The organism is Vibrio sp. Isolate25, from assembly GCF_022398025.1.
Classification (GTDB): domain Bacteria; phylum Pseudomonadota; class Gammaproteobacteria; order Enterobacterales; family Vibrionaceae; genus Vibrio; species Vibrio coralliilyticus_A.
The window spans coordinates 1-104,236 of sequence record NZ_JAKEUT010000011.1; the positions used below are offsets into that span (position 1 = coordinate 1).

87 protein-coding genes, 8 tRNA genes, 1 rRNA gene, 1 pseudogene and 1 riboswitch are annotated in these 104,236 nt (G+C 44.7%); of the genes and pseudogenes, 60 read left to right on the top strand and 37 right to left on the bottom strand.

From position 1 onward, the window contains the following. Positions 1-29 precede the first annotated feature (29 nt). From rrf to L1D15_RS16945, 3 genes and pseudogenes are all read left to right on the top strand, one after another. A 5S ribosomal RNA gene (rrf, locus tag L1D15_RS16935) occupies positions 30-145 on the top strand. A 31-nt stretch (positions 146-176) separates the two neighbouring features. Further along, positions 177-253: transfer RNA gene (locus L1D15_RS16940), tRNA-Asp, on the top strand. Between the two features lie 581 nt (positions 254-834). Then, positions 835-2,280 (top strand): annotated as a pseudogene (locus L1D15_RS16945) (IS4 family transposase); the annotation flags it as partial. 239 nt (positions 2,281-2,519) lie between these two features. Here the strand turns inward: L1D15_RS16945 and L1D15_RS16950 are convergent. Continuing rightward, a complete protein-coding gene (locus tag L1D15_RS16950) occupies positions 2,520-3,836 on the bottom strand; it encodes a sodium:proton antiporter (protein WP_239876501.1) in 1,317 nt (438 codons plus the stop codon). A 169-nt stretch (positions 3,837-4,005) separates the two neighbouring features. On the opposite strand from L1D15_RS16950, the gene metH reads away from it, so the two are divergent. Beyond that, positions 4,006-7,683, top strand: a complete 3,678-nt coding sequence (gene metH / locus L1D15_RS16955; RefSeq protein ID WP_239876502.1) for a methionine synthase — start codon at positions 4,006-4,008, stop codon at positions 7,681-7,683. 68 nt (positions 7,684-7,751) lie between these two features. On the opposite strand, the gene mgtE is transcribed toward metH, so the two are convergent. From mgtE to L1D15_RS17015, 12 genes are all read right to left on the bottom strand, one after another. After that, positions 7,752-9,107 carry a magnesium transporter gene (gene mgtE / locus L1D15_RS16960; RefSeq protein ID WP_239876503.1) on the bottom strand — a complete coding sequence of 452 codons (1,356 nt, stop codon included), beginning with the start codon at positions 9,105-9,107 and terminating at the stop codon, positions 7,752-7,754. A 110-nt stretch (positions 9,108-9,217) separates the two neighbouring features. Beyond that, a complete protein-coding gene (locus tag L1D15_RS16965; RefSeq protein ID WP_239876504.1) occupies positions 9,218-9,496 on the bottom strand; it encodes an HPr family phosphocarrier protein in 279 nt (92 codons plus the stop codon). Between the two features lie 3 nt (positions 9,497-9,499). Next, positions 9,500-10,363, bottom strand: a complete 864-nt coding sequence (rapZ, locus tag L1D15_RS16970; protein ID WP_239838852.1) for an RNase adapter RapZ — start codon at positions 10,361-10,363, stop codon at positions 9,500-9,502. Further along, positions 10,363-10,809 (bottom strand): PTS IIA-like nitrogen regulatory protein PtsN, encoded by a 447-nt coding sequence (gene ptsN / locus L1D15_RS16975; RefSeq protein ID WP_239838853.1) that lies wholly within the window; start codon positions 10,807-10,809, stop codon positions 10,363-10,365. Before ptsN ends, rapZ begins: the two co-directional genes overlap by 1 nt. 5 nt (positions 10,810-10,814) lie before the next feature. After that, positions 10,815-11,102, bottom strand: a complete 288-nt coding sequence (hpf, locus tag L1D15_RS16980) for a ribosome hibernation promoting factor (protein WP_006963171.1) — start codon at positions 11,100-11,102, stop codon at positions 10,815-10,817. A gap of 24 nt (positions 11,103-11,126) precedes the next feature. Next, a complete protein-coding gene (locus L1D15_RS16985; RefSeq protein ID WP_239876505.1) occupies positions 11,127-12,587 on the bottom strand; it encodes an RNA polymerase factor sigma-54 in 1,461 nt (486 codons plus the stop codon). A gap of 51 nt (positions 12,588-12,638) precedes the next feature. Then, positions 12,639-13,364 carry an LPS export ABC transporter ATP-binding protein gene (gene lptB / locus L1D15_RS16990; RefSeq protein ID WP_239838856.1) on the bottom strand — a complete coding sequence of 242 codons (726 nt, stop codon included), beginning with the start codon at positions 13,362-13,364 and terminating at the stop codon, positions 12,639-12,641. Between the two features lie 2 nt (positions 13,365-13,366). Next, positions 13,367-13,864 carry a lipopolysaccharide transport periplasmic protein LptA gene (gene lptA, locus L1D15_RS16995; RefSeq protein WP_239838857.1) on the bottom strand — a complete coding sequence of 166 codons (498 nt, stop codon included), beginning with the start codon at positions 13,862-13,864 and terminating at the stop codon, positions 13,367-13,369. Next, on the bottom strand, positions 13,845-14,408 hold the full coding sequence (gene lptC / locus L1D15_RS17000; protein WP_239871079.1) for an LPS export ABC transporter periplasmic protein LptC: 564 nt from the start codon (positions 14,406-14,408) through the stop codon (positions 13,845-13,847). Before lptC ends, lptA begins: the two co-directional genes overlap by 20 nt. Next, complete coding sequence (gene kdsC, locus L1D15_RS17005; RefSeq protein ID WP_239876506.1) at positions 14,405-14,962, bottom strand: 3-deoxy-manno-octulosonate-8-phosphatase KdsC; 558 nt, start codon at positions 14,960-14,962, stop codon at positions 14,405-14,407. Before kdsC ends, lptC begins: the two co-directional genes overlap by 4 nt. Continuing rightward, positions 14,962-15,927 (bottom strand): KpsF/GutQ family sugar-phosphate isomerase, encoded by a 966-nt coding sequence (locus L1D15_RS17010; protein ID WP_239871076.1) that lies wholly within the window; start codon positions 15,925-15,927, stop codon positions 14,962-14,964. The genes kdsC and L1D15_RS17010 overlap by 1 nt, the downstream gene beginning before the upstream one ends. Before the next feature lie 27 nt (positions 15,928-15,954). After that, entirely contained in the window at positions 15,955-16,926 is a 972-nt protein-coding gene (locus L1D15_RS17015) for a calcium/sodium antiporter (RefSeq protein ID WP_239876507.1), read from the bottom strand. A gap of 236 nt (positions 16,927-17,162) precedes the next feature. Between L1D15_RS17015 and mlaF the strand changes: the two genes are divergently transcribed. The 8 genes from mlaF to L1D15_RS17055 all read left to right on the top strand — a co-directional run bounded on the left by mlaF (position 17,163) and on the right by L1D15_RS17055 (position 22,587). After that, positions 17,163-17,957, top strand: a complete 795-nt coding sequence (gene mlaF / locus L1D15_RS17020; RefSeq protein ID WP_239876508.1) for a phospholipid ABC transporter ATP-binding protein MlaF — start codon at positions 17,163-17,165, stop codon at positions 17,955-17,957. Continuing rightward, entirely contained in the window at positions 17,957-18,748 is a 792-nt protein-coding gene (gene mlaE / locus L1D15_RS17025; RefSeq protein WP_239838863.1) for a lipid asymmetry maintenance ABC transporter permease subunit MlaE, read from the top strand. Before mlaF ends, mlaE begins: the two co-directional genes overlap by 1 nt. A gap of 2 nt (positions 18,749-18,750) precedes the next feature. Beyond that, on the top strand, positions 18,751-19,242 hold the full coding sequence (gene mlaD / locus L1D15_RS17030; protein WP_239838864.1) for an outer membrane lipid asymmetry maintenance protein MlaD: 492 nt from the start codon (positions 18,751-18,753) through the stop codon (positions 19,240-19,242). A 2-nt stretch (positions 19,243-19,244) separates the two neighbouring features. Further along, positions 19,245-19,886, top strand: coding sequence for a phospholipid-binding protein MlaC (gene mlaC, locus L1D15_RS17035; RefSeq protein WP_239876509.1), 642 nt, complete (start codon positions 19,245-19,247; stop codon positions 19,884-19,886). Then, on the top strand, positions 19,883-20,191 hold the full coding sequence (locus L1D15_RS17040) for a lipid asymmetry maintenance protein MlaB (RefSeq protein WP_239871061.1): 309 nt from the start codon (positions 19,883-19,885) through the stop codon (positions 20,189-20,191). The genes mlaC and L1D15_RS17040 overlap by 4 nt, the downstream gene beginning before the upstream one ends. Before the next feature lie 13 nt (positions 20,192-20,204). Continuing rightward, positions 20,205-20,459 (top strand): BolA family iron metabolism protein IbaG, encoded by a 255-nt coding sequence (gene ibaG / locus L1D15_RS17045; RefSeq protein WP_239838867.1) that lies wholly within the window; start codon positions 20,205-20,207, stop codon positions 20,457-20,459. Between the two features lie 9 nt (positions 20,460-20,468). Next, positions 20,469-21,734, top strand: coding sequence for a UDP-N-acetylglucosamine 1-carboxyvinyltransferase (murA, locus tag L1D15_RS17050; protein ID WP_239838914.1), 1,266 nt, complete (start codon positions 20,469-20,471; stop codon positions 21,732-21,734). Between the two features lie 112 nt (positions 21,735-21,846). Continuing rightward, positions 21,847-22,587, top strand: a complete 741-nt coding sequence (locus L1D15_RS17055; RefSeq protein ID WP_239871057.1) for a 1-acylglycerol-3-phosphate O-acyltransferase — start codon at positions 21,847-21,849, stop codon at positions 22,585-22,587. A 74-nt stretch (positions 22,588-22,661) separates the two neighbouring features. Here L1D15_RS17055 and yjgA read toward each other — a convergent pair whose 3' ends face one another. Then, positions 22,662-23,189, bottom strand: a complete 528-nt coding sequence (gene yjgA / locus L1D15_RS17060; protein WP_239876510.1) for a ribosome biogenesis factor YjgA — start codon at positions 23,187-23,189, stop codon at positions 22,662-22,664. Between the two features lie 108 nt (positions 23,190-23,297). Between yjgA and pmbA the strand changes: the two genes are divergently transcribed. Continuing rightward, the gene (pmbA, locus tag L1D15_RS17065; RefSeq protein WP_239876511.1) at positions 23,298-24,641 is read left to right on the top strand and encodes a metalloprotease PmbA; all 1,344 of its coding nucleotides are present in this window, start codon (positions 23,298-23,300) and stop codon (positions 24,639-24,641) included. A 78-nt stretch (positions 24,642-24,719) separates the two neighbouring features. Here pmbA and lysC read toward each other — a convergent pair whose 3' ends face one another. Continuing rightward, positions 24,720-26,072, bottom strand: a complete 1,353-nt coding sequence (gene lysC / locus L1D15_RS17070; protein WP_239876512.1) for a lysine-sensitive aspartokinase 3 — start codon at positions 26,070-26,072, stop codon at positions 24,720-24,722. A gap of 90 nt (positions 26,073-26,162) precedes the next feature. Then, positions 26,163-26,340: riboswitch (Lysine riboswitch) on the bottom strand. A gap of 219 nt (positions 26,341-26,559) precedes the next feature. Here lysC and L1D15_RS17075 point away from each other — a divergent pair. Beyond that, positions 26,560-27,681, top strand: a complete 1,122-nt coding sequence (locus L1D15_RS17075) for an alanine--glyoxylate aminotransferase family protein (protein ID WP_239876513.1) — start codon at positions 26,560-26,562, stop codon at positions 27,679-27,681. A 60-nt stretch (positions 27,682-27,741) separates the two neighbouring features. On the opposite strand, the gene arcA is transcribed toward L1D15_RS17075, so the two are convergent. After that, positions 27,742-28,962 (bottom strand): arginine deiminase, encoded by a 1,221-nt coding sequence (gene arcA, locus L1D15_RS17080; protein ID WP_239838873.1) that lies wholly within the window; start codon positions 28,960-28,962, stop codon positions 27,742-27,744. Between the two features lie 565 nt (positions 28,963-29,527). Here arcA and rraB point away from each other — a divergent pair. From rraB to L1D15_RS17120, 8 genes are all read left to right on the top strand, one after another. Continuing rightward, complete coding sequence (gene rraB, locus L1D15_RS17085; RefSeq protein ID WP_239876514.1) at positions 29,528-29,950, top strand: ribonuclease E inhibitor RraB; 423 nt, start codon at positions 29,528-29,530, stop codon at positions 29,948-29,950. Positions 29,951-30,090: 140 nt separating this feature from the next. Next, complete coding sequence (locus tag L1D15_RS17090; protein ID WP_239876515.1) at positions 30,091-31,716, top strand: site-specific integrase; 1,626 nt, start codon at positions 30,091-30,093, stop codon at positions 31,714-31,716. Next, the gene (locus L1D15_RS17095; RefSeq protein WP_239876516.1) at positions 31,716-33,560 is read left to right on the top strand and encodes a hypothetical protein; all 1,845 of its coding nucleotides are present in this window, start codon (positions 31,716-31,718) and stop codon (positions 33,558-33,560) included. The genes L1D15_RS17090 and L1D15_RS17095 overlap by 1 nt, the downstream gene beginning before the upstream one ends. Next, complete coding sequence (locus L1D15_RS17100) at positions 33,557-35,584, top strand: hypothetical protein (RefSeq protein ID WP_239876517.1); 2,028 nt, start codon at positions 33,557-33,559, stop codon at positions 35,582-35,584. Before L1D15_RS17095 ends, L1D15_RS17100 begins: the two co-directional genes overlap by 4 nt. A 17-nt stretch (positions 35,585-35,601) precedes the next feature. Further along, the gene (locus tag L1D15_RS17105; RefSeq protein WP_239876518.1) at positions 35,602-36,096 is read left to right on the top strand and encodes a hypothetical protein; all 495 of its coding nucleotides are present in this window, start codon (positions 35,602-35,604) and stop codon (positions 36,094-36,096) included. Positions 36,097-36,259: 163 nt separating this feature from the next. Next, positions 36,260-36,508 carry a hypothetical protein gene (locus L1D15_RS17110; RefSeq protein WP_239876519.1) on the top strand — a complete coding sequence of 83 codons (249 nt, stop codon included), beginning with the start codon at positions 36,260-36,262 and terminating at the stop codon, positions 36,506-36,508. Positions 36,509-36,909: 401 nt separating this feature from the next. Beyond that, positions 36,910-37,938 (top strand): nucleoid-associated protein, encoded by a 1,029-nt coding sequence (locus L1D15_RS17115; RefSeq protein WP_239876520.1) that lies wholly within the window; start codon positions 36,910-36,912, stop codon positions 37,936-37,938. A 47-nt stretch (positions 37,939-37,985) separates the two neighbouring features. Further along, on the top strand, positions 37,986-39,161 hold the full coding sequence (locus L1D15_RS17120; RefSeq protein ID WP_239876521.1) for a hypothetical protein: 1,176 nt from the start codon (positions 37,986-37,988) through the stop codon (positions 39,159-39,161). Positions 39,162-39,355: 194 nt separating this feature from the next. On the opposite strand, the gene L1D15_RS17125 is transcribed toward L1D15_RS17120, so the two are convergent. From L1D15_RS17125 to L1D15_RS17140, 4 genes are all read right to left on the bottom strand, one after another. Beyond that, complete coding sequence (locus tag L1D15_RS17125; RefSeq protein ID WP_239876522.1) at positions 39,356-43,138, bottom strand: type I restriction endonuclease subunit R; 3,783 nt, start codon at positions 43,136-43,138, stop codon at positions 39,356-39,358. A gap of 5 nt (positions 43,139-43,143) precedes the next feature. After that, positions 43,144-44,355: a restriction endonuclease subunit S gene (locus tag L1D15_RS17130; protein WP_239876523.1), complete on the bottom strand. Its 1,212-nt coding sequence runs from the start codon at positions 44,353-44,355 to the stop codon at positions 43,144-43,146. Then, the gene (locus L1D15_RS17135) at positions 44,339-45,916 is read right to left on the bottom strand and encodes a class I SAM-dependent DNA methyltransferase (protein WP_239876524.1); all 1,578 of its coding nucleotides are present in this window, start codon (positions 45,914-45,916) and stop codon (positions 44,339-44,341) included. The genes L1D15_RS17130 and L1D15_RS17135 overlap by 17 nt, the downstream gene beginning before the upstream one ends. A gap of 119 nt (positions 45,917-46,035) precedes the next feature. Beyond that, positions 46,036-46,245, bottom strand: a complete 210-nt coding sequence (locus tag L1D15_RS17140; protein ID WP_001035409.1) for a helix-turn-helix transcriptional regulator — start codon at positions 46,243-46,245, stop codon at positions 46,036-46,038. Between the two features lie 106 nt (positions 46,246-46,351). Here L1D15_RS17140 and L1D15_RS17145 point away from each other — a divergent pair, with 106 nt between their 5' ends. The 5 genes from L1D15_RS17145 (at position 46,352) to L1D15_RS17165 (ending at position 50,475) form a co-directional block, all read left to right on the top strand. Further along, the gene (locus tag L1D15_RS17145; RefSeq protein ID WP_239876525.1) at positions 46,352-46,891 is read left to right on the top strand and encodes a hypothetical protein; all 540 of its coding nucleotides are present in this window, start codon (positions 46,352-46,354) and stop codon (positions 46,889-46,891) included. Further along, complete coding sequence (locus L1D15_RS17150; RefSeq protein WP_239876526.1) at positions 46,881-48,200, top strand: HipA domain-containing protein; 1,320 nt, start codon at positions 46,881-46,883, stop codon at positions 48,198-48,200. Before L1D15_RS17145 ends, L1D15_RS17150 begins: the two co-directional genes overlap by 11 nt. A 60-nt stretch (positions 48,201-48,260) precedes the next feature. Further along, positions 48,261-48,464: a hypothetical protein gene (locus tag L1D15_RS17155; RefSeq protein WP_130240487.1), complete on the top strand. Its 204-nt coding sequence runs from the start codon at positions 48,261-48,263 to the stop codon at positions 48,462-48,464. Positions 48,465-48,619: 155 nt separating this feature from the next. Further along, positions 48,620-48,976 carry a transcriptional regulator gene (locus tag L1D15_RS17160; RefSeq protein WP_239876527.1) on the top strand — a complete coding sequence of 119 codons (357 nt, stop codon included), beginning with the start codon at positions 48,620-48,622 and terminating at the stop codon, positions 48,974-48,976. A 698-nt stretch (positions 48,977-49,674) separates the two neighbouring features. Beyond that, positions 49,675-50,475, top strand: a complete 801-nt coding sequence (locus L1D15_RS17165) for a hypothetical protein (protein WP_239876528.1) — start codon at positions 49,675-49,677, stop codon at positions 50,473-50,475. 4 nt (positions 50,476-50,479) lie between these two features. On the opposite strand, the gene L1D15_RS17170 is transcribed toward L1D15_RS17165, so the two are convergent. The 5 genes from L1D15_RS17170 to argR all read right to left on the bottom strand — a co-directional run bounded on the left by L1D15_RS17170 (position 50,480) and on the right by argR (position 56,166). Beyond that, a complete protein-coding gene (locus tag L1D15_RS17170; protein ID WP_239876529.1) occupies positions 50,480-50,872 on the bottom strand; it encodes a DUF2061 domain-containing protein in 393 nt (130 codons plus the stop codon). Positions 50,873-51,016: 144 nt separating this feature from the next. After that, entirely contained in the window at positions 51,017-51,454 is a 438-nt protein-coding gene (locus L1D15_RS17175; protein ID WP_239871037.1) for a universal stress protein, read from the bottom strand. Positions 51,455-51,583: 129 nt separating this feature from the next. Next, complete coding sequence (locus L1D15_RS17180) at positions 51,584-54,163, bottom strand: TRAP transporter permease (protein WP_239871034.1); 2,580 nt, start codon at positions 54,161-54,163, stop codon at positions 51,584-51,586. Between the two features lie 229 nt (positions 54,164-54,392). Further along, positions 54,393-55,361, bottom strand: a complete 969-nt coding sequence (locus L1D15_RS17185; RefSeq protein WP_239838879.1) for a TAXI family TRAP transporter solute-binding subunit — start codon at positions 55,359-55,361, stop codon at positions 54,393-54,395. A gap of 334 nt (positions 55,362-55,695) precedes the next feature. Then, entirely contained in the window at positions 55,696-56,166 is a 471-nt protein-coding gene (gene argR, locus L1D15_RS17190; protein WP_239838880.1) for a transcriptional regulator ArgR, read from the bottom strand. 330 nt (positions 56,167-56,496) lie between these two features. Between argR and mdh the strand changes: the two genes are divergently transcribed. Further along, positions 56,497-57,429 (top strand): malate dehydrogenase, encoded by a 933-nt coding sequence (mdh, locus tag L1D15_RS17195; RefSeq protein ID WP_239871031.1) that lies wholly within the window; start codon positions 56,497-56,499, stop codon positions 57,427-57,429. Between the two features lie 105 nt (positions 57,430-57,534). Further along, on the top strand, positions 57,535-57,699 hold the full coding sequence (locus L1D15_RS17200) for a hypothetical protein (RefSeq protein WP_239838882.1): 165 nt from the start codon (positions 57,535-57,537) through the stop codon (positions 57,697-57,699). A gap of 83 nt (positions 57,700-57,782) precedes the next feature. Here the strand turns inward: L1D15_RS17200 and L1D15_RS17205 are convergent, their stop codons facing one another. From L1D15_RS17205 to L1D15_RS17225, 5 genes are all read right to left on the bottom strand, one after another. Further along, complete coding sequence (locus L1D15_RS17205; RefSeq protein ID WP_004747250.1) at positions 57,783-58,172, bottom strand: RidA family protein; 390 nt, start codon at positions 58,170-58,172, stop codon at positions 57,783-57,785. A 123-nt stretch (positions 58,173-58,295) separates the two neighbouring features. Next, entirely contained in the window at positions 58,296-58,757 is a 462-nt protein-coding gene (gene pyrI, locus L1D15_RS17210) for an aspartate carbamoyltransferase regulatory subunit (protein ID WP_239876530.1), read from the bottom strand. Positions 58,758-58,771: 14 nt separating this feature from the next. Continuing rightward, complete coding sequence (gene pyrB, locus L1D15_RS17215) at positions 58,772-59,701, bottom strand: aspartate carbamoyltransferase (RefSeq protein WP_239876531.1); 930 nt, start codon at positions 59,699-59,701, stop codon at positions 58,772-58,774. A 247-nt stretch (positions 59,702-59,948) separates the two neighbouring features. Beyond that, positions 59,949-60,953, bottom strand: coding sequence for an ornithine carbamoyltransferase (locus tag L1D15_RS17220; protein WP_239876532.1), 1,005 nt, complete (start codon positions 60,951-60,953; stop codon positions 59,949-59,951). Positions 60,954-61,071: 118 nt separating this feature from the next. Next, positions 61,072-62,448, bottom strand: a complete 1,377-nt coding sequence (locus tag L1D15_RS17225; protein ID WP_239838886.1) for a PhoH family protein — start codon at positions 62,446-62,448, stop codon at positions 61,072-61,074. Positions 62,449-62,920: 472 nt separating this feature from the next. Between L1D15_RS17225 and rapA the strand changes: the two genes are divergently transcribed. Continuing rightward, complete coding sequence (gene rapA, locus L1D15_RS17230; RefSeq protein WP_239876533.1) at positions 62,921-65,830, top strand: RNA polymerase-associated protein RapA; 2,910 nt, start codon at positions 62,921-62,923, stop codon at positions 65,828-65,830. A gap of 57 nt (positions 65,831-65,887) precedes the next feature. On the opposite strand, the gene L1D15_RS17235 is transcribed toward rapA, so the two are convergent. Next, positions 65,888-67,159 carry a divalent metal cation transporter gene (locus tag L1D15_RS17235; RefSeq protein WP_239871019.1) on the bottom strand — a complete coding sequence of 424 codons (1,272 nt, stop codon included), beginning with the start codon at positions 67,157-67,159 and terminating at the stop codon, positions 65,888-65,890. Between the two features lie 182 nt (positions 67,160-67,341). Here L1D15_RS17235 and L1D15_RS17240 point away from each other — a divergent pair, with 182 nt between their 5' ends. Next, positions 67,342-68,079 (top strand): pseudouridine synthase, encoded by a 738-nt coding sequence (locus L1D15_RS17240; RefSeq protein WP_239876534.1) that lies wholly within the window; start codon positions 67,342-67,344, stop codon positions 68,077-68,079. A 29-nt stretch (positions 68,080-68,108) separates the two neighbouring features. Beyond that, on the top strand, positions 68,109-69,071 hold the full coding sequence (locus L1D15_RS17245; RefSeq protein ID WP_239876535.1) for a D-2-hydroxyacid dehydrogenase: 963 nt from the start codon (positions 68,109-68,111) through the stop codon (positions 69,069-69,071). Here L1D15_RS17245 and L1D15_RS17250 read toward each other — a convergent pair. Then, positions 69,068-69,799 carry a transporter substrate-binding domain-containing protein gene (locus L1D15_RS17250; protein WP_239876536.1) on the bottom strand — a complete coding sequence of 244 codons (732 nt, stop codon included), beginning with the start codon at positions 69,797-69,799 and terminating at the stop codon, positions 69,068-69,070. The two genes, L1D15_RS17245 and L1D15_RS17250, sit on opposite strands and share 4 nt — an antisense overlap. A 299-nt stretch (positions 69,800-70,098) precedes the next feature. Between L1D15_RS17250 and L1D15_RS17255 the strand changes: the two genes are divergently transcribed. Together L1D15_RS17255 and L1D15_RS17260 are read left to right on the top strand one after the other, a co-directional pair. Next, complete coding sequence (locus tag L1D15_RS17255) at positions 70,099-71,274, top strand: YjgN family protein (protein ID WP_239876537.1); 1,176 nt, start codon at positions 70,099-70,101, stop codon at positions 71,272-71,274. Continuing rightward, a complete protein-coding gene (locus tag L1D15_RS17260; RefSeq protein WP_239876538.1) occupies positions 71,274-72,266 on the top strand; it encodes a M48 family metallopeptidase in 993 nt (330 codons plus the stop codon). The genes L1D15_RS17255 and L1D15_RS17260 overlap by 1 nt, the downstream gene beginning before the upstream one ends. 53 nt (positions 72,267-72,319) lie before the next feature. On the opposite strand, the gene L1D15_RS17265 is transcribed toward L1D15_RS17260, so the two are convergent. The 3 genes from L1D15_RS17265 to pepA all read right to left on the bottom strand — a co-directional run bounded on the left by L1D15_RS17265 (position 72,320) and on the right by pepA (position 77,285). Further along, positions 72,320-75,178 carry a valine--tRNA ligase gene (locus L1D15_RS17265; protein ID WP_239876539.1) on the bottom strand — a complete coding sequence of 953 codons (2,859 nt, stop codon included), beginning with the start codon at positions 75,176-75,178 and terminating at the stop codon, positions 72,320-72,322. Positions 75,179-75,274: 96 nt separating this feature from the next. Continuing rightward, positions 75,275-75,724 carry a DNA polymerase III subunit chi gene (locus tag L1D15_RS17270; protein WP_239876540.1) on the bottom strand — a complete coding sequence of 150 codons (450 nt, stop codon included), beginning with the start codon at positions 75,722-75,724 and terminating at the stop codon, positions 75,275-75,277. Positions 75,725-75,776: 52 nt separating this feature from the next. Next, positions 75,777-77,285 carry a leucyl aminopeptidase gene (gene pepA / locus L1D15_RS17275; protein ID WP_239838896.1) on the bottom strand — a complete coding sequence of 503 codons (1,509 nt, stop codon included), beginning with the start codon at positions 77,283-77,285 and terminating at the stop codon, positions 75,777-75,779. Positions 77,286-77,476: 191 nt separating this feature from the next. Here pepA and lptF point away from each other — a divergent pair, with 191 nt between their 5' ends. After that, positions 77,477-78,583 (top strand): LPS export ABC transporter permease LptF, encoded by a 1,107-nt coding sequence (gene lptF / locus L1D15_RS17280; protein ID WP_239838897.1) that lies wholly within the window; start codon positions 77,477-77,479, stop codon positions 78,581-78,583. Between the two features lie 3 nt (positions 78,584-78,586). Further along, positions 78,587-79,657, top strand: a complete 1,071-nt coding sequence (gene lptG, locus L1D15_RS17285; protein ID WP_239838898.1) for an LPS export ABC transporter permease LptG — start codon at positions 78,587-78,589, stop codon at positions 79,655-79,657. Positions 79,658-79,727: 70 nt separating this feature from the next. On the opposite strand, the gene mutS is transcribed toward lptG, so the two are convergent. After that, on the bottom strand, positions 79,728-82,292 hold the full coding sequence (gene mutS / locus L1D15_RS17290) for a DNA mismatch repair protein MutS (protein ID WP_239876541.1): 2,565 nt from the start codon (positions 82,290-82,292) through the stop codon (positions 79,728-79,730). Between the two features lie 84 nt (positions 82,293-82,376). Here mutS and pncC point away from each other — a divergent pair, with 84 nt between their 5' ends. From pncC to luxS, 21 genes are all read left to right on the top strand, one after another. Next, positions 82,377-82,868, top strand: coding sequence for a nicotinamide-nucleotide amidase (gene pncC, locus L1D15_RS17295; protein WP_239876552.1), 492 nt, complete (start codon positions 82,377-82,379; stop codon positions 82,866-82,868). Positions 82,869-83,060: 192 nt separating this feature from the next. Beyond that, on the top strand, positions 83,061-84,107 hold the full coding sequence (recA, locus tag L1D15_RS17300; protein ID WP_031343405.1) for a recombinase RecA: 1,047 nt from the start codon (positions 83,061-83,063) through the stop codon (positions 84,105-84,107). An 82-nt stretch (positions 84,108-84,189) separates the two neighbouring features. Then, the gene (gene recX, locus L1D15_RS17305) at positions 84,190-84,654 is read left to right on the top strand and encodes a recombination regulator RecX (RefSeq protein WP_239876542.1); all 465 of its coding nucleotides are present in this window, start codon (positions 84,190-84,192) and stop codon (positions 84,652-84,654) included. A gap of 141 nt (positions 84,655-84,795) precedes the next feature. Next, positions 84,796-87,378, top strand: a complete 2,583-nt coding sequence (gene alaS / locus L1D15_RS17310) for an alanine--tRNA ligase (RefSeq protein ID WP_239876543.1) — start codon at positions 84,796-84,798, stop codon at positions 87,376-87,378. Between the two features lie 192 nt (positions 87,379-87,570). After that, a complete protein-coding gene (locus tag L1D15_RS17315; RefSeq protein ID WP_239876544.1) occupies positions 87,571-88,758 on the top strand; it encodes an aspartate kinase in 1,188 nt (395 codons plus the stop codon). 92 nt (positions 88,759-88,850) lie between these two features. Then, the gene (gene csrA / locus L1D15_RS17320; protein ID WP_229631383.1) at positions 88,851-89,048 is read left to right on the top strand and encodes a carbon storage regulator CsrA; all 198 of its coding nucleotides are present in this window, start codon (positions 88,851-88,853) and stop codon (positions 89,046-89,048) included. A 183-nt stretch (positions 89,049-89,231) separates the two neighbouring features. Continuing rightward, positions 89,232-89,324: transfer RNA gene (locus L1D15_RS17325), tRNA-Ser, on the top strand. A 43-nt stretch (positions 89,325-89,367) separates the two neighbouring features. After that, a tRNA-Arg gene (locus tag L1D15_RS17330) sits at positions 89,368-89,444 on the top strand. A gap of 24 nt (positions 89,445-89,468) precedes the next feature. Beyond that, a tRNA-Ser gene (locus L1D15_RS17335) sits at positions 89,469-89,561 on the top strand. Positions 89,562-89,644: 83 nt separating this feature from the next. Next, positions 89,645-89,721: transfer RNA gene (locus L1D15_RS17340), tRNA-Arg, on the top strand. A gap of 41 nt (positions 89,722-89,762) precedes the next feature. Continuing rightward, positions 89,763-89,839 (top strand) — tRNA-Arg (locus tag L1D15_RS17345). A gap of 51 nt (positions 89,840-89,890) precedes the next feature. Further along, a tRNA-Arg gene (locus L1D15_RS17350) sits at positions 89,891-89,967 on the top strand. Between the two features lie 441 nt (positions 89,968-90,408). Then, complete coding sequence (locus L1D15_RS17355; RefSeq protein WP_239876545.1) at positions 90,409-90,666, top strand: oxaloacetate decarboxylase subunit gamma; 258 nt, start codon at positions 90,409-90,411, stop codon at positions 90,664-90,666. Between the two features lie 31 nt (positions 90,667-90,697). Continuing rightward, positions 90,698-92,482 (top strand): sodium-extruding oxaloacetate decarboxylase subunit alpha, encoded by a 1,785-nt coding sequence (oadA, locus tag L1D15_RS17360; protein ID WP_239876546.1) that lies wholly within the window; start codon positions 90,698-90,700, stop codon positions 92,480-92,482. Between the two features lie 9 nt (positions 92,483-92,491). Next, positions 92,492-93,622 carry a sodium ion-translocating decarboxylase subunit beta gene (locus tag L1D15_RS17365; RefSeq protein WP_239870971.1) on the top strand — a complete coding sequence of 377 codons (1,131 nt, stop codon included), beginning with the start codon at positions 92,492-92,494 and terminating at the stop codon, positions 93,620-93,622. 112 nt (positions 93,623-93,734) lie between these two features. Next, positions 93,735-94,685 carry an NADP-dependent oxidoreductase gene (locus L1D15_RS17370; RefSeq protein ID WP_239876547.1) on the top strand — a complete coding sequence of 317 codons (951 nt, stop codon included), beginning with the start codon at positions 93,735-93,737 and terminating at the stop codon, positions 94,683-94,685. Continuing rightward, positions 94,679-95,140: a YqaA family protein gene (locus L1D15_RS17375; protein ID WP_239876548.1), complete on the top strand. Its 462-nt coding sequence runs from the start codon at positions 94,679-94,681 to the stop codon at positions 95,138-95,140. The genes L1D15_RS17370 and L1D15_RS17375 overlap by 7 nt, the downstream gene beginning before the upstream one ends. A 9-nt stretch (positions 95,141-95,149) precedes the next feature. Then, positions 95,150-98,008, top strand: a complete 2,859-nt coding sequence (locus L1D15_RS17380) for a pitrilysin family protein (RefSeq protein WP_239876549.1) — start codon at positions 95,150-95,152, stop codon at positions 98,006-98,008. Positions 98,009-98,112: 104 nt separating this feature from the next. Further along, the gene (gene gshA, locus L1D15_RS17385; RefSeq protein WP_239876553.1) at positions 98,113-99,681 is read left to right on the top strand and encodes a glutamate--cysteine ligase; all 1,569 of its coding nucleotides are present in this window, start codon (positions 98,113-98,115) and stop codon (positions 99,679-99,681) included. 7 nt (positions 99,682-99,688) lie between these two features. Further along, positions 99,689-100,285: a hypothetical protein gene (locus L1D15_RS17390; protein WP_255905846.1), complete on the top strand. Its 597-nt coding sequence runs from the start codon at positions 99,689-99,691 to the stop codon at positions 100,283-100,285. A gap of 22 nt (positions 100,286-100,307) precedes the next feature. Beyond that, positions 100,308-100,826: an S-ribosylhomocysteine lyase gene (gene luxS, locus L1D15_RS17395; protein WP_239838910.1), complete on the top strand. Its 519-nt coding sequence runs from the start codon at positions 100,308-100,310 to the stop codon at positions 100,824-100,826. 45 nt (positions 100,827-100,871) lie between these two features. Here the strand turns inward: luxS and L1D15_RS17400 are convergent, their stop codons facing one another. Further along, positions 100,872-101,348, bottom strand: coding sequence for an RDD family protein (locus tag L1D15_RS17400; protein ID WP_239876550.1), 477 nt, complete (start codon positions 101,346-101,348; stop codon positions 100,872-100,874). A gap of 189 nt (positions 101,349-101,537) precedes the next feature. On the opposite strand from L1D15_RS17400, the gene L1D15_RS17405 reads away from it, so the two are divergent. The 3 genes from L1D15_RS17405 (at position 101,538) to L1D15_RS17415 (ending at position 103,709) form a co-directional block, all read left to right on the top strand. After that, positions 101,538-101,622 (top strand) — tRNA-Leu (locus tag L1D15_RS17405). 309 nt (positions 101,623-101,931) lie between these two features. Beyond that, positions 101,932-102,339: a VOC family protein gene (locus L1D15_RS17410; protein ID WP_239838912.1), complete on the top strand. Its 408-nt coding sequence runs from the start codon at positions 101,932-101,934 to the stop codon at positions 102,337-102,339. A gap of 113 nt (positions 102,340-102,452) precedes the next feature. After that, positions 102,453-103,709: an HD-GYP domain-containing protein gene (locus tag L1D15_RS17415; protein WP_239876551.1), complete on the top strand. Its 1,257-nt coding sequence runs from the start codon at positions 102,453-102,455 to the stop codon at positions 103,707-103,709. Positions 103,710-104,236: the final 527 nt, after the last annotated feature.

Sequence of the window (104,236 nt, forward strand, 5' to 3'; positions counted from 1 at the left end):
AATTTGCGAGCAAATTGATAAAGAATTTGCTTGGCGACCATAGCGTTGTGGACCCACCTGATTCCATGCCGAACTCAGAAGTGAAACGCAATAGCGCCGATGGTAGTGTGGGGCTTCCCCATGTGAGAGTAGGACATCGCCAGGCTTTACATTTAGACTTAGAGTCTAACCAGTGCGGAGCGGTAGTTCAGTTGGTTAGAATACCGGCCTGTCACGCCGGGGGTCGCGGGTTCGAGTCCCGTCCGCTCCGCCACTTATTCCAGACCTCAGCAGCAATGCTGGGGTCTTTTTGTATCTGCCGTAGAGCCGCACTTGACTGCAAGTCCAGTAGCTCTATTTCAGACCTTAGCAGAAATGCTGAGGTCTTTTTTGTGTGTTGAGTTACATGTTTTTCGGCCAACCACCATTCAGAATGTTCGAAGCCAACTCTCTATAAATAGCCCCTCTACCTACACAGAAAAGTATACCTGACTTGGCTTTGTTATTGGGTTGACAGCGTCTTTGGAGAATGTTTACGTAGAGATTGGCCTGTTGATGACTATCTTGAACGTATGATCATTAACCAGAAAATCTAAGAGATAACACTTTGCCATTCTTTTGATTCTCGGTCTTGAAGATGAACAAGTGACCATCTACAAGTGCTCGTTGCTTGTAACGAATAACAAAAAGCCGCTCATAGAGAGCTAATGCTGATCAGTTTAGAGACTTGAACGATCCTGAGATCGTATGATAATCCCCACTAACAAAGTTAGTGGGGATTTTTTATGTTTGCTCAAGAGCTGCTTTTGGCACATGAGACTATCGAGGATGGTAAAAATTACGAGTCTGTAGTTAATGCCATTCAGNCAAGAGCTGCTTTTGGCACATGAGACTATCGAGGATGGTAAAAATTACGAGTCTGTAGTTAATGCCATTCAGCTTGAATGGATAGAACAAGCTTTGCTTGATACGTCTAAAGCAAGCATTAGAAGGCGACGCTTACCAGCGCAACAAGCYGTCTGGCTCGTCATTTGGATGGGACTACAACGAAATAAATCAATCAAAGAAGTATGCAGTTCTCTTGACCTAGCTCTCCARCCTAAGCCTCAGGATTCTTGGTCTCGTGTTGCAYCTAGCGTACTTACTGACTCTAGGCGACGTTTAGATGAAGCTCCTCTCGCCGCTTTGTTTAAAACCTCTGTGGCAGCTTGGGAGAGAAACGCATTAGTGAAAGATAAGGGGCTAGGACTAAATATCATGGCCGTGGATGGCACAACCTTTNCTAGCGTACTTACTGACTCTAGGCGACGTTTAGATGAAGCTCCTCTCGCCGCTTTGTTTAAAACCTCTGTGGCAGCTTGGGAGAGAAACGCATTAGTGAAAGATAAGGGGCTAGGACTAAATATCATGGCCKTGGATGGCACAACCTTTCGTTGCCAAGATTCAGAAGACAACGCGCAAACATTTGGATTCATTTCTCAAAAACACAGACCTTATCCTCAACTTCGCTTGGTCGGCCTGATGGCTACTGAGACTCGCTTTATGATGGGTGCTGCATTCGATGCTTGTCAGGTTGGTGAAGCCACGTTAGCACGCCGATTGTTAGCAGATGTACCAGCAAACTCACTCACGCTATTTGACCGTTGCTACTTTTCTGCCGACCTATTGATATCGTGGAATGCAGCAGCCTCCAACAGCCACTGGCTAACCCCCGTAAAACGGAAATTAAGATATGAGATTGTGAAGCAATTTGCTGAAAACGACATGCTTATCTCTATGCCAATCTCCTCCCAAGCTCAGCGCAATAACCCTAATTTACCTACTCATTGGCAAGCGCGCCTTATCCTCTATAAAGACCCAAAGGGCGAAATTGAAGGTTTTATAACGTCACTTGTTGAGCCTGAACAATACTCATTAGAAGACTTATTGGCTGTCTATTGGCAGCGCTGGGAAATAGAAGAAGGCTACGGTGAGAYAAAGCAAACTCAGCTACAAAGTGAGGTCAYCTTGAGAAGTCGTTTTGCTGCTGGCGTTAGACAAGAGCTCTGGGGAGTATTGCTGGCGTACAATTTGGTGCGCTTAGAGATGATTCATATTGCTCAAGATGCCGATGTAAGACCAACGAGAGTAAGCTTTACAGCTGCAATAAATTTGATAGATACCCAATTACGTTGGTTGGCACTCAGTCCTGATGGAACTTTGCCAAGTAAACTCAAACAGATGAGGGAGAGCATAAGTCACTTCATTTTACCTGATAAAAGAAAGGACCGAACGTATCGACGTTCAGTCCTTTTTGTCCCACCNATAGATACCCAATTACGTTGGTTGGCACTCAGTCCTGATGGAACTTTGCCAAGTAAACTCAAACAGATGAGGGAGAGCATAAGTCACTTCATTTTACCTGATAAAAGAAAGGACCGAACGTATCGACGTTCAGTCCTTTTTGTCCCACCMAAATACCCATTTAGRTATAAGCGTTAATGCTTATCCGAACGGCATTACTCATAGAGAGCGGCTTTGAAATGATTAATGGGATTAGATTATTCTGTATCGGATGACTCAGCTGCTCTTGGTTCAGGCTGAATTTCTTTTTCTGCCTGCTTAGCTTTTTCTATCATAGGAGTAATGGTCGAACCTTGAACGAGGATCGAGAATACTACGACAGAATAAGTCATGACTAGGATGATTTCTTTTACATCAATCAGCTTGTCTTGAATAACCCAGATACCCGATGGAATTGACAGTGCCATTGCCAGTGCAAGACCACCTCGCAAGCCTCCCCAAGTTAATATTTTCACTGACCAAGGGTTGTATTTACGATGTCTTTTGAACCCTAGGTAAGAACAAAAGACGCTGAGGTATCGTGCTGCTAAAACGAGTGGTATAGAGAAGGCCATTAAAATCCAGTCTTCTTTATGAAATTCGAATAGCAGCATCGACATACCGATGAGCAAGAATAGAACGCCATTGAGAAACTCATCCACTAGTTCCCAGAAGTGATCGAGATGATCTTCACTTTCTTTAGAGAATCCAATAAATCTGGTCCAGTTACCGATCATAATGCCTGATACCACCATGGCTAATGGGCCTGAAACATGCAATACCTCTGCAAATGCGTACCCTGCGGTTGGAATGCCAATAGTAAGCAACAGCTCCATCGAGTGATCATCGGTTGCGCTGATAAGATAGTGAAACAGCAGTCCCAGAGCAAATCCGTAGACAATACCACCGATGGCTTCTTGAGCAAATAACATAGTGACGCTACCTAAGGTTGGCGTTTCCGTACCAAAGGCGATAGTGAACAAAGTAACAAATATGACTAAGCCAAAACCATCGTTAAATAGAGATTCCCCTTCTATCTGAGTTGAAATTCTCTCTGGTGCATCTAGCTTCTTAACAATAGCCAAAACAGCGATTGGGTCGGTTGGGGAGATTAGGGCGCCAAATAGTAGACAATAAACTAAATCAAACTGAACCCCGATAAGCTGACAGAATCCATATAGAACAAAGCCGATGAAAAAGGTAGAGAAGAGAGTTGCACCAAGTGCGAGGACGGTAATCTCCCATTTCTGGTCCTTGAGGTGAGGAAGCTTAATTCCCAACCCACCTGCAAATAGTAGAAAGCCTAAGATCCCTTTCAGCAAAAAATCTTCGAAGTTAATGCTAGACATTGTCTTCGAAGCAATTTCTGTTAGATGGAACCAGTTGTTTTGGCCTGCAATAAGAATAAGAAGAGATAACACCATTGAACCTGCGGTAATGGCAATAGTGGTTTGCATTTTACCTATCTTGCTGTTTACAAAAGCAATTAGCATTGCTGCTGCAGATAGAAAACAGAGAGTGTAGTAGACCGACATTGGATTCTCAGCATGTAACAAATTATGAATGAGAATTTTCATCTCGACATGATTAAATAGCAAACACTTTTTTGTCATGTCGAGGTGATTAATTTACTCTTTTAGACGTCTAGACTCCTCTTTTATGTGTGATAGGATGGAAAGATAATGAAAGGAATGAGGCTGTACTGTGGGAAGTAACGTAAGGCAACAGATCGAAGCTCAATTAAGAAAGCGTATCCTATTAATTGATGGTGGTATGGGCACCATGATCCAGGGCTACAAACTTGAAGAGCCAGACTACCGAGGTGAGCGTTTCGCTGATTGGCATTGTGACCTTAAAGGCAATAATGACCTTCTGGTTCTGACACAGCCCAAATTGATTAAAGATATTCATGCTGAGTACTTAGAGGCTGGCGCAGATATCCTTGAGACCAACACGTTTAACGCAACGACCATCGCAATGGCTGACTATGATATGGAAAGCCTGAGCAAAGAAATCAACTTTGAAGCCGCAAGACTCGCTCGCGAAGTGGCAGACGAGTGGACGGCAAAAACACCAGATAGACCACGCTATGTGGCGGGTGTTCTTGGCCCAACTAACCGTACATGTTCGATTTCCCCAGATGTGAACGATCCAGGCTATCGCAACGTTACGTTTGATGAATTAGTTAAGGCGTATTCCGAATCGACGCGCGCCTTAATTAAAGGTGGCTCAGACCTCATTCTTATTGAAACTATTTTTGATACGCTGAATGCCAAGGCCTGTGCCTTTGCTGTCGACAGTGTTTTCGAAGAGCTGGGTGTTAAGCTTCCTATCATGATTTCGGGAACCATCACTGATGCCTCAGGACGGACGCTTTCTGGCCAAACGACAGAAGCGTTTTACAATTCTTTACGTCATATTCAGCCACTGTCTTTTGGACTTAACTGTGCTTTAGGCCCAGATGAGCTTCGACCGTACGTAGAAGAAATGTCACGCATTTCTGAGAGCTTCGTCTCAGCACACCCCAATGCGGGTCTGCCAAATGCATTTGGTGAATATGACCTTTCGCCCGAAGATATGGCCGTACATGTCAAAGAGTGGGCTGAGAGTGGTTTCCTCAACTTAATCGGTGGTTGTTGCGGCACGACTCCTGAGCATATCCGCCAGATGGCTCAAGCTGTCGAAGGCGTGACGCCTCGTGCACTCCCCGATCTTCACGTAGCTTGTCGCTTATCAGGTCTTGAGCCTCTGTCAATTGAAAAAGAAACACTGTTCGTCAATGTGGGTGAACGTACTAATGTAACAGGTTCCGCCCGCTTTAAACGTCTGATCAAAGAAGAACTCTATGATGAAGCGCTTGAAGTGGCTCGCCAGCAAGTTGAGAACGGCGCTCAGATTATCGATATCAATATGGATGAGGGCATGTTAGATGCTGAGGCATGCATGGTACGCTTCCTCAATTTGTGTGCGTCTGAGCCCGAAATTTCCAAAGTTCCCATTATGGTTGATTCCTCAAAATGGGAAGTGATTGAAGCCGGACTGAAATGCATTCAGGGTAAAGGCATTGTTAACTCTATCTCGCTCAAAGAAGGCAAAGAGAAGTTTGTCGAACAAGCTAAGCTAATCCGCCGCTATGGTGCTGCTGTTATTGTTATGGCATTCGATGAAGTCGGACAAGCAGAAACACGTGAACGCAAGCTTGAAATCTGTACCAATGCCTATCGTATCTTGGTAGATGAAGTCGGTTTCCCTCCTGAAGATATTATCTTTGACCCAAATATCTTTGCTGTAGCAACAGGTATAGAAGAGCACAATAACTATGCGGTTGACTTTATTGAGGCAGTTGCCGATATAAAACGTGATTTGCCACATGCAATGATCTCCGGTGGTGTGTCTAACGTTTCTTTCTCTTTCCGCGGTAACAACTACGTTCGTGAAGCGATCCATGCTGTTTTCCTTTACCACTGTTTCAAAAACGGTATGGATATGGGAATTGTGAATGCGGGTCAGCTAGAAATTTACGACAACGTACCTGAAAAACTACGTGAGGCTGTGGAAGACGTTGTTCTCAACCGCCGTGATGACGCGACAGAGCGACTGCTTGATATTGCTGCCGAATACGCAGGTAAAGGGGTAGGTAAGGAAGAAGATGCTTCAGCACTTGAGTGGCGGACATGGCCAGTCGAAAAACGCTTAGAACATGCCTTAGTCAAAGGCATCACCGAGTTCATCGTTGAAGATACGGAAGAAGCCCGCCTTAATGCATCCAAGCCACTTGAAGTTATCGAAGGGCCTTTGATGGATGGAATGAATGTGGTTGGCGATCTCTTCGGTGAAGGCAAAATGTTCCTTCCTCAGGTGGTGAAATCGGCACGTGTAATGAAGCAGGCTGTAGCGCATTTAGAGCCGTTCATTAACAAGGAGAAACAAGCGGGTTCTTCAAACGGTAAGATCCTACTGGCAACAGTGAAAGGGGATGTTCACGATATTGGTAAGAACATTGTCGGGGTCGTTTTGCAGTGTAATAACTACGAAATCATCGATCTTGGCGTGATGGTGCCGTGTGAAAAGATCCTTAAAGTCGCTAAAGAAGAAAATGTCGATATCATCGGTTTGTCTGGCTTGATCACACCATCACTGGATGAAATGGTTCATGTGGCTAAGGAAATGGAACGTCTTGATTTCGACTTGCCACTTCTAATTGGTGGTGCGACAACATCGAAAGCTCACACTGCGGTTAAGATTGAGCAAAACTACCAACACCCAGTGGTGTATGTAAATAATGCTTCCAGAGCCGTTGGTGTGTGTACCTCACTTCTTTCTGATGAACTACGTCCCGCTTTTGTCGAGAAGCTAGACGCGGATTACGTACGCGTTCGCGATCAGCACAACCGTAAGAAACCTCGCACTAAGCCCATTACTCTGGAACAGGCGAGAGATAATAAGGTGGCGATTGACTGGGAAAACTATACCCCTCCAGCCCCAGCTAAACCAGGTGTGCATGTATTTGATGATTTTGATATAGCAACATTACGTAAATACATCGACTGGACGCCATTCTTTATGACTTGGTCTTTAGTGGGTAAGTACCCAGCCATTCTTGAGCACGAGGAGGTAGGGGAAGAAGCGAAGCGGTTGTTTGCTGATGCCAACGCTTTGTTGGATAGAGTTGAGAAAGAGGGGTTGTTGAAAGCTCGTGGTATGTGTGCACTCTTCCCTGCTGCTAGTGTTGGTGATGATATTGAAGTGTACCGCGACGAATCACGTACGGAAGTAGTGAAAGTCCTGCATAACCTTCGCCAGCAGACAGAGAAGCCTAAAGGCTATAATTACTGTCTCTCTGATTACATCGCACCAAAATCTTCAGGCAAGAAAGACTGGATTGGCGCATTCGCGGTAACCGGTGGTATTGGAGAACGTGAACTCGCTGATGAATACAAAGCAGCGGGAGATGATTACAACGCGATTATGATTCAAGCTGTGGCGGATCGCTTGGCTGAGGCTTTTGCTGAATACCTGCATGAAAAAGTGCGTAAGGAAATTTGGGGCTATTCCGCGGATGAAGATCTCTCTAACGATGATCTGATTCGTGAAAAATATCAGGGTATTCGTCCTGCCCCGGGCTATCCGGCATGTCCAGAGCATACTGAGAAAGGCTCTCTATGGGAGTTGCTCAAAGTAGAAGAAACCATAGATATGTCACTGACTAGCAGCTATGCGATGTGGCCAGGAGCATCAGTTTCAGGGTGGTACTTCTCGCATCCCGATTCGCGTTATTTTGCGATCGCACAGATCCAGCAGGATCAAGTAGAAAGCTACGCTGATCGTAAAGGTTGGGATATGTTAGAAGCTGAGAAGTGGTTAGGTCCAAACATTAACTAGCATCAGCATATTGGATCCAAAAAGCACAGCCTGGCTGTGCTTTTTGTTGGAAGGAACTGGTTGACCGGTTAGATCATGATGGTTGCAAGACCGAGGAACACTGAGAGACCAATAACATCGGTGACAGTGGTTAATGCCATGCCTCCAGCCAAGGCTGGGTCAATGTTCATTTTCTTGAGTAGAATCGGGATGGTCACCCCAGCTATGCCAGCAACTAACAGGTTGGTTAGCATCGCTGCGGAAATGATTCCACCGAGCATCCAGTTACCTTTCCATGCGACGACAATTCCACCAATGATCAATGCCCACATAATGCCATTTAACAGGCCTATGGCTGCTTCCTTCATGAGTAGCTCACGTTTGTTGGAATCACCAATATGGCCTAAAGCTAAGCCACGGATAACCAAAGCAACGGTTTGGTTACCTGCGACACCGCCCATAGAAGGAACGATGGTCATCAAAACGGCAATAGCAGCCATCTGATCGAGTGTGGCTTCAAACATATTAGAGACGGACGCCGCAGCAAGTGCCGCTAAGACATTCGCTCCCAGCCAGATACTCCGTTTACGCGCAGACTTTACGACTGGTGCGAAGGTATCCTCGTCATCATCCATACCCGCCATACTCATCATAGAGTGCTCTGCATCTTCACGGATTACATCTACAACATCATCGATGGTAATACGGCCGACCAGGTGCTGGTTTTCATCAATGACCGGAGCGGAAACCCAATTACGACGCTCAAATAGGCTGGCAATATCTGAGTCACTCATCGTCACTTCAATTGCTTCGTCGGCATCTCCCATGACTTCACTGACTTTGATATCAGGTTGAGTGGTAATCAAGGTGGTAATTGGAAGTTGACCAATAAGCTGATTATCCTCATCGATAACGTACAGAGCATCGGTTGCTTCAGGAAGCTCCCCTTTCATGCGCAGATAGCGTAAAACGACATCGACATCAACGTCACCACGTATGGTGATGACGTCGGTATTCATCAATCCGCCAGCTGTATCTTCAGGATAAGAAAGAGCAGTCTCCACTCGTAGACGTTCTGCGCTGTCCATCTGAGCAAGGACTTCTCTCGACACATCATCAGGAAGGCTTCGAAGTACGTAGGCAACGTCATCGGTGTCCATACCTTCGGTTGCTTCAGCCAGCATCTCCGGCTCCATTTTGGAAACCAACGCATCTTTAACGTCTTCATTCAGCTCGTCGAGAATTTCACCATAATCTTCTGGATCAGTGAGCTGCCAAAGTACTTCGCGGCTTTTTCGTGGTGAGGCTTCTAACAGATGGGCTATATCTTCCGGTTCCATGTCCTGTAGTTGGCGACGGACATGCACAAAGCGACCATTTTCTAGAGCTTCTGTCACTTCTTGGAGGGCTTGGTGAGCTTGGTCAAATTCTATTTGCTCTGCCATGTGTTCCCCCTGACTCTATTTACTTACAATGCGTCGAATAGTAACTTAATTTTAGTGTTTATTTAATAAGTTAATGTGAAGGTAGTGATTTTTCTTATATAGGAGGAAAATTATTCCGCTTCTTCGAATTTAGCTTCAATTAAATGACAGACTGCTTCAAGGGCAGGGCTTGCATCATTGCCTTCTGCACTGATAGTAACGTGTTCGCCTTGAGCTGATTCCAGCATTAACAACCCCATGACACTGTCAGCGGTGGCTTCTTTGCCTTCATGGTTTTTAATGGTAAGAATGGCATCGAAAGATTGGGCAAGTTCGACAAGTTTAACGGCAGCACGAGCATGAAGGCCTAATCGGTTTTGAATGAGGACGGTTCGACTCTGTTGCTGCATAAGTTATTCCTTATAGTTTTTCTCTAATGTGGCATGGCGAATTTGGACTTGGTGACCCATTTGAGCGAAATATTCGCCAATTTGTTGAGTCAGATAAACGGAGCGGTGTTTACCTCCAGTACAGCCTATTGCAACAGTCAAATAGCTGCGGTTATTCTTTTCTAGTAGAGGAAGCCAGTTCTCGATGAACTTCTGGATCTGTTGTTTGAGCTCTAACACATCTTGATGGCTTTCAAGAAAGGACTTAATTGGAGCATCCAATCCTGTCATTGGCCTTAATGCTGGCTCCCAATGTGGATTGGGCAAAAAGCGCACGTCAAATACGTAGTCTGCATCACTCGGTAGACCATACTTGAAACCAAAAGACTGGAACACCATGACCAAGTCTTTGCGCTCTCGGCCTTCGATACGCATACGGACTGTTTCACTTAGATCGTGCAGAGATTGATTACTACTATCGATGATAAGGTCTGCGTGCTCTTTGAGAGGGGAAAGAATGCAACGCTCTTTTTCAATCGCTTGTTCTAAAGACGTATTTTCATTGCTGAGCGTTAGTGGATGAATTCTTCTGGTTTCGCTGTAGCGTTTGAGTAAGGTATCTTTTTTGGCATCTAGAAACAGCACGCTGACGTCTGACGACTTCTTCAGCTTTGTGAGAACATCCGTTACTAAATTGGGCTCTGTCGGTAGATTACGGATATCAATACTGACTGCTACGTTTTGCTTGCTGGTTTTTACTGATTTGACGAAGTTATCGAGCAAATTGACCGGTAGGTTATCGACGCAGTAGTAGCCTAAATCCTCAAGTACGCGAAGAGCAACGCTTTTTCCCGCACCGGATTGACCGCTGACGACGATAAGACGCATTACTGGTTCACCATGATGTCGTAAAGCTCTTCATCAGACTGAGCTTTACGTAACTGCTTAAGAACCTGTTTGTCGTTTAATCGTTCAGCCATGCTTGAAAGGGTTTTAAGGTGCTCTTTACACTGCGCGTCAGGAACAAGTAGAGCAAAGAGCAGATCGACAGGACGGTTATCTATCGAGTCAAACTCGACAGGAGATTCGCATTGTATGAGAACGGCAACGGCTTTATCGCTGGACTGCATACGAGCATGGGGAATGGCTATTCCATTTCCGATGCCAGTACTGCCCATTTTTTCGCGGCTAAGCATGCACTCAAAAAGTTCGGTAGAGTTTTGACCGGTCTGCTCTGCAACGATTTCACTGATCATTTCCAGAGCGCGTTTTTTACTGGTGCATTGGACTGCACTTTTTGTGCAGTCCAATGAAAGGATTTCGCTTAATTGCATGGTATCTAGTGCGTATTTAATTTTTCTTTGTGCTTGTTGAGCTGTCTGACCAGTTTGTCAACGAGAGAGTCGATAGCGGCGTACATACTTTCTTCATCCGCAGATGCATGTATTTCGCCCTGGTTAACGTGAAGGGTAGCTTCTGCGATTTGACGGAGTTTTTCAACTTTTAAAACAACATGAACATTATTTATGTGGTCAAAGAAACGCTCAAGCTTTTGAAACTTTTCGTTTACGTAGTCTTGCATTGAATCGGTGAGATCAACGTGGTGGCCATTAATATTGATTTGCATAGACTTTCCTTCTCGGTTAGATGCCTAAAGTAGGCGTTTGCGCTGACTCGAAGGGGCAATGCCTAGTGATTCTCGGTACTTAGCTATTGTTCGTCTAGCGACCTGAATCCCTTGGTCAGCGAGTAGAGCTGCAATCTTACTGTCACTCAGTGGCTTAGCACTGTTTTCGGCAGCAACGAGCTTTTTAATCAGTGCTCGAATTGCAGTTGATGAACATTCTCCGCCATTATCGGTACTGACATGACTGGAGAAGAAATACTTTAGTTCGAAAATACCACGAGGGGTATGCATGTACTTTTGGGTGGTGACCCTTGAAATTGTCGATTCGTGCATATCAACATCTAAAGCGACGTCGTTAAGCACCATAGGTTTCATTGCTTCTTCACCATACTCGAAGAAATCGCGTTGATGTTCAACAATACACTTAGCAACTTTGAGTAACGTCTCATTTCTACTTTCTAGGCTTTTAATCAGCCACTTGGCTTCCTGCAAGTTTGAGCGAATGTATTGACTGTCTGAGCTGTTACCTTTACCCAATGCTGCGTATTGTTGATTGACTTTCAGCCTTGGTACTGAGTCTGGGTTGATAGTGACTACCCACTTACCATGGTCTTTAAATACAGAAACGTCAGGAATGACATACTCTGCGTGCTCTGTTGCAATACGGCTACCTGGGCGAGGGTCCAACTGCTGGATTAACTTAAGCGCTTCTTTGAGATCCGCTTCTTTAAGCTTAGCTTCTTTGATGATCAGCTTGTAATCACGATTGCCCAGTTGATCAATATAGTCGGTAAGTACTAACTTAGCTTCTTTCAACCAAGGCGTATCTTCAGGGAAGGTGGCTAATTGTAAGAGCAAACAGTCTTGTAGATTATTTGAAGCGACACCGAGTGGGTCAAACTGCTGAATACGTTTACGTACCGCTTCAATTTCTTCCAGCTCTATCTCTTCGTTATTAAAGCTTTCGAGGATGTCTTCCGTCGAAATCGTTAGATAGCCGTAGTCATCCACAGCATCGATGATCGCCATGGCAATAGTACGGTCTGTTTCACTGAAAGGCGTCAGGTCTAACTGCCAAGTTAGGTAGTCATGCAGTGACTGTGTGGTTTCACCTTGATAAACAGGTGTATCGTCATCGAGAGCAATGCCGGTACTGCCCGTATTGGCGCTGTAGACATCTTCCCAAGTGGTGTCTATTTCCAGCTCATTACTGATTTCAGATTTCTCAATCAAATCTGAGCTATCTTTGACTTCTGGCTCGGTTACATCAACACTTGGCTCTTTGTCCTCACTCGCTGACTTGTCTTCAACATTTTGAGGCTCTTCGCCGCCTTCTTCGACTTCGAGCAGAGGGTTAGAATCCAAGGCTTCCTGAATTTCTTGTTGAAGATCTAACGTTGACAACTGCAACAAACGAATTGCTTGCTGTAGCTGTGGCGTCATCGCTAACTGCTGTCCTAGCTTGAGTTGTAATGAGGGTTTCATTCAGTATTACTTGCCTTAGATGCTATAGAATCTTACCGTTCTTCACTTTAATCATAGACGGAATTGTTCGCCGAGATAAACTTGTTTTACCTGTTCGTTGTTGAGCACTTGTTCTGGTGTGCCCTCTGCAATCAGATGCCCCTGACTGACAATGTACGCTTTTTCACATACGTCTAATGTTTCGCGGACGTTGTGGTCGGTAATGAGAACCCCAAGCCCACGATCGCGCAGATGTTCAATAATCTTTTTGATATCAATGACCGATATTGGGTCGACACCAGCGAAAGGTTCATCCAGTAAGATAAATTGAGGGTTTGCAGCCAAAGCGCGAGCGATCTCAACACGACGGCGTTCCCCCCCTGATAGTGCCATACCAGCACTGTGGCGAATGTGCTGAATGTGGAATTCTTCCAATAAGTCTTCTAACTTATCTTGGCGTTGCTCACGGGTGAGTTCTTCACGGGTCTCTAGTACCGCCATGATATTATGTTCCACCGACAGCTTGCGAAAGATGGACGCTTCCTGAGGAAGGTAGCCAATCCCCATACGTGAGCGACTATGCATCGGCAGAATACTGATGTCTTCGCCATCGATAGTAATTGAGCCTTCATCGCGAGCGACCAAACCCACAATCATGTAGAAAGAGGTGGTTTTACCAGCTCCGTTCGGACCGAGCAATCCGACGATTTGCCCTGAAGTAACTTCAAGACTGACGTCTGTCACGACCTTACGGTTTCCGTAGGTTTTTGCTAAATGCTCTGCTTTGAGTTTTGCCATAATTATTCTTGTACTGCTTGTGGCTGAAGAACGGTTGAGACGCGATCGCCTTTCTCTTTACCATCAGCAATGAGCTTTTGTGAAGAGATTTTGTAGCGGATTTTAGTACCACGAATCACACTGTCGTCTTGAGACAGCATGGCTTCATCGATCATAGTGAGTTGATCATCAACCATCACGTAATACAGTTCTTTCGCTTCACCGTAAAGGGTTTTGCCATCATCAGTTAGTTGAGAGAAGGTGGCTAAGTCACCATATCCTTCAATTTCTTGAATAGACCCGTCTTTTGGATCGCGGGTAACGATGACTTTATCGGCATTAATATTGATACTGCCTTGCTTAAGTTTTACATCACCAAGAAAGGTCACTTGATTGCTTTGCATATCAAGTTGTTGGCTGTCTGAGTCTATGTAGACAGGTTGATCCTGATCGGTAGACAACGCGAGCGCATGCCCAGAAATCAGCAAACAAGAAATTAGACTAAGGTGTGAGAGTTTCATATCTACCTTGTACGTGTTTGTAGAGGATGGCGTTGTTTTCAGCAAAGTTGCCTTTCATCGCCTGACCTACTGTTTCAAACTGAGGGCCGACCAAAGTGACTTGGTTATCTGCCCAAAAATCGCGATTATCCAACTGAATACCGAGTACATCTGTTGACATGGTGTCAAAGCCTGAATCCGGCAATAGGTTTTTCGCCAATACGTTGTCATATAATGTCAGCACATGATCTTGCCCAAGAATACCTCGGTCAGCCGTGACCTCCCATTCTTGGGTTGTGCCTTCTTTGTAAACTTTCAAAATCGGTTGATCAAAAAAGGTATCACCGCTTTTTGCGTAGTGATCCAGCTTAACGGATGTAATGACATAGCTGCGAATACCTTCTTCGTTATAAGAAGTGTTCACTAGATCTTCACCGCTAAACATAGGTAATTCGGTATCCGGTTCTACCTGAATATCGTACTCTTTACCTTTATCAAACAAGTAGTAAGTGGACCAACAGATCACAAATGCCAGTATCAGGTAACCGATACGGGATAAACTCATATACTTAGACCTTTGTGGACATCAAGTTCATTGCGCGCTTGTAAAATAAGATCACACACTTCTCTGACTGCACCATGTCCGCCACGAATAGACGTGACGTAATTTGCACGCTGAGCCAGTAGGGGGTGTCCATCAGCCACGCAGACTTTCAAAGCGACTTTTTCCATCACAGGCCAGTCGATAAGATCATCACCAATATAACCAATGTGTTCTGGCGCAATATTCAATTGGCTGCCAATGTCCTGATAAGCTTTTACTTTATCGTCTTGCCCTTGGTAAATCAGCGAGATTCCCAGAGCTTTCATGCGATTTTCAACAATACGTGATTGTCGGCCTGTGATGATAGCGATTTTGATGCCCGCATTCATCAGCGATTTTACACCGTATCCATCTCGTGTATGGAATGTTTTCAACTCTTCACCATCATTGCCCATATAAATCAGGCCATCAGAGAATACGCCATCGACATCGCATATTAACAGCTTAATCTGTTTGGCAATGTTAAGCGTGTTTTGTTCCACGGGTTTATACAGGGTTTCAATCAATTTTGACATCACATCACTCCTGCTTTTAATAAATCGTGCATATTTAATGCGCCGACCACTTTGCCATTTTCACAAAGGATCAAACCGTTAATGCTTTTTTGCTGCATTAGGTTTAAACCTTCGGCAGCAAGAATATTTGGGCTGGCAGTAGTTGGGTGAGTAGTCATGACTTCTCCAATCAGAGCGCTGTGAATATCAATACGCTTATCGAGAATACGTCGCAAGTCACCATCCGTGAAGATGCCAACGAGATGCTGGTGGTCATCAACTACAGCCGTCATACCAAGGCCTTTTTGGCTGATCTCAAGTAGTGCTTCTCGCACCACAGTATCGGGTGTGACCAACGGGAGCTGCTCGCCGGTATGCATGATATCAGAAAGTTTTAGCAGTAACTTTCTACCTAGTGCACCACCTGGATGTGATAGTGCAAAATCTTCAGCCGTGAAACCACGAGCTTGGAGAAGGGCGACCGCCAAGGCATCACCCATGACCAAGGTTGCCGTGGTACTTGCTGTTGGAGCCAAACCTAGTGGGCAAGCCTCTTTAGGAACAGTGATTTGTAAATGGAAATCAGCCAGTTTTGCCATCGTGGAGTCTGGCTTGCCTGTCATGCTAATAATTTTGATGTTAAGGCGCTTGAGAACGGGAAAGAGCCCTAAAATTTCAGACGATTCGCCGGAGTTGGAGATCGCTAGCACAATATCACCCGATTTTATCATACCCAGATCGCCGTGAGCGGCTTCACCGGGATGAACGAAGAAGGCGGACGTGCCCGTGCTGGCTAGCGATGCGGCAATCTTATTACCAATATGCCCTGATTTACCCATCCCCATGACGGCAACCTTGCCTTCTTTATTGGCAAGTATAAGTTCACAGGCTTGGATGAAATCTTCATTAAAATACTGATCAAGCTGCTCAAGGGCTTCGATTTCTGTTTTTAATACGTCAAGAGCAGCAGAGCGAAAATCAAACATGTCACACTCCGGCAGGCAAAAACTAAATTAAGCTGTCATGTTCAGGATTAGATATCCTTGATAAGCGATAAAGCAGCAGAATAATACAGCACCTTCTATTCGGTTGATACTGCGAGATTTACCCAATGCCATCGCCACCAACAGTAATGAGACCCCTAACATTACCCAAAAATCACGCCCCATGGCGTATTCACTAAGGATTGAAGGATTAAGAATACCTGGGATGCCCATTACAGCAAGAATATTGAATACGTTCGAGCCAATGATATTACCGACGGCCATATCGTCTTCACCTTTCATAACACCTGCCAGTGAAGCCGCAAGCTCTGGTAAGCTGGTCCCTACGGCAATAATCGTTAGACCTATGACCAAGTCGCTCATGCCGAAATACTGGGCGATATACACGGCGCTATTAACTAAAGTGTCGGCCGCGATAGGTAAGATTATCAAGCCGACAATGACCCATAACCCTGCTTTAAGATTGCTCACTCCTTCTGGCACTTCGGACTCTTGATCTTCAAGTAGAGGATCGGAACTGCCAGAACTCTTTTCCTTTTTACTGATGCGCAGCATGGTCAGGATAAAGGCAGCGAATAAGACGAATAGAAGTACACCTTCATAGAAGCCTAAGTGACTGTCCCACAGTAAAACACCGGCAAGAACCGTCACACCAATCATTAATGGCAATTCTCGACGAAGTACTGCTGAACTGATTGAAAGAGGTTTGATCATCGCTGTGATACCAAGAATCAGCGCGATGTTAGCGATGTTAGAACCCAAAACGTTGCCCACTGCGGTATCGGTTTTACCGTCTAGCGCAGCTGTTGCAGAGACCATCATCTCAGGCGCAGAAGATCCCATAGCAAGGATGGTCATACCGATCACCAGTGGGGATATTCCGACATTGCGGGCTAGGGCTGCGGCACCAAAAACAAGCTTATCGGCACTCCATACCAGAAAGACTAATCCAACAACGAGAAACGCAATCGCCTCAATCATGATGATCCTTAATTTTGTGTTCAACGGGACAAATTTAACCGTTAATTTTGACGGTTTAGGTACTAAAAGGGAAGCAATTAATTGTTAACCATTTAAATTGAAGGCGTTTATTTATGACTACAATGAAACAGGCATCGATTATAAAAATGTCAATCATAATTAATTGAACAGTGCTTTTAATTTTTACTCAATGTGCTTATGATTGCCCATTCTAAGCGCTAAAGTCAGGGTTCATCATGTCCTCACTCGATCTTGTTACCGTTAAAAATCTGACTTTTTCCCGCGGGAAAAGGAAGATATTTGATGATGTTAGCTTGCATGTCCCTAAAGGGAAGGTTACCGCTATTATGGGACCTTCTGGTATAGGTAAGACGACACTGCTACGCCTCATTGGAGGTCAGCTTTACCCTGAAAAAGGGGAAGTGTGGTTTGATGGTAAGAATATCCCAACTCTCAGCCGAAAAAAATTGTACAAAGAGCGTAAAAAGATGAGCATGTTGTTTCAATCTGGAGCTTTGTTCACCGATCTCAACGTTTTTGACAACATCGCTTTCCCAATACGTGAACATACCGAATTAAGTGAAGAGTTTATTCACACTCTCGTACTGCTGAAATTGGAGGCCGTAGGGTTGCGTGGCGCTGCTCAGCTTATGCCTAGCGAACTGTCGGGTGGTATGGCTCGTCGAGCGGCACTGGCTCGTGCGATTGCTCTCGACCCACAACTCATCATGTATGATGAGCCCTTTGTCGGGCAAGATCCCATCACCATGGGCGTCTTGGTGGAGTTGATACGAAACCTGAACCAGGCGTTAGGCGTGACTTCTGTTGTGGTCTCTCACGATGTTCCAGAGGTCATGAGCATTGCAGATTGGGTCTACATTCTGGCGAATGGCAAAGTTATTGCCAAAGGAACGCCACAAGAATTGCATGATAACCCCGATCCGCAAGTCCAACAGTTTCTGAAAGGGGAGGCGGATGGCCCAGTGCCGTTCCGTTATCCTGCTCAACCTATTGCGAGGGAGCTATTCTGATGTTGTCTGACTTCGCGAATTTTGTCGCATCGACAGGGCGCAGAGCTATGGGTGTCTGCGAGTCTTTTGGTCGTGCCAGTTTAATGCTGTTTGGTGCTTTAGTGTCACGTCCACGCCCAATACAGCATCTGCCGCTGTTAGTGAAGCAACTCTACAGTGTTGGTGTCCAGTCTCTTATTATCATTGTTCTATCGGGCTTATTTATTGGCATGGTATTGAGCCTGCAAGGTTATGTCATTCTTGTCGATTTTGGTGCGGAAGGGGCATTAGGGCAGATGGTCGCTCTATCGCTCTTACGTGAATTAGGCCCTGTAGTGACTGCGCTGCTGTTTGCAGGCCGTGCAGGTTCTGCGTTGACGGCTGAAATTGGCCTAATGAAAGCGACCGAGCAGCTATCTAGCATGGAAATGATGGCTGTCGATCCCCTTAAAAGAGTCATTGCTCCACGCTTCTGGGCTGGGGTGATTTCAATGCCGATGCTAGCAATGATTTTCATGGCGGTTGGCATCTGGGGTGGACAGTTGGTTGGGGTTGATTGGAAAGGGATAGATCATGGTAGCTTCTGGTCGGCTATGCAGGCATCTGTTGAACTAGGACAGGATATTGGTAACAGCATGATTAAAAGCCTAGTGTTTGCTGTAACCGTAACATGGATTGCGCTGTTTAACGGCTACGATGCTATTCCTACTTCGGAAGGCATAAGCCGAGCAACGACACGCACCGTCGTACACTCTTCATTGGCGGTACTTGGCTTAGACTTTGTACTGACTGCATTGATGTTTGGGAACTAAGTATGCAACAAACAAGAAAAACTGAATTATGGGTAGGCAGCTTTGTCCTTGCTGGAATTTGCGCAATTTTGGTGATGATTTTTCAAGTCGCTGACGTAAAGGGGTTAGGCTCAAATGATACTTACTCACTGAAAGCAGAGTTCGATAACATCGGCAGCCTCAAAGTTCGCTCACCGGTTAAGGTCGGTGGTGTTGTGGTTGGACGTGTGACGAATATTGGTTTGAATACTGAAAACTTGCTGCCTGTTGTCACTATGGCCATCAGCAGTCAATATGACCAATTTCCCGAAACCTCCAGCGTTAAGATTCTCACTTCAGGTTTGATTGGTGAGCAATACATTGGTTTGACGCCGGGCTTTGTTTTTGATGACGAGCAAATGTTGGTAGAGGGTGACTATATTGAAGACACCAAATCAGCCTTAGTATTGGAAGATTTAATCGGTCAGGTGCTGTACAGCGTTGGTGGTTCTGATTCGGCTAAGGAAGAGGAATAATTATGTTGAAAAAGTTAGTACTCACTCTGTTGGCGTTTGCTTTGTCGTTTACCGCTTCTGCGGCTCAAATAGATAAAACCCAACCTTACCAGATGATGAAACAGGTCTCTGAGCAGGCCTTTGCGAGATTGAAGGCGGAGCAAGATCAAATCCATCAAAACCCTGATTATCTCAAGGTCATCGTCGAAGAAGAGTTGATGCCATACGTCAATGAAAAGTATGCCGCACTTAAGTTATTAGGCCCTAATCTCAAAGGAGCAAAGCGTGAGGATGTCGGTCAGTTTATCGAGGCATTTCGCGCTTATCTGGTGAGTTCATATGCTCAAGTGTTGACACAATACACTAATCAAGAAATTGAGTTTGGCCCTGAGCCTAACGTTAGCTCTAAGAAAAGTATTATTGGCGTTAAAGTTGACATCATTGACTCACCCCGCCCAAACATCAAGCTTGAGTTCAAACTACGTAAGGACAAAAAGAGTGGTGAATGGAAGGCGTTTGATATGATTGCAGAGGGCATCAGCTTATTATCAAGTAAGCAATCTGAGTGGAGTAGCAAGTTACGTCAGGAGGGCATTCTCGCTGTCGCGAAAGACCTCGAAAACCTTGCTGCACAGCCGATCCGTTTTGAGAGTAAATCACAATGATTCCCTCGCAATGGCTAAGTCTGTCTGATGACCAGTTTCAAATTTCTGGTGTACTGGATAGAGACTCGGTCCCTCTCTTATGGCGCTCTCTGTATAACTGGAAGCCTAATAGCTCTAACGTTGAAGTGAGCTTAGAGAAGGTCGAAAGAGTCGATTCTGCGGGTATGGTGATGCTAATTCATCTATTAGAGCATGCAAAAAAGCAAAACTGTCATATAATGCTCAGCTTCGTGCCGAAACAACTGTTAACTTTATTTCAGTTGAGTAACGTCGAAGAGTTGATCGACGGGCATTTAAAGAATTAAACAGGGGTGAATTGTGGATAGCGCAAAAGTACAACAGATTTTAGAACAAGCACTTAACCTGGAAGAAATACATGTTAAAGGTGAAGGCAGCCATTATGAAGTGGTCGCTGTTGATGCTAGTTTCGAAGGAATGAGCCGCGTTAAGAAGCAACAACTGATTTACGCTCCATTGATGGAATATATCCAAAGAAATGACATTCATGCCGTTTCTATCAAAGCTTACTCACCAGAAGAGTGGGCGCGTGATAAGAAGTTGATGTCACTGTAAGGGTTAATGATGGATAAGTTTCGAGTAAAAGGGTCTAAGCAACCTCTGGTTGGCGAAGTCACGATCTCTGGTGCTAAAAATGCAGCACTGCCTATTCTTTTTGCATCAATCCTCGCGGAAGAGCCCGTCGAAGTGGCGAATGTTCCTCACTTGCGTGACATCGACACCACGATGGAATTATTGAAGCGTTTAGGGGCTAAAGTAGAGCGCAATGGTTCTGTGCATGTCGACCCAAGCAGTATCAATGAATACTGCGCACCATATGATTTGGTGAAAACAATGCGAGCATCTATCTGGGCTCTTGGTCCTCTCGTCGCACGTTTTGGTCAAGGTCAGGTTTCTTTACCTGGTGGTTGTGCGATTGGAGCTCGCCCTGTTGATCTGCACATTCATGGCCTAGAGCAGTTGGGCGCTACGATCACGCTAGAAGACGGTTATGTGAAAGCCAATGTTGATGGTCGCCTAAAAGGTGCGCATATCGTTATGGATAAGGTCAGTGTTGGTGCCACTATTACGATCATGTGTGCGGCTACCTTGGCTGAAGGGACGACGGTGCTCGACAATGCAGCCCGTGAGCCTGAAATTGTCGATACGGCGGAATTCCTGAATAAGCTTGGTGCTAAGATTTCTGGTGCCGGTACCGATACGATTACTATTGAAGGGGTTGAACGCCTTGGTGGTGGTCAACACGCTGTTGTGGCTGATCGCATTGAGACGGGCACTTTCCTTGTCGCCGCTGCGGTATCTGGTGGTAAAGTCGTTTGTCGTAACACTAAAGCCCAACTATTAGAAGCGGTATTGTCCAAGCTTGAAGAGGCTGGGGCGAAAGTCGAAACGGGTGAAGACTGGATTTCCGTTGACATGACAGATCGTGAGCTGAAAGCGGTGACAGTGCGTACGGCGCCACACCCAGGCTTTCCTACGGATATGCAGGCTCAGTTCACTCTGCTTAACTTGATGGCCAAAGGTGGCGGTGTTATTACCGAGACCATTTTTGAAAATCGCTTTATGCATGTACCTGAATTAATGCGTATGGGCGCTAAAGCTGAAATTGAAGGCAACACTGTGATTTGTGGTGATGTCGAAGAACTCAGCGGCGCGCAGGTGATGGCTACTGACTTACGTGCTTCTGCGAGCTTGGTGATCGCAGGCTGTATTGCAAACGGTGAGACGATTGTTGATCGTATTTATCACATCGATCGTGGCTACGATAAAATTGAAGATAAATTGTCGGCTCTTGGGGCCAATATAGAGCGTTTTCGTGACTCTCACTAACCTCAGCTAACATTTGTAAGCCGAAACGAGAGTTTCGGCTTTTTTATGGGCGCTAGATAAGTTAGAGTCATGGGCAAATTTTAATGACTATTTTGTTCTTGGAGAACAACCAATGATTGCACTACTACGTGTATTCGCTGTCGCGATTTTTGCAATTGTGATGTTTGTGTTCGGTTGTGGCTACTGTTTATTGAGCCCACGTAACCCGAAACATGTCTTCACCTTTGGACGCTTGTTCGGCAAGATGTCGCGTGTTTTCGGCATTACACTTGAGTTGCGTTTACCTGAAGACGCATACAAACGCGGACAGCATATTTATATTGCTAACCACCAGAACAATTGGGATTTGTTTACCGTTTCTTCTGCAGTGACGCCAAAAGTCGTCACGGTAGGTAAAAAGAGCTTAGCGTGGATGCCCCTGTTTGGTCAGCTTTACTGGCTGACAGGTAACATTCTGATTGATCGTGCTAACCGCTCTAAAGCGAAAGGGACGATTGATCAAGTTGTGGATAGTATGAATCAAAGTGACGTATCAGTCTGGATGTTTCCTGAAGGAACGCGCTCACGTGGACGTGGTTTACTGCCTTTTAAAACTGGGGCTTTCCATGCTGCGATTGGCGCTAAACTTCCGATTATTCCGATTGTGTGTAGTTCGACGGATGGATTGAAGCTCAATCGTTGGAACAACGGGCATGTCATTGTTGAGATGTTACCGCCAATTAGTACTGAAAGTTATGGAAAAGAAAATATCCGTGAGCTTGCGACGCTGTGCCGAGAGCAGATGAAAGACAAGCTGGAGTCGCTAGATAAGGAAGTTGCCATGCTCAATCAGCAAGCAGGTATCAAAGTCTAACCGAGCTAAAAATTGTTGAAATGGCCTCAGTCAACGTGTCTGAGGCCATTTTTCTTTTACTCTAAGGCTGGTTCTTAAAGTTCTTCGTCGTTAAGCTCTTTCAGCACTTGGAAGATTTCGCGAAATGCTTTAGCAGGTTTACCGGCTTTCCTTTCTTTCGCTGCTTGGCGAGCTAACTGACGTAAACGCTGGCGATCCGCTTGTGGGTATAGCTCCATCACGTCCGCAATCGCCTCATCGCCTTGTTCAACGATTCGGTCACGCAACTGTTCTAGCTTGTGTAGTGCAGCGGTTGCTTGTGAGTGTTTATTACGTACCTTGTCCAGCGCAGCTTGAAGCGGCTCTGGATCTTCGAAGCGCATCAGCTTGCCAATATATTGCAACTGACGACGACGCGCTTCATTTTTAAAGCGTTGTGCGTCTTTAATTGCTTCTGCAAGATCTTCACTTAACGGGAATTTTTCTAACACCGAAGGTTTAAGACTGGCGAGTTCCTCACCCAGTTTTTGTAACTCTTCCATGTCACGTTTCATTTCGGTTTTACTTACCCAAATGATTTCCTCTTCTTCTTCCCATGGCGCTTTTTGATTTTTTCTGGCCATCTTTCTGCCTTAATTTGAACATCTATTTCTCTATTTTAACAAGAATCATGGGGAGAAAGCGAAATTCTTGTTATTCTAGGCATATCAGACCTTAAGCATGAAGAAGATATGGACGTAAGACAGCAAGTCGCTCAGCAACGTGTTGAGCTTGAGGCCGCCGTTGCGAAAGCACTGGAAATGGCCGCGGAAAAATCCGATGGCGCTGAAGTCGCGATCACCAAAACCACTGGCCTGAGTGTATCAACACGCATGTGCGAAGTGGAAAACGTTGAATTTAACAGCGATGGCGCTTTGGGGATTACTGTTTACCGTGGTCAGCGCAAAGGCAGTGCGTCTACCTCCGATCTCAGTGAAAAAGCCATTCAACAGACGGTGATGGCAGCGCTTGATATTGCCAATTACACTTCAGAAGATCCATGCGCTGGCCCAGCTCCTAAAGAGCTGATGGTAAAAGAAATTCCTGATCTTGACTTGTTTCACCCTGACACGCCAGACCCAGATCATGCTGCCGAGATTGCGATTGCTGCTGAGCAACAAGCGTTATCTTTCAGTGACAAAATTAAACAAAGCGATGGTGCGAGTTACGACAGCCACTATGGTTTGAAGGTTTATGGCAACAGCCACGGTTTGCTTGCTAGCTATGCCTCCAGCCGCCACAGCACCAGCTGTTGTGTGATTGGTCAGGGTGAAAGTGGTGTCATGGAGCGAGACTACAGTTATACAGTCGCACGTCATAAAGATGATCTTTGGACACCTGAGTCAGTCGGCTTGAAAGCGGCAGAGAAAACCATCAGTCGCCTTGATGCGCAAAAGCTCAAGACAGGTAAGTACCCTGTAATGTTCGTAGCCGATGTGGCAACGGGTTTACTTGGACACTTGGTGATGGCAATCAGTGGCGGTAACCTGTATCGCAAGTCGTCATTCTTACTTGATCATTTAGGCCAACAGGTACTGCCAGACTGGTTTAATGTTTCTGAAAAACCTCATGTGCTACGCGGTTTAGCGTCGAGCCCATTTGATAGCGAAGGTGTTACAACACAAGACCGTGAAATCATTACCGACGGTGTGCTCGCGACATACCTATTAACCAGCTATGCCGCACGTAAAATGGACATGGCGCCAACGGGTCATGCTGGTGGTATTCATAACTGGTTCGTTCAATCGACGGGGCAAGACTTTGAGCAGATGCTTAAAGAACTGGGAACGGGCTTCCTTGTCACCGAAGTGATGGGGCAGGGCGTGAATATCGTCACTGGTGATTACTCACGAGGAGCGGCAGGCTTCTGGGTAGAGAATGGTCAAATCCAATATCCTGTTTCTGAAGTGACAATCGCCAGCAACCTGAAAGATATGTTTAATCAGATTGTCGCAGTTGGTAATGATGTTGAAACCCGTTCACAAATCCAGACGGGTTCGATTCTGATTGAATCTATGAAAGTGGCGGGTGAGTAACATTCTCGGTTTTACCACTGATACAAATTGAAAGGGTTGGCGTTTTAGCGCCAACCCTTTTTGTTCTCTGCGCTATTACTACTTCTCAAACAATTCAGTGTGCAGCTTCTGAATCGCTAATTTTGCATCGGCTTCATCAACCAAGAAACACAGGTTGTGAGGGCTTGCGCCATAGCAGATCATTCTCAAGTTAAACTCTTCTAATGTTCCAAATACTTGTTTTGCATAACCTTTGCTCTCACTCATATTGTTGCCAATCAGCGCGACCAGACACAGGTTATGTTCTACTTCAACCGTACACAGCTCTTCCAGCTCACGACGTGCAGCTTCAGGTAACTGAGGAGCACCACCAGATGTGTCGGTTTGGTCAAGCGTTAGACTGACACTGATCTCTGAAGTGGTAATCAAATCTACCGAAATCTTGTGCTTCGCCAGAATTTCAAACACCTTGGCCAGAAAGCCGTAAGCATGGAACATCTGCGCGCTGCGCAGCGTCACCATGGTCTGGTTACATCGTAAAGCCAGAGCACGGAAGAGAGGTGAGCTCTCGACTTGATGGCGAATCCAAGTACCACCTTTTTCAGGTTGTTTTGAGGAGCCGACAAAGACCGGAATATCATGGCGGAGAGCAGGGATTAGCGTCGAAGGGTGAAGGATCTTGGCGCCAAAATTAGCCATTTCGGAGGCTTCACTGAAGCTGATCTCTGAGATGGGTGATGCTTTTGGGGCAATACGTGGGTCAGTGGTATAAATGCCCGGCACATCGGTCCAAATCTCAAGTCCTTGCGCTTCAACCGCTTCGGCAATAAGTGCCGCACTGTAATCGCTGCCACCTCGACCGAGTGTCGTGGTATTGCCATCTGCATCGGCACCGATAAAGCCTTGAGTTACCACAACCTGTTGTTGGCATAACGGGATAAGTGAAGCTTGTGCTTGTTGACGAATAGTGGCCAGTTCAGGTTCTGCTTTACCAAAATTATCATCTGTGCGTAGTACGTCACGAATATCAAAGCGTACCGCATTGATACCACGTTCCCTCATTAACTGGGCCAACAGGTGTGTAGACATCAGTTCACCACAGGCGACAAGGTGATCCGTCAGCTTAGTACTTGACTGAATCGAAGCAGCTTCTGCCAAACTTGTGACGGTATCTAGAATAGAGTAGACCTCGCTGGCTGCTTGAGTTGCATCTTCTAGTTGATTGAGTACCGCATCATGAATACTGGCGAGTTTGGTTAGAATCGCACTGCGCTCTGTCTGATCTTGAACTCCATTCGCGAGTTCGACTAATAAGTTTGTCACGCCTGAACAGGCACTGCTGACGACTAACTTTGTGTTTGGGTTTTGCTCAATGATCGCAGCACAGCGACTCATGGCTTCAAAGTTAGCGACACTGGTTCCACCAAATTTAGCAACGTTAAAATTGCCCACGGCATTTCTCCCACAACTTCCTGAAAGTAAATTAGTAATCCTTGCTTGAAGAGAGAATGAGCGTATTGAGAGGTTTTATTGTGTAAGGTTTACCTCAGAAGCTCTTCATCAGACGGAGCTGATGACAGTTGATGGGAGTCAACCCAAGTCAACCGACAGATCAAAACCACAACGTTGATCTACCTCGGCACTACTCCCCCTCAGTGATTTGTATCGGAGTTGTGGCTCCACAAAACACCTACCTGGGTAGTGCTCCTCTTCTGCAAAATGCATGTATATGGCGGCATAAAAATTCACCATATATTCTGCATTGAACGTTTTTATGTGACCTTTGTCAATGGGAAATTGGTTCTTTCTTCCCCTTGTGAATTAACAAACTTGTGACAGTGGTTTGACCTGAGCTCTTATGGTCAATTGCCGCATGTAGTGATTTGTTTTAATGTAAAGACAAATCAATAAAGAGCAGATCAGTTTCAAGGAGCGAACAATGACTATTCAAAGCTTTATCCCCCCTCATCGTATTCTTATGGGCCCAGGCCCTTCGGATATTTCTCCTCAAGTTCTACAGGCTTTGAGTCGTCCAACAGTGGGTCACCTTGACCCGCTATTTATCAAGATGATGGATGAGTTAAAACAGCTACTTAAGTACGCCTTTCAGACTGAAAATGAATTCACTATTGCGGTTTCTGCACCGGGCAGTGCAGGTATGGAAACCTGTTTTGTTAACCTGATTGAACCGGGTGAGAAGGTAATCGTTTGTCGCAATGGCGTATTTGGCGAGCGTATGCGCGAAAATGTAGTTCGAGCGGGCGGTGTTGCTGTGGTGGTTGATGATGAGTGGGGCACTCCTGTCTCGGTCGATAAAGTTAAGCAAGCACTGAAAGAGAATCCAGATGCGAAGATCCTGTCATTCGTTCACGCAGAAACATCGACAGGCGCATGCAGCGATGCTGAAGCACTAGGTAAACTTGCAAAAGCGCACGGTGTGCTAACAATAGTTGATGCCGTGACTTCTTTAGGTGGTGTACCACTGAAAGTTGATGAATGGCAGCTAGATGCGGTGTATTCAGGCAGCCAGAAATGTCTATCTTGTGTCCCTGGCTTATCACCAGTGACCTTTTCTCCTCTTGCCATTGAAAAGATTCAGGCACGTAAAACTCCTGTCCAGAGTTGGTTCTTAGATCAGAGTTTAGTGCTGGGCTATTGGAGTGGGGAAGGCAAGCGTAGTTACCATCATACAGCGCCAGTAAATAGTCTGTATGCGCTGCATGAGTCTCTATTAATCCTTAAGAATGAAGGATTAGAGAATGCTTGGCAGCGTCATAGTGATATGCATGAAAAGCTGAAGTTGGGTCTCGAAAAGTTAGGTTTTGAGTTCGTTGTAGAAGCAGAATCACGTTTGCCTCAGCTCAATGCGGTCTACATTCCTCAAGGCGTTGATGACGCAGGGGTTCGCAACTATTTACTGGAAAACTACAATCTTGAAATCGGTGCAGGTTTGGGGGCATTAGCGGGTAAGGCATGGCGTATCGGTATTATGGGCTACGGTGCCCGAGCTGAAAATGTTGCACTCTGTTTGAGAGCGCTGGAAGAGTCATTAACGCAGTAACTGCTTAAACAATAAAAGGGTTGATGTTTTGACATCAACCCTTTTTAGTTTCTCTCGGCTCTAAATATCGTCACGCTCAATCGGGCAGCTCATACAACGAGCCCCACCGCGACCGCGGCCAAGTTCATTACCCGGAATGGTCAGAACTTCGATACCTGCTTTGTCGTACTTCTCGTTGGTGTAAACGTTACGCTCATAACCGATAACCACGCCAGGCTTAACCGTCAAGACGTTATTCGCATCATTCCACTGCTCTCGCTCAGCTTCGTAGTTGTCACCGCCAGTTGTGATGATCTTTAGGTAATCAACCCCCAGCGCTTCTTCGATAGCATGCGTATAGCTAGGTACCTGCTCTACCTTCATCTCATTGTCACCTTTCGGCGTCAGACGCCAAGTATCCAAATCTTTACGCATGATCTCTGGATAAACCGAGAAAGTGTCCACATCCATGTGCGTCATGACGGTATCTAAGTGCATGCATGAACGGTGCTTGGGCAGGTCAATGGCAATAACTTCTTTCGCCTGACCGTTTTTGAACAGGTTGGCTGCGAGGTTTTCTACACCTTGCGCTGTAGTACGCTCAGACATTCCCACTAGGACTGCACCTTTACCGATCACCAGTACGTCTCCACCTTCGATATTGGCATTGTCATAGTGTAGATCTTCATCACCAAAGTATTTGATGAAGTCTTGCCCTGCAAAGACTGGGTGCCAGCGATAAATAGCACGTAAGTGGTTGGTTTCACGCTGACGAGCGGGTTTCATCATAGGATTGAGTGACACACCGCCGTAGACCCAACATGAAGTGTCTCGGGTGAAAAGATGATTGGGCAGAGGTTCAATCACAAAGTCTAGCGGTCGATGCATTCTTGGTAGCATCGAAGAGGATTGGATTGGTAATTCCGAATATGCTAAACCGCCGAGTAACACAGTTGCTAGGTGCTCATTATCCATATCAGACAGATAATGGCGAAGATCACGAGCGAATGTCGGACCATAACGGAAATCAGAAATTTGCGTATCAAGTAGCCACTCTTTGGCTTCTTTTACAGCCAAAGTTTCGACTAATAGATCGTGAAGAAGCAGAACTTCGACGCCTTGATTTGTCAGTGTTTGTGCAAACTGATCATGTTCTTCACCTGCAGCTTCGACAGCAAGAACATCGTCAAACAGTAGCTCATGGCAGTTTGAAGGGGTAAGGTGGGTTAGTGCTCGTTCTGGTCGAGCTAACAATACACGTCTTAACTGGCCTACTTCTGAGCCTACGTACAACTTACTCATTTTGCATCCTTACAATAATATCCAGTGCGTATTTATGACAAGGTTGTTATCAAGATGCAAGTGATAATGTTGGTTTCAATAACTGCTTTTTATTATTTTTGTGGTTTTTAATTTTATTAACTCGGTTATTTTTGTGGTTTTTATCTGAAGAGGTGGGGTGAATTAGATCGGCGAACCAATGCGTTACTATGCGCCTTATGACATTGGTGAACTTGAGAGAAAAAAACACAATTCAGCATAGCTATTCACAACTACGATATAACTTGGTTTGAAGATATATTTCTATGCAGTTACTGCCATTCTGAAGATATGCAGAGATGAAAAATAAAAACTCAATCTTTCTGGTTGTCGCTAGGCAGTCAGCGCGGCAGATAATTCTGAATCTCTCCGATGATAAAAAAATGTTAACTTTTCCATCTTGTGAACTTGATCATTTGCGATCTTTAATCTGTTTACCACTTAAGGTGAGGATCTTCATGGATTGCGGCTAGTAATTTCACTGGATCCATGCGATATTCCGTTGCGGTAAATTACGATCAATGTTGTCACTATCTGGAGCTGACTTATGTCTCATGAAGACGAATATCTATCTGTTGAAGAATTAATTGAGATTCAAAAGGAAGAGACTCGCGATATCATTCAAGCCTTGCGTGAAGATGGTAGTGATCCAGATGCATTGTATGAAATTGAGCACCACCTGTTTGCTGAAGACTTCGATACACTGGAAAAAGCCGTGGTAGAGGCATTCAAGATGGGCTTTGAAGTATTAGAAGCTGAAGAAACAGAAGATGAAGACGGTAATAAATTGTTGTGCTGTGACGCAACGATGGAATCGGCACTTGATGCTGAGGCGATTGATGCTCAAGTAGAGAAGTTGATTCACCTTGCTGAGAAATACGACATCATCTATGACGGCTGGGGCACTTACTATGAACACCCCTACGATTCTGATGAGTATGAAGACCCAGACGATTTTGATGAAGAGTAAAAGTGAGAATTTATGAGAGCCTTACCACATGGTGAGGCTTTTTTTTAACTCTTTTTTGATTCTTGTTAACCATACACTTTTGATGGTGAAAAGGTGTGATATGGTTGGTGATGACTAGAGAATGAATTGGTGATATTCAAGTGACTGATATTATTTACGACATCAAGACAAAAACAATAAAGCACTTCACTTATCGAAAACCATCAGTGTTCATTGATGAAAATGGTGAGCCTCAATACGAATACTCTCCAAACAAAGGTAATCATACGCACATCAAGAAGATTATCTTCCTGAGTCTAGTTGGTTACGAGAAAGTAAATCTGCTAGATGAGAACGATAAACCAATTAAAGATGAACATGGTAATCCAATTTTCGTTAAAGGAGATTTGGTTTCCTACGAACCAATGAATTACGTAAATGAGTTCATCCTTGCAAAACACGTTGTCGATGACAAAGAAGACGCTCAGCAAGCTTCTAAAGCTCTCGTTCACTTTTTCAGGTTTATATTAGATGCTCAGGCAAAATGGGACGCTAAATATGATAACGAAGATTACGATCCTTTAATCGACCCTCCCCGCCCTGCATGGGATAGTTTTTCTCTTAGAAAAAACCAGCGTGTCACCACTATGTATAGAAATGCTGTCCAAAGGACTACTCTCGATGGCACAGGATTATCTAAAACTACTGCAATGTCATACGTGCGTTCAATGATTGATTTTTACAAGTACCACCTCAGGCAGGGCATGAAATTTAATAACCCACCATTTGAATTTGAGACCTTCCTGATTGATATCGATAACAGCGGCACTAACATGAAGGCTCATAAGCGTAAAGAGGTGCAAACTACCGACCTTCGATTAAGTTTCGCAAAATCTAAGCAAAATGATGGTGGAAGGCTACCTAATGCTCGACGTGAGTTAAAGCCGCTTGCCAATAGTGAATGGAAGGCAATTAAAAACATTCTTGTTCAGACTAAACGAGTGCTCAAGAACGTTAAGGGTGACGAAAAGCTAGTAAGTCTGCCTGAGGAGTATTGTTTGCTGTTTCGCCTTCTTCGTTATACAGGTCTGCGCAAGGAGGAGGGGGCGAGTTTACATCTAGGCCAAATTATTCGTCCTAATGCGGAAGGCGTTATGATGAGGCTTGGTGTTGGTGACCAATATGGCTCTCTGACTAAAGATCCTAGTGGCGGCTATAATAATAAATCTCGCCGTACAATTATCCCTAGCTCATTGATGCTTGAGCTTTACCAATATAGCCATTCTGAAAGATATAAAAATCGTTTTGAGAAATTTAGAGAGAGGTGTTTGGTTGAGAGAGAAGCTGGCAATGATGCGTACTTTGATGGTGTTGATGGTGTTGATGAGGCGAAGAAATATCTTTTTATTAGCAACTCAGGTGTTCCGTTTTTTAAGAAATTGGAAGAAATCAATACTCGATGGAATGAGGTAAGAAAAACCGCAAGGATGAATCTGGTCAATGATATTGATGCAGTAGTTCATAATCTTCGCGCTACTTTTGCTGTTTCTATTTTTCGGACGTTGTTGAAAAAAATGAACGCTGACGATGCGCTAGCACGAGTGTCGGCACTTCTTGGGCATGAAGACCTATCTACCACGTTGCTTTACTTAAAAGTAGCTCAAGAGCAGCCAACAGGTGACGAAATTTGGGAGGATGTACTGGATTATCTCGGTGTGTTCGATGAGGAAGATGAGTTGGATAACCTCCCTGAGGTCGAAAAAACTTATAAAAATGAGGTATCTTAATGAGTCGTAAAACTCGTTCTAAATTCGTTGGACTTGACGATGACTTTTATGGGTCCCCCTCCGCTACGGTTGAGCCGCTCCATTTGTCAGAATTAAAACTGAAGTGTGGTGGGGTTACAGCCTATATAGACCAACTTTTTTATAAAGGTGCACCTAACTACCTCGCAAATGGTCAAAAAAAAAATGGGGTGGACTACATCCCAGTTGCGGGCAGAGAGCAATTTGCTCGGGATATATACCTGTTGTTAAAAACAGATTTCAATCGCACTAAGAAAGGGCATTTTTCCGAACTTAAGCTGTATATTCGATGGATCGATAATACCCAAAAAGAGCCTGTTGATGGTGATTATTTTCATCCCGATCTATACAGCGCTTTCATGGATTACCACCAAGACAAATGTAACCGTGGTGAGCAACAGCCAGCTACCTGGTCAAACGCAAGGAATATGTTGAGCTTTTTTCTGAGAACTCTGAACCGTAGCACTGAAGCAAAGGCGCTAAAGTCAGTGAAAGGGGTGCGTCAAAGTGCTAAATCTCATAAAGGAATTGATGTTGTTGGTGAGTTAAAGCCGTTACTTCGATGCTTTATTGCCGCTTTTGGTCAATTTAGAAGGCACTTTGTAGAGGGGACTAAGCCTGATATTCATCCTTTCTGGGATGAAAAGAAGTTTAACAAGGTAGCTAAAAATCAGGGCTGGAACGTAAGGCAAAAAAGCAGTTATAAGAGAGCTTTTAAGATAGCAGTGGTAACAGAAAATTCGGCACGTAACCATTTTTGTAGATTGGCTGCTATGCTGGCCTACTGTTTTACTGGGCAGAATACTAATCCACTCTTAAACCTGCGTTTTAGCGATGTGAGGTTTACACAAGAGTTCCATGGAAAGGTGTACTTTGATATGACCAAAGCCCGCGCCAAACACCTAGGCTTTGACACCTCAATGGGTTTTCATAAAAAGACTCAAGAGTTCTTTCATCAATGGTTGGAAGTTTCTAAAGCGCTTCAGAAGGAGTTAGGCACTGATTGGGTTTTTCCTTATTTTATGAAGTCAGGTGAAATAAAAGGGTGTGTTGATGCGGGGCAAACCGCGCCTCAAAAAGAGGTTAATTTGCTTACGAAAAAATTAGGGTTTGCCCATATCAATCCGTCGATATTGCGTCAAACCAAGATCGACACGTTAATGAAGGTGACTTCGGATATTTACCTAGTCTCGATGTCGGCGAATAACGATGTTAAAACGATTAAGGCTAGTTATGCTCATGGCAACGAAAGTGACCATAAACGTAATCTTGCTGCGTCAAATGAAGCCCTATATGACGTTGTGAAAAATGGAACGGATCCTCATGAGGCAGCTAGTCAGGCAAAGTACAGCTATGCCGATGTTTTGAGTGATTATGATTATAAGCGGCTACGCAAAGAAGAACGGGAAAATGACGCGCAAACTCCACTTGGTGTTCGCTGTAAAGATGCTACGAAAGGTGCAGCAAATACCGTTAAGAAAAATTTAGAAAAAATGGGTATTAAGCAGCCAGAAGAGAAAAAATGTACTGACTTTCTCGGCTGTTTTGAATGTGAGTTTCATCGATTGGTGTCTGAAGTTGAAGATATTTGGCTGATGATGTCCTTCAATGACACGTTACAGCAAATGAAGGATTATCCAGCAATTAATAGCCTACCAACGGATAAATTTCACAAGTTGTGCAACACCATAGAATCGATTTTAACGCGATTTAAAGCGGTTTCCCCTAATAATTATGCCCAAGCTCAGGAAAAACATAGCGAATCCCCACACCCGCTTTACAGTGATGGATATAGCCTAATGGACTTACTGGAAGCATTTTCATGAATAATCACAAACGCAACACCCACAATAACGTTACTTCACTAACGCCTTTCCAGAAGTCTCCAACGGCTTTCTTAATGGAAGAGTTAGATAAACTCGATACCATGGATAAGCCATACCACGTTGAGGTGTGGGATTTTTCTCCATCGCATACTGTGGGTGTTTCTTATCAATTGATACTGAGGTTTACTGCAACAAAATCAGAGTATGTTGCTGGAATACAGGATGCATTATATAAGTTTTATCACCATTCAAAGAAAAAGAATTTATCGCCATTATCAGTGAATATGATGGACGGAATGAAAACAGCTCTACAGCATATAGCAGACTGTTTGGAGAGCACAAAGTGGCATAACCTAGAAAAAAATCAAGAATGGAAGCAGTTCCTTCGTCAATTAAAACAAAGAAACCTAGGCAAGATCAGCGTTGAAAAGGTTCTCTCTGCATTAAATAAACTGACAGAGTGTAATGAATTAGGTTTGTATGTCGATGCAAAGTCAATTAGGAAATGTGCACGAAGCAATGAATCAAAGCAGCACGTTGCGCTCCCGCATCGCTTGTATCAGCGAATAATAAGTCATGCCCTAGAAACTGTTGAAAAATATCATTCGTATCGTCATGAGATATCAGCTGTCATGGGGGAAGCGTATGAAATTAATACGCGATTAAAATCTGGGAAAAAATTTTTTACGAAAGGTCGTGGCTCTGGTCGTGAATTATCAATGACACCTATAGCTATTTCTCAAAGAATCATTAGCGCTATGAGGGGTATTGTACATGATATACCTGACTTCAAAGTTGATTTAACGGGAGCAGCTTTGTCAGATATATTGGTTAGTTGTTTGATAGTTGTACAAGGGTTCTCAGGTGTTCGAATTGGTGAGGCAGTTTCCTTCAATAAGAATAGTGTTGGTGACGTAAAAGTTAACGGTAAAAAGGTAACTGTTCTTACAGGAGAAACAACCAAGGGGCGTAACGCAAAACCCACATTAGTTACATGGCAATCGCATCCCGTAGCTGAGGTCGCCCTAGAGCTAGCCTATGACATGATGGAGTCTACTCGTTTGCTTTATCAACAAAAAGTTGATGAAAAAGAACGGCAAGGACTAACTGGAGGTTATACTCCCGAAAAAGTTAAACACTTGAGAAAACAACTTGAGTCATCATTTTTAGTGGCGAAAGCAATAGTTCAGAGCAGCGATGTTTATATATTCGACCCTGCGAATGCATTGAGAAAATTTATCAAAAATTTAGATTACAAAGCAACGATTGAGGATGTTGAAGAATTTAATATGCTCAATCCATCGAGAGAGGGAGATCTAAAAGTTGGCGGCACATACTCAGGCTTGTCTTCTCACGACTTTAGACGATCTTTTGCTGTATTTTTTGTTCGGTACGGGTTTGGTACGGCCTCTGGAATTAAATTTCAGTTTAAGCACGAAAATATTAATATGTCAGGCTACTATGCCAACAACGCTGAACTTGCGCAGATGAATGATCTGCTGATGGATGAAGACATCCTTGAAGAGCTAAAGGAGGCAGGTATTGACTTAGGTGTTGATATTTTTGATGAAATCTTTAACCAAAGTGAACACTTGAGTGGCGCGAAAGGTGAAGAAATCATGCAAGAACGAATGATGAAGTTAGAGGCTGGAGAAAGTATCTTCATGACTCGTGAGGAAATTGAGGAAAACGTTCGTCGCGGCAACTTCCATATTATGCAACTCCCTAGTGGTGCCTATTGTACTAATGGTTCTTGTGACCGAGTGTGTGGAACTTTGGCATTTCGTGCAGAAGTCAAAGAGTGTGCTCACAAGGTGGTTTCGGATAAAGGGGCTAAAGTGATTGCTAAACAACGAGATCGACTGATTGCTAAGTTTACGAACCTGAACACTGGCGATCCACTGAAAAGCTCAATTCTAACTGGTTTAAAACAGAAAATTCAAGTGGAAGAACTGACGCTTAAGGCGCACGAAATCCCTTACACGCCATTTAACGATGAAATCATCTTTAATAGCGCTAGTTAAGAGATGGAGCCGATATTATGAGCCAAGAAGAACTAAAAAAGCTGGTACAAGAAGAGAAATCTCTTTCCGCTGAGGAAAAGCTCCAAAGGGCATTAGACCGCCTGATAGGTAAAGGTGGTAAGCCTCTGAGAACAAAGGTAAAGGGTCGCCTAACGCTTAATAAAATTAACAATGAAGCGGGTTTAGGGCGAAGCTATATCCATAAGTTTAAGGATTTTGTTGAAAAGGCCGCTAACCCAGCAATCGAAAAATACAACGCTTCCCTGGATGATCCTAGACAATCGGAGCAAATAGCTTCGGAGTCAGTGGATATGAGTGAAATTAATAGACTCAGAGCCGAATTAAATCGTGAAAAGGAACTAAAGATCGAGTATCGGCGGGAGCGAGATGAGGCGCTTGCTATCAATACTAAACTCGAAATATTAAATAAGTCACTAATGTTTCGTGTATACGAACTTCAGGAGCAGCTTTCTGCCGAAGTTGTGGAGTTCGAGCATCACAAAAAGTCTTAACTGCCAGTTTTTGCTGCTATTTGGTAAATGTTGTTTTTTGACTGGTAGTCAAGCCACTTAACGTAAACACGCATTCATGTAATGACGTTAAAAATCAACGTGGCAATCAAATTTTAAAAATGATTAATCATAATTTAAATTTGATTGAAAGAGAGGGGGTAAAGTGCAGATCAAAGAAGCCAAGATAAAATTCGATGCAGGATGCTTTAAACAAGCATGTATTACAGACGCTCTTATGAGCCAAGGGTACAATTTAACTTTAATTGGCAAGAAACAATCTGATAATGCTGTTTTGAGTAGCCAGAGGGCTTCTGAAGAAGCAAAAGCGTTTAAAAGTTATGATGCTGCAATAAAGGCAGCAAAAGATATTGGTTTTCAAGATGTCACTGTAAGATTGTCACGCTTAAGATAGTTTAAATATCAACTAGTTACTTTGATTTGTGGGTTGTTTCAGAGATGTTCTAATTAGTTGTTGCTTCATATTGTCGTTCGACAATATGTCTGACTATGTGTAGAAGCTGATTCTTGGTCTTGTTCGTCACGACTAGAACTTACGGTTTCCCTGCTAGTATCCTAGCTCACTATTGGATGAAACATTTTAGAATCTAAGCTCTAGGTTGATGTTGGCGGGTAAGCTATGTTTGGGCAAAGCAAAAGTGTGTCTAGGTAGTCGGTGGATGTTCAATATGAACTGTGTTGTCCCATATTGATTAAATTATTGAGATCTAAGCTGCTTTCATCAAACAAAATTCTTCATTGAAAATACTAGGTTACTGTACTCTATGCATAATGTTTTTATATAAAGGCTAGAGCATGGCAATAAAGAACGTAATTCTTCATGAAGTTACACGTAAGAATGATGGTGATCCAGTAGTAACAAATCTGCGTGATGAAGAAAACTCGATTGAAGGTTTAGGAAGCAAGCTAACTGAACAACTAATTGAGTTGTTTTCTCAATCAACGCTTAATATTGGTGAGTTTGGCGTAGATGGTGATTCGACGCTTGAACCAGCTTTCGAACAGCAGTTAAAGCGCCTACAAAATAAAGAGAAAACCTTCGTTGAAACTACCAAGGACATGGCTGAGCGATTTGCTGATATTATCCGTGAGCCTAAACTCCAAAGTGTCAAAGGTGGTATACTGGCATTCTATATGTATGAGTATCGTGAAAACACATTGTTAGCGATTACTGTACTAAATCGAATTGACGGTATTAACGCAAGTAAAGATCTTGATTTAAGTTCAGCTACAATCATAGACCTTAACCGCTTACACTTAGGCGCATCTATCAACTTAACTGACTGGGACGAGGGCTTGAGTACTCGCTATATCAAGTTCAAAACAGGTCGTTCTGTTGAAATGCGCGATTACTTTGAGTCTTTTATTGGGTGTCAGCGTGATAAAGAAGCCGCAACTCGTGAAACGAGTGCTTTAAAAACAGCAATCAAAACTTATTCTTCTGAGCTAGGCTTAGATAGTGATGAGACACAATCAAAATTAGATAGTGCTCATAGCTTTATCCAAGAGCAACAGAAAGCGGGTAAAGAAGTGCTCCTAACACATGTCGCTAATGCAGTTTTCCCTGATTCAACTGACGATTTCTTAGCTATTGCTCGTAATGACGAACATCAACTAAGCGAGCAAATAGCGATTAGTTCAGCAGAGTTGAAACGTTATGTTCGCTTAAGTGGCCGTGGTAAAGGTGTATCAATTAGCTTTGACAACGAGTTGCTTGGTAAGACCGTTACATTTGAAAATGAACAGTTGATTTTTACTGATATCCCAGAGACATTGAAACAGAGCATTATAGACCTTCAGCGAGAAGCTAAAGACAATGACTAGCTATGAATATTGAGACGTTAAAGTTATACAAGTCGATAAGAGAGTTGATGACCGATGTGGTTGTTGACGGTAACGACGTGTCTGGTTTTGTAGACTTTAACGCAGATATTGTTGACAAGCTTAAGCGGTTGAATGAAGTTGGGCTGTGCTCGGCTTCATTTAGTATTTATAAAGACGATACTAGAAAGCTTGATTTAACAGTAAACAATGAGATTACTGATAAGCACTACAATGTGTGTAATCGAGCTAAGATCGAATTAAGCAAACAATCAGCTCAAAACAAAGATCACTTTATATGCTCTACTTGGGCTGATTTAACAAACTATACAGGTTATCTGCTCAATCCTGTTGAGGCAGTCTATATCAGCGATCTCAACGAGATTCTCACGAAAGATTCTACAAATGCCAAGTTCACAACTTATCTAAATGTTTCAAAAGTGTGTAACTTAATTAAGGATGTTGCCCATGTAAACAAAGGCAACATATATACTATTTTATGTGGTCAACCACTAGACATAACTTTGTCTGTTGATGGCTCTGTGCTTAGTGCAGATATTGATATTGGTTTTTATGATGAGTTGCTAGGTAAAGACCAGCACAAAGAGGCGATGAACAGTTTAGTTCGCGAGGCTCTTTACAACCTATTAAGTGATCTTGACCCTAAGTCGAGATTGTCTCATCTAGTTAACAATTTCAATGCATTTACAAGTAAATTATTAGTTAGTTATGAGCAATATGTTCGAAACTATTCATTTGATAAAGTACGTAAAGAGTATCGAGAGAAAGCAACAGAGTACATAGATAAAGTAAATAAAGTGTTTGATGAAGTTGCCACCAAAACATTCTCGATTCCATTGGGTGTATGGTTTGCTACTTCGCAAATGCAAGCAACAGACTCGATAGAAAGCCTTCAATTTTTTAAGAATATCTCGTACTGTTTGATGGTGTTTTTCCTGGTTGTCGTGGTCTGTTGGAATCTGTTAGGTCAGTTTGCGACATTAAGTGCTACTGAGAATGAATATAAAGATCTGTTCAAGCGTCTTGGTGATGAGCTTGAAGCAGGGCAAAAGGATGAGCTTGGAACATTAGAGCAGGGCTTAGATACAAGAAAACTGAGAGTGTGGCTTAAGCTAGTAGCGACTATGGTTTTCGCTATCGTATTGCTTGGTTTTACAATTCTGGTCACGTACAAAGCGATTACGCTTCCAATAGTAGATGGATAAAGTATCACAATAAAACATATTACAACTAAGATACTATGCCGCTCATAATCAGATTTAGTTAGAAAAGCCTTCGACAGTGTCAAAGGCTTTTTTGTATCGACCAACTCAACTCAAACAATTTAGTCTTTAACCAAGTTCCAAGGCATTAAGTTTCATTGTACTTGGGGATAGCCATAAAGTTTTACCATTGCCTGTTAATGAATGGAATTATTCGAGTTATTCTTCCATTTACTATGTTTCCTAAAATCAACGACATTCGGGCTATTGGCGATGGCCTCATCGATCTCTGCCTGAGCATTTTTCTCTTCACAACGTTTTTGGTACTTTTTGCGTATGACGTTGGGTATCAAAACGAATGATGCCCAAAATGAAGCTTTTGCGGCATCATAAATAGCACTTTCAATGTATGTACGAAAATTCTCGTCTCCCGCGACTTCGACAGCATAAGCGATAAACTCATCATATATACTTCCATCTCTAGCAGACTGTAACGCCCAGACAATGCCACTACGCTCTCCATCATACAAAGGTAGTTCTAGCTCCTTTGTAGCTTGTTCAAGCTCTGACAAAGCGGTCATTGTGGTATCTAGCACCAATGAAGAAACAATACCTAACTCTTTAAGCTCACTGTAATATCCCGTAGTGAAAAGCGAACCAAAATCCCTCTCATAGGGTAATTCCGCCTTGAACGTAATCGTGGCTAGTTCTTGAGTATTAGAAAGTCGAGAAACTTGAGAAGCGCGATAGAGTTTTTTATCTCCTAGTAGCATCGGAATTGGTTCTGATGGTCGATCATCGTTACTGATGCGGTTAGGATTGTTTCTCTTAAAGTTTTCAGCCTGCTCGAAAATCTCTTTGTACACTTCATCACGGTCGATTGGCGGGTATCCCCATTCATCAAGCAAGATAATCAAGTCGAAATGCAGTTCAGCTTTGATATCGTCTCGCTTGTTCCAATCGGTATATTTGGCTTTATCATCAATGACCTTTTTTACCTCTTTTGACAGTTCAAGCAGCTTATCTTCTGGGTAGGTAAAGTCGTACTTATGAGCCAGTGAAATGAGAATGTCGTAAAACGCTTTTTCTTCAAAATCTATCCCCATTTCACCAAACGAAGCCATTTCAGCACGTAGTTCATTGTAAAGATTGATAATTTCATCTGAAAAATCATTGATGACTTCCGAGCGAAGTACATTCTTTTCGTCACGCTCATTATACTTTTCAACCAACATATTCATTTTCTTAGTGAAATCGACACCTTTCACTTTGTTGGTCTTTTTAAACTCCCCAATCGCCTTAGCAAGCATTTGCTGAAGCAGTTGAAGTTTCGTATTGGGCTGCTTCACCATCTCCAGTTTGGCGAGATAATCATCATCAAAAATATCAATCTCGCCACCGTCTTTCTCACCCAGCTTAAAGATCTCTTCGACTCCATCACTGATAAGAGCATCTTTAACCAAATCCCTTACTCTGCGGTTCATTTGCTCTACATCTGGCGCACCGCCAGTGGTGATTTTAAATACTATGGCACGAACGGCTAGATAGTAATGAATCTTGTCTTTATGGGTTTTAGTCAGCTCACTGCTTCCCACACAAATGTCATAAGCCGATTTGAGGCGCTTAGTCAGATCCATAAACGTCTTTTCAAACTTCTTGGTTCTAAGTGCAAAATCAGCCGAGGCATTTAAGCAATGTAACTGCTCTAGGGGAGTGCCATTGAAGTATGGCTTTGAATCGAACTTATGGAATAGCCCATCTAACAGACTCAGGTGATCTTTAACGATAATGACCGACTGTTTGATGTCTTCTAGGTTCTGCTCTTGCCCTGCGGTGTATTGGGAAAGAGCAAGGTTCATCTGTTTTTTAATGCCGATGTAATCGACTACCAGACCATTCTCTTTACCTTCAAATTTACGGTTTACTCTCGAAATGGTTTGGATCAGATTATGTTTTTGCAATGGCTTATCAATGTAGATGGTATCGAGAAACGGCACATCAAAGCCTGTTAACCACATATCCACGACAATCGCGATTTTGAAGTTCGATTTGCCATTTTTAAACTGACGATCCAGCTCTTTACGATACTCTTTGCTACCGAGTTTATTCCACAACTCTTTATCATCATCGTTGTCACGAGTCATAATCATCTTGACTCGCTCCATCGGCTTAACTTTTTTCTTATCGCTTTCCGATAAAGTTGCACCATCTTCACAGACTTTTACCTCATCCCACTCAGGACGAAGCGCAATCAGTTCTTTGTAGAACTGATAAGCGATTTCACGACTGCTACAAACGAACATTGCTTTGCCTTTTTGAGTAGTGCCTTCTTCAACACGCTTCTCATAATGTTCAACAAAGTCTTTTGCTATGGCTTTAATACGATCTGGGTCGCCCAGTATGGTAGACATACTCGCCATAGCCGTTTTGCTTTTATCTATTTGATATTCGTTTGCTCCTGCTTCTTCACAGGCTTTATAGTATTTTTCGACTTCTTCAAGCTGGCGACCATCAAGCAACACTTTTGCTGCTCGGCCTTCATAAACGATACGAACGGTAATTTCATCAAAAACCGATTCTGTCATTGTATAGCTATCGACAACTGCACCAAATACATCCAGCGTTGCGTCAATCGGTGTACCTGTAAAACCGACATAAGTAGCATTTGGTAAAGAGTCGTGAAGATACTTAGCAAAGCCGTAAGTCTTTTTCACACCGTCTTCAGTAACGGTAATTTTTTGTTCTAAATTGGTTTGGCTGCGGTGAGCTTCATCCGAGATGCAAATGACGTTGGTTCGCTCAGTCAGCAACTCCAAATCTTCGGTAAATTTATGGATGGTAGTCAGGAATACACCACCACTTTTACGCCCTTTCAAGTGTTCACGAAGTTCAGCACGACTCTCTACGCTTATGATGTTTTGATCACCCACATAACCCTTTGCATTGGTGAATTGACCTGAAAGCTGATCATCCAGATCAGTACGGTCGGTGATGAGAATAATGGTTGGGCTACCTAATTCGACATCTTTCATCAGTAGGCGAGATAAGAACAACATGGTGTAGCTCTTGCCACAACCAGTTGCGCCAAAATACGTACCACCTTTACCATCACCACTCACCAGCTTACCGTGCTCATCAAAGCGCTTCATATGTTGTTTGATATTGGCGAAAAGCTTGGTTGCTGCGTAATACTGAGGGTAACGACAAACAATCTTTTCTTGTTTGCTTGAAGTATCAGGAAAGTAGATAAAGTGACGTATAACATCAGTGAGTCGTTTTTTGTTAAACAAACCGCTGATCATCGTAAACAGTGAATCAATACCGTCTTTATCTAGCTTCTCTGCACCCGTAATTTTGCGCCAAGAGTAATAAAACTCGTATGGGGCAAAGTAAGACCCCATTTTGTTATTCACACCATCACTAATCACGCACAAGGCGTTGTATTTAAATAGCTCAGGAATGTCTCGGTCATAACGAGTGGTAAGCTGCTTATACGCATCATAAATGGTCGCTTCTTCACGAATCGCGCTCTTAAACTCAAACACCACCAATGGCAAACCATTGATGTACAAGATGCCGTCAGGGATACGCTGCTCATAGCCTTGTATCTCCATTTGGTTGACGATGCGATAGCGGTTGTTCTCTAAGTCAACGTAGTCGATAAGCTGAATGTATAAGTCTTTCTGGTTTGCATCTTCACGCTTGAGCAAAAAACCATCAGAGACAAACTTCATAATGGCTTTGTTGGTATCGTAGAGATCCGAAGCAGGAAGGTACTCAAGCTTATGGATAATTTGCTCTATCTCATACGTTGTAATGCCTTCCGCTTGGTAACGTGTGGCTAGAAATTCACGAAGATCGGACTTAATCAGCACTTCTTCAGGTGCTCGCTCAATCGCTTCACCACGAGTATGTTGGTAGCCTTCTTTCCCTAGCAGTTCAATGATGGCTTGTTCTAGCCTTTCTTCTGTGAATTTCATTTCGTTCAACTCGTTGCTAATTTACTTAATATAATTGATCTTAGCTCTTTCAGTTTTTGCGAAGTTTGGGCTAGGGCTGCAATCTTTGAAAAGATTACTTCAGCGATACCCTCAAACTTTGCAAGCACACCTTCAGATGGAACTAAAACCAAAAACTCTTCAATATCTGCCTTTGTTAGAGCTTGTCGAGTGGAAGCACCTTCACTGGTCCCTAACAATCTAGACTTATAGCTCGAACTAGCTAAGGCACACTGCAAGTAATAGGACATCTCTAGGTTTGGTCGAATTATCATCACGTGTTGGTTTACTCTGGCGGGTAATACCGAATTTGGCACAACGCAACAGCGAGCAACAGAAACTCCCGTAATATTGATAAGTACATCTCTAGGTTCAATTTCTACATTCGCCAGCTTTTTAGCTTGAACGTCATCAATGAACGCAAGATCTTCGTACACAAATTGATAATCGTGTACATTCATACTACGGATAAGAGAAATACCTTGGGATTTGTATGCGCCTTTACCACCTCTTGGTGTTGAACCGCTACCTATTTTGTTTGCCAACTCATCAATACGCTTGATCTCCCAACCTTCTGGTATTTTTGGAAAGTCTAAGTTTTTTGTTTCTGCCAAGACGATTGATTCATCAGGTATAGAAAAATCAACAAACCACTGTTTGTAAATTGCTTGAGCGGTATCTTCTAGCTTTTGAGTAAGTTGTTCGTTGAGTGCAATACGGTCATTCACCACATTGTATTCACGCACGATCTCACGCTGCTCTTCGATAGATGGGACTGGCAATTCAACATCACACATCTCTTGCCAATCGAAAATTTCACGAACTGAACCGTGAGACTTAAATCGAGCATAGCGATCAAATTCAGGTCGCCTAAACCACATCATCAAATATTCTGGGTCTAGCAGATTTGAGTCTATAACCTCAAATACGGTATAAGCTTGGGATACCAACGCCTGATCTAATGACTCAAGCATTGCGATACCGATTTTATCTCCTCTACGAGACGTATCAGGTACGTAAGTGAATTGATGTTTTCTGACGATTTTGTACTTTTTAAAGTCAGTTCCTACAGTGTTAGCAACAGAATCAATAAACACCTTCTGGGTTGATACACCAAGTAGGTTATCCTTACGGTTTTCTTTATTTCTTGAGTCAACAACCCGAATAAACTGACCTAGCTTTTTATAGTTTGATCTCATAGCCCAGCTCTTTAAAAACATTTAGTAAGTCGTTCTTAGATTGTTCTTCTTTTGATAAAAGAGAACTAAAGTCACTTCTTAGACTTTCCATCTTTTCATCAAAGTCAACGTTCTCATCTCGGTTAATGAACTCAATGTACTTACTAGGGACAAGCGAGTAATCCTTGGCTGCAACCTCAGCTTTCTTAGCCGAGTAACAATATTCTGCAATATCCTTGTACTTATCTTCCGCCTCTTCTTGCTGCCAAGTATGAAGCGTATCAGCAAAGTCTCGAATATCTTGCTCAGAGAACTGAACATACTTCTTCTCAAATGGTTCACCACGTTGACGAAGATCCATAAACAAAATTTCTTCTTCACGATCACGATAATTGCGAGTGACATCTTCGTGCGGAACTGTATGCGCTTTTTTGTTTTTGTTAAGTATCCACAAGGTGACACTGATATCGGTGGTGTAGAACATACTGCGAGGCAGAATAATTACCGCTTCAACCAAATTATTTTCAATCAGCTTTTTGCGAATGGCTTTTTCTGTCCCATCGCCTGATAGCGCACCGTTTGACAGAATAAAACCAGCGACCCCATTTTCAGACAGCTTGGAAACCATATGCAAAATCCAAGCATAGTTGGCATTACTGCTTGGTGGTGCTTCGTAGCCATCCCAACGATGATCATCAACCAGCTCATCGGAAGCTCGCCAATCTTTCTGGTTAAATGGTGGGTTTGCCATAATAAAATCAGCTTTTAGGGTTTCGTGCTGATCATTGGCAAAGGTGTCTTTGGCGGCTGCGCCAAGGTTGGCAGAGATACCACGAATAGCGAGGTTCATTTTCGCTAGTTTGTAGGTTGCGCCTGTGTACTCTTGACCATATACAGAAACGTCTTTCTTGTTGCCTTTGTGGTTCTCAATGAACTTCATTGACTGAACAAACATACCGCCCGAACCGCAACAAGGGTCATAGATTTTACCTTTGTATGGCTCAATCAGTTCTGCGATTAGGTTAACGATGCTCTTTGGTGTATAGAACTCGCCTTTACCCTTACCCTCTGCAATCGCAAATTTAGACAAGAAATATTCGTAGACACGACCCACTACATCTTCGTGCGGATTCGCTAAGGTATCGATGTTGTTAATGACATCAATCAATGCAGCTAGCTTACTGACATCCAAACCAAGACGGGAGAAGTAATTGTCAGGCAATGCGCCTTGTAGTGCTTTGTTGGTTTTTTCGATGGTACTTAAAGCGGTATCAATCTTTAGCGAAATATCTTCTTGTTTAGCGTTTTTCTGAATAAAGCTCCAACGGCTCTCTTCAGGTAGATAAAACACATTGTCCTTGGTGTAAGCTGGAACCATATCAATGTGTTTTTCTAGCCCCGCATCAATTAGCTTTTGACGCTGTTTTTCAAAGGTATCACTGATGAACTTGAGGAATATCAGGCTTAATACGATGTGTTTGTATTCAGATGATTCAACGCTACCACGTAGTTTGTTGGCTGCATCCCAGAGTGTTTCTTCAAATGATTTTTCGTTTTTCTTTTCTGCTGGTTTCTTAGCCATGTTCTTGTTTGCCATGCGAAATTTAGTGGGGAAATTTTACCGTAATATGCAACATACGCCTAGCGTACTGCATAGTAGATGTACATTGTTTGTCGTGGTTGATGAAAATTAACCGTGTTTTAGGGGAGAAGCTCCTTGGCATCACAGCCCAAGGTCTCCGCAATTTCATACAACTTCTCAATCGTGATATTGACTTCACCGCGCTCAATGCGTCCTACATAACTTCTATCTATTTCTGCGAACAACGCGAGTTTATCTTGAGTTAACCCTTTAGATTTCCTCATTTTTGCAATGCGTTTGCCCACAAGTGCTGCAAGCTTCTTGTTCATAGTTTTTATTTATGAAATTAATTTGTTGAACAATTGCACAGTTGCGGCATATAACTCCACGGATTATAATCCTCAAAATCATCAATAAAGGCCGTTTTTTGAACACATGAAGGTAAAGATCAGAAAAGAGTTATTTCTCGCCATTTATTACAATGAACATTTCTCTGCCAATGACTTAAAGTCGTTTCCATTAGACGGTGATGAGAAAGAGTACTTATCGGATGAATACGTCGAAAAAAAATTGAAGGAAATGTCGCTTATCGGTGCAGTCCTGTCGTGCGGTTTCGATAAGCATGGAGATGAGTTGTTTTCCAAAGGTTTTATGTTTAACCATACCGACTGGGAGGTTGTTGATTACGATAATTACAGTGAGGATTCCAATTATCTTTCTCTCAAGAAAGAAAGTCTCTTGACGATTTTGCAAGATAAACAGTCAGAGCTGTCAGAGTCCTATTCTCTTCATAAAAGAACATGGAAGCATTTCAATCAGTTGTGTACTCAACACTCAGAACTTCGGGTGTGTTTAGACGAGTATATATCCGAGTACGACAATCGTAGATTGGATCTCAAAGCCGAAATGCAGGCAGTAGAAAACGCAATTACCTTCTACAAAAACACAGCACATGCAGTAGAAAGTGGGAGCTAATTTGTCCAATCCTATACTTTACGCACATGCCACAAATAACAACATGCTCGTGGGGCAGTTTGTTCAACGGTCGAAGAACAACTTGTCATTTTCATATTCTGAACAATGGTTAGCATATCATGCATCCTTTCCGATCTCGTTGAGCCTACCGTTAAGGATGGGAGAAAATTCATCATTTAATGCATTGAATTTCATGAATAATCTTCTTCCTGATTTAATGGAGGAACGATTAATCCTTGCTCACTCGGTCGGTGTGCAATCCAACGATGTATTCACATTACTCTCAAAATTTGGTCACGATTGCACAGGCGGCATTTCATTTACTGAGAGTAGGGAGCCACCAAATATAGGGGGGAAATATCGAGAGATCTCGGCAAGTGAATTAAATGAACTCGTTACTCAGCGTAAGTCATTTCTTCCATGTTTTGGTGACTACAGGCCATGTGTATCTGGTACACAAAGAAAAACCACACTGATGAAAACAAATGGAAGGTGGTATGTCCCACAGGGAACCGCGTTCAGTAGTCACATAGTTAAGTATCCGATGGATGTTATTACCCAAAGTAACTCTGTGCTAGATATGAGTAGCAGCATTGAGAATGAATTCATCTGTACGCAAATAGCGAAGGAACTTGGTTTTAACGTTCCTAATGTGGAGGTAATAACGACTGAATCAGGAGCTAAAGCCCTTGCAGTAAAACGGTTCGACCGATGTTTTGGTGATGGAGTTGTGACTCGTAGGCATCAAGAAGATTTCTGCCAGATTTTCGGTGTACCTGAACATCTAAAATATCAATCGGAGAACAACCTCGGTGTTTCCAAAATTGTTGATGTTTTAAGTCTCTCTGCGCAAAGTAAGACGAACAATCATAACTTTTTTAAGTTTATGATTTTACAGTGTCTTCTTGGTGCTACTGACGGTCATCTCAAGAATTTTTCCGTGCATATTGCTCCTGGAGGACACTATCAACTTGCACCGTTCTACGATTTGCTATCAGCTTACCCCGCTGTCAGTGCTACAGGGTTAAATAAGCGCAAGCTAAAACTAGCAATGGGACTGCAAGCATCACGAGGATACAAATACCATATCAGCAAAATTTGCTTACGGCATATAGAGCAGACAGCGAGTCGATTCGGTATCAGTAATGCTGAATGCCATGAAATCGTCTTTACCTTTCTCGCTCAATTTAGTTGCGCACTTAGCTCTATAGACAAAAGATTCCCTGGACAGGAGTTCGCGTTGGTAAAGGATGCAATATTTCAACATGCCACTGAAATGGTTGAAAAGTTAAACAGAACAATTAAGTAAACATCTGGGGTAACAATTGTTGCCCATGTTGTAAACATACTCGTTAGCAGTGAGGGAAAAATGACTGAACCCACGACCAATGGAAGTAACACGACTCTTGATTTGAGGCAGTCTTTCGCTCTGTTAAGTGTCGATAAGAATGGAATCGTAACGATGAAATTTGGTGATGAAGTAACAGTTTTTATGAACGACAAATGCCCAGCAATCACGACCGATTTATTAAAAGTGATTGCGTCAATAAAAAATGGGAGTAGCCAGCAATGAAGCGCGAAAAAGAAAAGATCAGTGGTCTAACAGAAACTTCGTGTGAGAACCACTTCTGTTGATTACTCCTTCCCAAGAAATGAAAAAAGAATTAGATGTGATCGTCGGTGATTATTCAGTCGATTTAGATAGCGTCTATTAGGAGTGAGGATGGTATGAAAGCAAAAATCGGCATTCTATCAGAAGAGCTTGCTCGTAAGCGTATGGTTCGTATTGCAGAAGGAAAAGTGACGTCTGAAGAACCTTACCCTCAATTTTTGTTTGAGTCACTGGCTGCGCTTTCACAACTGCTGTCTAACGAAAATGTTGAACTGTTGAATTTGATTGCTCGCGAGAAGCCAAACAGTCTTGATGAACTTGCTGAAATGAGTGGGCGCAGTATCAAGGATGTTACTGATGCTTTCGAAGCTCTTTCATCTAAGGGCTTTGCTTATCTGGATGTGAGGGGAATGGAATCTCGACCAATAGCGTTGTTTACGAAGTTCGAGGTTGTTATGGGCAGTTTGCTTTAACTTTGAACTGTTAATTAGCATCAATATAAATGGTATATACAAACAAAACTCCAATAATTTTTGTTAGATTGATTGTGTGCAACTTGGTTCGCATTTCGAGGTTGCTTTTTAGCTTAAGCTGGCATATCGAACACAATAATCAAGGAAGCAATAAATGAAATACTATGTAAACAAAAACAAACAACCTAATGGAGATAATGAGGTTCATACATTAAGCTGTTCATGGTCTCCCGCAGAGCATAATCGTGTTTATTTAGGAGATTATGCTAGTTGTGCACCAGCAGTAGCGCGAGCACGCCAACTGGGATATAACGCCAACGGATGTGCACATTGTAGTAGTGCTTGTCATACATCATAGTTTCACAGTTAATGATAAAAGGTGAGAATTCTAATGGAAAGATTCTCACCTTTTATAAGTTACAACCTTGAATTGAGTAAAAAGGTGAGAATAGTGTGAGAAGTCTTTCTAAGAAAGCGTTCTCATACTAATTTAAATAAATAAAGTGTAGAGGTGTACAGTGGTGAAGATGCCTTATACCCTGAAGAAGACGGAGATGACGAGTAACCTCTCGTCATAAGAAAAAACCAGCGTGAGGCTGGTTTTTTTGTACCTAAATCCGAGAGTACTTAGGTATCTTTCACTATATTGATTCTTTATAATCACCCAAACTTGATCTAGCTCAATTTATAAGGGAAACATGCAGCTATCACTCGCAGGTTTATGGCAAATTTCGCCGTTAACGAACTTCTCGATTCCTCAGGATGACATCACTTTTCCCGCTCCATTAAGCGCTAAACTCCCAGACCTTCTTTCGGAAGCTGCCATTGCAGAGCAGGAGTGGCACTTGATGCATGATATTGAGGTTGATGAAGCCATGATGGCTTTCCCCGCTGTGGATTTGGTGTTGGGAGGAGTGGATTATCATGCGGAAGTTCGACTCAATGGCGTCGCGCTGTTTGATTGTGATGGCTCGCAAGCCGAATATAAGAAAGATATTCGACCTTATATGCAGCTTGGTCGGAATCGGTTTGAGATATTATTTCTCGAAGAGGAAGAGGGGCTGTTATTTGAGGAAGACAGTTTAGAACTTTGCCCCTTAGGGGCACAAACCTACCAGAAGTTTGACTCTCGAATGGGGATTTGGAAAGAGCCTTATTTACAGTTTATTCGCCACGTACGGCTCGAGCATGTTGTGACTGAACAGATATGGCACCATGGGGGAGGCTGTGAATTTATGGTAGATCTGCACTACAAAACTTATGCGTCTGGGTTGGTTTCTGCATCCGTGAAATTTAATGGTATGACGTATCATCTCCCCATTGATGTGAGAAATGATCATGTCAGCGCCTTATTTCAGGTAGAAGCTCCGATTTATTTCAACGCAAGCCAACCTGATCCCGAAGAGCTTTATCAATTGGAAGTGATGCTCGATGGCCAATGCCAAAAATTTAATATTGGCCTGAGTGAAGACCTCTGCGTGACGCATTTTCCAATTTAGTCTTTCAAGCGCGGGTTATGTGCTGTGAAAACAGAGAAGTTTGTCTGTGCTGCCAGACTCGCTCATGGAAGTAATAGGCAAGCGTGTTAATACTTGGTTCTATCGTTGCCATGACTCCTCCGACTAACCAGCTCCCTGTTAAAAGATAAGCCACACTGAAGGCAACGCTGAAGTGTACAACAGCAAAGCTGGTGGTCTTCAGTGTGGTAGCACTCTGATGTTTTTTTAAGCGAGGTGAGGTGTGCCAGACTTGTTCATGAAAATAAAACGCAACAGTATTCACCATAGGCTCGATCATGGCAATTAAACTGCCGATCAAGATATCCCCCGTCAATAGATACGCGACAGTGAACGCGATAGTGAAATGAAGAGCGGCAAAAGTGAGTGTCTTTTTCATGATGTGATCCAGTCTTTGGTGTTGATAGGATCATTATTGATAATTAGTTTCATTAAATGAACTCGATTGAAACTATAATATCAATCGTTGATAACTATTAAAAAAGGCGCTCAATTGAGCGCCTTTTGTCTTTATTCAGTTAACTTAGCCGTGCGGTTTGACCACCAAAACATTGATAGGGGAGTTCTGAACCACTTTACTGGCGACGGAACCTAATACTACCTTATCCAGTTTAGAACGCTTATGGCTTGGCATCACAATCAGGTCTGCACCGAGCTTTTCCGCGTAGTCGAGAATCGTGGCGTACGCTTTGCCTTCAGCTACATGTGTTTTATAAACGACTTCTTCTGGAATATGCTGGACTGCGAACTGTTTCAGCTGGTTTTCAACGTCATTTTTCATTTTTGTTGCGGCATCCTTTGGAAAATAGGTCGCAACCATAGACATGTGAATACCTGGTAATACGTTCAGAAGATGAACTTGAGCCTTGGAGTACTTGGCATGCCAGACAGCCAGTTCAAGTGCTTTATCAGAAAAACCTTTGTCGTTCAGATCGACAGGAACAAGAATTTGCTTATACATCGATAGCTCTCTTTTTAAGCTTAGCCTCCAACGAGGCCAAGTCATTGCATCCTTAGTAGATACCAAATCCACTAATGTGTTTGGTATAAGTGTAGCCCCACTTCCCTCAGTGGAGTGAGGCTGACTAAGTTACGCGCTCAATTGTTCCTTTCGAGCTCGTCTCTGCTGGTTCATGCCCAAGCCAATAAGGAGTAGCAGTGCTGGTACGAAAACCCACTCTTTCATTGGTCGATCGGCGTCAACGACAACAGAGCGAATTTCCCAGTCGAAATCAACACCAGCAGCTTCTGCAGGGCTGCCAAATTCGACCATGTCGACTAACATACGGCCGTTGGCGTTATTGAGCATTAGCCCCATCGACGCAATACGATCCTCCGCTGATTTCGCACTGTCATCGAATGGCAGACGAACTGTTTTCGAGATGAAATCACCTTCAAGATTTTCACCGGCAACGAGAAGCTCAATGTCCTGACCAACAGGCAGCTGTTCAGTGATTTGCGCGATCTCTGTACCTGGGTGAAGTACTTTGGCTGGATAAATTTGATCCCACCAGAAGCCAGGGCGGAAGAAAGTAAAGGTCAGAGCTAAGAGTAGGACGGTTTCCCACCACTTGTTCTTAGTAAACCACCAGCCTTGCGTCGCAGCAGAGAATATCAGCATTGCGATGACGGAAGATATGATCGTGAGCAACAAATGCCACCAACTATCAATACCCATCAAAAGAAGTTGAGTGTTGAAGATGAACATAAATGGCAAGATTGCAGTACGAATATCGTAGGTGAAGCCTTGAATACCCGTGCGAATGGGATCTGATTTCGCGATGGCCGCCGCTGCGAAGGCAGCCAAACCAACTGGAGGTGTATCATCCGCAAGGATGCCGAAATAGAACACAAACAAGTGAACGGCAATCAGTGGGATGATCAAACCGCTTTGTGCACCAAGGGTAACGATAACTGGTGCCATCAAGGTCGATACCACGATGTAGTTTGCGGTCGTCGGTAGGCCCATACCGAGGATCAGACTGATCACTGCGGTAAACAGAAGCATCAGGATAATGTTACCGCCGGAAATGAATTCAACGAAATCCGTCATCACGAGACCGATACCTGTCAGAGTGACTACCCCGACAACTGTGCCCGCTGCAGCGGTAGCAACACCGATACCAATCATGTTACGAGCACCAGACACTAAACTCTCAAGCAAGTCGATAAAGCCTTCTTTGGTTTGCTCGGCAATAGCACCTTGCTTTGACAGTACGGCCATGAGAGGACGTTGAGTAATCAGGATAAAGATCATGAATACCGTGGCCCAAAAGGCTGATAGACCTGGAGAGAAACGTTCAACTGTCAGACACCACACAAGTACCACGATTGGAAGTAGGTAGTGCAAGCCAGATTTTATCGTTGGACCCGGATCTGGTACTTCAGTGAGCTCAGCATCAATCTCAATGGCGCCTTCTTTGGCGTATCTAGCCGAGACGCTGACCAGACCGATGTAAGAGAGCAGCAATGCCACGGTGACGATAGGGGTGGCGGCATCACCGAACACGTCTTTCGTCCAGCCAACACCGTAATAAACGGCAGCGCTAATCACACATAGGCCAAGAATCGTGCCTGTGAAAGATAGCAAGCTAGCCAGCAATGTTGGGTTGTGGCGGCGAGGAAGACCAGTCATGCCTGCTTTACATGCTTCTAGGTGAACGATGTAAATCAGTGCGATGTAAGAAATCAGAGCAGGAAGGATCGCCGCTTTGATAACTTCGACGTAAGAGATTCCAACGTACTCGACCATAAGGAATGCCGCAGCACCCATGATTGGTGGTGTTAGCTGACCATTGGTTGAAGCGGCGACTTCTACCGCACCGGCTTTCGTTCCTGGGAAGCCAACACGCTTCATCAATGGGATAGTAAAAGTACCCGTCGTTACGACGTTGGCAATAGAAGAGCCAGAAACTAAGCCTGAAAGGCCTGAAGCGACAACTGCTGCTTTTGCTGGACCGCCTTTCATGTGACCGAGTAAAGAGAAAGCGACTTTAATGAAATAAGCGCCAGCACCTGCACGTTCTAACATTGCGCCAAAGAGTACAAATAGGAAAACGAATGAGGTTGATACTCCCAGAGCAACACCAAACACACCTTCGGTCGTTAACCACAGGTGAGACATCGCTTTGTTCAGGCTGGCCCCTTTGTGAGCAATCACGTCTGGCATGTATGGGCCGCCAAACGTATACAGTAAGAATACGGCTGCTACGACCATCAATGGTGGACCTAGTGCACGACGAGTTGCTTCGAGGAGTAATACCATACCAGTCACAGCAACAACAATATCTAATGTTGTGGGAGCGCCGGAACGACCAGCCAGCTCAGTGTAGAAGATATAGATATACGCAGCGGAGAAGCTACCTGCTAAGGCTAATAACCAGTCCAAAGCGGGAATTTTATCACGAGGAGAGCTCTTGAGAGCGGGGTAGGCTGTAAACGCCAAGAACACGGCAAACATCAAATGTATTGAGCGTGCTTCCGTATCGTTGAGTACGCCAAAGTCAAAAATGAACGGCAGAGGGGATGCGTACCAAAGTTGGAACAGTGACCAACATAGTGGCACAAACCATAAGATACGTCCTGGGATCCCCAGTGGAGCACGGGCACCGGTATCGGCTTGAGCTACCATTTCTTGCACATCTTGAGACGGAGATGTTGTCTTCGACATGTACTTAATCCTTATTATAAATGGCCTTGTCTTTTATGATTGTCAGAACCTGACTTTGCATCTTTCAGTTTAGTGAAAAGATGAAATATTGCTCAGTTGTAAGTTTTTGATATATAGAAACAAAGAGGAGTTTCAAAAATGTGAAACTCCAAAATAATTATGATTTGGCTCAATACCTTAGAGCTTAATGTACCAAGGAGGGAGAGCCTCCTTGGTGAATAAAGAGAGGTTACTTAAGTAGACCTATTTCTTTGTAGTATTTCTCTGCACCTGGATGTAGAGGGATAGAAAGACCGGCTTTCACCATGTCTTCTTTCTTAAGGTTTGCAAAAGCAGGATGCAGACGCTTGAAGGTATCGAAGTTTTCAAATACAGATTTCGCCACATTGTAAGCAACTTCATCAGAAACGTTTGTTGTGGTTACCATAGTAGCAGCAACACCGAAGCTATTTACGTCTTTATCTGTACCGCGGTACATACCAGCAGGTACTGTGCTGAATGCGTAGTAAGGGTTGTCACCAACAATCTTGTCAATCTTAGGACCTGTCGCTGAAACTAACTTCGCATCACAAGATGTTGTGGCTTCTTTGATTGAACCGTTTGGATGGCCTACCACATAGACGAACGCGTCGATTTTGTTGTCACATAGAGCTTGAGAACGCTCAGAACCTTTCAGTTCAGAAGCCAGTTTAAAGCTGTCGTTAGTCCAGCCCATTGCTTCCATGACAACACCCATAGTTGCACGGTCACCTGAACCCGGGTTACCGATGTTAACGCGCTTACCTTTTAGGTCAGAGACATTTTCGATACCAGAGTCAGCTCGAGCGATGATGTTGAATGGTTCAGTGTGTAGAGAGAACATTGCTCGCAGTTCTTTGTACGGGCCTTGTTCAGCAAACTTACTTGTACCATTGTAGCCGTGGTACTGCCAGTCAGACTGAACGATGCCGAAATCCAGTTCGCCAGCACGAATAGTGTTGACGTTGTAGATTGAACCACCAGTCGACTCTACTGAACAACGAATGTTGTGGTCTTTACGGCCTTTGTTAACCAGCTTACAAATTGCACCACCAGTTGGGTAGTAAACACCTGTTACAGACCCAGTACCAATCGTGATGAACTCTTGAGCGTTAACCGCACCAGCACCCATTACAGCAGCTGCAATAGCACCAACTTTAATCAGTTTGTTCAATGCCATGAATTTCCCTTCCTTTATTCATTATTAACCCCATAGCAAGTGTAGTCGCTATGGGAGTTTCCTCTTATGGAAACGGCATCTTTTTCAATCCATATGTTGAAAAAGTGGCTGAATAATACCAAAAAATTGGCACATAATTACACGATTGTTAAAGAATGTAGCGGATTTGGCTGGTTTTTGAGCGAAAATTTAACCTAAGTTAGCAGGTTAAACCATTTGCTAATCAAGGATTTAGCTTAGTGCGTGTTTAGGTAAGGAGATTTATTCAAGATGTGATTTGAGTCACAGGAAAAATACTCTCGAGTGACTCATAAAATAGGCTTATATCTGAAACTTATCCAGTATATTCAAACAGTTCGCAAACCGAATTGAACAGCTGTTCTGTGGTCATACTGAGAGTTGGAGTGATAAAGATAGTGTCATCTCCTGCTACGACACCTAATATGCCTTCTGATTTTCCTAGGGAGTCCAGTAAGCGCGCGATCAATTGTGCAGCCCCCGGCCCAGTATGAATAACCACTAAGGCATTGTTATGATCGATATCCAGCACTAGTTCACGCAGTGAGCTTGATACAGTGGGCACTCCTAACTCTGCCGGTAAACAGTAAACCATTTCCATTTTGGCATTGCGGGTACGTACTGCGCCAAACTTGGTCAGCATGCGGGAAACTTTGGACTGGTTGATGTTTTCGAAGCCTTCATTTTTCAGAGCCTCAACAATATCCCCTTGGGAGCCAAAACGTTCCTCTTTGAGTAGCGCTTTAAAAGCACGGACGAGGTTATCTTGTTTTTCTGAATGACGCATGGTTCTCTTTCAACCGTTGTTTTTATAAAAATCAAGTGAATATTCTCGCATAGCTATGCACATAGTGCCAATGCTATGCCAAATTCTGTCTATCGTGTCACTGTAAATGGATGTGTAAGGTGGCATTTTAAAGTTACTTAACTCTTTGTCATTAAAGGTAAATGTAAGGATAATAAACACTTGTGTGTAGCACGTTGTTACTGAGTTGCGCAAGGTCGCAAAGCTGACGTTAATTGATTGTAATCAGTATGTGATTGCTATAGCTTTGGACAGCGTTGATTTCAAATCACCCCAAGACTTATAAAGAGATTCATCTCAAGGAGAACTACGATGAAAGTAGCCGTTATTGGTGCCGCTGGAGGCATCGGTCAAGCCCTAGCCCTTTTACTAAAAAACCGTCTTCCTGCTGGTTCAGATTTAGCACTTTACGACATCGCTCCGGTTACTCCGGGTGTTGCTGCTGATCTAAGCCACATCCCAACGCCTGTATCAATCAAAGGTTATGCGGGCGAAGATCCAACGCCAGCACTTGAAGGTGCGGATGTTGTTCTTATTTCTGCGGGTGTTGCACGTAAGCCTGGTATGGATCGTGCGGACCTATTTAACGTCAACGCTGGTATCGTTAAGTCTCTTGCTGAGAAAATCGCTCACGTTTGCCCTAAAGCGATGATTGGTATTATCACTAACCCAGTCAACACAACCGTGCCAATTGCGGCAGAAGTTCTTAAGAAAGCGGGTGTTTACGATAAGCGTCGTCTATTTGGTGTTACCACTTTGGATGTGATTCGTTCTGAAACGTTCGTTGCAGATCTAAAAGACAAAGATCCAGGCGAAGTGCGTGTACCGGTTATCGGTGGTCACTCTGGTGTGACGATTCTTCCTCTTCTTTCTCAAGTGGAAGGTGTTGAGTTTACGTCTGAAGAAGTCGAAGCTCTGACCAAGCGTATCCAGAATGCGGGTACCGAAGTGGTAGAAGCAAAAGCGGGTGGTGGTAGTGCGACTCTATCTATGGGCCAAGCTGCATGTCGATTCGGCCTTGCACTAGTGAAAGCACTTCAAGGTGAAGATGTGGTGGAATACGCTTATGTCGAAGGTGATGGCGAGCATGCACCGTTCTTCGCGCAGCCAGTTAAACTAGGCAAAGATGGCGTTGAAGAAATCTTAAGCTACGGTGAGCTAAGCGCATTCGAAAAATCAGCGCTTGATGGCATGCTAGAAACGTTAAATGGCGACATTCAAACGGGTGTTGATTTCGTTAAGTAAGTCCTACATGAGTAAGTAGTGTAAATAAAGCCGACGTTGAGTCGGCTTTTTTGATCCTTTTTCCCTTAGATAGGGTAAACCTATGATGAGGTTAAGGAGACGATTATGGACATTACTGAAATCGAAAAAGGTATGTTGGTGGAGTGTAAGCAAGGTGTTGGGGTAATCTTGGTTATTGATGCCAAGACCAATGCAGTGCTTATTGAAGAGCGTGAATCCCATCAACAGTTTGCGGCTGATATTAGTGAACTAACGGGTAATCCACAATGATACATCGGTTGTCATAAAGGCCACTTATTTACCATGATCAAAAAAGCGAGCTATGTGCTCGCTTTCGTTTTGTCACTGGTCGATTATTTCCGGACAGCAATCGCTTCAATCTCGATGCCCACATCTTTAGGCAGGCGAGCTACTTCCACACATGAACGTGCTGGGTAATTTGCTACGTTATGCTCATCAAAGAATTTACCGTACACTTCGTTAACTGTGCCGAAGTCATTGAGGTCTTTTACGAAAACCGTCATTTTAACGATGTCAGTCACAGACAGACCTGATGCTTCAACCACCGCTTTGACGTTATCCAGAGACTGACGAGCTTGCTCTGCGATATCTGCCGACACTTCACCTGTTGCAGGGTTTACTGGGATCTGACCTGAAGTCAGTACCATGTTACCTAGGTCTACACCTTGTACATATGGGCCAATAGCAGCAGGAGCGGATTCTGTATGAAGTACTTTAGTCATTATTATGTTCCATCTGTTGTGGGTTACGTAATTAAGGAAACTCAGTGTGCCGTGAAAGCAAAGCAGCGTAAAGAAAAAATCCCTGCTATCAGAGAGCAGGGATTATTTATGATTAATCGACGATTAACGCTCAGTGACGATTTCTCGTGAGAAGACCTTCTCACAATACTTACATTTTAATCGCACGTTATCTTTTTTCTCGAACACTTTAAAGCTGGTTTCTACAGGCTCATCGTGAGTAATGCAGTTACTGTTTGGGCATTCAAAGACGTTGTTGATCTGTTCTGGTAAATCCAGTGCCAGTTTTTTCACAACCTTGTAGTTTTCAATTTGGTTAACTGTGGCATGCGGTGCGTACAAGGCGAGCTTGCTTGCTTGCTCTTCACTGATAAAAATATTTTCAATCTTAAGCAGGTCTTTGTGGCCGAGTGCTGAAGATGGCAAATTGAGGCCAACAGTCACGCGCTGCTCTGATTTATCCATTGAAAAGAGCTTGAGAACTTTAATACCAATCTGAGCTGGGATGTGGTCAATAACGGTGCCGTTTTTGATTGCTTCAACCTGCAATTGAGTTTCTTTAGCCATGATGATTCTCCCGATTACAGTGATTGGTTTAAAACAAGGGCAAGTAGGGCTTCACGCGCATAGACGCCATTTTCAGCCTGCTCAAAGTAATAGGCGTGTGGTGTTTTATCGACGTCAATAGTGATTTCATCCACACGAGGCAGTGGGTGTAGAACTTTTAGGTTATCGCGTGCACCTTCCAGCAGGGGTGCAGTAAGGATATAGGCGGATTTGATGTGTGCGTATTCCGACTCGTCAAAGCGCTCTTTCTGAACTCGAGTCATATACAGCACGTCCAGCTCAGGGATGACGGTTTCCATATCTGTGTGCATGCTGTATTCAATGCCAGCTTCATCCAGCTCTTCGCAAATGTAATCTGGCATCGCGAGTGCCTCTGGAGCGATGAAGTAGAAGCGAACATTGTTAAACTTTGCCAGAGCCTGCGTTAGAGAGTGAACGGTACGGCCGTATTTCAGGTCACCAACAAAGGCAACATTGAGGTTATCGAGACGGCCTTGTGTTTCGGCAATAGAGAACAGGTCGAGCAGAGTTTGGGTTGGGTGTTGGTTGGCTCCGTCACCCGCGTTGATGACAGGTACACCATTGGAGAATTCAGAAGCTAATCGTGCAGCGCCTTCCTGTGGATGACGCATGACAAATGCATCGACATAAGAAGAGATAACCTGAACCGAGTCCGATAAGGTTTCTCCTTTCTTGGCTAGCGAAGTGTTACCGCCATTATCAAAACCAATCACGCTGCCACCGACACGCTGGATAGCGGTTTCAAAAGACAGACGAGTACGGGTAGAAGGCTCAAAGAAGCAGCTGGCGATCACCTTGTTCTTGATCAGCTCAGGATTAGGCTCTGCTTTGAGTTGACCTGCGGTTTTGACAATCAGTTCCAGCTCTTCACGAGAAAGCTCAGGAATTGAGATAATGTGCTTGTTATAAAGCGTGTTCGTCATAATCATCGTCCCATCTGCGATTTAGGCAATAAAAAAGCCTCCCAATAGGGAGGCTTTAAAAATCGGTGGAAATAGTAAAAAGACCAGCCAGTAAGCGTTTTGGCTTACCTAATGTAAATCGTTTTGTAGAACACGTTTTACGTGGCATTTGGTCACTACCTCCAGACAAATTGCCGAGCATTATACGCTGAAGATTTGTTAACGCAAGCGATTACATCGAAGCTTTATGGTGCAATTTTTGTTGGTGTTATGAACCGAGTGTTGCGACCATCACAGCTTTAATCGTGTGCATGCGGTTCTCTGCTTCGTCAAACACAATTGAGTGGTCAGACTCGAACACTTCTTCAGTAACTTCCAGCCCATTCATTCCGTATTTGTCGGCTACTTCTTTGCCTATGGTGGTTTCATCATTATGAAATGCCGGTAAGCAATGCATGAACTTGACTTGCGGGTTACCGGTTTTATCTAGGGTGTCCATATTGACTTGATAAGGCTTCATTTGAGCAACTCGCTCATCCCAAGCCTCTGGAGCTTCACCCATCGAAACCCACACGTCAGTATAAAGGAAGTCGCAATCTTTAACGCCTTCATCAACGCTTTCAGTCAGCGTGATTTTTGCCCCTGTTTGTAGAGCAATCAGTTGGCAGTTTGCCACCAGTTCCTCTTCTGGCCAGAAAGCTTTAGGGGCGACGAGGCGAATATCCATGCCCATTTTGGCGGCTCCCACCAATAGAGAGTTACCCATGTTGTTGCGTGCATCGCCTAAGTAAGCAAACTTGATTTCATGGAGCAGCTTACCGCGACCGTGTTCAAGCATGGTGAGAAAATCGGCCAGTATTTGAGTGGGGTGAAATTCGTCGGTCAAACCGTTCCAAACAGGTACACCAGCGTATTGCCCTAGCTCTTCTACGATTTCTTGGCCGAACCCTCGATATTCAATGCCGTCATACATTCTGCCTAATACACGCGCGGTGTCCTTCATCGATTCTTTATGACCAATCTGTGAACCAGATGGGCCGATGTAAGAAACCTGTGCGCCTTGGTCGAAGGCCGCTACTTCAAACGCGCACCGGGTGCGAGTCGAGGCTTTTTCAAAGAGCAGGGCGATGTTTTTACCAACGAGCTTTTTCTGTTCTGTGCCCGCGTATTTTGCCTTCTTAAGATCCGCAGATAGATCGAGTAAAAACTGGATCTCTTTTGGGGTGAAATCGAGAAGCTTGAGGAAATTTCGGTTACGTAGATTGAAAGCCATGCTTCAGTCCTTCATTGCTCATTATTTTAATAGGACTAGTTAAACATAGTTATGTGATGTTTGTGAATAATTATTTTGTAAATGTGGCGGGATATAAATAATATCCCGCTTTTTGTGATTATAAATTCTCTTCTGCAAACTCGGCCAGACGGCTGCGCACGACGCCATTTAGGTGGACATTAGCGCTGCCTTCGAAGTTCTTGAAGCGTTCTACCATGTAGGTTAACCCTGAGGTAACAGGGGTGAGGTAGTGGGAGTCAATCTGCGCTAGGTTACCCGAGCAGACTATCTTAGTACCTTCACCACAGCGAGTAATGATGGTTTTGATTTGCGAAGCAGTCAGGTTCTGACACTCATCCAGCAACACAAACGCGTTTTGTATTGAGCGGCCGCGCATAAAGTTTATCGACTTAAACTGTATATTGGCTTTGTCGCAGATGTACTTCAATGAGCCTTCCGTACAGTGGTCGTGCTTATGCAGCGCTTCCAGTGTGTCCGTTACCGCCGCTAACCAAGGCAGCATTTTTTCCTCCTCACTGCCAGGCAAGAAGCCAATCGATTCGCCGATATCTGGTGTATTACGAGTAACGATGATCTTGTCGAACATACCGTGTTCAATGGTTTGCTCCAAAGCGGAAGCCATAGCAAGTAGCGTTTTACCACTGCCCGCAGCCCCGGTGAGAATCACCAAATCAATATCAGGATCGAGTAAGGCATCTAAGGCCATGCCCTGATAAATGTTCTTCGGCGTGATGTCCCACGCTCGGCGATGCATCATACGCTCGCGGCTGAGATCTTTGAGTGTCACTTTTTCCGGGGTTATTTCTTCCACTCGCCCTGCAAAGTCACTTTCTTCATCAATGACATACTGATTGATGTAGGTCGGCTCAAAAGGTTCTCGGTCTAGAGTGTGGAAGGTGTGACCGCCAAGGTTCTTACTCTCGACTTCTTCGATATTACTCCAGAAGTCGCCTTCGATTTGTTGGAAGCCTTTAGTTAGGTACTGAACATCATCAATCAATTGGTCTGTTCGGTAGTCTTCAACGAAGCGAACGCCAGCGCCCTTGGCACGCAAGCGCATATTAATATCTTTGGTGATCAGAACCACTTCACGTGGTGCGCGTTTGTTTTGCAGATAAAGCACCGCATTAAGAATGCGATTATCGCCAGCCTTGTCTGCAAAAGCCTTAATGGTTTCTTGCAGCTCAAAATCGGCGAGAATAGAGATATGTCCGGTGTTTTCTTTATCGCGGTTAATTGGAATGCCTTCAGAGATTTCATCTGGTGTGGCGTCTTTGAACATGGCTTCCATTGCGCGGATGGCCACTCGGGCATCGCGGGCAACGTCGCGTTTACTGTCTTTGATTCGGTCGAGCTCTTCGAGGACGGTCATTGGAATGACCACGTCGTGTTCTTGAAAGGAATAGATGGCTAAAGGTTCATGAAGAAGGATGTTGGTGTCTAGGACAAAAAGTTTCCGATCCGTGTCACCCATAAGCGTCTCCTTGCCGTGATGCGGCTTGTTTGCCATTCACAATCGCTTGTGATTATGGCCTACCTGCGGTTGCTTGTAGCCTATCGCTAAGTCGCTCAGAGATCGCTGTCGGTTAGCTGATACGCTACAAACCCGTGTTGATCGTCATCCGAATAATGCATCTCTCGTGCCAGTCGAAAAATTGACGCGATAGCCTGCATTCTCATCTGTGAGTATAAGTCAGATTCCCAACTCTCTTTTTTAGATGTGCCACTCTTTTCTTACACTTTGATGTCATGCAAAAGATGAAGAAAAATTTGTTGTTTTTTGAGGCGTTTGTGCGTGACCAATATCACAGCTTCGAGTAATATGAGCGACCTTTTTGACGTGACGGCTGGCCATTCGTTTCCCCGTCAGCTGCCTTTCAAGTCACGTAAGAACAACTAAGATAAATAGACCCATTTTTGAATTAAACAGGTGAGGTAGTCGATTCATGACATTTGCTTTGGGCCAGCGTTGGATCAGCGATACGGAAAGCGATTTAGGTTTAGGGACGGTTGTAGCATTGGATGCTCGCACTGTGACGCTGATGTTTGCAGCGTCGGAAGAGAACCGAGTGTACGCTCGCAATGATGCTCCGGTTACCCGAGTCACCTTTAATGCTGGCGATGTTGTTGACAGTCAGCAAGGCTGGTCACTTAAAATTGAGCAAGTGGTCGAGGACCAAGGTCTGTTTGCCTACATTGGCACTCGCGAAGACAGCGGAGAGCAAGAGGTGATGCTGCGCGAAATCATGCTCAGTAATCAAATTCGATTTAACAAGCCGCAAGATAAACTGTTCGCCGGTCAGATTGATCGCATGGACAACTTTGTGCTCCGTTACCGTGCACTAATCAACCAATACGAGCAGCACAAAAGCCCGATGCGTGGCTTGTGTGGTATGCGTGCTGGTTTGATTCCTCACCAGCTATACATTGCTCATGAAGTTGGTCGTCGCCATGCGCCTCGCGTTTTGTTAGCCGATGAAGTTGGTCTAGGCAAAACCATTGAAGCTGGGATGATCATTCATCAGCAGGTGTTGGCGGGCCGAGCGGAACGTATCTTGATTGTGGTACCGGAAACGTTGCAGCATCAATGGTTGGTCGAGATGATGCGACGCTTCAATCTGCATTTCTCTATTTTTGATGAAGAGCGCTGTATTGAGGCGTTTGCTGATTCAGATAACCCGTTTGATACCCAGCAATATGTACTGTGTTCACTGGACTTCCTACGCAAGAGCCGTAAGCGTTTTGAGCAAGCACTTGAAGGCGAGTGGGATTTGCTGGTTGTCGATGAAGCGCACCATCTAGAATGGAGCCCAGAGCAGCCAAGCCGTGAGTATCAGGTGATTGAAGGGTTAGCTGAGCGCACACCTGGGGTACTTCTTCTGACCGCAACCCCAGAGCAATTAGGACGTGAGAGTCACTTTGCCCGCTTGCGTTTGCTCGATTCAGACCGCTTCTATGACTACCAAGCGTTTGTTGAGGAAGAAGAGCAATACGCGCCAGTAGCGGATTCAGTGAGTGCGCTGTTTTCTGGTCAACAACTTGAGAATGACGCTAAAAATCAGATTACTGAGTTGTTGTCTGAGCAAGATGTTGAGCCTCTGTTCCGCATTATTGAAAGCGATAGCGAAGAAGATGCCAAAGCCGCAGCTCGTCAGGAACTGATCGACAACCTGATGGACCGTCATGGTACTGGTCGTGTGTTGTTCCGTAACACCCGATCAGCGATCAAAGGCTTCCCGGTACGTAACGTTAATCTGCTACCAATGCCGATCCCTCAGCAGTACACGACGTCTATGCGCGTATCGGGCATGATTGGTGGCAAAATCAGCCCTGAAGCACGTGCGCTGAAAAATCTTTACCCAGAAGAAATCTTCCAAGAGTTTGAAGGCGATGATGCCAGCTGGTGGCAATTTGACTCACGTGTCAATTGGCTGATTGAGAAGATCAAACAAAAGCGCAGTGACAAGATTTTGGTTATTGCTTCTCGTGCCAGCACTGCGTTGCAGTTGGAGCAGGCACTGCGTGAGCGTGAAGGTATCCGTGCCACTGTGTTCCACGAAGGTATGTCGATACTGGAGCGTGATAAAGCGGCCGCTTACTTTGCGCAGGAAGAGGGTGGCGCTCAGGTCCTTATCTGTAGTGAAATTGGCTCAGAAGGTCGTAACTTCCAGTTTGCAAACCAACTGGTGATGTTCGATTTGCCGTTCAACCCTGACTTACTTGAGCAGCGTATTGGTCGTCTGGACCGTATTGGTCAGAGCCGTGATATTGATATTCACGTTCCTTATCTGGAGCAGACTTCACAGGCGATTCTGGCGCGTTGGTTCGATGAAGGTCTAAATGCGTTTGCTGAAACTTGCCCGACAGGTCGCGCGGTGTATGACAAGTTCTCTGATCGTTTGATTGAAATGCTTGCTTCGGGTGACGTTACTGAACTCGATGATGTGATCAGCGAATCGGCTGCGATGAATAAAGAGCTCAAATCTCAACTTGAGCAAGGGCGAGACCGCTTACTGGAAATGCATTCCAATGGTGGCGAAAAAGCTCAGCAGATCGTCGATAAGATTGCGGCCACCGATGGCGATACCAATTTAGTGACCTTTGCGTTGAGTCTGTTTGATACCATTGGCCTTAATCAGGACGACAAAGGGGAAAATGCCTTGGTGGTGACGCCATCTGAACACATGATGGTACCAAGTTATCCTGGTCTGCCTTATGAAGGTGCGACGATCACCTTTGATCGTGACACAGCCTTGTCTCGTGAAGACATGAACTTCATCAGTTGGGAGCACCCGATGATTCAGGGGGGTATCGACCTATTGATGAGTGAAGGCGTCGGTGCAACGGCAGTCTCTTTGCTGAAGAACAAAGCGTTGCCAGTAGGCACCATGCTGCTTGAGTTGGTATATAAAGTCGATGCGCAGGCGCCAAAGCGTAGTGGTATCAGTCGTTTCCTACCTGCAACGCCGATTCGCCTTATGATAGACGGCAAAGGTAATGACTTATCTCAGCAAGTAGAATTTGAAAGCTTTAACCGCCAACTTAGCCCGGTAGGTCGTCATATGGCGACCAAACTGGTGTCATCAGTTCAGGCTCAGGTCCATCAAATGATCACCGCAGGTGAAGCGTTGATCGTCGAAAAAGTCGAAGCCGTACGTGCAGAGGCGCAGCAGGAAATGCAGGCGAGCTTGAATGCGGAGTTGGAACGACTACAAGCTTTGAAAGCGGTAAACCCAAACATTCGTGATGAGGAGCTGGCCGCGATTGAAGAGCAAATTAAAGAGCTCAATGGCTACATTGCTCAAGCTCAGTACCAGCTAGATTCACTACGTATGATTGTTGTGTCCCATAATTGATTTTACGCAACTTGCAGTAAAAGGCCTTCATTTGAAGGCCTTTTTTATAGCGGCGGGTTACATAAGCCACTTCCACCACACAAATACTGCCAAGAAACCAAACAGGTAGACAAGGCCAGTGATAGAAAGCCACTTTAACTTATTGCCCAACGCTAGAGGTTCAGGTAACGGCGATTTTGAAACCAAAATATAGTTCAGCAGAGCAAAGAATGGCGTTGTCATAAAGGCTAGAATCATCGCAAAGTCGAGCATAGGCAGTAGTGCTGCTGCCCAGAAAACGATGATCGACAGTGCCGCTGCGGAAATCAGTAGCATCCACCCTTGCGTCACTTTGGGTCTCATCTCTTTTTGCTTACGCAGTAGGCGTTGAGATTCTGAAATCACTCGAGCGTAGCCATCAATGACGGTAATCGTACTGCCAAAAATACAGAAGAACGCGACGGCTGCAATTAGGTAACGTGACCATTCGCCAATGGTTGATGCATATAGACCGACCAATTGATGCGAAAATCCTACACCCGATTGAGATAATTCAATATTGCTGCCGTGTAAGACCAAAGTACCCAGCGCAAGGAAAACAATCGCCAGAATCGCCGTGCCGATGTAGCCCACATTAAAATCAAACAAGGCGGAACGAGCTGTTACCTTTTGGTGGCGTTGCTGACTTTTAAGCCACATTGATGTCAGGCTGGAAATTTCAATCGGAGCTGGCATCCACCCCATGGTGACGACGATAAACCCGATAGCAGCAATGGACCAAGGTGAGGGCGCTTCAAAAGCAGGAGCCGCTTCGACAGGGTTACCTGCGGCAATAGCCACCGCAGTCAGGGTTGCAATGGTCAGTACCGCCATAATGATTTTCGATAAGGAGTCGAGGGCTTTGTAGTGGCCAGCAAACAGAATCGTCAAGCAGGTCGCTAGAACAATCAAACATAAGGTTGTGGTGGAGAGTTCCACGGGGATAAAGTACCCAAGTAAGCTAGCACTGAATAGCAATAAAGCAGCGGTATTGACGATACCGGAAATGACACTTAACGTAACAAATAACCACAGATACGGACGACCAAGTTTTGAGTAGCCTTCGACTAGACTTTCCCCTGTCCCCATTGTGTACTGAATACTGGCGCGGAAAAATGGGTATTTAAAAAAGTTGACCAGCAGAATTAATACCGCCAGTTGCCAACCGTAAATAGCTCCGGCTTTGGTCGAAGCAACTAAATGTGACCCTCCGACGGCAGCGGCAGCCATCATTATCCCTGGGCCTAGCGAACGGACAAGTTGTGCCAGAGAGTATTTAGCGTGGCTCTCTGAAGTGGAGATCGTTTCCATTTGTATTCCTTGATGTCGTGTTTTAGTGTTTTTCTTGTCAATGGTAGAACCAATATCATACGTAATCAGAGTGTTAAATATTATTTACATAAAAAGCGCTAAAATAGACTTGGATGTGGAAACTCTGTCACAACCCTGAGTCTGATATACTGGGTGAGTTATAAGTAGTATTGAGATATTTTATGGCCATGCAGGACTATTACCCGCCCACCGAACCTTGGATTGAGCGAGTATTTGAGGATCAAGGTATCCTTGTGGTGAATAAGCCGTCTGGCCTTTTATCTGTTCCTGGACGCGCGGCTGAGCACTATGACAGCATGTGGAGTCGATTGAAGGCACTCTATCCTGACATTCAACCGGTCCACCGTCTTGATATGTCAACATCAGGGCTGATGTTATTTGCCAAGGACAAACCCACAGAATCAGCACTAAAAAAGCAGTTTCAGTTCCGCCTTACTCACAAGGTCTACTATGCTCGTGTGTGGGGATATGTAGAGCAGGATGCGGGGGAAGTGGATCTTCCACTGATTTGTGATTGGCCAAATCGGCCGAAGCAGAAAGTTTGTTTTGAGCAGGGTAAGCCATCAAAGACCTTATTTGAGGTGGCAAAGCGCGAAGATCAGACCACCATTGTCAGGTTACTGCCTATAACTGGGCGTTCACATCAGCTGCGTGTGCATATGCAGGCGTTAGGGCATCCGATTGTTGGAGATGAGTTCTATTCAGAGGGAGAAGCCTTCAAATTCTCCAATCGTCTTGAACTGCATGCGGCTGAATTGAGTTTTTACCATCCTCAAGATGAACGTCTACGCAGTATTTTTGTTCCTTGTGATTTCTATCCTGAAGCGGAGGCATTGATCTTTAACTATTTCGATCCTGTGCGAGAATTGCCGGACTATAAAACGCTGCCACGTCCATGATTTCACTATAGGCAGCGGAAGGAGAAACCATGTCGCTGCCTAATGTTGTTTTTTTGGATCGCGCCACGATCCCCACTCATATCGAATTACCTCACCTTCCTTTTGACCACCAATGGATTGAATATGATTTCACCAGCTCTGAGCTGGTGGTGGAGCGCCTGCAAGACGCCCAAATTGTGATTACCAATAAGGTGGTGCTAGACCAGCAAGTTTTGTCTCAATTGCCCGAACTTCAATTGATTGCCATATCGGCGACTGGGTTTAACAATGTTGATATCGATTATTGTCGAGCACAGGGGATTGCGGTGACGAATGTCCAAGGTTATGCCACACAGTCGGTGCCGGAGCATGTTATCGGCATGATCTTCGCTCTCAGACGCAATTTGCATGGCTACCATAACGATATCGCCAAAGGAGAGTGGCAACGAAATCAGCAGTTTTGCTTTTTCACTCACCCAATTGGTGATGTTGCAGGATCTACGCTGGGAGTGATTGGTTCAGGGGCACTTGGCCTGGCGACAGCGGCGTTGGCTAAAGCGGTCGGGATGCAAGTTATTTATGCCGAACACAAAGGGGCAGATGCCTGTCGGGAAGGCTATTTACCCTTTGAACAGGTATTAATGATGGCTGATGTGATCACACTGCATTGTCCGTTGACTGAGGCCACACGTAACTTGATTGGAGAAAATGAGTTGGCGCAAATGAAACCCGGAAGCCTACTGATCAATACTGGCCGCGGGGGATTAGTCGACGAAGGGGCTCTGGTTGCGGCATTAAAGCATGGCACGATTGCTGGAGCGGGTGTGGATGTCTTTACGCAGGAGCCTGCTGACGAAAGCAACCCGTTACTGGCGAATATGGATCTGCCGAATTTATTGCTGACACCTCATGTAGCGTGGGGAAGTGACTCATCGATTCAGAACCTGTCGAATATATTGATGGATAACATTACCGCCTTTATAGAAGGGAGAGAACAAAATCGAGTGGTTTAGTGCTCATTTTGCTGCTGGCGCCATTTGAGTAAGCCTTGATTAAATATGGCTAGCAGCTCCTTTCCTCTTGGACTCTGTTTGGAAAACATCACGAAGCCATCGTTATTGAGAAAGGGCTTGGGGTGATAGGTAATATTGTTCTGAACATCTTTGGTTTGCTGACTGAGGTTGTACAAGCCTATCTGTCGCTCTTCTGGATAAACTTCAATTCGGTGGTGGTTGAGTCGTAGCAGATTCTGACTGGGGCTGTTAACTCGGCTCATAGTAACGCCCTTTGACTCTATAAGTGCGTCCAGTTCAGGTCCATAGCTGTAACCCAGCCCTCCGCCTAGTTTGTAGCCTTTTAAATCTTCGATCTCTGACCATTCAAAGTCTAAGTCCTTGTGGTGGAAGAAAACAAACTGCTCTTGTGAGACCGGTTTGCTATAGTAAAAATGCTGTGTTCGCTCGTCATCGAACATCCAGACGGCGGTGGCGTCGAACTCTCCGCTTTGTGCCTTTTCATACGCTCTGGCCCAAGGATAAAAAGTATAAGTCACTTTATAACCTTGAAGCGCAAATGCTTGAGTGATGGTTTGAGCGACAACACCATACCCTTCAAGGTTTTGGCCGATAAATGGTGGCCACTCTCCAGCTGTGATTCTAACCGTTTTATCTATGTTCTCAGCATACGCCTGCACACAGATAAAACATGATAATAGTGGAATACCGAGCAAGAACTTCTTCAACTTCTCTATACCTTTTTTTATGGCACCATAATTCATTTTAGATGAGTCAATTTGAAAAGAGCATTAAACGACAAAATATTTATAAGTAAGGTGTAAAGTTCGATATAAACGCTTGAAACTCAAACATCAAATGTTCTTATTGTTCGATATATGTAAAATTATTGTATCGAGGTGCGGTGTTGTTTGTGATGTACATCAACTGGTTGCACTTTCTTGTTATTAAGACATAGACGCTAGGAATGAAATGTAAGAAATTATTCGGCTTGTGTTTTAGTCAATAACGTCAGGAAAATAAAGAAATGGAACATAAACATATCACAAACCCCGTTGAGTTTAGGGGTAAGGGAGGCGAGTTCTTTGGCATATGGATAGTCAATGTTTTGCTTAGCATTATTACTTTTGGCATCTATTCCGCTTGGGCCAAAGTCAGAACAAAGCGCTATTTCTACGGCAATACCTATGTAGATAGTGATAACTTTGAATATCACGCTCAGCCGATGCAAATTCTCAAGGGGCGTCTAGTGGCTGTTGCGGTTCTTGGTATTTGGGCTATTGCCAACGCATTCTTTCCTGAGGTGAGTTTTGTGTTGCTGTTGGTTTTTTATGTGGCTTTACCTTGGCTACTATGGAGCAACGCTCGATTTGATGCTGCAATGACGAGTTACCGCAATGTTCACTTCTCTTTTGACTCGTCATTGAAAGATGCTTACCTATCACTGATGGGGCGTGGCTTGGGAGCGCTAGTCGCCATTGCTATCTATATTGCCGCAATTGTCGCAGTCTCAGGGGTGTCAGGTATCGCAGCTACAGTTCTAGGAATCGCATTCTTTGTCTTCTTGTCTGTGCTATACGCATGGGTTGTGGTTGGCGCACATAAGTATTTCACCAATGGTTATCGGTATGGTGACTGGAAGTTCAGTGCAGAATTGGAAACAGGCTTCTTTGTTAAGACCTACCTGAAAGCGATGGGGCTGGGTATTGCTGCGTCCATCATCCTTATGATAGCGATGTCTCTGACGATTTTTAGTGGCTTTGACCTTACGGCTATCCAGAATGGTGATTACAGTTCGTTAATGGGCGCATCTCAGTTTACAGTCTTCATTGTTGCTTATCTAGCAATCATCGTTCTGACCATTGGGTTGACCGCGTATACAACGACTCGAGTTCGTAACTACATCTTCGAACAACTGCAAGCTAAACTTGAACAAGAATCAGACAATCGCTATACCTTTAACTCGACCTTTACTGCCAGAGGTTACACTTGGTTGGTTATCTCTAACTTCTTGCTTCAGGTCGTTACATTGAGTATCGCCCGACCTTGGGTCATGGTAAGAACCTCGCGCTATGTTGCCGATAATACCGCAGTATTTGGTGATATGAGCCTGCTGAAAGCGACAGATAAAGACTCGAACGTTCAATCTGCGATATCGGATGAAGTGGCTCAAGCCTTCGATTTAGGTATCGGAATTAGCTAATGATGTTTGATGGGGTGGCGTTTCCGCCACGAAGCTCGGAGCGCCATCCTGCTAAGCTGGATGTGACACAAGCTAATGCGTTAAGCTTGTGCGTTGAAGGTCAAATCATCAGTTGTGACCAGCAATACGCTGAGATCAGTGTCCCTGTTGGTAACCTACCTGTGCGATTCAAGTTTCCCGATGGCTGGGTTTTTGTGGTTGAAAGAACGACAGAAGTGAGCCACTGGCTGGAACGAAATCGCAGAAGCAGCACCATTGATAAAATGGAAGCTAACTGGTTCGCGTGGTTGTTGTCAGCGGTAGTGTGTATCGGAGTGGTATTGGGCAGTTACTTTTATGTCTTGCCATGGACCAGTGACAAGGTCGCCAATGCTATCCCTGATTACGTTGCAGTGGCATTGGGCGATAAAGTTCTCGAAAGCTTTGATAATAGCTGGCAAGAGAGCGAGTTGAGTCAGCAAGAGCAGCAAGTGATCCGCCAACGTGTGGCTCAGCATGTCACACAGCTGGAAGCGTTACCTTATCCCATTGAGGTGGTGTTTCGCTCCTCAGAGCTTGGCGCCAATGCATTTGCATTGCCGGGTGGGAAAATCGTGTTACTCGACGACTTGGTTACTCTGGCTGAGAATGAACAACAACTCGATAGCATTATCCTTCACGAGCTAGGCCACGTTCATCATCGTCATATGATGAAGCGATTGGTTCACTCGAGCTTACTTTCGGTGGGCGTTGCACTCTTAACTGGCGAAAGTTCAGGAGTGGTAGATAATCTGGCTGGAGTGGGGGTGTTCTTCCTCTCCAATGGTCACTCTCGAGAAGCGGAAATTGAAGCGGATGTGTATGCCATACAGGCTATGCAAGCCATCTATGGAAGTAGTGCGCCAATGGCTGAAATGTTTGAATTGTTTAGGCAACAAGGTGAGTTGGAAATACCCGAGTGGATGAGTACTCATCCTGACTTCAAACAGCGGATTGATGCTGCTCGTCAATAGCTGATACAAAAAAGGCAGCGATTTCGCTGCCTTTTAGTTAACACTGTACCGGTTTATAGCGCAGCAATTGTGGTCTTTTGCTCTTCAAGCTTCACTAGCGTTTCTTTATAACCTTCTAGCTTCTCTCGCTCTTTCGCGACAACCGCTTCCGGTGCTTTAGCCACAAAGCCTTCGTTACCTAGCTTGCCTTCGATACGCTTGATTTCGCCGTGAGTCTTCTTGATTTCGCCATCGAGACGAGCAAGCTCAGCGTCTTTGTCGATAAGTCCAGCCATTGGGATCATTAGCTCAGACTTCGCCACAAGAGCGGTTGCGCATGCAGGCGTTTCTTCACCCGCTTCTAGCACACGTACAGACTCAAGCTTCGCGAGAGAAACAAGCACTTGGTTGTTCGCTTCTAGACGTGCTGCATCTTCTGCGCTCGCAGCTTTCAGCATCACTTCGAGCGGCTTACCTGGGTTGATGTCGTACTCAGCACGTAGGTTACGGATACTCGTGATGAATGACTTAACCCACTCGATGTCATCCAGCGCGGCTTGGTTGAAGTTCGCTTCGTCGTATTGAGGAAGAGCCTGAAGCATGATGGTGTCACCTTCTATGCCTTCAACAAGTGGTTTAACGCTCTGCCAGATTGTCTCAGTGATGTATGGGATCACTGGGTGAGCCAGACGCAGTGTCTTCTCAAGAACCGTGATTAGCGTACGGCGAGTACCACGTTGTTGAGCTTCGCTACCTTTCCAAAGTACTGGTTTAGTCAGCTCTAAGTACCAGTCACAGAATTGGTTCCAGATGAACTCGTAAATTGTATTCGCGGCCATATCCAAGCGATAGTTATCAATGTGACCATTGAAATCGGCAGCGGCTAGCTCAAATTGAGACTCGATCCACTTGTCTGCAAGTGAGTACTCGATCTCGCCTTCACCAAAGCCACAGTCTTGCTCTTCTGTATTCATCAGAACGTAGCGGCTTGCGTTCCATAGCTTGTTACAGAAGTTGCGGTAACCTTCTAGACGCTTCATATCCCAGTTGATGTCGCGACCCGTTGAGGCCATTGCAGCAAGAGTAAAGCGCAGTGCATCAGTACCGTATGGTTCGATACCGTTTTCGAAAGTCTTACGTGTGTTCTTCTCGATCTTCTTCGCTAGCTGAGGCTGCATCATGTTGCCACAACGCTTCTCTACTAGAGACTCAAGGTCGATACCATCGATCATGTCGATAGGGTCAAGTACGTTACCCTTAGACTTAGACATCTTGTCGCCGTTTTCGTCACGGATTAGGCCCGTTACGTAAACCGTCTTAAATGGTACTTGTGACTTGCCGTTTTCATCTTTGTTGAAGTGCATGGTCATCATGATCATACGTGCAACCCAGAAGAAGATGATGTCGAAGCCCGTTACTAGAACGTCTGAAGGGTGGAATGTCTTCAGGTCTTCAGTTTGCTCAGGCCAGCCCTGAGTACCGAAAGTCCATAGCGCAGAAGAGAACCATGTATCGAGTACGTCGTCGTCTTGGCGAAGAACAACAACAGGTGCAAGGTTGTTGTTTGCACGTACTTCTTCTTCAGTACGACCTACATAAACATTACCGTCGTTGTCGTACCAAGCTGGGATACGGTGACCCCACCAAAGCTGACGAGAGATACACCAGTCTTGAATGTCACGCATCCAAGAGAAGTACATGTTTTCGTACTGCTTAGGCACGAACTGAATCTCACCATCTTCAACCGCTTTAACAGCAGGCTCAGCAAGAGGTGCAGCACGTACGTACCACTGGTCAGTTAGCATTGGTTCGATAACCACGCCACCACGGTCGCCGTAAGGAACAGTCAGGTCGTGATCTTTGATTTCGTCTAGAAGTCCTAGCTCTTCAAATTCTGCAACAATAGCTTTACGCGCAGCAAAGCGCTCCATGCCGTGGTACTTAGCAGGTAGCTCTGTTGAGTACACATCACTTGCTTCACCGTTAGTGGTGAATACTTCCGCAGCATCACGAATGTCAGCGTTGAAAGTTAGGATGTTGATCATCGGTAACTGGTGGCGCTTACCTACTTCATAGTCATTGAAATCGTGTGCAGGAGTGATCTTCACACAACCAGTACCTTTCTCCATATCAGCGTGCTCGTCACCCACAATAGGGATACGACGATCAACGACTGGAAGAAGAATTTCTTTGCCGATCAGATCTTTGTAACGTGGATCTTCTGGGTTAACTGCGACACCCGTATCGCCAAGCATGGTTTCTGGACGAGTTGTCGCAACAACAATGTAGTCTTTACCTTCAGCAGTTTTAACGCCATCCGCTAGCGGGTAGCGGAAGTGCCACATGTGGCCTTTTTTGTCTTTGTTTTCAACTTCAAGATCAGAAATTGCAGTGTGTAGTTTAGGATCCCAGTTTACTAGACGCTTACCACGGTAGATTAAGTCTTCTTCGTACAGGCGAACAAACACTTCTTGAACTGCGTTAGATAGGCCATCGTCCATGGTGAAGCGCTCACGGTCCCAATCTACCGATGCACCTAGACGACGAAGCTGCTTAGTGATTGTGCCACCAGATTCGTTTTTCCATTCCCAGATTTTGTCGATGAAGGCATCACGACCGTAGTCATGTTTGGTTTTGCCTTCTTCTGCTGCGATTTTACGCTCAACAACCATCTGAGTAGCGATACCAGCGTGGTCAGTACCTACCTGCCAAAGGGTGTTTTTGCCCTTCATACGTTCAGCACGGATTAGAGTATCCATGATTGTATCTTGGAACGCGTGGCCCATGTGTAGACTACCAGTGACGTTCGGTGGCGGGATCATGATGCTGTATGATTCTTTCGTCGTGTCACCGTGTGGCTTAAAGTAGCCTTTCTCTTCCCAAGCTTGGTACAAAGCTTGTTCGATTGAAGTTGGGTTGTATGTCTTTTCCATAGCGATAGATATTCTGCAGATAGGTCTGGTTTAATTCTAAGTCAATCTTTATAAGTGAACTCTCTTGAAGGAGAGCTTAACTATAAGGATTGACCACTAATTGTGTGCGATGTCGATCGTTTGTAGCTGATAACCCGCTTGGCGATAGATTTTATATCGCTGTCGCGCCAGTTGCTTGGCTTTTTCTTCGCAAGGGACGAAGTCTACCACCTCAGCAAACTTGTTCGCAAAGGTTGTCTCATTTTCCGCCAAATTTATTACTAATTGACGATTCCACGAGGGTTTTACACCTTGATATCCGATTTCAATGCCCGTGGCATACTTTGGGCCCTCACCAACCAGGTTATGGGCGAGGTATTGCTCGGCTTCTACTTGCCAGAACCGCTCCGCTAATTGCTCAGCGTGCTGTTTATCATGGCAGTGTAGGTAGACCTTAGCGCCTTGTTTCGCAAAGTGCCCAGAAAGAAACACTACATATTGCTCAAAGCCTTGTGGCTTGGCCTGTGGAGAGCCTGATTGTATGATGTAAAACGTCGCATTTGGCATAGTGATATCGAATAAAAAAGGGCCTTGCGGCCCTTTGAAATTTGTTCAGAAATTATTCTTCTGTCTCTTGGCCGCTGCGGTTCAGTAAGAACTGGACAAGCATCGAGACCGGACGACCTGTTGAGCCCTTCGCCGCGCCTGACTTCCACGCCGTTCCTGCTATGTCAATGTGGGCCCAGTTGTACTTTTTGGCAAATTTTGACAGGAAGCAGCCAGCCGTGATGGTGCCGCCAGGTCGACCACCAATATTTGCCATATCAGCAAATGGGCTCTTCAACTGTTCATGGTACTCATCCGCCATTGGAAGACGCCATGCGCGATCGCTTGCTTGCTCAGACGCATTAACCAACTCGTGAGAAAGAGGGTTGTGGTTAGAAACCACACCACTGATATGGTGACCCAGTGCAATCACACACGCGCCTGTCAGCGTGGCAACATCCACGACACAATCTGGCTCGAAGCGTTCAACGTACGTCAGTGCATCACAAAGAACCAAACGGCCTTCCGCATCGGTGTTGAGCACTTCAACCGTTTGACCTGACATTGTGGTTAGGATATCGCCAGGGCGGTAAGCATTGCTGCCCGGCATGTTTTCACAGCCAGCAAGAACACCAATTACGTTGATTGGTAGGTTCAGTTTCGCCAGAGATTTCATGGTACCGAAAACAGATGCCGCACCACACATGTCGTACTTCATCTCATCCATGCCTTCACCTGGCTTAAGTGAGATACCGCCTGAATCAAAAGTCAGACCTTTACCAACCAACACGATTGGTTTCGCTTCGGGATCTGGGTTGCCCTTGTACTCCATGATAGACATCATAGATTCGTTCTTTGAGCCACGACCGACCGCTAGGTAGGAAGTCATGCCCAGCTTTTCCATCTCTTGCTCACCGATGATTTTGGTGGTGATGGTCTCATAATCATCAGCCAGACGACGTGCCTGAGAAGCAAGGTAAGCAGGGTTGGCGATGTTTGGCGGCATGTTGCCAAGATCCTTCGATGCTTTGACACCTGAAGCGATGGCAAGGCCATGGGTGATCGCTTTTTCACCTAGGTTTAATTCACGACGTGTAGGTACGTTGAATACCAGTTTACGCAGTGGGCGACGAGTTTCCGGTTTTACACTCTTGAATTGATCAAAGGTGTACAAGCCATCCTTTGTTGCTTCGACTGCTTGACGCACTTTCCAGTAAGTATCGCGGCCTTTGACATGCAGCTCAGTTAGGAAGCAGACAGCTTCCATCGAACCTGTTTCATTCAGAGTGTTAATTGTTTTCTGAATAATTTCTTTGTACTGACGCTCGCCTAATTCACGTTCCTTGCCACAACCGACAAGTAAAACACGTTCAGACAAAACACCCGGTACTTGATGCAGAAGTAGCATCTGTCCTGGTTTTCCTTCCAGATCACCACGGCGAAGTAGTGAACTGATATAGCCGTCGCTGATTTTATCGAGCTGTTCAGCAACTGGAGAAAGGCGACGTGGTTCGAATACACCTACAACGATACAAGCGCTGCGTTGCTTTTCCGGGCTACCACTCTTTACACTGAACTCCATGCGTACTCCTACATCCTGAAGACAAATAGAACTAAATGTTAGATAATGGCGTCTTACTTGTTGATTCCTTAATCGGAACTACTTTTAAATAAGCGCGTTAACAGTTAGCCAAAAAATTTAAAAATAAAAGGTTCAACGGGAAATTATAGTGATTCAATTAAAAAAACAAGTTTTGTATAGGTAATTTCAGCGTGATTATTGTTAGATATTTGATCCGCGAGACACTCAAGAGCCAGTTAGCGATATTTTTTATCCTGTTTTTAGTGTTTTTAAGCCAAAAATTGATCAAAGTTTTAGCGGATGCTTCGGATGGGGATATTCCTGCGGGTCTGGTAATGCACTACGTAGGTTTGAGCATGCCGTCAATGGGGCTATTGATGCTGCCATTGAGCCTATTCCTCGGTATTTTGCTTACTTTCGGCCGCCTGTACGCGGAAAGTGAAATAACCGTTATGAATGCAACCGGAATAGGAAATAAATTCCTTATTCGTGCAGCATTGTATTTGGCCGTTATCACGGGTGTGATTGCCGCAGCTAATGCCTTTGTGTTTTCGCCAATGAGTCAGGAGAAGCTAATTCAGCTACAGGAAGAAGTGGAAGCCGAGAACAGTGTGGATCTTTTACAGAAAGGGCAGTTCCAAGGGACACCGGATGGCTCTTCTGTGGTCTTTATTGATGATATTGAAGGCAAGCAACTTAAGCATGTATTTGTAGCACAGATGCGCCCACGTGATTCGATTTTGCCAAGCGTTTCCTTTTCGCAGTCCGGTGAAGTGAAAGAGCTGAGTGATGGGCGCCAGGTCATTCGCATGTACGACGGTACGCGTTATGAAGGTGTACCAACGCGCGTTGATTATATGGTAACCGACTTCGACCAATACGAAGGTTTGATTGGTCAGCGTGACGTGAAACCCAAAGGGCGTGATTGGGAAGCGATTCCAACCATGCAGCTTGTTTCTAACCCAGATCCTCGCGCTCAAGCTGAATTGCAATGGCGAATTTCGTTGGTGGTGTGTATCCCACTTCTAACCATGCTGGTTGTACCGCTGTCGGCAGTGAATCCACGTCAAGGACGATTTGCTAAAATGGGTCCAGCGATTCTTATCTACTTGGCGTATTTCCTTTCAATCAGTGCGACTAAATCTGCGTTGGAAGATGGCTCAATCCCTTCCTTTATTGGTATGTGGCCGATCAACGCGGCTTTGTTGTTGACCGCAGTCGGTATTAACTCCATGGACAGCATTCCAATGCGACGCTTTAAAGACAAACTAAGACAAAGAAAAAAGAAGGCAGCATAAGTCGTGTTTAAAATTCTCGATCTTTATATTGGCAGAACCATCATTGCAACCACATCGCTGGTGCTCGCGACCTTTGTTGGCTTGTCTGCGATCATTAAGTATGTGGAGCAGTTACGCAAAGTGGGCCAGGGTAGCTACGACTTACTTCAAGCTTTGTTCTACGTACTGCTGAGTATTCCTCGTGATGTTGAAATGTTTTTCCCCATGGCGGCTTTGCTTGGTGCTTTGATTGGCTTGGGGATGCTTGCTTCGAGTTCTGAACTGGTGGTCATGCAGGCGGCGGGCTACTCGAAATTGGATATCGGATTGTCGGTATTGAAGACAGCTGTGCCTTTGATGGTGTTAGTGACGTTACTTGGCCAGTGGGGGGCGCCCCAAGCTCAGAAGATGGCGCGTGACCTGCGTGCTTTTACCACATCTGGTGGAGCGATCATGTCGGTGAGAACCGGTGTCTGGGCACGTGATGCGAACGATTTTATTTTTCTTGGTAAAGTTGAGGACGATAAACTTTATGGCTTGAATATGTGGCGTTTCAACAATGATAAACAGTTGGAAAGTGTCGTGCATGCAGCGGAAGTAGATTATTTGTCCGATAACACTTGGGTAATGAAAGACGTTCAGTTAACGGAGATGTTGGATGAAGTGGAAATCTCCAAAACCAATTTGCCTGAGTATCGTTGGACGACCTCTTTAGCGCCTGACAAATTGGCGGTAGTGACGGTCAAGCCCGAAGAGCTATCACTGAGCGGTTTATATGATTATGTTACTTACCTCAAGGCTTCTGAGCAGGACGCCTCTCGTTATGAGTTGGCCTTGTGGCGCAAAGTCACTCAGCCATTCTCTATTGCGGTAATGATGCTGATGGCGTTGTCGTTCATCTTTGGCCCACTGCGCAGTGTAACGATGGGGGCACGTATTCTATCTGGTGTGGTAGCCGGTTTTACTTTCTATATTTCCAGTGAATTCTTTGGCCCACTCAGTTTGGTTTATAGCATTCCACCAGTCTTTGGTGCTGTGATGCCAAGCATCGTCTTTTTATCAGTGGCATTGATGCTACTGCGCAGAAAGCTCTAAACAGAAATTTATGCGCTGAGAAACCAAACGGCAGCTCCGCTATAAGTGAAGAGCTGCCGTTTTGTTTTTACTACATTAATTTTTTCAGCCGATAAAGAGCTTCCAATGCCTGTCTAGGAGTGAGGTCGTCAGGGTCGATGCCTGATAGCGCCTCTTCCACTTCGCTTGGCTCTGGAATCAGGCTCAGTTGATTAGCAATGTCTACTGCGCTGCTGGTGGTATTGCTATTGTCGCCATGGCTAAGCTGTTCAAGCTGAGTCAGTTTCGCTCGGGCATTTTTGATCACGCTTTTTGGCACGCCAGCGAGCCCAGCAACGGCGAGACCATAAGACTTACTGGCAGCCCCTTCCTGAACAGCGTGCATAAAGGCAATGGTATCGCCATGCTCAACCGCGTCTAGATGGACGTTAGCCAAATTCGGTATTTGGTTCGGTAGCTCGGTCAATTCAAAATAGTGGGTGGCAAATAAGGTCATGGAGCCGAGCTCTTTTGCCAACCACTCTGCACTTGCCCAAGCCAGTGATAAACCATCATAAGTACTGGTGCCTCGACCAATTTCATCCATTAAAACTAAGCTGTTTGCTGTGGCGTTGTGAAGAATATTCGCGGTTTCGGTCATCTCAACCATGAACGTTGAGCGTCCTGATGCAAGATCATCTGAGGCGCCGATGCGAGTAAAAATGCGATCAATAGAACCAATATGGGCTGATTCTGCCGGTACGTAGGAGCCAATATGAGCCATCAGTGCAATCAGCGCGGTTTGACGCATGTAGGTCGATTTACCCCCCATGTTTGGGCCAGTAATGATCAGCATCTTACGTTGTGGATTAAGCTCAATAGGGTTAGCAATGAACGGTTCTTCAAGGACTTGTTCAACCACGGGATGTCGGCCTGCTTGAATGTGGATACCAGCTTGCTGACTCAGTACAGGGCGGCAGTAATCTAGGCTATCGGCACGTTCGGCTAAGTTTTGCAGCACGTCAATTTGGGCAATCGCTGAAGCCAAATTCTGCAGCTTTTCTAGATGGGGCATTAAAAGGTCAAACAGTTCTTCCCACAACTGTTTCTCAAGCGCCAATGCCTTCGATTTGGAGTTAAGCACCTTATCTTCATGTTCTTTCAGCTCAGGAATGATGTAACGCTCTGCATTTTTCAGCGTTTGACGGCGAACATAGTGTGGTGGCACCAAGTGGCTTTGTCCGCGGCTGACTTGGATGAAGAAGCCATGTACGTTGTTATAACCAACTTTGAGCGTATCTATGCCATGACGTTCACGCTCTTCCTGTTCCATTTTTTCCAGATACTCAGTCGCACCATCGGCCAATTTTCGCCATTCGTCGAGCTCAGCATTATACCCTTCAGCGATGACGCCACCATCTCGGATCACCACGGGAGGGTTTTCTTTGATAGCACGTTCGAGAAGTTCACAGACTTCCTCTTGTGGAGCGGCATACTGGCCGAGTTTAACCAGATATGGATGTGCTAGCGTTGCCATAGACTCAGATAATTCAGGCAGTTGTTGCATTGCATGACGTAAACGTGCCATATCACGCGGGCGGGCACTGCGCAAAGCAAGACGCGCCAAGATACGTTCGATGTCTCCGATCTGTTTGAGTACGGGGTGTAAATCAGCAAACAGAGTCAACTCTTTCAACTCACTGATCGCGTCTAGGCGGTGATTGAGGGTGTTGATATCGCGCATTGGCTGGTGAAGCCAACGTTTCAACATACGGCTACCCATTGGTGTGGCAGTGTGGTCAAGCACTTCAGCAAGTGTGTTATCAGTTCCGCCTGCGAGGTTCTGAGTAATTTCGAGATTGCGACGAGTCGCGGCATCAAGAATGACAGAATGATCCTGACGATCGTAAGTGAGAGAGCGAATATGCGGCAAAGTGGTACGTTGTGTGTCTTTAACATACTGAATCAAACAGCCCGCAGCGCAGAGCCCGAGCTTCGCTTGTTCTACGCCGAAACCAACAAGATCACGAGTACCAAACTGTTGATTCAACTGCTGCTTAGCGGTATCCAACTCAAACTCCCAAACAGGACGACGGCGATTACCGTTGCGAGCGGCCATCAGTTCGACGGGTTCGAAATCTTCTGGAAATAATAGCTCTCTCGGTGAGGTCCGCTGGAGCTCTGCGGCCATCGCTTCTTCAGTCTCGGGCTCCATAAGCTGAAAGCGCCCTGACGTGACATCCAGTGTGGCGTACCCGAATTTACCATCGTGGTGGTAGATAGCGGCAATAAGATTGTCGATACGTTCCGAGAGTAGGGCTTCATCGGTGACGGTTCCCGGTGTCACTATACGAACAACTTTGCGTTCTACTGGGCCTTTGCTGGTCGCGGGATCACCAATTTGTTCGCAGATCGCAACTGATTCACCTAGCTGAACAAGCTTAGCCAAATATCCTTCCACGGCATGAAACGGGACACCGGCCATTGGTATCGGTTCACCAGCAGAAGCGCCGCGTTTTGTTAGTGAGATATCCAGCAACTGGGATGCGCGTTTAGCATCGTCATAAAAAAGCTCATAGAAATCCCCCATTCGGTAGAACAGCAATATATCTGGGTTCTCAGCCTTAAGCTTGAGGTATTGCTGCATCATGGGCGTATGTTTTTGTTCAGCTTTCACGGTTCAGATCTTTTGTTTATTTCTATTGCGGCTTAGGATACGTGAATCACGGATTGGCGAAAAGTCACAATGAGAGTTTTAGATATGGCGGCGTTGCACAAACTGTCTCAAAAATTAGGCGAATGCCTGAAACAGCATAATTTAATTCTGACCACTGCAGAGTCTTGCACTGGCGGTGGTGTCTCTTCCGCAATTACCGATATTGCTGGCAGCTCTGCTTGGTTTGACCGTGCATTTATTACGTACAGTAATGAAGCGAAAATGGAAATGCTCGGTGTTAAAGATTCGACACTAGTTGATCATGGTGCGGTGAGTGAAGAAACTGTTATTGAAATGGTGCAAGGTGCGATCAAGCATTCAAAGGCGAATATTGGCGTATCCATCAGCGGTATTGCAGGACCGGATGGTGGAAGCGTCGAAAAACCTGTAGGTACAGTGTGTTTTGCTTGGGCTGATGAAAGTGGATGGCTGAAAGCGGCGACATACTGCTTTGATGGCAACCGGAGTGAAGTTCGCAGGCAAGCGGTCGAAGTTGCGCAAAAGGTACTGTATGAGGAAGTTAGTCAGCGTGAGTAATCGGAGAGGTTTAAAATAAAAACTTTTATAAATTAAATAGATATAATCTATATCTAAAAAAATTGTCTGCAGCTATAGACACTGTATGAATCAACAGTATAATAATTTTCATTGATTGCTCAGGATGGTTCCAGAGCAGAACAGAAGAATTCAAAGATCATCAATGCATTGATGAACAAATCGGAGAAAGTGATGGACGATAACAAACAGAAAGCGCTCGCCGCTGCGCTCGGTCAGATTGAAAAGCAATTCGGTAAAGGCTCTATTATGCGCCTTGGTGACAACCGCGCTATGGATGTTGAAACCATCTCTACAGGCTCACTTTCTCTCGACATCGCACTTGGTGCTGGTGGTCTGCCAATGGGGCGTATCGTTGAAGTATATGGCCCTGAATCTTCAGGTAAAACAACGTTGACCCTTGAGTTGATTGCAGCAGCACAACGTGAGGGGAAAACTTGTGCCTTTATCGATGCTGAGCACGCTTTGGATCCTGTCTACGCTAAGAAACTGGGTGTAGATATTGATGCCCTACTGGTTTCTCAGCCAGATACAGGTGAACAAGCGCTTGAGATCTGTGATGCATTAGCTCGATCTGGCGCTATCGATGTTATGGTCGTTGACTCAGTTGCGGCTCTAACACCTAAAGCTGAAATTGAAGGGGAAATGGGCGACAGCCACATGGGTCTTCAAGCTCGTATGCTTTCCCAAGCTATGCGTAAGTTAACGGGTAACCTGAAACAGTCAAACTGTATGTGTATTTTCATCAACCAAATCCGTATGAAGATTGGTGTGATGTTTGGTAACCCTGAAACCACAACGGGTGGTAATGCTCTTAAGTTTTACGCTTCAGTTCGTCTTGATATTCGCCGTACAGGCTCTATCAAAGAAGGTGATGAAGTGGTGGGTAACGAGACTCGCATTAAAGTGGTTAAGAATAAGATTGCAGCACCGTTTAAGCAGGCTGAAACTCAGATTATGTACGGCGCAGGCTTTAACCGTGAAGGTGAGTTGATTGACTTAGGTGTGAAGAATAAGCTAGTTGAAAAAGCTGGCGCTTGGTATAGCTACAATGGTGATAAAATTGGCCAAGGTAAAGCCAATGCATGTAAGTACTTACGTGAAAACCCAGCTGCCGCTCAGCAAATTGACACCAAATTACGCGAGCTCTTACTGACTCCAGCAGAAATCCAACCAGATGACGCTGAGTTAGGTGAAATGCCAGAGCAAGAAGAGCTATAAAGTTATCTGGTTACTAAATTTAAAGCCCTGCAACAGCAGGGCTTTGTTGTATTTGGTGTGATGGAATAATCAATTACTTATTATGTTTCAACGTAAGCCTCCCACTTTATCCAGTAAAGAAATGGCGATTTACCTTCTTAGTCGGCGTGATCACGGAGAATATGAGCTGTATCAGAAGCTCGCAATGAAAGGGTACGATGACGATGCGATTCAAGAAGCTGTCAATTTTTGTTTAGATCATAACTATCTTGATGATCTGCGTTTCGCAAAAAGCCAGATAAGGCAACATGTCTATAAAGGGCATGGAGAGCGTCGAATTCGCCAAGAGCTTAAACAAAAACGAGTGCCTGATTCAGTTATTGAGCAAGCAATGGAAGAAGAGCCACAAGATTGGTTCGAGTTAGCAAAAAATGCAGCGGAGAAGAAATTCAAAGGAATCCACGCTAAGGACCAAAAAGAGTACGCCAAACAGGTGCGTTTTCTTCAATACCGGGGGTATAGTTTTGAACAAATTAGCTATGTTCTGAGCTCTGATAACGAGGACTGATATTAAGTAACCGCACGATTTATAGATTTACGTTGCATTAATACATCATTCCGTTCTTTTCTGCGAGAAAACTAGTCGAAGCGTTAACCATGATCTACAATAGCGCAAAATTCTAACTCGACTATTTTCAGGAAGAGCTGCATGTACATGAGCACTGATGAGGTTCGTAACGCGTTCCTCAAGTTTTTTGAGAGCAAAGGACACCAAATCGTAGACAGTTCATCGTTGGTTCCACATAACGATCCAACCCTGCTATTCACAAACGCAGGTATGAACCAATTCAAAGATTGCTTCTTAGGCGCTGAAAAGCGTGCCTACACACGAGCAACGACAGCTCAGCGTTGTGTACGTGCAGGTGGTAAACACAATGATCTTGAAAATGTTGGTTTTACAGCCCGCCATCATACGTTTTTCGAAATGTTGGGTAATTTTAGCTTCGGTGATTATTTCAAAGAAGATGCAATTGCCTTTGCATGGGAATTCCTAACCGAAACACTTCAGCTGCCGAAAGATCGTTTACTGGTTACCGTTTACGAAACTGATGACGAGGCATTTGACATCTGGAACAAGAAGGTTGGTGTGCCAGCTGATCGTATCGTCCGTATCGGTGATAAAGAAGGCGGTAAACAGTACGAGTCAGATAACTTCTGGACTATGGGTGACACAGGTCCTTGTGGTCCATGTACGGAGATCTTCTACGATCACGGTGAACATATTTGGGGTGGACGCCCAGGTACACCTGAAGAAGACGGTGACCGTTTCATCGAAATCTGGAACAACGTTTTCATGCAGTTTAACCGTCATGCAGATGGTACGATGGAGCCGCTACCTAAGCCTGCTGTTGATACAGGTATGGGTATTGAGCGTATTTCTGCAATCATGCAAGGCGTTCACTCAAACTACGAAATCGACGTTTTCCAACAGCTAATCAAAGCGGCAGCAGAAACGATCGGCTACGAAGACCTATCTAATCAATCACTACGCGTTATTGCAGACCACATACGTTCATGTTCATTCTTGATCGTTGATGGTGTGATGCCTTCAAACGAAGGTCGTGGTTACGTGCTACGTCGTATCATTCGTCGTGCTGTTCGTCATGGTAACAAGCTGGGGGCGAAGGAAGTATTCTTCCACAAACTGGTTGGTGTTCTTGCTGAAGTCATGGGTACTGCGGGCGAAGAGCTTAAAAAGCAACAAGCGGTTGTTGAAAAAGTGCTACGCATCGAAGAAGAGAACTTTGGCCGCACTCTAGAGCGTGGTATGGCGATTCTAAATGAAGCGCTTGACAGCCTAGACGGTAAAATCCTTGATGGTGAAACCGTATTTAAGCTTTACGATACCTACGGATTCCCTGCTGACTTGACTAACGATGTTGCGCGCGAGCGTGATTTTGCGATCGATGAAGAAGGTTTCGAGAAAGCGATGGAAGCGCAGCGCCAACGTGCTCGTGAAGCTGGTCAATTTGGTACTGATTACAACGCAACGATCAAAACGGAAGAGCAAACCGAGTTCTGCGGCTACACAGGTACGGAAGGTAAGAGCAATGTTGCTGAAATCTTTGTTGAAGGTGAAGCGACGAGCTCTTTATCAGCTGGCGATAAAGCGATCATCATCCTTGGTGAAACACCATTCTACGCAGAATCAGGTGGCCAGTGTGGTGACGCTGGTATTCTAAAAACTGAATCTGGCCTGTTCCAAGTAGAAGATACTCAGAAGCTAGGTAATGCCATTGCACACCACGGTGTTCTAGCGGAAGGTGTGCTAGCGAAAGGTGATGAAGTTGAAGCCATTGTTGATGCTGAGCGTCGCGCTGCTATCTCTTTGAACCATTCAGCAACGCATTTGCTGCATTCCGCTCTGCGCAAAGTTCTAGGCGAGCATGTTACGCAGAAGGGCTCTCTAGTTAAGCCTGAAAACTTACGTTTTGACTTTTCTCATCTAGAAGCGGTAACCCCTGCAGAACTAAAAGAAGTCGAGCGTCTGGTCAACGCGCAAATTCGTCGTAACCACAACATCGAAACCAATATCATGGACATTGAGTCTGCTAAGCAGAAGGGCGCAATGGCTCTATTCGGTGAGAAATACGACGACGAAGTGCGTGTCTTGTCTATGGGAGATTTCTCTACTGAACTTTGTGGTGGCATCCACGCAGAGAACACCGGCGACATCGGTCTATTCAAGATAACATCTGAAGGTGGTATCGCCGCAGGTATCCGTCGTATCGAAGCTGTCACTGGTGAAGCGGCTCTAGATGCTATCGAAGAGCAACAAGCGAAGTACGAAGAAAAATTGGCAGAGTCAGTATTAAAAGCGAAAGCGTTAGAAAAAGAGATCCAGAAGCTGAAAGACAAGATGGCTGCGGCAGAAAGCGCAAACATCATGGGGAAAGCTCAGGAAATCAACGGTGTTAAGGTACTTATCGCGGCGATGGAAGGGGCTGATCCAAAGAACCTTCGTACTATGGTTGACGACATCAAGAACCAGATGGGCAGTGGTGTTGTTATGTTGGCGAACGTCAATAGTGAGAAGATCGGTCTTATCGCGGGCGTGACTAAGGATCTCATCGATAAAGTAAAAGCGGGTGATCTTGTTAAGATGGTCGCTGAGCAAGTTGGTGGTAAAGGTGGTGGTCGTCCTGATATGGCTCAGGCGGGGGGGACCGACGTTGCCGCGCTTCCTGATGCAATTAAGTCAGTCCAGCCATGGCTTGAAGAACGCCTTTAAAAGCTAATTTAATATTTTTACGCTCAATCAATAGTTTGATTGGGCGTAATTTTTTTCTATTGACCAAGTGGTTTAATGGCGCAGTTGTTGTGTGCTATTCAGCGACTTGGTTTTTGTTATTACTGCTGCAGACAATATTCAACTAATTGAAAGCAGCCTAATGAGACTTTGGTCTTGGGAAGGTGAAGACTGGTGAAAAAGCCCCTTATCGTGCAAAAGTTTGGTGGAACCTCTGTAGGTTCAATTGAAAGAATCCACAGAGCCGCCAAGCACATCATTAAGGCGAAAAATGATGGTAATCAAGTTGTTGTAGTTGTGTCAGCAATGTCTGGAGAGACAAACCGACTTATGGATTTGGCAAAGCAAGTAGACAGCGTGCCAACAGCCCGAGAACTTGATGTTTTGCTTTCTGCTGGTGAGCAGGTGTCGATGGCACTGCTGGCAATGACTCTGAATAAATTAGGTTATGCCGCACGCTCACTTACCGGAGCACAGGCGAATATTGTGACGGACAATCAACACAATGACGCGACGATTAAAGACATTAATACATCAACAATTGAACAACTCCTAGCACATGACAACATAGTGATAATTGCAGGGTTTCAAGGTATTAATGAGAATGGGGACATCACGACTTTAGGCCGAGGTGGCTCGGACACCAGCGCTGTCACACTGGCAGGGGCTTTACAGGCCGAAGAGTGCCAGATCTACACTGATGTTGATGGGATATACACTTGTGATCCTCGCACAGTGGCTAATGCTAAAAAGCTGGATGTGATTGATTTTCCTTCGATGGAGGAAATGGCACGTAAAGGCGCAAAAGTACTCCACCTACCGTCGGTTCAGTATGCTTGGCAACACAATGTTCCTCTTCGCGTGCTTTCCACCTTTGATAATAACCAAGGCAGTCTTGTGAAAGGTCATGAATGCCAGAAGGCTATCTGTGGTGTGGCTATCCAGCGTGAGATGCTAATGATCAAGGTCGACCGAGATACATTTTGTAGCTTTGAGAAGCAATGTCAGATGTTAGGAGTGACGATTTGGAATGTGATCGACCATGCAGAATGGGTAGGTGTGGTGATAAAACACGATGCTTATGCAAAACTGGATCTGGTTTTCGGTGACAAAATCCGTAATAGTGAAGACGTTAGCCTACTAACTGTCGTGGGCGTTCAGGTCGAAGGATTGGTTGAACCGTCTTATGCCTTGCTGTCAGAGCAGGGGATGGGTGCGTTGCACTATGCAGTGAATCCGCGGTCGTTGGTGCTGGTATTGAAACCGGAATACGTCGACAAAGCTGCGAACATACTGCATGATGCTTACATCACTTCTGCAGAGGCTCTCGGTAGCCAGCAAAAACATGCCTTTTTAGGTTAATTTGGTTCGAGAATAGAGTTTACGAAAATATAACTTTTGTTGGATAATGGCCTCGTAGCAAGAAAAATCAGAGATTACTCAAGGAGCACAGAATGCTAATTTTAACTCGCCGCGTTGGCGAAACTCTAATGATCGGTGACGAAGTCACAGTCACAGTACTGGGTGTTAAAGGCAACCAGGTACGTATTGGTGTTAATGCACCAAAAGAGGTGTCTGTTCACCGCGAAGAAATCTACATGCGCATTCAAGCAGAAAAAGGTAATGGTAACCCTGCATCAGGCAACTACTAATTACACGAAAAGGCTGACATTATGTCAGCCTTTTTTGTATTATCACTCGGCACATTTATAGTAAAAAGAGCGAATTAGTATCGCTTTGATTAAATAGCCAACGGTTGGTTAACTTTTTGCTGATTTTACCAAGAAAATGTTTGACATATTTTCGGTAAATCGTAATATGTGCCTCCGCAAGACGGTGAGGTGGCCGAGAGGCTGAAGGCGCTCCCCTGCTAAGGGAGTATGCGGTTTGTAGCCGCATCGAGGGTTCGAATCCCTCCCTCACCGCCATTCTTGCACTGCTCCTCGGAGCTTGCTTTAAAACAAGCATTGCGCGCTCGTAGCTCAGCTGGATAGAGTACCTGGCTACGAACCAGGCGGTCGAAGGTTCGAATCCTTCCGAGCGCGCCATATTTCCTTACCAGGGAATAAAACGGTGAGGTGGCCGAGAGGCTGAAGGCGCTCCCCTGCTAAGGGAGTATGCGGTTTGTAGCCGCATCGAGGGTTCGAATCCCTCCCTCACCGCCATTAATTGGCCTATGGTCAATTTTTTTGTTTTAAAGAAAAGTTAGTGTGATATACTTCACAACTCTCTTTTGAGAGAATATTGCGCGCTCGTAGCTCAGCTGGATAGAGTACCTGGCTACGAACCAGGCGGTCGAAGGTTCGAATCCTTCCGAGCGCGCCACTATTTCGTTTAGTAAGCTGCAAGCTTGTTGAACATCCCGTGCGTCCTTAGCTCAGCTGGATAGAGTACCTGGCTACGAACCAGGCGGTCGGAGGTTCGAATCCTCCAGGACGCGCCACTCTTTAAGGTCATTAGACCTGATATTGATGTTATCGATATCAAACATTGCGCGCTCGTAGCTCAGCTGGATAGAGTACCTGGCTACGAACCAGGCGGTCGAAGGTTCGAATCCTTCCGAGCGCGCCATTTATTAGAGCCCTGCTAGAAATAGCGGGGTTTTTTATTAACATTCTATTATCAATTTATTAACTTTATTTTTAAAAGTTGATGTTTTCTAAGAGCTTTTTTGAGAAACATTATCCCTATCGCAGTAATCGTCCGATTTATCTAATAACTTCATAAAATCGGCAGTTATTTATCCTTATATCGTCTCATATTGCAGATTTATGTGATTTGTATGACGCAATCATCCCTAGAAATGTGCAATATCATCAAGACTGCTTTAAACAAAATTGACAAAGTTTAACCAATCGAGATAATCCTAGACCTCTTATCGGGATATTTGACTACTTTTCCTGAAAGAAAACGTCAGCACAGAACTGACGTCAAAAAGGGCATTTAGGACACGAAGTCCCAATAATTAAATGGCCAATATCTTGTCAGGATGACAAAGAAAGGATGCTTAAAATGGAAAATGTTGGAAGCCTGCTAGTAGATGCTGCGACCCTAATGCTTACAGGGATGGCCGTAGTATTTATATTCCTAACTATTCTCGTCTATCTCGTTCGGTTAATGTCTAAGCTGGTGCCAGAAGAAGTGCCAGAGCCGATCGCTACACCGAAACAAAATAATAAAATTCAACCAACCTCTTCTGCTATTAGCCACAAGGTCGTTGCTGCGATTGCCGCAGCTGTGCATCAACATCGCACGTCAACCGCTAAGTAGCACTTAAATGGATTAAAAGGAGTTAATGAGCATGTCTAAACCACTAGCTTTAACCGACGTGGTGCTTCGTGACGCCCATCAGTCGCTGTTTGCAACGCGTATGCGTCTTGAAGATATGTTACCTATCGCAGCGGAGCTCGATAAAGTGGGGTACTGGTCTTTAGAAACCTGGGGCGGTGCTACTTTTGATGCATGCATCCGTTTTCTAGGAGAAGACCCATGGGAGCGCTTGCGTGAGCTTAAAAAAGCGATGCCCAATACACCAATGCAAATGCTGCTTCGTGGCCAAAACCTGCTAGGTTACCGCCACTACGCAGATGATGTGGTTGAAAAATTTGTTGAGCGTGCACACGCCAATGGTATGGATGTGTTCCGCATCTTTGATGCAATGAACGATGTGCGCAATTTCCAGAAAGCGGTCAAGGCAGCAGTCGATGTTGGTGCTCACGCACAAGGTACGCTTTCTTATACTACTAGCCCGGTTCACAATACCGACACTTGGGTTGATCTGGCGAAGCGTCTTGAAGATCTTGGTTGCCACTCTTTATGCATTAAAGATATGTCAGGTTTGCTTAAGCCATATGAAGCCGAAGAGCTGATCACACGAATTAAGTCTTCTACCGATATTCCTTTAGCACTTCACTGTCACGCAACGACTGGCTTATCTACTGCGACAGCAGTCAAAGCAGCCGAAGCTGGAGTCGATATTCTTGATACTGCGATTTCCTCAATGAGTTGCACTTACGGTCACACTCCGACGGAAACTGTGGTGGCTATGTTGCAAGGTACAGAGCGTGATACCAACCTTAAGTTAGACCAGATCGAACCAATAGCGGCATACTTCCGTGAAGTGCGTAAGAAGTACGCCAAATTTGAAGGTCAATTGAAAGGCGTTGATTCACGTATTCTGATTGCTCAAGTGCCGGGAGGTATGCTGACCAATATGGAAGGTCAGCTGAAAGAGCAGGGTGCAGCGGATCGTATTGATGAAGTATTGCAAGAGATCCCTCGTGTCCGAAAAGATCTGGGCTACATCCCACTTGTAACGCCCACATCGCAGATTGTTGGTACACAAGCCGTGATTAATGTACTTACGGGTGAGCGCTATAAGAGCATCACCAAAGAAACGGCTGGTGTTCTTAAAGGGGAATACGGTGAAGCTCCGGCTGCAGTGAACGCGGAACTACAGACAAAAGTGCTGGATGGTGCTGAAGCGATTACCTGCCGTCCTGCGGATCTTCTTGAAGCGGAAATGGATACTCTGACTGACGATTTACTCGCAAAAGCAAAACAGGAAGGGATTTCTCTCGCTGAAGACACCGTGGATGATGTACTGACTTACGCATTATTCCCCCAGGTTGGTCTTAAGTTCCTTAAGAACCGCAGAAACCCTGATGCATTCGAGCCTGCTCCATGGTTAGAAGAGTCCCCGGTTTCTGCGCCTGTAGCGCAACCCGCTCAAGGTAGTATTGAGACATACAGTGTTAAAGTGGATGGTCAGGTTTATGATGTCGAAGTTGGTCCGCAAGGTCAGCTAACATCTGTAGCGCCTACTAGTTCGGCTGCTCAGCCAACAGCAGCTCCGGTTGCGTCCTCGGGGAGTTCAGAAACTGTTCCTGCTCCTTTGGCTGGGAACATTTTTAAAGTGAATGTTCAAACTGGTGCTCAGGTTGAAGAAGGTGAAGTTCTTCTGATCCTCGAAGCGATGAAAATGGAAACGGAAGTCCGTGCTGCCCGAAGTGGCACTGTGCAAGATCTTCACGTCAAAGAAGGTGATGCAGTTACGGTCGGTGCACCACTGCTGAGTCTGGCATAAGGGAGTATCATGGACGGATTAATGACCTTATGGTCAGAAACAGGGATTGCTAACTTTGAATTTGGTCAGATCTGCATGATTCTAGTTGGCTGTATTTTGTTGTTTTTGGCTATACGTAAAGGCTTTGAGCCCTTGCTGCTTCTGCCGATTGGTTTTGGTGCCATCTTGGCCAATATTCCAAATGCTGGTTTTACCGACGAAGGTGGTCTACTGTACTACGTCTACTATGTGGGGATTGAATCGGGTATCTTCCCGTTGCTTATCTTCATGGGAGTTGGGGCGATGACCGACTTCGGTGCTCTGATTGCTAACCCCAAGACCTTGTGGTTAGGTGCTGCAGCACAATTTGGCATATTTGCTACCTTGTTTGGCGCAATTTTGCTTAATTACGTACCGGGTATGGAATTCAGCATGTCTGATGCTGCTTCGATTGCCATTATTGGGGGCGCTGATGGACCAACCGCGATTTTCCTTGCCAGTCAACTGTCCCCTGATTTGTTGGGGGCCATAGCGGTAGCAGCATACAGCTATATGGCATTGGTACCCATCATTCAGCCACCAATCATGAAAGCGCTGACAACACCCGAGGAACGTAAGGTTAAGATGGCTCAGCTACGCCATGTCGGCAAAGCTGAAAAAATTCTCTTCCCACTTGCCGTGTTGTTGATGACGATCTTGTTCCTACCTTCCGCAACCCCGCTGGTTGGTATGTTCTGTCTCGGTAACTTGATGCGCGAAGCTGGGGTGGTGGATAGATTGTCGAAAACAGCGCAGAACGAGTTGATCAATATTGTCACCATCTTCCTTGGTTTAGGCGTTGGCTCCAAGCTTCAGGCTGATGAGTTCCTCAATGTTGAGACCTTGGGCATTCTTGCCTTAGGTGCGGTTGCCTTCAGTATTGGTACAGCGGGCGGTGTCTTAATGGCTAAACTGCTGAACAAGTTCTCCAAAGAAGATATTAACCCACTGATCGGTGCCGCTGGAGTATCTGCGGTACCGATGGCGGCGCGTGTGGTGAACAAGGTTGGCTTGGAGGCTAACCCACAAAACTTTCTCCTGATGCATGCCATGGGGCCGAACGTGGCAGGCGTTTTAGGCTCCGCAGTGGCGGCAGGTATTCTCCTTGCGTTGGTGAATTAACGTAAGTTATGAGTCAAATTGAGAATAGGCAGTTAACTTACTAGCAATAAATGGTATATATTCAAAGGGATGCTTTCGCATCCCTTTTTCGTATCGATAGGGAAATGATGAAATGGAAAATAAACAAATCGCGATAACCCAATTTGGTGATCCTGAAGTCTTAACCATTCAAACCAACGCTGTGCCTGAACCCCAACAAGGTGAGGTGTTGATTAAGGTCGCTTTTGCTGGCGTTAACCCTATCGATGTTAAAACTCGTGCTGGCCTTGGTTGGGCGGCTTCGCAGAATAAAGACAATCTACCGTGGGTGCCTGGCTATGATGTTTCAGGTGAAGTTGTGGGTTGTGGGGAACAGGCAGAACGATTTACTGCTGGTGATAAAGTGGCTGGCTTTATTGGTTTCCCTCTTCGTGGGGGCGGGTATAGCCAGTATGTTTGTGTCCCAGAGACAGAGCTGAGCTTGGTACCTGATTCCATCACATTAGAAGCTGCGGCGGTGCTGCCTCTTGCTGGGCAAACTGCGGTTCAAGCTTTAGATAAAGCGAGTGTTCAAGAAGGGCAGAGAGTGCTGATTCTCGCTGGTGCAGGTGGTGTTGGTCATATTGCTATTCAGGTTGCGGTGGCAGCTAAAGCAGAAGTATTCACGACTTGTAGCGAAGCCAACCTTGATTACATGGCGACGTTAGGTGCTCACGCCGTGAACTACCAATTCTCTCCTGTTTCCGAACGTGTTGAGGAAGCAGACGTACTGATTGATTTAGTGGGTGGTGATGCTGCACTGGATGCGCTCAAGTGTCTGAAAGATGGTGCTAAAGTGGTTACTGTACCGACTATTACAGCAGAGCTGATCTGTGAAAAAGCCAAATTACTTGGTTTTGAAGCGACTGGCATGCTAGTTGATCCGAACCCTGAGCAGTTAGATGCGTTAATTTATATGGTCAGTGTTGGATTACTCAAAACAGAGATCCAGCATATCTACCCAATGGATCAGGTGATGGACGCGCATAAACAGATTGAAACAGGGCATACGCGAGGCAAGATCTTGCTTGGTATGCAATGCTAGAGGCGTTTAACGCCGCGTTTGAAAGTATCGCTCTGTGGTTTTCTGATTCTGCACTCTGGGTTTTGTTTCTTTCTGGTTTCCTGAGTGCAACGCTACTACCTGGGGGCTCAGAAGCTGGACTGATCGCTACTCTGAGCCTCAATCAATTTTCTACTCTATCTATTATTGCTGTGGCGACCCTAGGTAACACCTTGGGAGGCCTGACCAACTACTGGCTGGGTTTGTGGCTACCAAATCGAACTCAAGACGAAAAACATGGTCATAAAGCACTACAGTGGTTGGGGCAATATGGTTACTGGTCCCTTTTATTTAGCTGGTTGCCCGTGATTGGTGACCCGCTTTGTCTGGCTGCAGGTTGGTTACGTATGCGTTTCTGGCCTTGTTTATGGTTGATCATGGTGGGTAAAGCCATACGATATTGCCTGTTAGCCGCTCTTTACTATGGTTTTTTCTGAGGAGATATCATGAGAAAAATCTGGCTAGGTGCCTTTTCTCTCGTTGCTCTTTATGGTTGTGCCAACAATCCATTATCGTCTGGTTCTCATCTGTCTTCACTCCCACAAGGAGTTTCTCTGATTGAAGACGTTCAGGCACAGCCTGGTAAGGCTATGATTCCTTACTCTAAATATCAGCTTGCGAACGGCTTGACCGTTATTCTTTCTCCCGATGATTCTGATCCTTTGGTCCATGTTGATGTTACTTACCATGTTGGGTCTGCTCGCGAAGAGATTGGTAAATCGGGTTTTGCCCACTTTTTCGAACATATGATGTTTCAAGGCAGCGAACATGTCGGTGATCAAGAACACTTTAAGATCATTACTGAAGCTGGGGGAACGCTTAACGGTACGACCAACCGCGATCGGACTAACTACTTCGAAACTGTGCCGTCTAATCAGCTAGAGAAAATGCTGTGGTTAGAATCCGATCGTATGGGTTTTTTGCTAGATGCAGTGTCACAGCGTAAGTTTGAGATCCAGCGAGATACAGTTAAAAATGAACGGGCTCAGAATTATGATAATCGCCCATATGGTCTGATGTGGGAAAAAATGGGTGAAGCGCTTTACCCTGAGGGACATCCTTATTCTTGGCAAACGATCGGCTATGTTGAAGACTTAGATCGTGTTGATGTGAATGATCTCAAAGCTTTCTTCTTGCGTTGGTATGGACCGAATAATGCGGTACTCACCATCGGTGGGGATATTAATGTTGAACAGACGCTGCACTGGGTTAATAAGTATTTCGGTTCTATTCCTGAAGGGCCAGAAGTCAAGCAGGCACCAAAGCAACCTGCTGTTCTCAATGAAGATAAATACATTACGTTGGAAGACCGTATCCAACAACCTATGGTTTTGGTGGGTTGGCCGACGACATATCGTGGAGAAAAGACAGAAGCTTCACTGAATGCATTGGCTAATGTATTAGGTAAGGGGGCAAATAGTCTGCTTTATCAAGACCTCGTTAAAACGCAAAAAGCGGTGGACGCCGGTGCATTCCAAGATTGCTCTGAATTGGCGTGTAATTTCTACGTTTATGCCATGGCTCCATCAGGTGAGAAAGGCAAACTGAAACCGCTGTATGATGAGTTGATGCAGACATTAGAGAAGTTTGAAGAGCGAGGTGTAGATCAAACTCGCTTGGATCAGATCACCGGTATGGCCGAAGCCAATGCGGTATTTGCGTTACAGAGTGTGAAAGGAAAAGTGACTCAACTCGCATCAAACCAGACTTTCTTCGGCCAGCCGGATCGTTTGCAAACTCAGCTCGAGCAGATTCGTGCGGTCTCACCAGAGTCGGTTATGAAGGCTTATCAGGATTATGTGAACGGTCACCATAAAGTTACGTTGAGTGTCGTTCCGAAAGGCAAGCTAGATTATGTGGTCACACCCGCTACATTCATCACTCCAGAACGTACCTTGCCAGAATACACCAAGATCAAGGAGCAAGATCTCGCCTATCGTCGTCCAGTGGATGACTTTGACCGTTCAGTAATGCCAGAAGTCGCTGAAGCAGTGAAAGCCCAGATGCCTAAGTTGTACAAGCTGTATTTTGATAATGGCGCAGAGCTGCTAGGTACGGAAAGCAGGGAAACCCCAACGGTTCAACTGGAAATTCGTTTCCCAGCCGGAGAGCGGTATGTTCAGCCGGGTAAGGAAGGCTTAGCGAATTTGACTGCTGCTATGATGGAAGAGGGGACGTTAGATTCCACGGTTGAACAGTTGCAAGCGAGGCTGGATAAACTAGGCAGTACGGTTTCCATTAATGCTGCAAACTACACGACCAGTATCTCCGTTTCCAGCCTAGAGAAAAATCTAGCTCAAACACTGGCCATTGTGGAAGAAGTGTTATTTAAACCGGCGTTTAATGAATCTGACTTTGAGCGTAATAAACAACAGATGCTTGAGGGTATTGTTTATCAGCATCAGAAGCCGAGCTGGTTGGCTTCTCAAGCAACCAGACAAGTACTGTTCTCTGGTTCTATCTACCAGCGTCCTAATGATGGAACGAAAGAGTCGGTGGCTGCGTTGACTTTGGATGATGTTAAAGCATTTTATCGTCAGCATTACACCCCACATGGCGCGCAGATTGTTGTGGTTGGCGATATTTCCAAACGTCAGGTTAAAAAACAACTCGCCTTCTTGGAAAATTGGCAAGGTGAAGAAGCTCCTTTACTTCGCCCACAGTTGGTTGAGCAAACCAATGCACAAAAAATTTACCTAGTAGATAAGCCAGGGGCACCACAAAGTATTGTTCGCTTTGTCCGTCATGGGCTGCCTTTTGATGCAACAGGTGAAGTTTATCTAACTCAGCTTGCTAACTTTAATTTGGCTGGAAACTTCAATAGCCGAATCAATCAGAACCTACGTGAAGATAAAGGCTATACCTATGGTGCAAGTGGTTACTTTGCTGCTAACAGAGAAGTGGGAGCAATTGTCTTCTCGGCTCAGGTTCGGGCTGACTCTACTCTCGAGTCAATTAAAGAGTTTGAAAAAGAGTTGGAGCAATACAGCAAACAGGGTATGACTGACGAAGAAATGAAATTTTTACGTTTAGCAGTTGGTCAACAAGATGCTCTGAAGTATGAAACACCTTCACAGAAAGCGCAGTTGTTAAGTAGTATTCTGGCTTATAGCTTGGACGAAGATTATCTCAAGCAACGTAATGAGATTGTGGATACGGTCAGTAAAGACACTTTGAACCGAATGGCAGCTAAGTGGTTTACTCCTGATGCCTATCAGATCATTGTTGTTGGTGACGCAAAATTGCTGAAGCCTCAGCTAGAAAGTTTGCAAATCCCGCTAGAAGAGCTTGAAATCGTTCGTTAGAGTACACATAAATTAGAGCATGAGAGAGGGATGGGAGCAGTCTCACCCTCTGATAATTCAAACGGCCCAGAAGTATTTGGGTCAGGACATAAGTGAACCTCATTTTGACTGATTTTGCTGCGCGACTGGAGCGAGTTGCACTAAACCCGAAAATATTTCAATCCTTTGGCCGTGGTGTAGAGAGAGAAACACTGCGTTATCAAAAGGATGGTAGGTTAGCGACAACGCCTCACCCCCAAGCGCTGGGCTCGGCATACGCGAATGATTGGATCACGACTGATTTTTCTGAGTCTTTGTTGGAGTTCATTACTCCAGTATCCAGTGACATAAAAACATTGACTGCGCAGCTTGAGGATATTCATCACTTTACCCAGACGAAGCTGGGCGAAGAGAAAATGTGGCCACTGTCTATGCCATGTTATGTCAGTCAGGAGGACGACATCAATCTTGCCCAATACGGAAGCTCCAACTCTGGCAAGATGAAAACGTTATACCGTGAAGGGCTAAAGCGTCGCTATGGAAGCCTGATGCAAATTATTTCCGGCGTGCATTTCAACTTCTCATTTCCTGAATCTTTCTGGGATGCGTTGTATGGAGAACAGCCTGAAGCCGAGCGCCAGCAAACAAAATCTGACGCTTATTTTGGGCTGATTCGTAATTACTACCGTTTTGGCTGGCTGATTCCTTACTTTTTTGGAGCGTCACCAGCACTATGCTCTTCCTTTGTTCAGGGGCGAGAAACAACTCTGCCTTTTGAGAACATCGGAGAAACGCTATTTCTACCACATGCCACTTCCCTACGCATGAGTGACTTAGGTTATACCAACAGTGCGCAAAGTGTATTGAGGATTGGTTTCAATAGCCTAGATGAGTATTTAGACGGGCTCAACGCGGCAATTCGAACACCATCTGCTGAGTTTGCTGAGATTGGCGTTAAAGTAGAAGGTGAATATCGACAGCTAAACAGTAATGTGCTTCAGATTGAAAATGAACTGTATGCACCGATTCGCCCTAAGCGTGTTGCTAAAGGTGGTGAGAAGCCTTCGGAAGCCTTATCGCGTGGTGGTGTTGAATATATTGAAGTGCGTTCACTTGATGTGAACCCTTACAGTGCCATTGGTATTGATGAGGAGCAGATTCGTTTCTTAGATTTGTTTCTTACTTGGGCGGCGATAACGGAATCCGAACCGATGGATTTTTGTGAACAAGCATGCTGGCGTGAAAACTGGAATAAAGTCATTGAAGCGGGGCGTAAACCTGGCTTAGAACTGCAAATCGGTTGTAAAGGTGAAGTATTGTCATTACAGGATTGGGCTCTACGAGTATTTGACGAGATTCTCCTCATTGCAGAAAAAATGGATGCTGCAGTAGGAGGAGAAGCCTATCAGTCGGTATGCCATAAACTGTTGACTTGGATACACAATCCAGAATTGACCATTTCTGGTCAACTGTTGGCGGATACCAAACGTCTGGGAGGGTTAGGCAAAGTCGGTTGTGATTTTGGTCAGCAATACCGTGAGCAACATTTGAGTCATGTATTCCAAGTGTACAGTGCTCAAGTGATGGAGCAGGAAGTAGAACGTTCACGTATAGCCCAAGTAAACGCGGAACAAGCGGATACGCTAAGTTTTGATGACTTTTTAGATGATTACTTCACCTATTTGAAGGTATAGGAAAACAGTGAAAAGGGCTTTTCTGCTATCGAGTATTGTGATGTTAGGTGGCTGCGCGACGGCTCCACCTAAAAGTCAAAGCAATGCATGTGATATCTTCCGTGAATATCAGGACTGGTATGATGCCGCTGTTGAGATGGAAGAAGAATGGGGAACTCCTATTCAAATTGCGATGGCATTTGTCAAGCAGGAAAGCAGCTTTCGACACGACGCTAGGCCCCCGAAAGATTACCTACTTGGTATTATACCTTGGGGAAGAGTCAGCAGTGCTTATGGCTATGCTCAGGCACAAGATCCAGCTTGGGAAGATTTTCAAAAAGCGACAGGTCATGGTGGTTCTAGGACGAACTTTGATGATTCAATGATGTTCATCGGCTGGTATACCAGTGAAACCCAGAAGCAATTAGGGATCTCTAAGTGGGATCCTTATAATCAGTATTTGGCCTATCATGAAGGGCGTAGTGGTTATAAGCGAAAATCTTATCAATCAAAACCTGCATTGGTAAAAGTTGCTCGCAAAGTCGAGAAGCAGGCAAAGGATTATGGTTGGCAACTCAAACAGTGCCGACAAGAATTGGAAAGTAACCGGAGTTGGTTTTTCTAACCCGGGGCGAAGGAGAAGGACAATGCCATTATTAGATAGCTTTACTGTGGATCACACTCGTATGAATGCACCAGCGGTGCGTGTAGCGAAGACGATGACCACTCCGAAAGGGGATACCATAACAGTGTTTGATTTGCGCTTTACCGCGCCTAACAAAGACATACTTTCGGAGAAAGGTATTCATACGCTTGAGCATTTATATGCGGGCTTTATGCGTAGCCACCTGAATGGTAATAATGTTGAGATTATCGATATTTCCCCTATGGGTTGCCGTACAGGGTTTTATATGAGTCTGATTGGTACACCCTCAGAAGATCAGGTAGCTCAGTCATGGTTATCCGCTATGCAAGACGTGCTCAAGGTCGAAAGTCAGAACAAAATCCCCGAGCTGAACGAATACCAATGTGGTACAGCAGCGATGCACTCTCTAGAGGAAGCAAAGCAAATTGCACAGACAATTATCGATGCGGGAATTAAAGTTAATAAGAACGATGAGTTGGCACTACCAGAGTCGATGCTAAAAGAGTTGAAAGTCGACTAGTCGTTGCATTGGAATAGAAGAGGAAGGCGGCTGCCTTCCTCTTCTTTATTGAACTTTAGGTAAAACAACAACCTGTGTCTTAGCCCAAATGTCATGAAAACCACGTTTTTGCGGATCGATGGGGACAGTCAAATTGGCTAAACCAAATCCTGAAGTAGCAATGCGAATAAGAGCCTGCGTGACAGAAATGGCGCTGCCATCGGCGTTACGAACTTGTATTTTCCAAGCCCTCATCCCAAGAGTTTGTCCTGCCTGAGTCCAGAAGAAAACAAAGAAATAAATCCAGACAACCGCTAGGTAGAGAGTATAAGTCGGTCCCCATATCGGATGATTAGTAAGAAAGTCGCTTACATCTGTATAAGGAGCGACATGAAAGGCACCCATAGCGACTAAGGCATGTAAAACGGCAATAACAATGCCTGCTGCCATCATTTCAATCGCAATGACGATTAAACTATCGTAAAACAATGCGCCAAGGCGACGCATTAGACCTGCTGGTGGCAGGGTGTCTGTTGTCGACATATTAACTTACCCAAATTTAATAAGGCGTCAGAATATAGCTTCACCGTGAGTCTGAAAAGAGACTTTGCGCACAGCTTAATAATTTGTGGTGATTTTATCAGCAAACGGCAATCAATTCAGTCTTTTGCACTTGCACGAATACTTTGCTTACGTATAATGCCAACCATCAAAGGGCAACAGCCCAAAGATGCCGGTGTGGTGAAATTGGTATACACGACGGATTCAAAATCCGTTGCCTTCGGGCGTGGCGGTTCAAGTCCGCCCACCGGTACCATATTTAAACAACAAAGCCTCGACGAAAGTCGGGGCTTTGTTGTACTTGTCTGTTATAAATATAAAACTAGGTCGAAGTTCTAGAACGAAATGTCTCCTGACTGTAGGCAGGCTATCAATTCTAAGCATGGCCAATAGCTGGGAAGCTTGTTTTTATCTTGTTTGAATTATGCCCTGCCTGCAAAACCTCTCTCGTCGTTATACTTCTTTCGTCCTTACTAGCGATAATAAAAATCTTCAAATTTTTCTATTAGTTAAGTAAATATTGTCTATCTTTTAGAGAGAAGAAATTTCTGAAAGGATTCAATCAATGTATCAACTCACCCCTTACTTGTTTTTCGCTGGACGCTGTGATGAAGCGCTAGACTTCTACTGCCAAGCGTTTGGTGGGGTTGTGGTCACCAAGCAATACTTTAAGGACTCACCTCAACAAATAGAGGGCGCTGATCCCGATTGGATCATGCATGCAGAGTGCGAAGCATTCGGTATGAAGTTAATGCTTTCAGATGGCTTAGTCGCGAAGGAACGTTCTGGTAATCATATTGCACTGTCTCTGGTGTTTGATGACATCAATGATCAGGCCAGAGTCTTTGATAAATTATCCCACGGTGGGAATATTATGATGCCACTTGCCGACACGTTTTGGGGGGCTCGTTTTGGTAAAATTGAAGATAAATTTGGGGTTCGTTGGATGTTACATTGTGAGTTGGTTAAGTAACTTCGCAAACTGACGCAGCCTCTTTACTTGCTAAGGGTTGTTAGTGGTGAATTCTGCGTGTGAGTTGCCTAAAATGATAAATCAATTAATGAAGATTAAGTTGTATATAAATCGTGGCTAGCATAAAAATAACTGTAGACAGACTTCAGCCAGGGTTGCATATCCGACTTCCAGTCAAATGGAATGAGCACCCCTTTTTGTTTAATAGCTTTAAGATTAAAGACGAAGAACAGATCCGTCTGATCCGTCACTTAGGCATTAAACATGTGTTTATGAACCCTAGCCAGAGTGATACTCAACCTCTCCCTCCACCGACAGAGCCACAGGATAAAGATGAAACTCCGGCAGAACAAATCGATCTTGAAGCACAGAAGCTTTGGAAAGAGAAGCAAGACCGAATTGAAAAACTTAGTGCGTATCGGCGCCGGGTGATTAACTGTGAGAAAGAATTTGAACGTTCACTATCTCGGATGAGAGCGGTGATGAATAAAATTCGTAACCGCCCGGAACAGGCGGTTGATGAAGCTGCCCTATTAGTCGATGACATTGTCGATAAACTGTTGAGTGACGATCATGTGACTTTGCATTTGATGAATGGCAAAAGTGAGTTTGAAGATATTTACTTTCATTGCCTTAATGTCTCAGTTATTGCCATGATGATCGCTCAAGCGAAAAAGCTTGAAGCACAACAGATAAAGGAAGTTGCTTTTGCGGCTTTGTTTCACGATATGGGGAAAGTGAAGGTACCGACTGCTATCGTTCGTAAGCAGACCCCTTTAAGTGAGCCGGAAAAAAACTACCTTAAGCTTCATACTAAATACGGGCTTGATATCGCCAGTAATATGGAGAGTTTTCCAGAAAGTGCCAGAAAGGTTATCGCTCAGCATCATGAATTAAACGATGGCTCAGGTTATCCAGAAGGATTGAAAGAAGATCAAATTGATGAGCTGACGCAAATTATTTCAGTTGCCAATGCTTACGATAACCTATGCCACAGCAACATCCCCTCCGAACAAAAAATTCCATATGTGGCACTGTCTCATCTATATAAAAACTGTAAACATCTATATAACAATGAAAACCTCAACATTCTGATTAAGTTTATGGGGATCTATCCGCCAGGCACTGTTGTTCAGCTGTCTAACGATATGGTTGGTTTGGTTATCTCAGTCAATGCACGTAACATTCTTTTCCCTAATGTGCTTATCTATGATCCTTCGGTCCCAAGAACGCAAGCTCCGATCATTGATTTGGCCGAGAAAGAGATAAAAATCGTGAATGCCATTTTGCCTAACAAACTACCTGATAAAGTACGTGAGTATTTAAACCCTCGCTCTAGGATCTCTTATTTCTTTGATAGTGATGATTAGTTATCCACAGTAATTTGTGGGTAGTTTGATGATAAGTTGAAGATAAAATGGTACTAAATAGGCGCTTGAATGATTAATGGTCATTTAAGCGTTTTTTTTATCGAAAAAGGCAAATTTATGCTTGCCATCCTTTTGGAGCTCCCTATAATGCGCATCCACTGACACGGCAGACGCCACAAGGCTTCAGCAGTGTAAGAGAGGTGAGAAACTTCTGAGAAAATAAGTTTGAAAAAGTGTTTGACTCTTCAAATTATCTCGTTAGAATGCACCTCCGCTTTGAGAGGAAGCCTCTCAAAAGCACAGCTCTTTAACAATATAAACCTATCAATCTGTGTGGGCACTCGTTGATGATAATCCAAATAGTTTCTTCGGAAACAATTTAGGTTTCAATGAWACGAAGTGACCATTGAATCTTCGGATTCAGCACAGTCAATTCAAACATTACTTATGTAATGTTCAGTATTCATTGAGCCGACAAAATCTTAAATTGAAGAGTTTGATCATGGCTCAGATTGAACGCTGGCGGC

Bases quoted from the DNA above. Each gene is read 5' to 3' on its own strand.
- L1D15_RS16950 (WP_239876501.1), bottom strand. From the start codon at position 3,836: ATGTCGGTCTACTACACTCTCTGTTTTCTATCTGCAGCAGCAATGCTA.
- mgtE (WP_239876503.1), bottom strand. From the start codon at position 9,107: ATGGCAGAGCAAATAGAATTTGACCAAGCTCACCAAGCCCTCCAAGAA.
- L1D15_RS16965 (WP_239876504.1), bottom strand. From the start codon at position 9,496: ATGCAGCAACAGAGTCGAACCGTCCTCATTCAAAACCGATTAGGCCTT.
- rapZ (WP_239838852.1), bottom strand. From the start codon at position 10,363: ATGCGTCTTATCGTCGTCAGCGGTCAATCCGGTGCGGGAAAAAGCGTT.
- ptsN (WP_239838853.1), bottom strand. From the start codon at position 10,809: ATGCAATTAAGCGAAATCCTTTCATTGGACTGCACAAAAAGTGCAGTC.
- hpf (WP_006963171.1), bottom strand. From the start codon at position 11,102: ATGCAAATCAATATTAATGGCCACCACGTTGATCTCACCGATTCAATG.
- L1D15_RS16985 (WP_239876505.1), bottom strand. From the start codon at position 12,587: ATGAAACCCTCATTACAACTCAAGCTAGGACAGCAGTTAGCGATGACG.
- lptB (WP_239838856.1), bottom strand. From the start codon at position 13,364: ATGGCAAAACTCAAAGCAGAGCATTTAGCAAAAACCTACGGAAACCGT.
- lptA (WP_239838857.1), bottom strand. From the start codon at position 13,864: ATGAAACTCTCACACCTTAGTCTAATTTCTTGTTTGCTGATTTCTGGG.
- lptC (WP_239871079.1), bottom strand. From the start codon at position 14,408: ATGAGTTTATCCCGTATCGGTTACCTGATACTGGCATTTGTGATCTGT.
- kdsC (WP_239876506.1), bottom strand. From the start codon at position 14,962: ATGTCAAAATTGATTGAAACCCTGTATAAACCCGTGGAACAAAACACG.
- L1D15_RS17010 (WP_239871076.1), bottom strand. From the start codon at position 15,927: ATGTTTGATTTTCGCTCTGCTGCTCTTGACGTATTAAAAACAGAAATC.
- L1D15_RS17015 (WP_239876507.1), bottom strand. From the start codon at position 16,926: ATGATTGAGGCGATTGCGTTTCTCGTTGTTGGATTAGTCTTTCTGGTA.
- mlaF (WP_239876508.1), top strand. From the start codon at position 17,163: ATGTCCTCACTCGATCTTGTTACCGTTAAAAATCTGACTTTTTCCCGC.
- mlaE (WP_239838863.1), top strand. From the start codon at position 17,957: ATGTTGTCTGACTTCGCGAATTTTGTCGCATCGACAGGGCGCAGAGCT.
- mlaD (WP_239838864.1), top strand. From the start codon at position 18,751: ATGCAACAAACAAGAAAAACTGAATTATGGGTAGGCAGCTTTGTCCTT.
- mlaC (WP_239876509.1), top strand. From the start codon at position 19,245: ATGTTGAAAAAGTTAGTACTCACTCTGTTGGCGTTTGCTTTGTCGTTT.
- L1D15_RS17040 (WP_239871061.1), top strand. From the start codon at position 19,883: ATGATTCCCTCGCAATGGCTAAGTCTGTCTGATGACCAGTTTCAAATT.
- murA (WP_239838914.1), top strand. From the start codon at position 20,469: ATGGATAAGTTTCGAGTAAAAGGGTCTAAGCAACCTCTGGTTGGCGAA.
- L1D15_RS17055 (WP_239871057.1), top strand. From the start codon at position 21,847: ATGATTGCACTACTACGTGTATTCGCTGTCGCGATTTTTGCAATTGTG.
- yjgA (WP_239876510.1), bottom strand. From the start codon at position 23,189: ATGGCCAGAAAAAATCAAAAAGCGCCATGGGAAGAAGAAGAGGAAATC.
- pmbA (WP_239876511.1), top strand. From the start codon at position 23,298: ATGGACGTAAGACAGCAAGTCGCTCAGCAACGTGTTGAGCTTGAGGCC.
- L1D15_RS17075 (WP_239876513.1), top strand. From the start codon at position 26,560: ATGACTATTCAAAGCTTTATCCCCCCTCATCGTATTCTTATGGGCCCA.
- arcA (WP_239838873.1), bottom strand. From the start codon at position 28,962: ATGAGTAAGTTGTACGTAGGCTCAGAAGTAGGCCAGTTAAGACGTGTA.
- rraB (WP_239876514.1), top strand. From the start codon at position 29,528: ATGTCTCATGAAGACGAATATCTATCTGTTGAAGAATTAATTGAGATT.
- L1D15_RS17095 (WP_239876516.1), top strand. From the start codon at position 31,716: ATGAGTCGTAAAACTCGTTCTAAATTCGTTGGACTTGACGATGACTTT.
- L1D15_RS17100 (WP_239876517.1), top strand. From the start codon at position 33,557: ATGAATAATCACAAACGCAACACCCACAATAACGTTACTTCACTAACG.
- L1D15_RS17105 (WP_239876518.1), top strand. From the start codon at position 35,602: ATGAGCCAAGAAGAACTAAAAAAGCTGGTACAAGAAGAGAAATCTCTT.
- L1D15_RS17115 (WP_239876520.1), top strand. From the start codon at position 36,910: ATGGCAATAAAGAACGTAATTCTTCATGAAGTTACACGTAAGAATGAT.
- L1D15_RS17120 (WP_239876521.1), top strand. From the start codon at position 37,986: ATGACCGATGTGGTTGTTGACGGTAACGACGTGTCTGGTTTTGTAGAC.
- L1D15_RS17125 (WP_239876522.1), bottom strand. From the start codon at position 43,138: ATGAAATTCACAGAAGAAAGGCTAGAACAAGCCATCATTGAACTGCTA.
- L1D15_RS17130 (WP_239876523.1), bottom strand. From the start codon at position 44,355: ATGAGATCAAACTATAAAAAGCTAGGTCAGTTTATTCGGGTTGTTGAC.
- L1D15_RS17135 (WP_239876524.1), bottom strand. From the start codon at position 45,916: ATGGCTAAGAAACCAGCAGAAAAGAAAAACGAAAAATCATTTGAAGAA.
- L1D15_RS17140 (WP_001035409.1), bottom strand. From the start codon at position 46,245: ATGAACAAGAAGCTTGCAGCACTTGTGGGCAAACGCATTGCAAAAATG.
- L1D15_RS17145 (WP_239876525.1), top strand. From the start codon at position 46,352: ATGAAGGTAAAGATCAGAAAAGAGTTATTTCTCGCCATTTATTACAAT.
- L1D15_RS17155 (WP_130240487.1), top strand. From the start codon at position 48,261: ATGACTGAACCCACGACCAATGGAAGTAACACGACTCTTGATTTGAGG.
- L1D15_RS17160 (WP_239876527.1), top strand. From the start codon at position 48,620: ATGAAAGCAAAAATCGGCATTCTATCAGAAGAGCTTGCTCGTAAGCGT.
- L1D15_RS17165 (WP_239876528.1), top strand. From the start codon at position 49,675: ATGCAGCTATCACTCGCAGGTTTATGGCAAATTTCGCCGTTAACGAAC.
- L1D15_RS17170 (WP_239876529.1), bottom strand. From the start codon at position 50,872: ATGAAAAAGACACTCACTTTTGCCGCTCTTCATTTCACTATCGCGTTC.
- L1D15_RS17175 (WP_239871037.1), bottom strand. From the start codon at position 51,454: ATGTATAAGCAAATTCTTGTTCCTGTCGATCTGAACGACAAAGGTTTT.
- L1D15_RS17180 (WP_239871034.1), bottom strand. From the start codon at position 54,163: ATGTCGAAGACAACATCTCCGTCTCAAGATGTGCAAGAAATGGTAGCT.
- L1D15_RS17185 (WP_239838879.1), bottom strand. From the start codon at position 55,361: ATGGCATTGAACAAACTGATTAAAGTTGGTGCTATTGCAGCTGCTGTA.
- argR (WP_239838880.1), bottom strand. From the start codon at position 56,166: ATGCGTCATTCAGAAAAACAAGATAACCTCGTCCGTGCTTTTAAAGCG.
- mdh (WP_239871031.1), top strand. From the start codon at position 56,497: ATGAAAGTAGCCGTTATTGGTGCCGCTGGAGGCATCGGTCAAGCCCTA.
- L1D15_RS17200 (WP_239838882.1), top strand. From the start codon at position 57,535: ATGGACATTACTGAAATCGAAAAAGGTATGTTGGTGGAGTGTAAGCAA.
- L1D15_RS17205 (WP_004747250.1), bottom strand. From the start codon at position 58,172: ATGACTAAAGTACTTCATACAGAATCCGCTCCTGCTGCTATTGGCCCA.
- pyrI (WP_239876530.1), bottom strand. From the start codon at position 58,757: ATGGCTAAAGAAACTCAATTGCAGGTTGAAGCAATCAAAAACGGCACC.
- pyrB (WP_239876531.1), bottom strand. From the start codon at position 59,701: ATGACGAACACGCTTTATAACAAGCACATTATCTCAATTCCTGAGCTT.
- L1D15_RS17220 (WP_239876532.1), bottom strand. From the start codon at position 60,953: ATGGCTTTCAATCTACGTAACCGAAATTTCCTCAAGCTTCTCGATTTC.
- L1D15_RS17225 (WP_239838886.1), bottom strand. From the start codon at position 62,448: ATGGGTGACACGGATCGGAAACTTTTTGTCCTAGACACCAACATCCTT.
- rapA (WP_239876533.1), top strand. From the start codon at position 62,921: ATGACATTTGCTTTGGGCCAGCGTTGGATCAGCGATACGGAAAGCGAT.
- L1D15_RS17235 (WP_239871019.1), bottom strand. From the start codon at position 67,159: ATGGAAACGATCTCCACTTCAGAGAGCCACGCTAAATACTCTCTGGCA.
- L1D15_RS17240 (WP_239876534.1), top strand. From the start codon at position 67,342: ATGGCCATGCAGGACTATTACCCGCCCACCGAACCTTGGATTGAGCGA.
- L1D15_RS17245 (WP_239876535.1), top strand. From the start codon at position 68,109: ATGTCGCTGCCTAATGTTGTTTTTTTGGATCGCGCCACGATCCCCACT.
- L1D15_RS17255 (WP_239876537.1), top strand. From the start codon at position 70,099: ATGGAACATAAACATATCACAAACCCCGTTGAGTTTAGGGGTAAGGGA.
- L1D15_RS17260 (WP_239876538.1), top strand. From the start codon at position 71,274: ATGATGTTTGATGGGGTGGCGTTTCCGCCACGAAGCTCGGAGCGCCAT.
- L1D15_RS17265 (WP_239876539.1), bottom strand. From the start codon at position 75,178: ATGGAAAAGACATACAACCCAACTTCAATCGAACAAGCTTTGTACCAA.
- L1D15_RS17270 (WP_239876540.1), bottom strand. From the start codon at position 75,724: ATGCCAAATGCGACGTTTTACATCATACAATCAGGCTCTCCACAGGCC.
- pepA (WP_239838896.1), bottom strand. From the start codon at position 77,285: ATGGAGTTCAGTGTAAAGAGTGGTAGCCCGGAAAAGCAACGCAGCGCT.
- pncC (WP_239876552.1), top strand. From the start codon at position 82,377: ATGGCGGCGTTGCACAAACTGTCTCAAAAATTAGGCGAATGCCTGAAA.
- recA (WP_031343405.1), top strand. From the start codon at position 83,061: ATGGACGATAACAAACAGAAAGCGCTCGCCGCTGCGCTCGGTCAGATT.
- recX (WP_239876542.1), top strand. From the start codon at position 84,190: ATGTTTCAACGTAAGCCTCCCACTTTATCCAGTAAAGAAATGGCGATT.
- alaS (WP_239876543.1), top strand. From the start codon at position 84,796: ATGTACATGAGCACTGATGAGGTTCGTAACGCGTTCCTCAAGTTTTTT.
- csrA (WP_229631383.1), top strand. From the start codon at position 88,851: ATGCTAATTTTAACTCGCCGCGTTGGCGAAACTCTAATGATCGGTGAC.
- L1D15_RS17355 (WP_239876545.1), top strand. From the start codon at position 90,409: ATGGAAAATGTTGGAAGCCTGCTAGTAGATGCTGCGACCCTAATGCTT.
- oadA (WP_239876546.1), top strand. From the start codon at position 90,698: ATGTCTAAACCACTAGCTTTAACCGACGTGGTGCTTCGTGACGCCCAT.
- L1D15_RS17365 (WP_239870971.1), top strand. From the start codon at position 92,492: ATGGACGGATTAATGACCTTATGGTCAGAAACAGGGATTGCTAACTTT.
- L1D15_RS17370 (WP_239876547.1), top strand. From the start codon at position 93,735: ATGGAAAATAAACAAATCGCGATAACCCAATTTGGTGATCCTGAAGTC.
- L1D15_RS17375 (WP_239876548.1), top strand. From the start codon at position 94,679: ATGCTAGAGGCGTTTAACGCCGCGTTTGAAAGTATCGCTCTGTGGTTT.
- L1D15_RS17380 (WP_239876549.1), top strand. From the start codon at position 95,150: ATGAGAAAAATCTGGCTAGGTGCCTTTTCTCTCGTTGCTCTTTATGGT.
- luxS (WP_239838910.1), top strand. From the start codon at position 100,308: ATGCCATTATTAGATAGCTTTACTGTGGATCACACTCGTATGAATGCA.
- L1D15_RS17400 (WP_239876550.1), bottom strand. From the start codon at position 101,348: ATGTCGACAACAGACACCCTGCCACCAGCAGGTCTAATGCGTCGCCTT.
- L1D15_RS17410 (WP_239838912.1), top strand. From the start codon at position 101,932: ATGTATCAACTCACCCCTTACTTGTTTTTCGCTGGACGCTGTGATGAA.